Source organism: Pseudoalteromonas sp. NFXS53 (genome assembly GCF_056629255.1).
In genome coordinates this window covers 57672-173014 of the sequence record NZ_JBWVBR010000008.1, presented here as the reverse complement: position 1 = coordinate 173014, position 115343 = coordinate 57672, and the positions used below count along the sequence as shown (strand labels likewise).

The 115343-nt window shown below is 41.2% G+C and carries 110 protein-coding genes and 1 pseudogene (2 of these 111 cut by a window edge); 68 read left to right on the top strand and 43 right to left on the bottom strand.

Features of this window, described 5'->3' with window-relative positions; genetic code table 11:
* Nucleotides 1-403, bottom strand: the 5' portion of a protein-coding gene (locus AC1HJP_RS10855) for a hypothetical protein (RefSeq protein WP_475159532.1). The gene continues 68 nt to the left of window position 1, outside the view; the window shows 403 of its 471 coding nt (coding positions 1-403); the start codon lies at nt 401-403; its stop codon lies off the left edge, out of view.
* 240 nt (nt 404-643) lie between these two features.
* On the opposite strand from AC1HJP_RS10855, the gene AC1HJP_RS10850 reads away from it, so the two are divergent.
* Nucleotides 644-2812: a M3 family metallopeptidase gene (locus AC1HJP_RS10850; protein WP_480361828.1), complete on the top strand. Its 2169-nt coding sequence runs from the start codon at nt 644-646 to the stop codon at nt 2810-2812.
* A 67-nt stretch (nt 2813-2879) separates the two neighbouring features.
* On the opposite strand, the gene gdhA is transcribed toward AC1HJP_RS10850, so the two are convergent.
* On the bottom strand, nt 2880-4223 hold the full coding sequence (gdhA, locus tag AC1HJP_RS10845; protein ID WP_480361827.1) for an NADP-specific glutamate dehydrogenase: 1344 nt from the start codon (nt 4221-4223) through the stop codon (nt 2880-2882).
* A gap of 268 nt (nt 4224-4491) precedes the next feature.
* Here gdhA and AC1HJP_RS10840 point away from each other — a divergent pair, with 268 nt between their 5' ends.
* Genes AC1HJP_RS10840 through AC1HJP_RS10830 form a run of 3 tightly spaced genes read left to right on the top strand, consistent with a single transcriptional unit; the run spans nt 4492 to nt 11962 of the window.
* Nucleotides 4492-5622, top strand: a complete 1131-nt coding sequence (locus tag AC1HJP_RS10840; protein ID WP_480361826.1) for an efflux RND transporter periplasmic adaptor subunit — start codon at nt 4492-4494, stop codon at nt 5620-5622.
* Between the two features lie 24 nt (nt 5623-5646).
* Nucleotides 5647-8907, top strand: a complete 3261-nt coding sequence (locus AC1HJP_RS10835; RefSeq protein ID WP_480361825.1) for an efflux RND transporter permease subunit — start codon at nt 5647-5649, stop codon at nt 8905-8907.
* Nucleotides 8894-11962, top strand: a complete 3069-nt coding sequence (locus AC1HJP_RS10830; RefSeq protein ID WP_480361824.1) for an efflux RND transporter permease subunit — start codon at nt 8894-8896, stop codon at nt 11960-11962. The genes AC1HJP_RS10835 and AC1HJP_RS10830 overlap by 14 nt, the downstream gene beginning before the upstream one ends.
* A gap of 170 nt (nt 11963-12132) precedes the next feature.
* Here AC1HJP_RS10830 and AC1HJP_RS10825 read toward each other — a convergent pair whose 3' ends face one another.
* Nucleotides 12133-12939 carry an AraC family transcriptional regulator gene (locus tag AC1HJP_RS10825; RefSeq protein WP_480361823.1) on the bottom strand — a complete coding sequence of 269 codons (807 nt, stop codon included), beginning with the start codon at nt 12937-12939 and terminating at the stop codon, nt 12133-12135.
* Between the two features lie 77 nt (nt 12940-13016).
* On the opposite strand from AC1HJP_RS10825, the gene AC1HJP_RS10820 reads away from it, so the two are divergent.
* The 3 genes from AC1HJP_RS10820 (at nt 13017) to AC1HJP_RS10810 (ending at nt 16477) form a co-directional block, all read left to right on the top strand.
* Nucleotides 13017-14192 (top strand): MFS transporter, encoded by a 1176-nt coding sequence (locus AC1HJP_RS10820; RefSeq protein WP_480361822.1) that lies wholly within the window; start codon nt 13017-13019, stop codon nt 14190-14192.
* Nucleotides 14193-14348: 156 nt separating this feature from the next.
* A complete protein-coding gene (locus AC1HJP_RS10815) occupies nt 14349-15287 on the top strand; it encodes an ABC transporter ATP-binding protein (protein WP_480361821.1) in 939 nt (312 codons plus the stop codon).
* Complete coding sequence (locus tag AC1HJP_RS10810; RefSeq protein WP_480361820.1) at nt 15284-16477, top strand: ABC transporter permease; 1194 nt, start codon at nt 15284-15286, stop codon at nt 16475-16477. Before AC1HJP_RS10815 ends, AC1HJP_RS10810 begins: the two co-directional genes overlap by 4 nt.
* 101 nt (nt 16478-16578) lie before the next feature.
* Here AC1HJP_RS10810 and AC1HJP_RS10805 read toward each other — a convergent pair whose 3' ends face one another.
* The 3 genes and pseudogenes from AC1HJP_RS10805 to AC1HJP_RS10795 form a co-directional block, all read right to left on the bottom strand.
* Nucleotides 16579-16866: a cation:proton antiporter regulatory subunit gene (locus AC1HJP_RS10805; protein WP_480361851.1), complete on the bottom strand. Its 288-nt coding sequence runs from the start codon at nt 16864-16866 to the stop codon at nt 16579-16581.
* A pseudogene (gene rimK, locus AC1HJP_RS10800) lies at nt 16867-17790 on the bottom strand (30S ribosomal protein S6--L-glutamate ligase); the annotation flags it as partial. It lies immediately after the preceding gene.
* 62 nt (nt 17791-17852) lie between these two features.
* On the bottom strand, nt 17853-18299 hold the full coding sequence (locus tag AC1HJP_RS10795) for an ATP-dependent zinc protease family protein (protein ID WP_480361819.1): 447 nt from the start codon (nt 18297-18299) through the stop codon (nt 17853-17855).
* 235 nt (nt 18300-18534) lie between these two features.
* Here AC1HJP_RS10795 and AC1HJP_RS10790 point away from each other — a divergent pair, with 235 nt between their 5' ends.
* The 7 genes from AC1HJP_RS10790 (at nt 18535) to AC1HJP_RS10760 (ending at nt 23210) form a co-directional block, all read left to right on the top strand.
* Nucleotides 18535-19614 (top strand): sensor histidine kinase, encoded by a 1080-nt coding sequence (locus tag AC1HJP_RS10790; protein ID WP_480361818.1) that lies wholly within the window; start codon nt 18535-18537, stop codon nt 19612-19614.
* The gene (locus AC1HJP_RS10785) at nt 19608-20327 is read left to right on the top strand and encodes a LytR/AlgR family response regulator transcription factor (RefSeq protein WP_480361817.1); all 720 of its coding nucleotides are present in this window, start codon (nt 19608-19610) and stop codon (nt 20325-20327) included. Before AC1HJP_RS10790 ends, AC1HJP_RS10785 begins: the two co-directional genes overlap by 7 nt.
* Before the next feature lie 34 nt (nt 20328-20361).
* Nucleotides 20362-21234 (top strand): acyl-CoA thioester hydrolase/BAAT C-terminal domain-containing protein, encoded by an 873-nt coding sequence (locus AC1HJP_RS10780; protein WP_480361816.1) that lies wholly within the window; start codon nt 20362-20364, stop codon nt 21232-21234.
* A gap of 94 nt (nt 21235-21328) precedes the next feature.
* Nucleotides 21329-21559, top strand: coding sequence for a hypothetical protein (locus tag AC1HJP_RS10775; RefSeq protein WP_421964494.1), 231 nt, complete (start codon nt 21329-21331; stop codon nt 21557-21559).
* A 132-nt stretch (nt 21560-21691) separates the two neighbouring features.
* On the top strand, nt 21692-22342 hold the full coding sequence (locus tag AC1HJP_RS10770; RefSeq protein ID WP_480361815.1) for an NAD(P)H-binding protein: 651 nt from the start codon (nt 21692-21694) through the stop codon (nt 22340-22342).
* 23 nt (nt 22343-22365) lie between these two features.
* Nucleotides 22366-22887, top strand: coding sequence for a GNAT family N-acetyltransferase (locus AC1HJP_RS10765; protein ID WP_480361814.1), 522 nt, complete (start codon nt 22366-22368; stop codon nt 22885-22887).
* A gap of 50 nt (nt 22888-22937) precedes the next feature.
* A complete protein-coding gene (locus AC1HJP_RS10760) occupies nt 22938-23210 on the top strand; it encodes a hypothetical protein (RefSeq protein ID WP_480361813.1) in 273 nt (90 codons plus the stop codon).
* A gap of 28 nt (nt 23211-23238) precedes the next feature.
* Here AC1HJP_RS10760 and AC1HJP_RS10755 read toward each other — a convergent pair whose 3' ends face one another.
* The 3 genes from AC1HJP_RS10755 to AC1HJP_RS10745 form a co-directional block, all read right to left on the bottom strand.
* Nucleotides 23239-23973 (bottom strand): hypothetical protein, encoded by a 735-nt coding sequence (locus AC1HJP_RS10755; RefSeq protein WP_480361812.1) that lies wholly within the window; start codon nt 23971-23973, stop codon nt 23239-23241.
* Nucleotides 23974-24088: 115 nt separating this feature from the next.
* The gene (locus tag AC1HJP_RS10750; RefSeq protein WP_480361811.1) at nt 24089-24535 is read right to left on the bottom strand and encodes a DUF2589 domain-containing protein; all 447 of its coding nucleotides are present in this window, start codon (nt 24533-24535) and stop codon (nt 24089-24091) included.
* 5 nt (nt 24536-24540) lie between these two features.
* The gene (locus tag AC1HJP_RS10745) at nt 24541-25101 is read right to left on the bottom strand and encodes a DUF2589 domain-containing protein (protein ID WP_480361810.1); all 561 of its coding nucleotides are present in this window, start codon (nt 25099-25101) and stop codon (nt 24541-24543) included.
* 172 nt (nt 25102-25273) lie between these two features.
* Here AC1HJP_RS10745 and AC1HJP_RS10740 point away from each other — a divergent pair, with 172 nt between their 5' ends.
* From AC1HJP_RS10740 to AC1HJP_RS10680, 13 genes are all read left to right on the top strand, one after another.
* Nucleotides 25274-25975 (top strand): DUF2589 domain-containing protein, encoded by a 702-nt coding sequence (locus AC1HJP_RS10740; protein ID WP_480361809.1) that lies wholly within the window; start codon nt 25274-25276, stop codon nt 25973-25975.
* 8 nt (nt 25976-25983) lie between these two features.
* A complete protein-coding gene (locus tag AC1HJP_RS10735) occupies nt 25984-26220 on the top strand; it encodes a hypothetical protein (RefSeq protein ID WP_349285802.1) in 237 nt (78 codons plus the stop codon).
* A 268-nt stretch (nt 26221-26488) separates the two neighbouring features.
* On the top strand, nt 26489-27121 hold the full coding sequence (locus tag AC1HJP_RS10730) for a DUF2490 domain-containing protein (protein WP_480361808.1): 633 nt from the start codon (nt 26489-26491) through the stop codon (nt 27119-27121).
* Between the two features lie 12 nt (nt 27122-27133).
* Nucleotides 27134-28258, top strand: a complete 1125-nt coding sequence (locus AC1HJP_RS10725; protein WP_480361807.1) for an ATP-grasp domain-containing protein — start codon at nt 27134-27136, stop codon at nt 28256-28258.
* Nucleotides 28249-30639, top strand: a complete 2391-nt coding sequence (locus AC1HJP_RS10720; RefSeq protein WP_480361806.1) for an MFS transporter — start codon at nt 28249-28251, stop codon at nt 30637-30639. The genes AC1HJP_RS10725 and AC1HJP_RS10720 overlap by 10 nt, the downstream gene beginning before the upstream one ends.
* Nucleotides 30621-31817: an ABC transporter substrate-binding protein gene (locus AC1HJP_RS10715; protein ID WP_480361805.1), complete on the top strand. Its 1197-nt coding sequence runs from the start codon at nt 30621-30623 to the stop codon at nt 31815-31817. Before AC1HJP_RS10720 ends, AC1HJP_RS10715 begins: the two co-directional genes overlap by 19 nt.
* Nucleotides 31818-31836: 19 nt before the next feature.
* Nucleotides 31837-32940 carry a hypothetical protein gene (locus AC1HJP_RS10710; protein WP_480361804.1) on the top strand — a complete coding sequence of 368 codons (1104 nt, stop codon included), beginning with the start codon at nt 31837-31839 and terminating at the stop codon, nt 32938-32940.
* A 75-nt stretch (nt 32941-33015) separates the two neighbouring features.
* Entirely contained in the window at nt 33016-34203 is a 1188-nt protein-coding gene (locus AC1HJP_RS10705; RefSeq protein WP_480361803.1) for a hypothetical protein, read from the top strand.
* A gap of 11 nt (nt 34204-34214) precedes the next feature.
* Nucleotides 34215-34625, top strand: a complete 411-nt coding sequence (locus AC1HJP_RS10700) for a hypothetical protein (RefSeq protein ID WP_480361802.1) — start codon at nt 34215-34217, stop codon at nt 34623-34625.
* Nucleotides 34626-34729: 104 nt separating this feature from the next.
* Nucleotides 34730-35146: a hypothetical protein gene (locus AC1HJP_RS10695; RefSeq protein ID WP_480361801.1), complete on the top strand. Its 417-nt coding sequence runs from the start codon at nt 34730-34732 to the stop codon at nt 35144-35146.
* A 13-nt stretch (nt 35147-35159) separates the two neighbouring features.
* Nucleotides 35160-35684, top strand: coding sequence for a hypothetical protein (locus tag AC1HJP_RS10690; protein WP_480361800.1), 525 nt, complete (start codon nt 35160-35162; stop codon nt 35682-35684).
* A 164-nt stretch (nt 35685-35848) separates the two neighbouring features.
* On the top strand, nt 35849-36319 hold the full coding sequence (locus AC1HJP_RS10685; RefSeq protein WP_480361799.1) for a GNAT family N-acetyltransferase: 471 nt from the start codon (nt 35849-35851) through the stop codon (nt 36317-36319).
* 143 nt (nt 36320-36462) lie between these two features.
* Complete coding sequence (locus AC1HJP_RS10680) at nt 36463-37047, top strand: helix-turn-helix domain-containing protein (RefSeq protein ID WP_480361798.1); 585 nt, start codon at nt 36463-36465, stop codon at nt 37045-37047.
* A 26-nt stretch (nt 37048-37073) separates the two neighbouring features.
* Here the strand turns inward: AC1HJP_RS10680 and AC1HJP_RS10675 are convergent, their stop codons facing one another.
* Both AC1HJP_RS10675 and AC1HJP_RS10670 read right to left on the bottom strand, forming a co-directional pair.
* Nucleotides 37074-37886, bottom strand: a complete 813-nt coding sequence (locus AC1HJP_RS10675) for a sterol desaturase family protein (RefSeq protein ID WP_480361797.1) — start codon at nt 37884-37886, stop codon at nt 37074-37076.
* Nucleotides 37873-38301, bottom strand: a complete 429-nt coding sequence (locus AC1HJP_RS10670) for an SRPBCC family protein (RefSeq protein WP_480361796.1) — start codon at nt 38299-38301, stop codon at nt 37873-37875. Before AC1HJP_RS10670 ends, AC1HJP_RS10675 begins: the two co-directional genes overlap by 14 nt.
* A 99-nt stretch (nt 38302-38400) precedes the next feature.
* Between AC1HJP_RS10670 and AC1HJP_RS10665 the strand changes: the two genes are divergently transcribed.
* The 4 genes from AC1HJP_RS10665 to AC1HJP_RS10650 all read left to right on the top strand — a co-directional run bounded on the left by AC1HJP_RS10665 (nt 38401) and on the right by AC1HJP_RS10650 (nt 40768).
* Nucleotides 38401-39411, top strand: coding sequence for an AraC family transcriptional regulator (locus tag AC1HJP_RS10665; protein WP_480361795.1), 1011 nt, complete (start codon nt 38401-38403; stop codon nt 39409-39411).
* A 145-nt stretch (nt 39412-39556) separates the two neighbouring features.
* On the top strand, nt 39557-39889 hold the full coding sequence (locus tag AC1HJP_RS10660; protein ID WP_480361794.1) for a cupin domain-containing protein: 333 nt from the start codon (nt 39557-39559) through the stop codon (nt 39887-39889).
* A gap of 223 nt (nt 39890-40112) precedes the next feature.
* Nucleotides 40113-40319: a zinc ribbon domain-containing protein gene (locus AC1HJP_RS10655; RefSeq protein ID WP_058029381.1), complete on the top strand. Its 207-nt coding sequence runs from the start codon at nt 40113-40115 to the stop codon at nt 40317-40319.
* A 137-nt stretch (nt 40320-40456) separates the two neighbouring features.
* Nucleotides 40457-40768, top strand: coding sequence for a DUF2834 domain-containing protein (locus AC1HJP_RS10650; RefSeq protein WP_480361793.1), 312 nt, complete (start codon nt 40457-40459; stop codon nt 40766-40768).
* Here the strand turns inward: AC1HJP_RS10650 and AC1HJP_RS10645 are convergent.
* The 11 genes from AC1HJP_RS10645 to AC1HJP_RS10595 all read right to left on the bottom strand — a co-directional run bounded on the left by AC1HJP_RS10645 (nt 40765) and on the right by AC1HJP_RS10595 (nt 45594).
* On the bottom strand, nt 40765-41034 hold the full coding sequence (locus tag AC1HJP_RS10645; protein ID WP_058029383.1) for a hypothetical protein: 270 nt from the start codon (nt 41032-41034) through the stop codon (nt 40765-40767). The two genes, AC1HJP_RS10650 and AC1HJP_RS10645, sit on opposite strands and share 4 nt — an antisense overlap.
* Before the next feature lie 12 nt (nt 41035-41046).
* Nucleotides 41047-41223, bottom strand: a complete 177-nt coding sequence (locus tag AC1HJP_RS10640; protein WP_083496525.1) for a RebB family R body protein — start codon at nt 41221-41223, stop codon at nt 41047-41049.
* Between the two features lie 59 nt (nt 41224-41282).
* On the bottom strand, nt 41283-41561 hold the full coding sequence (locus AC1HJP_RS10635) for a RebB family R body protein (RefSeq protein ID WP_058029384.1): 279 nt from the start codon (nt 41559-41561) through the stop codon (nt 41283-41285).
* A 9-nt stretch (nt 41562-41570) separates the two neighbouring features.
* On the bottom strand, nt 41571-41843 hold the full coding sequence (locus tag AC1HJP_RS10630) for a hypothetical protein (protein WP_480361792.1): 273 nt from the start codon (nt 41841-41843) through the stop codon (nt 41571-41573).
* Nucleotides 41836-42234 carry a RebB family R body protein gene (locus tag AC1HJP_RS10625; protein ID WP_480361791.1) on the bottom strand — a complete coding sequence of 133 codons (399 nt, stop codon included), beginning with the start codon at nt 42232-42234 and terminating at the stop codon, nt 41836-41838. Before AC1HJP_RS10625 ends, AC1HJP_RS10630 begins: the two co-directional genes overlap by 8 nt.
* Before the next feature lie 146 nt (nt 42235-42380).
* Nucleotides 42381-42674: a hypothetical protein gene (locus AC1HJP_RS10620; RefSeq protein WP_058029386.1), complete on the bottom strand. Its 294-nt coding sequence runs from the start codon at nt 42672-42674 to the stop codon at nt 42381-42383.
* Between the two features lie 68 nt (nt 42675-42742).
* On the bottom strand, nt 42743-43018 hold the full coding sequence (locus tag AC1HJP_RS10615) for a RebB family R body protein (RefSeq protein WP_058029387.1): 276 nt from the start codon (nt 43016-43018) through the stop codon (nt 42743-42745).
* Between the two features lie 92 nt (nt 43019-43110).
* Nucleotides 43111-43383, bottom strand: a complete 273-nt coding sequence (locus tag AC1HJP_RS10610) for a RebB family R body protein (protein WP_390446018.1) — start codon at nt 43381-43383, stop codon at nt 43111-43113.
* Nucleotides 43384-43458: 75 nt separating this feature from the next.
* A complete protein-coding gene (locus AC1HJP_RS10605; protein ID WP_480361790.1) occupies nt 43459-43746 on the bottom strand; it encodes a RebB family R body protein in 288 nt (95 codons plus the stop codon).
* 54 nt (nt 43747-43800) lie between these two features.
* Nucleotides 43801-44049, bottom strand: a complete 249-nt coding sequence (locus AC1HJP_RS10600; protein ID WP_240721972.1) for a RebB family R body protein — start codon at nt 44047-44049, stop codon at nt 43801-43803.
* A gap of 66 nt (nt 44050-44115) precedes the next feature.
* The gene (locus tag AC1HJP_RS10595) at nt 44116-45594 is read right to left on the bottom strand and encodes a helix-turn-helix domain-containing protein (protein ID WP_480361789.1); all 1479 of its coding nucleotides are present in this window, start codon (nt 45592-45594) and stop codon (nt 44116-44118) included.
* Nucleotides 45595-46007: 413 nt separating this feature from the next.
* On the opposite strand from AC1HJP_RS10595, the gene AC1HJP_RS10590 reads away from it, so the two are divergent.
* The 6 genes from AC1HJP_RS10590 (at nt 46008) to AC1HJP_RS10565 (ending at nt 52470) form a co-directional block, all read left to right on the top strand.
* Nucleotides 46008-48581 (top strand): reprolysin-like metallopeptidase, encoded by a 2574-nt coding sequence (locus AC1HJP_RS10590; protein ID WP_480361788.1) that lies wholly within the window; start codon nt 46008-46010, stop codon nt 48579-48581.
* 2 nt (nt 48582-48583) lie between these two features.
* Entirely contained in the window at nt 48584-48967 is a 384-nt protein-coding gene (locus AC1HJP_RS10585) for a hypothetical protein (RefSeq protein WP_480361787.1), read from the top strand.
* A 7-nt stretch (nt 48968-48974) separates the two neighbouring features.
* Complete coding sequence (locus AC1HJP_RS10580) at nt 48975-49700, top strand: response regulator (RefSeq protein ID WP_480361786.1); 726 nt, start codon at nt 48975-48977, stop codon at nt 49698-49700.
* Nucleotides 49690-50985: a sensor histidine kinase gene (locus tag AC1HJP_RS10575; RefSeq protein ID WP_480361785.1), complete on the top strand. Its 1296-nt coding sequence runs from the start codon at nt 49690-49692 to the stop codon at nt 50983-50985. The genes AC1HJP_RS10580 and AC1HJP_RS10575 overlap by 11 nt, the downstream gene beginning before the upstream one ends.
* 67 nt (nt 50986-51052) lie before the next feature.
* Nucleotides 51053-51565 (top strand): signal peptidase II, encoded by a 513-nt coding sequence (lspA, locus tag AC1HJP_RS10570; protein WP_480361784.1) that lies wholly within the window; start codon nt 51053-51055, stop codon nt 51563-51565.
* Nucleotides 51566-51717: 152 nt separating this feature from the next.
* Nucleotides 51718-52470, top strand: a complete 753-nt coding sequence (locus tag AC1HJP_RS10565; protein WP_480361783.1) for a peptidylprolyl isomerase — start codon at nt 51718-51720, stop codon at nt 52468-52470.
* Between the two features lie 116 nt (nt 52471-52586).
* Here AC1HJP_RS10565 and AC1HJP_RS10560 read toward each other — a convergent pair whose 3' ends face one another.
* Nucleotides 52587-53840 carry an aromatic amino acid transport family protein gene (locus AC1HJP_RS10560; RefSeq protein WP_480361782.1) on the bottom strand — a complete coding sequence of 418 codons (1254 nt, stop codon included), beginning with the start codon at nt 53838-53840 and terminating at the stop codon, nt 52587-52589.
* Between the two features lie 179 nt (nt 53841-54019).
* Between AC1HJP_RS10560 and AC1HJP_RS10555 the strand changes: the two genes are divergently transcribed.
* On the top strand, nt 54020-54703 hold the full coding sequence (locus AC1HJP_RS10555; RefSeq protein WP_480361781.1) for a CTP synthase C-terminal region-related (seleno)protein: 684 nt from the start codon (nt 54020-54022) through the stop codon (nt 54701-54703).
* 94 nt (nt 54704-54797) lie between these two features.
* Nucleotides 54798-55469: a hypothetical protein gene (locus AC1HJP_RS10550; RefSeq protein WP_480361780.1), complete on the top strand. Its 672-nt coding sequence runs from the start codon at nt 54798-54800 to the stop codon at nt 55467-55469.
* A gap of 22 nt (nt 55470-55491) precedes the next feature.
* Here AC1HJP_RS10550 and AC1HJP_RS10545 read toward each other — a convergent pair whose 3' ends face one another.
* From AC1HJP_RS10545 to AC1HJP_RS10535, 3 genes are all read right to left on the bottom strand, one after another.
* Nucleotides 55492-56400, bottom strand: coding sequence for a bile acid:sodium symporter family protein (locus AC1HJP_RS10545; protein ID WP_480361779.1), 909 nt, complete (start codon nt 56398-56400; stop codon nt 55492-55494).
* Between the two features lie 183 nt (nt 56401-56583).
* Entirely contained in the window at nt 56584-58746 is a 2163-nt protein-coding gene (locus AC1HJP_RS10540) for a M3 family metallopeptidase (RefSeq protein WP_421964460.1), read from the bottom strand.
* 36 nt (nt 58747-58782) lie between these two features.
* Nucleotides 58783-59709: an endonuclease/exonuclease/phosphatase family protein gene (locus AC1HJP_RS10535; protein ID WP_480361778.1), complete on the bottom strand. Its 927-nt coding sequence runs from the start codon at nt 59707-59709 to the stop codon at nt 58783-58785.
* Between the two features lie 168 nt (nt 59710-59877).
* On the opposite strand from AC1HJP_RS10535, the gene AC1HJP_RS10530 reads away from it, so the two are divergent.
* From AC1HJP_RS10530 to AC1HJP_RS10460, 15 genes are all read left to right on the top strand, one after another.
* The gene (locus AC1HJP_RS10530; RefSeq protein ID WP_480361777.1) at nt 59878-60561 is read left to right on the top strand and encodes an amidohydrolase family protein; all 684 of its coding nucleotides are present in this window, start codon (nt 59878-59880) and stop codon (nt 60559-60561) included.
* A 14-nt stretch (nt 60562-60575) separates the two neighbouring features.
* The gene (locus tag AC1HJP_RS10525) at nt 60576-61187 is read left to right on the top strand and encodes an amidohydrolase family protein (RefSeq protein ID WP_480361776.1); all 612 of its coding nucleotides are present in this window, start codon (nt 60576-60578) and stop codon (nt 61185-61187) included.
* 250 nt (nt 61188-61437) lie between these two features.
* On the top strand, nt 61438-63597 hold the full coding sequence (locus tag AC1HJP_RS10520) for a S46 family peptidase (RefSeq protein ID WP_480361775.1): 2160 nt from the start codon (nt 61438-61440) through the stop codon (nt 63595-63597).
* A 349-nt stretch (nt 63598-63946) separates the two neighbouring features.
* Complete coding sequence (locus AC1HJP_RS10515) at nt 63947-67156, top strand: TonB-dependent receptor (RefSeq protein WP_480361774.1); 3210 nt, start codon at nt 63947-63949, stop codon at nt 67154-67156.
* Between the two features lie 130 nt (nt 67157-67286).
* A complete protein-coding gene (locus AC1HJP_RS10510; protein WP_480361773.1) occupies nt 67287-68513 on the top strand; it encodes an amino acid deaminase in 1227 nt (408 codons plus the stop codon).
* Between the two features lie 9 nt (nt 68514-68522).
* On the top strand, nt 68523-69395 hold the full coding sequence (locus tag AC1HJP_RS10505) for a MurR/RpiR family transcriptional regulator (protein ID WP_480361772.1): 873 nt from the start codon (nt 68523-68525) through the stop codon (nt 69393-69395).
* Nucleotides 69395-70873, top strand: coding sequence for an N-acyl-D-amino-acid deacylase family protein (locus tag AC1HJP_RS10500; protein WP_480361771.1), 1479 nt, complete (start codon nt 69395-69397; stop codon nt 70871-70873). Before AC1HJP_RS10505 ends, AC1HJP_RS10500 begins: the two co-directional genes overlap by 1 nt.
* 10 nt (nt 70874-70883) lie before the next feature.
* Entirely contained in the window at nt 70884-71270 is a 387-nt protein-coding gene (locus AC1HJP_RS10495; protein ID WP_480361770.1) for a RidA family protein, read from the top strand.
* A gap of 45 nt (nt 71271-71315) precedes the next feature.
* Complete coding sequence (locus AC1HJP_RS10490; RefSeq protein ID WP_480361769.1) at nt 71316-72764, top strand: sodium:solute symporter family protein; 1449 nt, start codon at nt 71316-71318, stop codon at nt 72762-72764.
* Complete coding sequence (locus tag AC1HJP_RS10485) at nt 72761-73726, top strand: PfkB family carbohydrate kinase (protein WP_480361768.1); 966 nt, start codon at nt 72761-72763, stop codon at nt 73724-73726. Before AC1HJP_RS10490 ends, AC1HJP_RS10485 begins: the two co-directional genes overlap by 4 nt.
* 90 nt (nt 73727-73816) lie before the next feature.
* Nucleotides 73817-76177 (top strand): family 20 glycosylhydrolase, encoded by a 2361-nt coding sequence (locus AC1HJP_RS10480; protein WP_480361767.1) that lies wholly within the window; start codon nt 73817-73819, stop codon nt 76175-76177.
* Between the two features lie 8 nt (nt 76178-76185).
* Nucleotides 76186-77097: an SMP-30/gluconolactonase/LRE family protein gene (locus tag AC1HJP_RS10475; protein ID WP_480361766.1), complete on the top strand. Its 912-nt coding sequence runs from the start codon at nt 76186-76188 to the stop codon at nt 77095-77097.
* Between the two features lie 62 nt (nt 77098-77159).
* Nucleotides 77160-78194 carry an NAD(P)H-dependent flavin oxidoreductase gene (locus tag AC1HJP_RS10470; protein WP_480361765.1) on the top strand — a complete coding sequence of 345 codons (1035 nt, stop codon included), beginning with the start codon at nt 77160-77162 and terminating at the stop codon, nt 78192-78194.
* 228 nt (nt 78195-78422) lie between these two features.
* The gene (locus tag AC1HJP_RS10465; RefSeq protein WP_480361764.1) at nt 78423-78722 is read left to right on the top strand and encodes a hypothetical protein; all 300 of its coding nucleotides are present in this window, start codon (nt 78423-78425) and stop codon (nt 78720-78722) included.
* 22 nt (nt 78723-78744) lie between these two features.
* Nucleotides 78745-79284 (top strand): hydrolase, encoded by a 540-nt coding sequence (locus AC1HJP_RS10460; RefSeq protein WP_480361763.1) that lies wholly within the window; start codon nt 78745-78747, stop codon nt 79282-79284.
* Here AC1HJP_RS10460 and AC1HJP_RS10455 read toward each other — a convergent pair whose 3' ends face one another.
* The 11 genes from AC1HJP_RS10455 to AC1HJP_RS10405 all read right to left on the bottom strand — a co-directional run bounded on the left by AC1HJP_RS10455 (nt 79285) and on the right by AC1HJP_RS10405 (nt 93485).
* Nucleotides 79285-79692, bottom strand: coding sequence for a DCC1-like thiol-disulfide oxidoreductase family protein (locus tag AC1HJP_RS10455; RefSeq protein ID WP_480361762.1), 408 nt, complete (start codon nt 79690-79692; stop codon nt 79285-79287). It lies immediately after the preceding gene.
* Nucleotides 79689-80108, bottom strand: coding sequence for a hypothetical protein (locus tag AC1HJP_RS10450; RefSeq protein ID WP_480361761.1), 420 nt, complete (start codon nt 80106-80108; stop codon nt 79689-79691). Before AC1HJP_RS10450 ends, AC1HJP_RS10455 begins: the two co-directional genes overlap by 4 nt.
* 98 nt (nt 80109-80206) lie before the next feature.
* Nucleotides 80207-81187 (bottom strand): alpha/beta fold hydrolase, encoded by a 981-nt coding sequence (locus AC1HJP_RS10445; RefSeq protein ID WP_480361760.1) that lies wholly within the window; start codon nt 81185-81187, stop codon nt 80207-80209.
* Between the two features lie 134 nt (nt 81188-81321).
* Nucleotides 81322-84486, bottom strand: coding sequence for an HD domain-containing phosphohydrolase (locus AC1HJP_RS10440; RefSeq protein ID WP_480361759.1), 3165 nt, complete (start codon nt 84484-84486; stop codon nt 81322-81324).
* 89 nt (nt 84487-84575) lie between these two features.
* Nucleotides 84576-85472: a LysR family transcriptional regulator gene (locus tag AC1HJP_RS10435; protein WP_480361758.1), complete on the bottom strand. Its 897-nt coding sequence runs from the start codon at nt 85470-85472 to the stop codon at nt 84576-84578.
* Between the two features lie 153 nt (nt 85473-85625).
* Entirely contained in the window at nt 85626-87395 is a 1770-nt protein-coding gene (locus AC1HJP_RS10430) for a hypothetical protein (protein ID WP_480361757.1), read from the bottom strand.
* The gene (locus AC1HJP_RS10425; protein ID WP_480361756.1) at nt 87395-87826 is read right to left on the bottom strand and encodes a hypothetical protein; all 432 of its coding nucleotides are present in this window, start codon (nt 87824-87826) and stop codon (nt 87395-87397) included. The genes AC1HJP_RS10430 and AC1HJP_RS10425 overlap by 1 nt, the downstream gene beginning before the upstream one ends.
* 276 nt (nt 87827-88102) lie before the next feature.
* Complete coding sequence (locus tag AC1HJP_RS10420; protein ID WP_480361755.1) at nt 88103-89116, bottom strand: L-threonylcarbamoyladenylate synthase; 1014 nt, start codon at nt 89114-89116, stop codon at nt 88103-88105.
* Between the two features lie 9 nt (nt 89117-89125).
* Nucleotides 89126-89923 carry a DUF6671 family protein gene (locus tag AC1HJP_RS10415; protein WP_480361754.1) on the bottom strand — a complete coding sequence of 266 codons (798 nt, stop codon included), beginning with the start codon at nt 89921-89923 and terminating at the stop codon, nt 89126-89128.
* Nucleotides 89924-90161: 238 nt separating this feature from the next.
* Nucleotides 90162-91544 carry a M20/M25/M40 family metallo-hydrolase gene (locus AC1HJP_RS10410; protein WP_480361753.1) on the bottom strand — a complete coding sequence of 461 codons (1383 nt, stop codon included), beginning with the start codon at nt 91542-91544 and terminating at the stop codon, nt 90162-90164.
* An 87-nt stretch (nt 91545-91631) separates the two neighbouring features.
* Nucleotides 91632-93485 carry a tetratricopeptide repeat protein gene (locus AC1HJP_RS10405; RefSeq protein WP_480361752.1) on the bottom strand — a complete coding sequence of 618 codons (1854 nt, stop codon included), beginning with the start codon at nt 93483-93485 and terminating at the stop codon, nt 91632-91634.
* A gap of 120 nt (nt 93486-93605) precedes the next feature.
* On the opposite strand from AC1HJP_RS10405, the gene AC1HJP_RS10400 reads away from it, so the two are divergent.
* From AC1HJP_RS10400 to AC1HJP_RS10385, 4 genes are all read left to right on the top strand, one after another.
* Nucleotides 93606-95105 carry an amidohydrolase family protein gene (locus tag AC1HJP_RS10400; RefSeq protein ID WP_480361751.1) on the top strand — a complete coding sequence of 500 codons (1500 nt, stop codon included), beginning with the start codon at nt 93606-93608 and terminating at the stop codon, nt 95103-95105.
* Between the two features lie 68 nt (nt 95106-95173).
* Nucleotides 95174-95617 (top strand): GNAT family N-acetyltransferase, encoded by a 444-nt coding sequence (locus AC1HJP_RS10395; protein ID WP_480361750.1) that lies wholly within the window; start codon nt 95174-95176, stop codon nt 95615-95617.
* 10 nt (nt 95618-95627) lie between these two features.
* Nucleotides 95628-96155, top strand: coding sequence for a GNAT family N-acetyltransferase (locus tag AC1HJP_RS10390; RefSeq protein WP_480361749.1), 528 nt, complete (start codon nt 95628-95630; stop codon nt 96153-96155).
* A 23-nt stretch (nt 96156-96178) separates the two neighbouring features.
* Nucleotides 96179-96598: a hypothetical protein gene (locus AC1HJP_RS10385; protein ID WP_480361748.1), complete on the top strand. Its 420-nt coding sequence runs from the start codon at nt 96179-96181 to the stop codon at nt 96596-96598.
* 332 nt (nt 96599-96930) lie between these two features.
* Here AC1HJP_RS10385 and AC1HJP_RS10380 read toward each other — a convergent pair whose 3' ends face one another.
* Nucleotides 96931-98163 (bottom strand): type 2 periplasmic-binding domain-containing protein, encoded by a 1233-nt coding sequence (locus tag AC1HJP_RS10380; RefSeq protein WP_480361747.1) that lies wholly within the window; start codon nt 98161-98163, stop codon nt 96931-96933.
* The gene (locus AC1HJP_RS10375) at nt 98163-100136 is read right to left on the bottom strand and encodes a methyl-accepting chemotaxis protein (protein WP_480361746.1); all 1974 of its coding nucleotides are present in this window, start codon (nt 100134-100136) and stop codon (nt 98163-98165) included. The genes AC1HJP_RS10380 and AC1HJP_RS10375 overlap by 1 nt, the downstream gene beginning before the upstream one ends.
* 404 nt (nt 100137-100540) lie before the next feature.
* Between AC1HJP_RS10375 and AC1HJP_RS10370 the strand changes: the two genes are divergently transcribed.
* Together AC1HJP_RS10370 and AC1HJP_RS10365 are read left to right on the top strand one after the other, a co-directional pair.
* Entirely contained in the window at nt 100541-102202 is a 1662-nt protein-coding gene (locus AC1HJP_RS10370) for a S8 family serine peptidase (RefSeq protein ID WP_480361745.1), read from the top strand.
* A 155-nt stretch (nt 102203-102357) separates the two neighbouring features.
* Entirely contained in the window at nt 102358-103611 is a 1254-nt protein-coding gene (locus tag AC1HJP_RS10365; protein ID WP_480361744.1) for an adenylate/guanylate cyclase domain-containing protein, read from the top strand.
* Nucleotides 103612-103693: 82 nt separating this feature from the next.
* Here the strand turns inward: AC1HJP_RS10365 and AC1HJP_RS10360 are convergent, their stop codons facing one another.
* The 4 genes from AC1HJP_RS10360 to AC1HJP_RS10345 all read right to left on the bottom strand — a co-directional run bounded on the left by AC1HJP_RS10360 (nt 103694) and on the right by AC1HJP_RS10345 (nt 108740).
* Complete coding sequence (locus tag AC1HJP_RS10360; protein ID WP_480361743.1) at nt 103694-105220, bottom strand: alkaline phosphatase D family protein; 1527 nt, start codon at nt 105218-105220, stop codon at nt 103694-103696.
* 219 nt (nt 105221-105439) lie between these two features.
* A complete protein-coding gene (gene secF / locus AC1HJP_RS10355) occupies nt 105440-106342 on the bottom strand; it encodes a protein translocase subunit SecF (protein ID WP_390445475.1) in 903 nt (300 codons plus the stop codon).
* Nucleotides 106335-108221: a protein translocase subunit SecD gene (gene secD / locus AC1HJP_RS10350; RefSeq protein WP_480361742.1), complete on the bottom strand. Its 1887-nt coding sequence runs from the start codon at nt 108219-108221 to the stop codon at nt 106335-106337. Before secD ends, secF begins: the two co-directional genes overlap by 8 nt.
* A gap of 72 nt (nt 108222-108293) precedes the next feature.
* Nucleotides 108294-108740: a hypothetical protein gene (locus AC1HJP_RS10345; protein WP_480361741.1), complete on the bottom strand. Its 447-nt coding sequence runs from the start codon at nt 108738-108740 to the stop codon at nt 108294-108296.
* 206 nt (nt 108741-108946) lie between these two features.
* Between AC1HJP_RS10345 and AC1HJP_RS10340 the strand changes: the two genes are divergently transcribed.
* From AC1HJP_RS10340 to AC1HJP_RS10305, 8 genes are all read left to right on the top strand, one after another.
* Nucleotides 108947-109309: a hypothetical protein gene (locus tag AC1HJP_RS10340; RefSeq protein WP_480361740.1), complete on the top strand. Its 363-nt coding sequence runs from the start codon at nt 108947-108949 to the stop codon at nt 109307-109309.
* A 108-nt stretch (nt 109310-109417) separates the two neighbouring features.
* A complete protein-coding gene (locus AC1HJP_RS10335) occupies nt 109418-109684 on the top strand; it encodes a hypothetical protein (protein ID WP_480361739.1) in 267 nt (88 codons plus the stop codon).
* A gap of 51 nt (nt 109685-109735) precedes the next feature.
* Nucleotides 109736-110134: a fosfomycin resistance glutathione transferase gene (fos, locus tag AC1HJP_RS10330; RefSeq protein WP_480361738.1), complete on the top strand. Its 399-nt coding sequence runs from the start codon at nt 109736-109738 to the stop codon at nt 110132-110134.
* A gap of 271 nt (nt 110135-110405) precedes the next feature.
* Nucleotides 110406-110867 (top strand): DUF2846 domain-containing protein, encoded by a 462-nt coding sequence (locus AC1HJP_RS10325; protein ID WP_480361737.1) that lies wholly within the window; start codon nt 110406-110408, stop codon nt 110865-110867.
* Between the two features lie 216 nt (nt 110868-111083).
* Entirely contained in the window at nt 111084-111221 is a 138-nt protein-coding gene (locus tag AC1HJP_RS10320) for a hypothetical protein (protein ID WP_480361736.1), read from the top strand.
* Between the two features lie 443 nt (nt 111222-111664).
* Nucleotides 111665-113503: a S8 family peptidase gene (locus AC1HJP_RS10315; protein WP_480361735.1), complete on the top strand. Its 1839-nt coding sequence runs from the start codon at nt 111665-111667 to the stop codon at nt 113501-113503.
* Between the two features lie 87 nt (nt 113504-113590).
* Nucleotides 113591-114100 (top strand): N-acetyltransferase family protein, encoded by a 510-nt coding sequence (locus tag AC1HJP_RS10310; RefSeq protein WP_480361734.1) that lies wholly within the window; start codon nt 113591-113593, stop codon nt 114098-114100.
* Nucleotides 114101-114641: 541 nt separating this feature from the next.
* Nucleotides 114642-115343: the start of an endonuclease gene (locus AC1HJP_RS10305; protein ID WP_480361733.1), read on the top strand. 1053 nt of this gene lie beyond the right edge of the window; 702 of the gene's 1755 nt are visible here — the first part of the coding sequence; the start codon lies at nt 114642-114644; the stop codon falls past the right edge of the window.

The window sequence follows — 115343 nt, the reverse complement described above, 5'->3', positions numbered from 1 at the left end:
TATATGCAACTGTTTTACGCTCTTGTTGAGTGAAGAAAGTATCATGTTGATGGACATAAACACCGCCCGGAGCATAACCATAAGGGCCAGGAATTGTCCAGTCATTAGGACAGCTTTGACTAGCCAGTACAGTTTTAGTCGTCCAATCAGGATAAGTTGTCATTGAGTTTTTATACATTAACTTGTAGTGACACGTTTTGTATGCAATATCAGTGAGCTCAGTGCGATAGTCACACACACGAACACGACGCTCATCCCAATAACCACCACAGTCAGGGCTTGCAACCTGAGTGTCGTAAAAAGTATTAAAGTCAGTTGTTTTTATTTCTTTTTCAGCAGTGTTAGCTGCTGCATTAAAAGTCAGTGCAAGAAAAACACTTGCAATCAAAGTTGTAGTTTTCATTTCAAAATCCTTTGAAAAATTAAAAGAGGTACAATTGTTAATCTTATGTTTTGGTTTGTAAATACTTTACCTGTTGAATAATTTTAATACAGAAAGTTGAAATTAATTACTGAGATAAATGAGATGATTTTAGATTTTTAGAGACAATTTACATTTAGATACTATTCTCATCGCATTTATTATTGCACTGATTGGTTTGCCTCGTAACATAGAGGGGTTAACAAACTGAGAACATCTAAAATGAAACTAAAAATCTCTCTATTAAGTGCAGCGGTTGTTGTTGCACTGAGTGCGTGTAGCAGTACACAAAGTACATCACAACAAGTTGAACCTGTAGTACAAAAAGTTGAAAAGCAATACGACAATATCTTATTGCAAAAGTACGCAGGGCCGTATGACGGCGTACCGCAGTTCGACAAAGTCACAATTGCGGATTTAGAACCAGCACTGGATATTGCAATTGCTGAAAACCTTGCAGAAATTGATGCCATTGCAAATAACCCAGAGAAGCCAACTTTTCAAAACACCATAGTGGCACTTGAAGCGTCAGGTGAAGCTCTGGACCGTTTATTCCCATACTATGGCATTTGGGCAAACAACAACTCAAGTCCAGCATTTCGTGAGTTACAAGGTAAATTAGTGCCTAAGTTTTCTGCGATGAGCTCTAAGATCACGCAAAACAAAGCGTTATTTGAGCGTATTCAAGCAGTTTATAATAGCAATGAGTTTAAAAACTTAACCGCAGAAGAACAGCGTATTACTTGGATGCGTTACAACGGTTTTGCGCGTAACGGTGCAACACTATCGGGTGACAAAGCAAAGCGTTATGCTGAAATTAACCTAGAGCTGTCAGGCTTACATTCTAAGTTTGGTAACAACGTACTGGCTGATGAAGAAAACTATGTCGTTTATCTTACAAAAAATCAGCTAGCTGGTTTACCTAAGTCATACATCTCTGCAGCAGCGGCAGCAGCAAAAGCGCGTGGTCAAGAAGGCAAATATGCCGTAACGAATACGCGTTCATCAATGGACCCATTCTTAAAGTATTCTGAAGAACGTGAACTACGTAAGCAAGTTTGGCACAACTACTACAATCGTGGAAATAATGCGGGTGAAAACAACAACCGTGATGTGATCAGCCAAATCTTAAAGCTACGCCATGAACGCATTCAGCTATTAGGCTACGAAAACTATGCACAATGGCGTTTAGAAGATCGCATGGCAAAAGCACCTGAAAATGCTATCGGACTTATGAACAAAGTATGGCCTGCTGCGATTGCTCGCGTAAAAGAAGAAGTGGCAGACATGCAAGCTGTCGCTGATAAAGAAGGTGCGAATATCACTATCGCACCATGGGACTACCGTTTCTACGCTGAAAAAGTACGTAAAGCGAAATACGACCTAGATTCAAACGAAGTAAAAGAATACCTTCAAGCGGACAAGCTAACTGAAGCCATGTTCTATGTGGCAGGTGAGTTATTCGATTTTACATTCACACCAGTACCTGAGGGGTCAGTGCCAGTTTTCCATGAAGACGTGAAAGTATGGGAAGTGAAGCGTAAGTCTAACGGCGAGCACGTTGGCTTATTTTACCTTGACCCGTTTGCTCGTAAAGGTAAGCGTTCAGGTGCATGGGCAACGTCATTCCGTTCACACACCACATTCCAAGGTAAGACAAACGTATTGAGCACCAATAACTCAAACTTCGTGAAAGCACCAAACGGCGAAGCAACACTGGTTTCTTGGGATGATGCGAATACCTACTTCCACGAATTTGGTCATGCGTTACATGCGCTTTCTTCAAATGTGAAATACCCAAGCTCGAACGGCGGTGTACGTGACTATACAGAGTTCCAATCTCAGTTATTAGAGCGTTGGTTATCAACTGACGAGGTGATCAATAAGTACCTTGTTCACTACAAAACGGGCAAGCCAATGCCAAAAGAGTTAATCGAGAAGATCCAAAAGTCTTCGACGTTTAACCAAGGCTTCTCAACAACTGAATACTTAGCCTCTGCGATTATGGATATGAAATTCCATATGACAGATCCTGAGCTAATTGGCGATCCGGTTGAGTTTGAGAAAACAGAACTTGCTAAGTTAGGCATGCCATCTGAAATCGTAATGCGCCACCGTACAACGCACTTTGGTCATATCTTCTCTGGTGAAGGTTACTCGGCAGGTTATTATGGTTACCTGTGGGCTGAAGTATTAACCTCAGATGCAGCAGAAGCATTTGCAAATGCAACGGGTGGTTTCTACGACAAAGACTTAGGCGACCGTTTAGTTCAGTACTTATTCTCAGTACGTAATGCAATGGATCCGGCAGAAGCTTATAACAAGTTCCGTGGTCGTGATGCAGAAGTAGGCGCGTTAATGCGTGACCGTGGCTTCCCAGTATCTGAATAATTTTTAGCAGTTAGCTTTAAATAAAAGACATCAAGCCCAGCGGTTGCTGGGCTTTTTAGTGTTAAAACTAGACCACACCATAGGCCAGCATGGCATCAGCCACTTTAATGAAGCCCGCGATGTTGGCACCTTTGACATAATCAACGTGACCTTCATTTTCACCATATTGCACGCATTTATCATGTATTTGCTTCATGATGTTGTGCAGTTTCTCCTCAAGCTCGTCGTGCGACCAAGACATACGAATGCTATTTTGCGACATTTCTAAAGCTGATACAGCCACACCGCCGGCGTTTGCTGCCTTACCTGGCGCATACAGGATTTTATTGTCATGAAACACTTTTACGGCTTCCGGCGTACAAGGCATGTTGGCGCCTTCAGATACCGCAATACAGCCATTATCAGCCAATTGTTTTGCATCTTCCTCTGTTAACTCATTTTGAGTAGCACAAGGGAAAGCGAGTTGTGCATTTATATGCCAAGGTTTTTTATTTTCAAAAAATTCGCAATTAAACTCACTGGTCAATACATCGAGTCGTTTGCGTTGCTGGATCTTAATTTCTTTAATTTTATCAAGTTGTACTTGCGTGAGGCCATCTGGAATAAATAGTGTGCCGCTTGAATCAGAAAGCGTGAGCACTTTGGCATCAAGATGTATTAGCTTTTCAGCGCAATGAAGCGCAACATTACCTGACCCTGATACTAAGCAAGTCTTGCCTTTAATGTCGTGCTGGTGGTAAGCGAGCATAGCTTGCATAAAAAACGCATTGCCGTAACCTGTCGCTTCGGTACGAATGAGGCTGCCACCATACTCAATGGCTTTGCCTGTGAGTACACTTTCGACTCTATGGGTGATGCGCTTGTACTGACCAAATAAATAGCTAATTTCTTTAGAGCCAACGCCGATATCGCCTGCAGGAACGTCCATATTAGGGCCAATATGTTGATAAAGCTGTGTCATAAATGATTGGCAAAAGCGCATGATTTCTCTATCTGATTTACCTTTAGGGTTAAAATCAGCGCCGCCTTTACCTGCGCCTATGGGTAAGGTCGTTAAGCTATTTTTAAAGGTTTGTTCAAAACCCAGAAATTTCAACACGCTTAAACTGACAGAAGGGTCAAATCTCAATCCGCCTTTGTATGGGCCTATAGCATTGTTAAATTGCACTCTATAACCACGGTTAATACGAATATTGCCCTGATCATCTTCCCAAGTGACACGAAAAGAGACGACTTTATCAGGCTCTGTCATTCTTTCTAGAATATGCGCTTGGTGATATTTTTTATTTTGATTAATAAAAGGGATTACAGACTCTGCAACTTCTTTGACTGCTTGGTGAAATTCAGGTTCATGTGGGTTCCGTTTAATGAGCCCATCCATAAAATGCTCTAGGGTTAAATCATCGTACATATGTTCACCTGTTAGATTTGTGCGTTGTTCCAAAAAGAGGGCTATTTCGCTATTTTTAGCCTAGTCTAATTCCTAGGGATTGTGATTTATTCTTTTGAATTTCAAGTTGTTTAGTTGATATGCCCTGTTTGGCTATTTAGATCAAATGTTACCAATTGTTTCTAATTTACAAACGCTTACAAATTAACAAAGGCAGGGTTATTTTTTATTTACCTTTTCGCTTATGATGTGAGCAAATAACATATGGCTAGTAAAATAAGAAGGGAATATGTCGTTGCTAAATTCATTTCAAAAATCACTTTTGGCATTATCGGTATTAGGCTTAGTGGCCTGCTCAGGCGAAGAAAACACTGCAAAAGCAGATAGCAAAACAGAGCAAACAGCGAAAAAGCAAGAAAAAGAAGAGTTTGCCATTCCTGTTGAAGTTACTTTTTCAAAAGTCGGTGATGTTGCCAAGTTCTATCAAACCACTGCCATTTTAGAAGCAGAGCAAGAAAGCAAAGTGGTTAATAAGGTAACGGGCATGCTTGAATCTGTGCATGCGCAAGAAGGTCAGCGTGTGAGTGCTGGAGAGTTACTTGCACAAATTGACCCGCGCAATTATGAATTAGATTTTGAACGTGCCAAGATTGATTACGAATCAGCAAAGTCAGAATATCGTCGTAGCCAGCCAGTTGACGGCAAACAACTGATTTCGGAAAAAGACTTAGATAAACTTCGCTTTAGAGTGCAAACAACAGAAAACCAACTTGAAGTTGCCAGAATTAAACTGCGCGACAGTAAAGTTGTTTCGCCGATTGACGGCGTTATCGCAAAACGTTCAGTCAAAGCACATAACATGCTAAGTAATTCAGGCAATGAAATGTTCCATGTTGTGTCACTAGACTCACTCATCGGCGTTGTTTACTTGCCTGAGTCAGAGCTTAGCAAAGTAAAACTGGGCCAAGTTGCAAAACTTCATTTCCCTGCAGAGCCAAACCTACAACTAGAAGCAACCGTACTGCGAATTGCGCCTTTGGTAGACAGCAAGTTAGGCACCTTCAAAGTGACACTGACGATTGATAATCAAGAGAATATTTTAAAGCCGGGGATGTTTGCCCGTGTTGCTTTACTGCTTGATAGCAAGCAGGGTGTTACTTTGGTGCCTGAAAACGCCGTGATCAAAAAAGATGGTAAAGCAACCTTGTTCGTTGCACAGAATGACAGAGCTAAAAAGCTTGAAGTCGAAACAGGTTACACTCAAGACGGCTGGGTAGAAGTCATCACACCTATTTCGAGTGAAGATGGCGTTATCACTGTAGGTCAACATGGTCTTAAAGAAGATGCTTTACTGAAGGTGTTAAATCACGACCAAAGTGCCATCGTGACCAATACCGAAGAAAAATCTCAACAGCTTTAATCGCGCCAGAAGTAAGGACAGAGTATGAATATTGCTAGGCTTGCGGTAAAGCGCCCAGTGACCATAACCATGTTGGTTTTGGCGGTGATGTTGTTCGGTATGGTGGGATTCTCACGCCTTGTGGTGTCGTTATTACCCGATTTAAGTTACCCAACTTTAACAGTAAGAACAGAAAATCCCGGTGCGGCTCCCGCTGAAATTGAACAACTGATTTCAAAACCAATTGAAGAGGCGGTAGGTGTCGTTAAAGGCATTCGCAAACTGCATTCTATTTCAAAACCGGGGCAATCAGATTTAGTCATTGAGTTCCAATGGGGCACAGATATGGATCTGGCCATCATGGAGCTTCGCGAAAAACTCGATATGGTAATGCTACCTGTTGAACTGAGAAAGCCTGTCATTTTAAGATTTAACCCATCTTTAGACCCAATTTTGAGACTAAGCATCTCAGGTGATGCGCAATCTTACACACAACTAAGATCACTGCGCACCTACGCAGAAGAAGAGCTAAAACGCGCCCTTGAACCTATTGATGGGGTTGCAGCAGTTCAACTCAGTGGTGGTTTAGAGCAAGAAGTACAAGTGCTTATTGACCAACAACAAGCTAATCTTCGTGATGTGACCGCTGAGATGATCACAAACCGAATTAAAAATGAAAACATCAATGTGTCGGCCGGTCGAGTTTATGATGGTCAGCAAGAGTTTTTAGTTCGCACCCTGAACCAGTTTACTTATATCGAAGAAATTGGCGATGTCATTATTAAACAAGATGCCGGACAAACGGTTTACCTACGTGATATTGCCACTGTGGTTGACGGTGTAAAAGAGCGCCAAGATATTACTCGTGTTAATGGAAACGAAGCAATCGAAATGGCTTTGTATAAAGAGGGCGATGCCAATACAGTGGCTGTGGCCAAACGTGTACAGGCTAAAATCAAACAGCTACAGGATGAATTACCAGAAAACGCTGAACTGAAAATTCTCACAAATCAGGCCGAGTTTATTGAAAAAGCCATTGATGAAGTGAAGCAAACTGCCATTATCGGTGGTCTACTCGCGATTGTAGTTTTGTATCTTTTCTTAGGTAAGTTTAAACCGACAATCATCATTGCACTGGCTATTCCAACCTCCATCATTGCAACTTTTAACTTGATGTTTGCCAATAACATCAGCCTAAACATCATGTCTTTAGGCGGTATTGCGCTGGCGGTTGGCTTATTGGTCGATAACGCCATCGTAGTGCTTGAAAATATCTATCGTAAAAAAGAACAAGGGCAAGATGTTGAACAAGCAGCAATTGAAGGCACCAATGAAGTATCGGGTGCAGTTACAGCGTCTACACTGACAACATTGGCAGTATTTGCACCTTTGGCATTTGTCACAGGTTTTGCTGGTGAGATTTTCAGCGATCAAGCACTAACGGTCACCTTTGCTCTACTTGCCTCATTAATTGTGGCACTGAGCTTTATTCCTATGTTAGCGTCACGTCAGTTTTCAATTGCCTCGGGTGATGCAAACCTTGAAAACATTGAATCTGAAAAGCCCTTGAAAACAGGTGCAAAGAAATGGCTGAGTCTGTTATTACTGCCGTTCAAGTTTTTGGCTGTTGTGATCCCTTGTTTTATCGGGCGTTGGATATTACGCCTCATTATGATGTTGTCGAAAATCATAGGCTGGTGCACCAGCAAAATTACTTATCCGGCTTATGTTTCATTCAATGGTGTCTATAAAATCTTTGCCAATGGGTATGACAAGCTACTTAAAGGCGCGATGAAACAGCGTGCATTGGTTATTTCAATTTCTTTAGTTTTTGCTGTGGGTGTAGCAAGCCTGTTGCCTAAATTGGGCATGGAACTGATGCCTGAAGTGGCGCAAACAGAGCTGACTTTAGAAGTTACGCTGCGTCAGGGCACGCCGATTGAACAAACTGACCAACAGCTTAATTTGCTGGCGCGTTCAGTCGTTGATATGCCAGGTGTGGTGCACACTTATAGTATGTCGGGCACAGGCAGTCTGATGATGAGCAGTGCGACACGTGGTGGCTCTCACTGGGGGCAACTGGTTGTTAAAACTGAAACACCAGCACAATTAAGCGCAGTGCAAGATGCGTTACGTGCGCAACTGTCTGGCATGGCGCAGGTCAATGCGGAGTTCACTCAAAGTCGCATGTTTGAGCAAGAGCGTCCTTTAGTTGTGGTGATGAGTGGTTATCAGCTTGATGAGTTAAAACTGTACGCCGATAGATTGGTGTCTCAGCTGCAACAGCAAAACCGTTTTGCCGATGTCACAACATCGCTCAGAGCAGGACAACCTGAGCTGAAAATTGAGTTTGATCATCAACGTTTAAGTAGCCTAGGTTTAACCGCAGCTGGCATTACCGATATTCTGGCAACCAAAATTGGCGGTAATGTCGCTAGCAAATATAACCTAGATGATCGTCAGGTTGATATTTTGGTTCAGGTTGATCGTGATTCACGTAACTCAGTGGCGGCGATCCGCGACTTAATCATTCATGGTGAGAATGGCCAGAGCGTGCCTTTGTCAGCGGTTGCGAAAGTCACTGAGTCTATTGGCCCGAACGAAATCAATCGTTTAGATCAGGCGCGCGTTGCCATCATTACTGCCTCTGTGAAAGAAGGTGATTTAGCAACAGCGGCGCAGGTTGTGAGAAGTGAAGTCGCATCTTTAGGTTTACCCGACCGTATTTATAGTCAAGTGATTGGGCAAAACCAGCAAATGGAAGAAGCCTATTCGTCATTAATTATGGCGCTATTGCTGGCGGTATTCTTGGTTTACTTAGTGATGGCTTCACAGTTTGAGTCATTGTTAAATCCGTTCATCATTTTATTCAGCGTGCCACTGGCGGTACTCGGGTCAATCTTTGGTTTATTTATCACTGGTACCAGCTTAAGTGTGATCACCTTTATTGGTTTGATCATGCTCAGCGGTATTGTAGTAAACAACGCCATTGTATTAATCGACCGTATTAACCAATTACGCGCGCAAGGCAGCGTGATGTTAGATGCTATTTTAGAAGCGGCCAACTCACGTTTACGCCCAATCATCATGACGACCATGACCACGATTTTAGGCCTACTACCTATGGCGATGGCAACAGGTGAGGGCGCAGAATTACGCGCGCCATTGGCGATTACGGTAATGAGCGGTCTATTAATTGCGACTTTCTTAACCCTGATTGTTATTCCTGTTTTATATAGTGTGTTCAACCGTGACCAAGTGCAGGTAAATGAGAACTTAGGTAAGGCGAACTATGAAGCAGGCTAAATCTATCAAAAACCTGACTGCACTGGCCCTAAAGCGGCCAGTGACTTGCTTTATGTTGATGCTATCAATGATAGTGGCTGGTCTTATGAGCAGTAAGCTTATTCCACTTGATAGCTGGCCTGCGGTCAATGCACCTGCCGTTTTTGTAAGAGCATCATACCCTGGTTCGACGCCTGAAGAGATTGAACGCCTTATTACCAAGCCTCTTGAAGAAGCTTTGGCAACCATGGGTGGGGTAAACTCAGTCACTTCTCGTACTTCTTCAGGGTGGACGTCACTTACCCTACAGATGAAGTTTTCGACCGACTTAAATGTGGCGATTTTAGAAGCACGTGAGAAGGTTGATTTGGTTCGGCACCTTTTACCTGAAGACTTACAACGCGTAGACGTAATGAAATTTTCAACCCAAGATATGCCGGTTGTTGAATTAACATTATTGAGTGAAAAATCTTTAAATCGTGACTATGAGTTTTTAGAAAACAACCTAAAAATGCCATTGGAGCGTATTCAAGGCGTGGGGCGCGTAGAGCTTTATTTACGTCAGCCAAGAATTTGGGTGAAACTTGATCCTGACAAACTCGCTATGCATCGCGTTGACATTCAGCAAGTGACTCGAGTACTTCAAGAAGCCAACTTTTTAAAATCTGTGGGTGAAGTTCATACTGATGATTATCGCTATGCGGTGACACCGCAGGGTCAATATCGTGATATCGAAGATATTCGTGCGCAACGCATCAATGAGCGAGTGAAACTCTCTGACATTGCCAACGTGCATTATGCATTGAGTGAGCGCCAATGGCAGCGTCGTGTTGACGGTCAACCAGCTGTTGGCTTAGATATCTTCAGAGAATCGGATTCAAATGTAGTCGATGTGGCAAAGCGCATTCGTGAAACTCTTGATGAAGTGATGCAAAAGCCACAACTGCAACATATTGATATTCAATATGACAGAGATGATGGTAACAGTGTTGAAGTGTCGATTTCTTCGTTGTTACAGGCTGGCGCAATCGGGGCGGTGTTATCATTCTTTGTACTGTGGTTCTTCTTACGTAACCTTAAACTCACCGGCGTTGTGGTTCTTGCCGTGCCTGTTTCATTAAGCATTTCGTTGGCGATTATTTACTTCATGGGATTCAGCTTAAATATGCTGACCTTGATTGGCTTGATCATCGCCATCGGCCTGCTTATCGACAACTCGGTAGTGGTCTGTGAGAGCATCTTGCAACAACGAGCACAAGGCGATTCGGGTAAAGCAGCAGTCATAGAAGGTGTTGATAAAGTCAGTACTGCCATTTTGAGCGCAACACTCACTACAGTGGTGATCTTTTTACCTTTACTCATGGGTGACAGTAACTTTTTAACCGTGATGCTACAGCAGATAGCTGTGTCTATTTGTGTGCCATTAATGGTGTCTTTATTGGTTGCAAAAACCTTGATCCCACTGTGTATGTATCGTGTGTTACCTGACAATGCCGGCGCAAATGAATCTGGCTCAGATAAAGCACAGCAAACGTACCGCAAAGCATTAACTTGGGGTCTTAGCCACCCTAAGCGTGTGGGGGCTTTTTTCTTGATTATGTTTACCAGTGTTATGCTGGCAAAAAGTATGGTTGATAAGAGCTCAAGTGACGCTCAATCACAAAAACGATTGCAGATTTTTTATGAGTTTAAGGGCGAACCTGAGCTTGATAAAAAGCTCGCGTTTTTGCAAAAAATAGAGACTTATTTACTCGATAACAAGCAATCACTTGGGATACATAAGCTCTATTCAGGGGTTTATCAACGAGGCGCATGGTCAAGTATTCGCTTTGTTGAAGACTTACCTAGACCCATTGAGGATATTAAAAAAGATATCCGTGACAACTTTCCTGAATCAGCGTATGCAAAAGCATCTTTACAACGAGAAGCAGGATCTCGAACGGCGGTGAGTGTTTATCTGTTTGGTCGCTCGACAGCAAAGTTAAATGAGTTGGCTGAGCAGCTTATCCCTGTGATTGAAGCCCATCCACATTTTACCGATGTAAAAAATAGTGCTGAGGGCGATGTTTACGAAATGCAGCTGGTGGTAGACAGACAACGTGCTATGCAGCTGGGTGTTTCGACGCAAGAAATTGCCACTAAAATTGGTAATGCCATGCGTGGTCTTAACTTGAAAACGCTGAGAACCCTTGATAAGGGAGAGGTCGAGATCATCGCGGGTTACTATGAACAGGGTGCTATTCCTATGGAAGAACTTAAAAGTTTACCCGTCATGGAATCAAACGGCGCTATTTTAACCTTGCAACAATTGGTAGAAATAGAAACGCGCCCAGCACCGCGCACAATCTCGCGCAGAGATCGTCAAACTCAGATTTCTATTGACATGAATATTCAAGATGTCAGTCACAAAGAAGCGGCTAAGTCGCTGAACGAGATGATGAATGCCATTACATTGCCGCGAGGCTATTCTTGGGGCTTAGGTCCTAAGTTTGCTGAGCAAGATGAGTCAATGAAAGACATGGCTTTTAATATGATGATCGCGCTGTTCTTGATATTCATGATCATGGCGGCGTTGTTTGAGTCATTGCTATTGCCAATTGCAATTCTAAGTTCGATAGGACTTGGCTTTGTTGGTGTGTACTGGACCTTTGCACTACTTGGTATGGGCTTAGGTGAAACAGGCATGTTAGGCATGTTGGTTCTCATGGGTATTGTGGTAAATAATGGCATAGTCTTGATTGACCAAATTAACCGTTTTAAGGGCTCAGCAGAGCACTTACAACAAGCGATAGTTGATGCTTGTTCAACCCGTTTACGACCTATTCTAATGACAGTGGCAACGACGGTAATTGGTATGCTACCTGTGTTGTTCGATAGTAGTTCAGCAGATTCAGGCGTATTAGATTATAAACCCATGGCAATTGCGATTATTGGTGGCTTGATTTTCTCAACTTTAACCAGTTTAGCCTTTGTACCTTACTGTTATTACCTACTTTATCGTTTAGGTCATGGCAGTAGTAACAGACTTGCTGAGGCGCGGGCTTATGCAAACCAAAAGTTGTCAAAGCTGAGTTGAACGAGCAATAAGACTAACTAAATGAATGGCGCTGTATGCGCCATTTTTTGTGGTATCCAAACTAAACTTAGGAGCATGAATCTATTTCCGGCTGCAGACTTGAAAAATATTTAACAAATCAATATCAGTATCAAAATGTTAGTAAATTCCTTAACCACAGCTCAGGTTATTTAACGTTTCAAATATTGCCCCGGTGTGCAGTTAAATACCTTTTTAAATGCGGTATTAAACGCCGAGCTGGACTCAAAACCAAGCTGCTCGGCTATCGTTTGTTGTGTGTAACCTGCTTCAATCATTTCAACGGCACGAAGACCGCGCAGTTTTTGCTTCCATTGGCTAAAGTTCATCGCAAAGCTTTTATGAAATAACCTATTAAGCGTGCGAGTCGACGCGCCAACCAGTTCGCCCCATTGTTCTAGGGTTTTATTACAACCAGGGTTGGCGTGTAGCTCCGAAATAATTGGTAATAAGCGGTCGTCTTGTGCTGTAGGCATAAAGAAACTACTGGTTTGCGCGCATTCAAGTTGGTCAATAAATACTTGGGTAAATCGCAGTTTTTTATCGTCAGGTTGGTAGTTGGGTGGCCAATTACATACCTCTAAAATCATCGCTTTTAGCAACTCATTCACATGCAGCAGTTTGGCCTCATTACCCAGCACTTTGACATATTTTTCATCAATATAAACGCTTCTAAAATGTCCGCCATAACGACAAAAAGTCTCATGAGCTAGGTTGGGGGGGATCCACAAAGCTTGATCTGGGGGAATAACAAATTTACCTGCGGGCGTGTGTACACCTAATACCCCATCGCTGGTATAGGCGAGCTGTCCCCAAGTGTGAGAATGGATTTGTACATGCTGCCAAGGCGGCATTTCAGTGGCTCTTGGGTAGATAGGCTTGCCAAGGGCTTTTAGGTTAAAGCGTGTTTTAACACTCACCCAACTCGAATTTGTCTGATTTGATAAATTATCTGTCATAACTTTGCATTTTGGTCAAACTGCGCACAGCATACAATGTGCTTGCGTTTTAATCAAAGTGCTTATGTGAGGGAAAAGTGGAACGGAATAAACAGTGGCAGTCACCGTTTGGATTTTTAACTATTGCAACCATTGTGATGGCGGTCACGTTCTCGGCGTGGAATGCCTTATTGAATAATTTTGCAGTAGAGGCGGCACAATTTAACGGTGCCAATATGGGCATGTTGCAGTCTCTTCGAGAAATCCCTGGCTTGTTAGCATTCACAGCGGTTTTTATTTTATTGGTATTAAAAGAGCAAACTTTTGCGCTCATTAGTTTGTGTTTATTGTCGGTTGGGGTCGCGCTAACTGGGTTATTTCCGAGTGTTTATGGGCTATATGCCACAACGGTACTCATGTCGATTGGCTTTCACTACTTCGAAACTTTAAATCAATCTTTGAGTTTACAATGGTTTAGCAAAGATGAAGCACCGCAAAAACTGGGTCAGTTGATGTCGATAAAATCCATGGCTTCACTGGCAACCTTTGCCCTAATTTGGCTAGGCGTGACCTTCTTTAGTACCGCCTATCAAGGGCTTTATTTATTCTTTGGTGGCGTAGGTTTGTTACTAACTTTATTTATGATGGGCGCTTTTCCGCATTTTCCTGAGAAGAATGTACAACATAAAAAGTTAATCGTGAGAAAAGAATATAGTTTGTATTACATTTTGCTGTTCTTTTCAGGCGCGCGACGCCAGATCTTTATGGTCTTCGCGGGTTTCTTGATGGTTGAAAAGTTTGGGTTCGATGTGGCGCAAATAACCATGCTGTATATGTTCAACCACGTAATCAATATTTTTGCCGCGCCTATGATTGGTAAGATGATAGGTCGAATTGGTGAGCAAAAAGCATTAACCATTGAATACACGGGTTTAGTGTTGGTATTTGTCGGTTATGCGCTGGTGGAGTCGGCAGAGTTTGCTGCGGTACTTTACGTGGTAGATCATTTGTTTTTTGCTATGGCCATTGCCCTAAAAACCTATTTCCAAAAAATTGCCCGACCTGAAGACATTGCTGCTACGGCCGGTGTGAGTTTTACCATAAATCACATTGCCGCGGTGATCATTCCAGCAAGCTTCGGGGTTGTGTGGTTATACGATAGCTCACTGGTGTTTTACTTTGGTGCGGGTTTGGCTGGGTGCTCTTTAATTATGAGTCAGTTTATCGGTGGGCATTTGGCAAAGCATCAAGCTCAAAGTGAGCAAACAGCATAATTCTTTTAGCTTCGTACGCTCGTGTTGTCGTCAAGATGAGCGTACGTTAAAGACTTTATCATTTTACATTTGTTCATAATCTGTAACGTTTCAGTCTGTCTATCATTGCTGCTCTATGGTTATAATCGAGCCAAATGTTTATTCATAGGGAACGTTATGCATATCAAAGTGGACAACATCAGCAAGCATTACAAAGAAGTGACCGCCGTAAATGGTCTCAGCTTTGAAGTACAACAAGGTGAGGTGTTTGCACTGCTTGGCCCCAATGGTGCCGGTAAATCATCTCTTGTGCGCATGCTTGTAGGCTTTACTCAGGCCGACGAAGGTCAAATCACAATTACAGTCAATGGTGAGCAATACACGTCTATTCCAGCTTCAGAGTTGGGCTACTTGCCTGAAGATAGAGGCCTCTATTTAGAAAAATCTTTAGTACAGAACCTGATGTATTTTGCAACGCTTCGCGGTGTTGACAAAAAAACAGCCAAAGAGCGCATTGATTATTGGCTCGAACGTTTTGATTTACTCGAGCGAAAAGACGATCAACTTAAAAGCCTATCTAAAGGTAACCAACAAAAAGTGCAGTTAATCAGTGCTGTGTTACATAAACCGCAATTAGTACTACTCGATGAGCCATTCTCAGGACTCGATCCGGTGAACCAAGAAAAAGTTGTGTCGTTTTTAAAAGAATTAAAAGCGCAGAATATGACGGTTATCCTGAGCGCACACCAGATGTCGATGGTTGAAAAACTGGCTGATAGAATGTTACTGATGAATCATGGACAAAGTGTGTTGTATGGCACATTGGCAGACATTCAATCACAAGTGGGTGTGGGGAGTGCTTTGAAAGTGACATTCACCCACGCTGTGAATGTAATTGAAGCGAGCAATAAGCTGACGCAATTTGAAGTTGAGCAACTGAATGACACGACTTTGGCAATTCGTGCCGAGCGCGCAGATCAACTTAATCAATTATTAGCGCATTTACCTGAGTTAGGTGATATTGCGTTTATTGATAGCCAAAGAATGGACTTACATCAGCTTTATTTACATGCCATAGAAGCCGATCAAGCAGTACAAAAAGGAGAAGCCGCATGAGTCGATTAAATCAAACCCTGACTGTGGCTAAATGGGAGTTCATGCAATTCTTTAAATGGAAGCAGGAGCTCATTGGCAAATCTATTATGCTGCTGGTGGCGCTAGGTATGTATTTATGGCACAACCAAGTACTTTATCAGCCTGAGCCGCAGCAAATCGTCTCTAATATTGAATTACAGGGTCTTCAATTGGATGATGACTTTGTGCTTAGAGCAGAATCAAAATCGAACGATGCGCTTATTGCTGAAGTCAAAGCGGGCAATATTGATGGTGCGTTGATCTTTGCTTCACAGGCGTTACCACAAAAAGTGACTTTATATTCTCAAGGTAAAATGTCTTGGCAAAATGACTTACAAGCTCAATTAAACGACTACGCGCGTTCAAATGCTGCTGCTTCTTTAAACCTTGGCCCAACTCAACTGGCTTTACTTGAACAGCCACTCCAGTTCGAAACAAACTATCTTGATGAAGCAGTCAAAGATGCAATGCAACAATCTTCAATTACCGCTAATGGTTTACTATTTTTGATGGCCATCGGTGTATTTATGACTTTCGGGCAGGTGTTTGTTGCAATTACCGGAGAAAAGCAACAACGCGTTACTGAGCAGCTTTACTCTTGCATTGATGCAAAGACGTGGATTGAAGGTAAAATCATCGGGCAAATGTTGCATGCGGTGAAAGCCATGACGACAACCGCCATTACTGCATTATTAGGTTTTGCATTTGTACAGGTTATTTTGAAAGGTAGAGCGCTTGATTTCAGCATTTTCGACTTTACTGTTTTACCTTGGTTTATTGTGTTTGTACTGGTGGGCATTTATATGTGTACAGCATTTATCGCCGCTATTGCAGCTGCGATTGATGACCCGAACCACAGTGGTAAGTCAGCGTTTATGATGATCCCCCTGATCCCGATTGTGGCTGGCTTTATGATGATGGATAGTCCAAGTAGCTTGGCTGTGACTGTGTTAAGTTATTTCCCATTAACAGCATTTGTATTTATGCCAATGAAAATGGCGTTAATTGATGTGGCATTTTGGCAAGTAGCCATCGCCTTTATCAGTTCATTACTTGGCTGTGTTGTTATTCGCAATATGGCGGCGCGCATGTTTAAGATGGGGATGACTATGTATGGTAAAGAGCCAGACTTCAAAACCATGATGAAATGGGCTTTGTCGGTTAGATCTTAGGTTATTTTTTGAGTCTAATCTCTGCATATTGAGCATTATATTAAAAAAGCCACTTTGAAATAAAAGTGGCTTTGTTTTATGTGAGTTACGTGAGTAGAGCATTATACCTCTGGTGCGTCTGGTGAATCAGGCAACTGCTCAGGTAGGTCATGAATAGTTGGACGACGTCTACGCCTTGTTTTAGCTGGGATCATTTCACGCATTGCATCCATTCTGCCAAAACAAAGTAGTTTATCATCGGCTTCGAGCACGCGGTCTTTACGCGGATTAGGGATGACCTTAGCACCGCGATACAAAGTCAGAACGTTGATGTCTTTGTCGTGCAAGTTAGTTTCTAAGATGGTTTTACCAACGAAGTTTGAACCTTCAGGAATATAAATTTCTCCCACGCCATACCCCTTACTTACGGTCAAACGCTGACGTACATCAATCTCAGGAAAGTCTACTTGCGCTGCGATATATTCAATGATTGCGCCGGCTACATCAAGCCCAGTACAAGTTTCGATGCCTTCAAGACCTGGTGATGAGTTAACTTCCATGACTTGCGGACCAGTGGCACTTTCGAGCATATCTACACCAGCCACTTGCAAGCCCATAATTTGTGCGGCTTTTACTGCGGTTTCTTTATATTCATCACTGAGTTCAACCGCCTCAGCACGACCGCCTCGGTGTACGTTACTTCTGAACTCTTGCCCTTGAGCAACTCGGCGCATGGCTGCGACTACACGGTCACCGACGACGATGGCACGAATGTCTTTTCCTTTACTTTCAGCTACAAACTTTTGAATAAGGACGTTTTGCTTTTGGCTCTGTAACAGCTCTATGATTGATTCAGCGGTCTTTACCGACTCAGCCAATAACACGCCGATACCTTGTGTACCTTCAATGAGTTTGATGATAACAGGTGCACCACCTACACGTTCTATAGCTGGAAGTACGTCTTTTTTATCTCTAACGAAAGCAGTACGAGGAATGCCGATGTGATGACGGCTCATCAATTGTAGGCTGCGTAATTTATCGCGAGAGTTGGTGATACCATGTGCGGAGTTGGCGCAAAATACATCCATTTCTTGGAATTGACGAACAACCGCAGTGCCATAATAAGTAATAGATGCACCAATACGTGGCAGCACCGCATCGTATTGGCTCAATAGTTTTTGTCTAAAGTGCAGCGCAGGTTCACCCTGTTGTAAATCTATGGCAAACTTTAAAGTATTCAGAATCTTAACATTATGACCGCGTTGTAAAGCCGCTTCTTTTAGTCGCTGAGTACTATAAGAATTAGGCCCACAAGATAAGATGGCTAATTTCATAAATTCCTTCCTAAATTTTTTGTGTAAATACTTACTGTGTAACCTGTATTTACAGAATGAGGTTATTTTCTGTCTTTAGACACTAAAAACTCTTGGCTAGGATCAACCAAAATATGTTTTTGCATGGCTTCGCGGCCCAATAGCATCAGGTTTTGCATGGTTGATCTGTCGGTTAATGTGAGTTTGATGGGCCAAGTTCGACCACCAAGAGTAATCTTGGTTTTAATCACAATGCGGTGTTCGGTATTCGCAGTTGAACTTTTAACAACTTTTCTGCCTTTTAAAGACAAGGTTTTAGTGACAACTCGGTCAACATTATGAATATCTGGATGGATGTCAAAACGCACCATGGCTTTACCATCTTCTTCAAATTCTTCAATATTATCGACGTGCAAAGATGAAGTGGCAGCACCAGTATCCACTCTAATCTGAATATCGAAAAGCTCTAGCTCAGGTAAGTCGCAGCACTCAAGTGCGCCAACGAGTAATTTTTCGCTCGGTTCCTTCATATTTCACCCTTATAAAATTAATGCTTTGCATATCTGCTTTTAGTTTTGGGTCAAACCAGTTATAGCAGTTTTATGTTTAGATTAAAAATCGAACATAAAGGTTTTGCTTTAAATCTTGTTATTTACCATTGGAGCCAAAAAATAGACCGCTTATAGAAATAATGGCTGTAACTCATTGTCTATTAAGTACAATGAGCGTCAATTACAGCGAATCACTCATTTATTTAGAATAGTAATGAAAAATATAAGGTTACAGCGCAATGAACAGTTTGTGGCGCTAGCAGCTATTGCACTTATTAGTTTGACGATCAGCATAACTGATTGGCTGCAACGAGGCATGTTACCGTCGTTCAATATTTTGCTTTCTGCAGTCAGTGCCGTTGTGTTTATGTATTGGTTTCCTATGATTATTAGCTATTTATTGGTAATCAAATTCAAGATTAACCGTTGGTTTTTGCAATGGGTTTCGCTGCTTCTAAGTATTAGTTTTGGTGCATTCGTGTGGGGAGAAATTAGAGCACTATTTTTACCTCTTGAAGGCATTAGTCTTGTGCAAGCATTTTTGATCAGCTTGCCATGGAGCACAATGATATTTGTTGCTGTTAAGTTTTATTTGGCTCAAAAGCATCTTAAGTTAGAGCAGCAATTAAGGAAGCAAGCAGAAATCAACTTACTGCATGCTCAATTAAATCCTCACTTTCTATTTAATAGTTTGAATACCATAGCGTCATTTGCACGAACTCAACCGATCCGCTGTGAAGATTTAGTGCATGATCTGGCTGCAATTTTACGTTATTCATTGTCGCAATCAGGCTTAAACCAGCCAAATACGTCAACACCTAAGGGAGCTTGGGTTAAGTTGAGTGACGAACTGGTCATCTTAAATAAGTGGTGTGATATCGAGCGAAGCCGGTTCGGTGATAATCTCAGCATTCGCTTTGACATTGACGAAGACTTGCTTGATGAAACTGTGCCTGCAATGTTGCTCCAACCACTGATAGAAAATGCCATAAAACATGGTAAGTCAACGCCATTACATATTTGGATCACAGTACGACATGATGCCCAATATATGCTTTTTAATGTACATGATAATGGTGTCGGTTTTGATGAGTCTTATTTAATAAACGCCAATAACAAAAAAACTAACATAGGGCATAGAAAGCTTGAGCAAGATACAGCAGCACATTTTGGGCTGGAGATCACTCAGGCAAGGTTAGAGTTAGAAGCCGGTTCAAGGCTAGAACTCACCAACACCTCAGAGGGAGGAGCAAGTGTTGAGTTCAAATTACATCTAGGGAGCAGGGAATGTTAAATATCGCCATTGTTGAGGACGAACTGCCAGCATTAGAAAAGCTCAAAGCACAGTTGAGTCGAGTTTGCACCCACACTTTGTTGTTTACATGCAATTCAGTAGAGACATGTTTGGCTTCAAGTGAATTGTCAAAAGTGGATGTGCTTTTTGTCGATATTAATCTGCCTGACGCGAGCGGCATGAGCTTAGTAACGACTCTAAAGAACAGAGGATTTGTCGGTGAATGTGTTTTTAGCACAGCCTACAGTGAATTTGCAGTGGAGGCTTTTACAATCGGCGCCGCCGATTATTTATTAAAGCCATATATAGGCGAGCGTTTATCATTGGCTTTATCTCGAGTCAACGACAAACTCAATAAACCAACTGCAGAATTGCAAGAACCTGAAGCGCTAACTCTTGTTAGCAAAGTAGGCGATAAAGTGACCTTAGTGAAAGTGTCCGATATTTGTGCAATCAAGTTAGAGCATGGTCAAGCGATTGCGTATGGCTCTGAGGCTTCATATCCACTTGACCAGTCTCTTGATGAGTTAATGACTTTATTACCTTCTCAATTTTTGCGAGTTCATCGAAACTGCATTGCGAATAGCAAAGAAATAAAACAAATGGACCGCTGGATAACAGGCGGTTATTTAATCAAGTTTCATCAATCAGAAGTGCAAGTAATCAGCAGCCGAAATGGCGGGCGATTACTAAAAGACAAGCTAATACGATAGCTAATCTAATCATCTAAAATCAATAGGAAAGCTCATGAAAAAAATAATGCCATGTATCTTGGTAGGGCTACTTGCGGCTTGCTCAAGCCAAAACACGCAAGACGTTAAAACTCAGTTCATCGACGATGGCCAAAAACACCCTTTAGTGATTTTGCTCGGAGGCAGTGATGGAGGCAATACACTCTCAAAACCACATTGGCAGCCAATTTTCGACAGATTAAATGAAGCTGGCATGTCAGTAGCATCACTTGGCTATTTTGGTACAGATAATACACCCAGTAATGCAGCCGAGTTATCATTAGAAGAAATAGAAAAGCGTATCGCTTTATTGGCTAATAGCGAAAAAATCAACAACAACTGCGTTGCGGTTTTCGGCTTTTCGAAAGGTGCTGAATTGGCTTTATTGCTAGGTAGCCACTTTAATTCTATTAATCATATAGTAGCTGTTATGCCAAGCCATGTTAGCTGGAATGCAGTGAAAACAGTAACAGACAAATCAAGCTGGACTTTAAAAAATCAGCCATTGGCGTATATCAACGCGCCATTGTTCTCTTGGCAAATGCAAAAAGGGAATGTGACAGGCGAGTTTACACCAGCTTTCGAGCAAGCCTTGGGCAAGGCGACAGAACTTGAAATTGAACAAGCTAGAATACCGATAGATAAAAATAAAGGACCAGTTTTGCTGGTGTCAGCTAGGCAAGACGAAATATGGCCTTCTTATGATATGGCGAGTGAAGTGATGAAGTACCTAGAAAAGCAAGAGTATGAATACGCTTATGAGCATATTGCACTTGAGGGGAGTCACTATGGCTTCGATAAACAAACCCTTAATCAAGTAAGCGCATTTTTAAAACAGCATTTAGTGTCTAGCTGTCAGTTACAAAACTCAGGCATGAAATCTGATTGAATTTTTCAAAGCTAAGGCATTGTTAATTTCTATATTCAAGTTTATGTTATAGGAACTGCCGATTGGCAGGGAAACTTTTCATAAGGATAATAAAATGAAATTAAAACTGAATAAGAAAAATCTAAAAAAGCTCAATAACGATAAGTCACTTTCTATGAATGCTACACCACAAGTGGCGGGTGGCGCTTTTACTGATAATAAAGCACTGTGCGTTCCAACAAACCATTGTGCTTGGTTAAATACAGATGCGTTCTTAGGTTGTCCTACAGGTCCAGGCTATTGCTTTAGTTCACCTCATGAGGCTTGCGTAGATACGCGTATTTAGTATCTTGTTAAAATATGAAGTCTTTGACTAAGGCCGATATATCGGCCTTTTTAAGAGATGACTCTATCCTTTCTTGCTATGCCCCTTAGCTTTGATTATTGTTCACCTAACTCAACTTATTTTTGACGTTCTATGAAAACAGCCATTGTAATAGGTGCGACAGGTCTTATTGGTCAAAGTCTCATTAAGCAACTTGCAGAGTGTGCAGAAATCGCAAAGGTGATTGCTATTACGCGCAGAAAAATATGTTACGACAACCCTAAAATCAGTAACCAAGTTGTCGACTTTGCAAATCTAGATAGTCTTAGTTGGCATTTCAAAGGTGATTTACTTTTCTCTTGTTTAGGCACAACAAAAAAGCAAGCGGGTTCTGTTGCTGCCCAGCGTGTGGTTGATGTTGATTACCAGCTAAAGGTGGCTGAGCTTGCTGCTAATAACGGTGTATCTGAGTATTTTTTAGTGTCTTCAAGTGGCGCAAACGGCAAAAGCAAGAATGCATATTTGCAGATGAAAGGTGAGTTAGAAGACAAAGTCACACAACTTAAGTTTAACCGTATCTGTATTTTTCAACCGTCACTGTTGCTTGGAGAGCGCGAAGGGTTTAGGTTTGGAGAAAAGCTTGGCAGTTGGGTATTTCCTACACTTTGTCGCTTGCCTTTCTTAAAGCGTTATAAGCCCATTTATGGGGAGCAAGTAGCAACTAAAATGTGTCAAGAAAGTCTGAAGCTAAAAACAGGTATTCAACGTTTCACGCTCGATGCGTGCTTTCCTGAACAAGTATAAACTTTATAACTCAAGAGAGAAAAGTGGCACTTTATTTATCAACCCAACGACTCAATTTAATTGAACTAAGCTCTGAAGAAGCGTTAGTCGATGACGCATTAATAGCTGCGATCCCAAGCATTTTGACACTGACCGTTGTGGCAAGCCTGCCACCTTACTTTCATGGCGTGAACAATGACGTAGAAGCTAAATCTTGGTTAAGTAAAATGCGCTCTGAGAGCCGGTTTTTTTTAATTAAAGATAAAGATGATGTGTGTTTAGGTTTTGTATTTGTTAGCAATACAGATAAGGCTGAGAAACACATAGGTTATTTACTTGCGCAAGAATATTGGGGTAAAGGCTTCGCCAGTGAGCTATTACATGCTTTTATAAAGCGCGCAGAGCAAATAGAGTCGTGGCAAAGTCTTGTTGGTGGGGTAGATAAAGGGAATGTTGCTTCTGCTAAATTACTGTTGAAACTGGGTTTTATACCTCGAGAAAATGAGCATGAAAACGTCGACTTTTTTGAATATGTACTAAATAAGGGTTCATTAAATCGTGTTTAAGTGATTTAATTCAACGTGTTTTAAAAAAGGAATTTTAGGGAAGTTAAATAATGAAATGCCCAGAGTGTGAAAATAAAATAGGCTTTTTCTCAAAGGCTTTGAATAAGTGGGGTAAATATAAAGCCTGTCCCTACTGTCAAACTAAAATAGAAGTTGCCATTAACTTAAAATTCCTAGCCCTAGGTATCATCCCATTAATTTTTTTCTACATATTTGCTTTAAACCCGCTCGTATCGCAATTTGGCATCTTCTCAAGTGTATTGATAGGCATTATCGCTGGAGTTTTTATAAGTTTTTCGCTTCAGCTTGAAAAGAAAGAGTAGTTTAAAAGTTCGTTCGCTTAAATATTAGCTACTTATCTTTCGTTTCACTTTTGGGTGCTTGCTTTGAGGGGGCCGTTTTTTGACTCTCATTGGTGTTTGCTTCTTCAACAACTGATTTGAAGCTTTTAATCGATTTTATTGCTTCAACATAAAAAATAGTGGCTTCTTTTGCCTTGTGATCATAAGTGAACACATAATTCACACTGGTGCCTAATAATGTAGTTTCAATAGGCTTGTCTTGGTCGCTTAAAACAATAGATACCTTTGTACCTTTACCTGATTTTACAGCGCTTGCTTCAATATCTGCAAATACGAAAATATAAGCAATAACGCATATACATACAGCTGAAATGGTAAATTGTAAGTTGGTTTTTGGATTGATCGGCGCCCATAGTAGCGCACTTATAAATCGCATTAGTTTGGGCATTGGCTCATCGCGGTACTCTAGCTTCTTTCTGGCTCTAAAGCGATTACCTATGTCGGCGATAATCAATACCAAAATTACTGTAATATAAGTAAATACAATACTAGGGTTTTTTATCGGTGTGGCGAGCATATCTTCGAGGGAGACATACTTAACAATGCTGATATCGAATTCACTATAATAAAGATGTAAATAGGCCATACTGGTAAGCAATAACAATAGATAACAAAAGGTAATACTTAATCCCGAAGACACTCGTATCAACTTGAAAAGCTCTTCGAATAAATACATTTCAGAGAGTTGTTTCAATTTTTCTTGTTTGTTGTAAGAGCTACTCAAATCTAATATTCCTTGTATCACATATAAACCTACACTAATCGACAATAGCATTTTGCTCAGGGTTAGTCATTGCCTGATAGGCGCTCAAAGAGTTTGCGCTAGGTGAAAAGAGCGCCTACTGATTGTCTACCACGAGGTTTGAAGATAGGCCGCTTTTTCTATCTAATTTCACACTCAACTTACAAGGCTGGTTTTTCGAAAACAAACCGGATTTAGCTTTAAAAGTGAGGTTGGGTTTGGTCTCCTCAGCGTGTTCAAGAAATAGGTCTACGTCGAGTTTAACATGCTCTATTTGCAAGAATGACAATGGGAATAAGCTTAACAAAGGCGTTTCAATCAGGGTATGTGTGAGAGTTTTATCATCATTGTAAACGGGCATGCTTATGCACACTGTTTTGGCCTCTAACTCTTCCTGTGAATTAATATTTAAGCGGTTCAGTAATGCATGGTATTTGTCTACTTCTGTCATTTGTTGTGCTTTATAGAGTGCACCGGCAAGCTGGTTTAAGAGTGGATCTGCATCACTGATTTTCACTTTTGAACTATTTAATGAACTGGTCAAAACAATTACCCAGGGATCTGAGAACGTAGCGCACGTTCATATCCATCAACCAAATAACGTAAGCCATCAGGGGTTTCCATGGCGGCAATTTTCACTTCTAGTTTCGCCTTGCCGCCATTGCCTAAGTTAGCTCCTTCAGCGGCTAAATCTTGACTCTTGGCTGTGCGTTTTGGGAAGGACACTTGTAAGTCTTCACCGTTTACGCTGAGTTCCAGTTCAGTGGCAAATTCCATCTCTTTGAGCTCAACTTGAGAAAGGGGCACTAGAGTGATCAAAGGCACATTGACCGTTTGAATACTGGCGCCTTCCTTGGTGGTTTTTGGATATTGTACCGCGACCATACGTGGTTTCATTACCTGCACCGGAGGCTCTTCATGGGGTGTTTGTGTTTCAGTGCGTGAATTAATCGCAGCTTTTCGGGCATTACCTGAGGATGTCTGTTCAGTCTCATCATCAACAGGCTCAAAAAATTGGTCAATGAGGCCGAGGTTTTTTTGTATTAATGCTTCGCCCGCAGCTGCAGTGGCAGTGTGTATAGTTTGAACGAATTCTTGTAGGTTGATCATATGCAGGTCCATTTAAAATTTTTCACACAATAGCGATTTAACTTTCTTAAAACTCGGGCAGAACTGGGATCTCAAGGCGTAAAATCCGCCGAGTAGAAACCTGTTTTACACGATTGTTCAAATTTAAAAGCCTTTAACCTTATATGCTCATACATAACGAAAGGAAAATACCATGAGTGTAAATCAAGGGCCTGCGCTGCTGTCGATGGCGCAACAATTCAGCGGTTTGCCAATGAAAGACTTAATTGGCGGGCCATTAATGGCGGCTGCACAGGCCAACCATAAAATGGCGATGACGCAAGTACAGTTTATGTTAGATACCTGTTTCAATAAAACGGAAAGTAAGTCACAAGACTCTGAGTTTAAAGGTGAAATGCTCGAGCCAATTATGGTGGCGTTAACATTGAAACGCCCAGTGCTTACCACCAGCAATAAAGATGGAGAAATCACCACAACTCAATCATCGGTTGAGTCAGAAATTCATTTGCCATTACTGACCTTGCTTCCTTTGAATGCGCTCGCGGTTGATGACGTGAACATTCATTTTAATATGGAAGTGAAATCGAGCTTTTCTCATGAGAAAAGTAATGAACAAAGCCAGTCTGTCGGCGCTGAGGCATCGTTTACACAGAAGCTGAATTACGGCTTGGGCTCTACGGAAGTATCAGGCTCGGTTTCATATTCGAATGAAAGTAAGAATAGTGAGACTGAAAAGTATAATAAGAGCAACAAAGCGACTTACGATGTCAAAGTACATGCAGGTCAGTTGCCTCTACCCGAAGGAGTAGGGGTGATCATTAAAGCTTACACAGACAACATTTCGCCTGTGATCATCAGTGGTGATGGGACGAAAGCCGATGGAAAAGGAGGTTAAAATAGCGCATGAGTACAATAATTGATTGTCCATATTGTGAATCAGAAGGGCGTAAAAGCCCTATTGTGATTGAGCCTAATTTATTGCTTCAGGGTAAATCTTTTACATGTAGCTGCTGTAAGAGTGAGCTCTCTTTAAAACCGCAAAGTGCGAATGTGTTTGAACGCGGTTTAAAAGCGTATCAAAACTATCAACATGTGACTGCGTCATTGCAAGATGCTGGTAACACACCAAGTTTGGCTTAATATCTATGCTACCGAGTATATGTCGGTAGCTGTAAGCTCATTTTTTAAATTCAACTATAACCCGACATGAAGTCGGTACTACCTAAGGTTATTTAGTCCCAAACAAAAATAAATCTCGGTAGCAGCGAACTTACTTCGCGTCTTATCAATACCACAAAGTTAAATATAATCCCCTGATTTTATGAACCATTCCACCGATTAAACACTTTTTTAAAACAACATACTAAGGCTGTTTCAAAACACATAAATGAGATTAAAGAGGATATTTATGAAACAGGTTTTATGGTCGTTGTTGTTTGTGACATGCGGGTTGTTCGCAGCAAAGATAAATGCAGAAGATCAGCAATTATGGGTGTCGGCGAATAAAAAGCTTTTTAAACAAGGGTCGGTTTCAAGTTCATTCTACACCGAGTTGAGAACTAAAAATGGAGTAGATGACTTGAGTGGCTTTTTTGCAGGACCCAAGCTGAGTTACAATTTTAACGAACATGTGAAAGTCGCTACAGCAGGTAAGTTCATTCGCTTGTATAACACCTCAGGTGATGACCAGTTACAACGTTTAGAACTAGAAGCGTCGTTTTCATCAGGAAAACTAGCCAGTGGATGGCGTTTGGGTTTACGCAATCGCGTTGAATATATTGAAAAAGACAGCGAAACCAATGGTCGCTATCGTATTAGAGTAAGTGCAGATAAAGATGCATCACTCGCTCATATTAAGCGCTTTCACATTCGCCAAGAGTGGATTTTAGATGAAGACTATCAGCTTACTGAATACCGCCTTGTACCTTTTGCTTTCACATTAAAAAATGCCTTAATGGGCGCGCAAGTCAGCTACTTGTTAAGACGAAAAAGTAAAACCGGAGAATACAGCCATGTATTAGGTTTGGCTTGGCAGTTTTAAGGAGTGAAGGCGATGTCTGTAAATACGGCACTGAATACATTGAAGTTAAATGGGCGTATTGCGGTGATTTATTCTGCTGATCCTGCACAAGTAGGTTCAGTGATTTATCGAAGTTATAACACTCGTAGTTGGAAAAGCTATCAAAAGGTGGCGAATGATATCAAGGTGGGTCTAGAGCAAGCAGGATTTAATCATGTTATCTGCTTGGCCGATGATCAGCATTTGGCTAGGCAATTAGCTGAAAATAAAATCGACTTTGCTTGGCTAAATACGGGAGGGATGCAAGGTGCTGACCCTTGTTGCCATGGTGCCGCGCTGTTAGAAAGTTTGGGTATCCCTTATGTTGGTCATACACCGCTTAATGCCGCACTTATGGATAATAAGTTTTTGTTTAAAAAACTGTTACAGCAACTTGCTATTCCTACCGCAGAGTATGTGCTTTGGCACCCAGAAAAGCCAAATACAGCTGAAGAATTGGTGCTCAGGCATAACAAACTTCACTTCTTTGGCGATGCTAAACTTATTGTTAAACCTGTATCGGGGCGGGCCTCTAACCATGTGCATGTGGTTAGCTCTTTGAGTGAGCTAAATGAGGTTTGTCAGCAGGTATTTGCACACACGCAAAGTGCCGTTTTAATTGAGCAGTTTTTATCAGGAGATGAATATTGTGCTTCGGTGATCCCAACTATGGGTGAGCTGGCTTCGCCCACTTGTTTTGGTATTTATCAGCGCAATTTAGGGCCAGGCAATCGCATATTTACGTCAATGGATATCAAGCCAATCGGTACGGACTCCATCATTACATTATCCGATGAGCGACAAGCGCACCTTAATGAGACGGTGACAGCTTATTGTAAAAAGCTCTTTTCTGTTTTGAACTTATATGGCTTGTTTAGGCTCGATTTGAGAATGGATTCAAAAGGACAGCTATGCGTTCTTGAAGCAAACCCCAAACCTGATCTAGGGGCTGTACATAATGGTACAGGCAGCTTGGTTGCAATGGGTTTGCAAGAGCTCAAAGTCTCGTACACGCAATTTTTAGACTATTTAGTTCAAGTCAGTTTGAGCCATTTATCTTTGCATCGAACACCTAAATATCATGCGCTGTTAGCACGTATAGGTGCGCCATGTCAGTAGAGCCAGAGGTTATGCATAACCCAGAAGAGCAACATGAGGCAGTAAATCGCACTGGACTAATGTACTTGCTAAAGCAAACTGTTCAATTGCAAGTCACCTTATTATTGTGTGTTGCTGTGATAGTGTTTATTGCTGCGGGTGAAGCATATCGGGTAGCCCCAGAGTTGGTGCTTAAAAATATTTGTAATCAATCACATATCTTACGTCAGCAAATTAATCAGTCGCTCAGCTTAGGTATGCCGATTGAATACAAAGGGTTTGCACCGCAAGTACATACTTTTGCATTGCAAACACAAGGGGTCGAACGGGCTGAAATAAAACCCATTTATGCGCAAGCTGACAGGCAAAACAGTGGTCTCATTCCCTTATCTTGCTCAGCAGCTCCAGGACAACTCGTTGAGCAAATCGACATTGATATTCTGGGACTAGTAATGCCTAAAGCAGCCTCACAGCAATATGTTTTGCAACTGCCATTGGCAACTAATACCGCTGATGTAGGCGTGCTTTCAATCGCCCTGACTGCGGGTATTTTCAATCAAGAAATCCATCAAGCATTTGGCAAGATTATCGATTCAATACCTTGGGTTTTCATCATTTTTACCTTTCTTGTGGCGGGGCTTTTCCAAAAACAAGCTAAGGCCAGCACCTTGAAGTGGGCGTTTTATTGTGTGTTTAGCTTACTTACCGTGCAATTGGTGATGACCTCTTTTTCTCTATATCAAACTAAAATTATTGGTCAAAGTGATGCGGTGCTTGATTTATTGTCGCAGCGTTTGAGTGAAGTGACTGATATGGGGTTTGATTTAGACCATCAGGTACGTGGTGTTGATGAGTTATTAGAGCCTTATCGGGTTAATAACAGTATTTTGCACAGTTTGAATGTGTCTAAGTTGGATGAAGCATCAGGACTAGATAACAAAGAGGGGGTCATAACAAACTGTCGACAAATCGGATTGTCTGATTATCAAGTGTGTAGTGAGGTGCTAAGTAACGACATATATCAAAAATTGTGGAAGGCCGTTCGCAATATTTTCATTTTGTTAGCTGCTTTATTATTGATTTTGAATGTCTTAGTTGAAGCCGTAGTCAGCAGTCAGCGAAGCAGTAAAGTGAGCAAGTCTGCTTTACCGAGTAGCTATCGAGCAATTCGAGCCATTTTTGTGTTGGGTGTCTTGCTTGAGTCTATCACCTTATCTTTTTTTCCAGCTTACTTAAGGCAAACACTGGCGCTTAGTAGCGGCGAATTACAGTTGGTATTCAGTTTGTACTTCTTAGGATTTGCTTGTGTCATGGTGCCTGCTGCGGTGTGGGTTAGACGCTTTGGGGTGCAAACCATGCTGCGCTTGGCCTTGGTGGTAAATAGTCTATCATTGCTTGTGCTTGCCTATTTTGTTGAAGCTGAATTACTAGCAATTGCAAGGTTGCTGTCAGGTATGTCACAGGGATTATTGGTGATCTGTGTACAAAGTCAGTTTTTACGGATCGCTCTATCTCACCCTCAGTTTTCAGCGAGTAATCAATTATTAATTGGTTTTTATATTGGTGCCATCGCTGGGGTGTCTGTAGGGGCGGTCGTGGTGCCAATTTTAGGTTTTTCAGGGGTATTTATGAGTGCAGCTGTCATTGGCGGCCTGACATTTCTTTATAGTCTGAATCAATCTATAGAGCTGGCAGTCGATACAAGCGGTGATGACGATGTTAAACCTTCTGCAAGCAAGGGGTTACTAACAGACTTATTAATGATGTTTAAAGATAGGCAATTGCAGCAATGCTTACTACTTATCGCCATCCCAATCAAAGCCATACATACCGGGGTGATCTTGATTTATATCCCTGTACTTATCAACCAACAGTTTGCAGACCCTAATATCGCTGGGCAAATCATTGCCTTGTATTTCTTCGCAATCCTGATTGCAACACATTTTGCTAAGCCCAATGCCAATAACCAATTGCGAGCCATTAGTTTGAGTGTTATTGGCGCAGGGTTAAGCATTATGCTCATAGCCAGTTTTGAGTGGATGGCGCACTCCTTAAGTCACTATGGGTCATTGCAAAGCTATCAAGAGCTGCTGTCTGTGAGCGTTATTGTGATTGCGGTACTTATGGTCGGATTCTTTCAGGGCACTCTGGGCAGCCCATTGGTCGGGGTGATGCTGAGTAGTCAATACGCTAAACAATTTGGCAGTGACATTACCGCGGCTAATTATCGATTTTTAGAACGTATGGGGGCGGTATTGGGTCCCATGCTGACAGCGGTAATTTTGGTACAGGATAGCAATGACAAAGTAAATACTAACTTATCTTTAGTGGGTTTTATTTTCATTGTTATGGGGTTTATTTTTTATATTTTAATGAGGTTAACATGTCAAAAGGACAAGTAATATTGACGCTGTTTTTCACAGTTTTTTTATGTGTGTTCAAAGCTCAGGCTTTTGAAGTGGGTTTCTGCGATAGAATGTTTATCGCTTATCAAAAGGTTGCGCCAGAGCACAATGGTTTAACTTGTAAAAAGCGTTTTGTAAAAAGCGCCAAAACAGGGCGATTGAAAGAGCAAGCGGAGTTAAATCGCTATCCCGACCCGCAATTTAATATTTTGGTTTTATCACCAAAATGGTCCACCGCCTATGATATTTCTACTGCAGAGATTGCCCGTGATTTTAGGAACTCAGGCATAAAAACCAATTTTACTTTGTTTAATTATGAAGGCAATGAAGTTGAAGCCGAAGCCATGGTTGCATGGGCGCAGTTAAAACAGTTCGACCTCATTTTTTCAATGGGCTCGAAGGCAACTGATTTTGTAAGTCGAAATTACAAAAATGGCGCCATTCCAGTTGTCAGTGCCTGTAGTAAAGATCCGATAGCCATGGGTTATGTCGATCCCGTGTTGATGAAAAGCCAAACAAACATTGCTTATACATCTTTGAACATTAATGTAGATACGCAGCTGGCCTATATCAAATCTAAGTTCTTATCAGATCTCACAGACTTGGCAATTATTTATGATACCAATAACACTAGTTCAGTGGTGACACAGGTAAAACCGTTTCTGAGCCTCCAAGAGGCATATAAAGTAAAGGTGAGCGAAATAGGAGTGGATTTAAAAGACCCAAATCATAATCTTGAGCGCAAAATGCAAGCATTTGTTGAGCTTGAGAAATCGAACCAAGCCAAGGCCTTTTTGGTGACAGGTAGCTCGGAGCTTTATGAAAATGTCGATCTGATTAACGTCTATGCGCAAAATGTGCCTGTGCTGAGTGTCACGCCGAGTCATGTTGAAGGTGGTGAGCGTAGTGTCTTTATGGCTATAGGTGTTAGCTTTGAAAGTAACGCCCGTTTAGCGGCAAACTATGCGAAACGTATTCTAATGCACAAAGGCAAACCTGGTGAGTTACCCGTAGGTTTAGTAAAAGCACCTGATATTGCCATAAACTTGATGCGAAAACCTGATGAAATCACCAGCCTCCCCATTAACTTCTTAGAAGATGCCCTGCATATTTTCAATAGCCAAGGAGAGCCGATGAAAGTTGGCGGCTTGATTGTGTCTCCGACACAGCTTTAAATAAATAGGGCTGACAGTTATGACAGAGCTAGAGGAAGCAATGGCAGAGCTGGAATTGCTGGTGGCTTACATTTGTCGTCAAGGCTTACAGCTTGACGGCAAATTACTTAAAGACGTACTTAGAATTAAAACTGAGTTTAACGAACAAAAAACACTCTCAGAAGAAGATGAAGCGGCGTTTTGGCAATACTTTAATGCACTAGTCAAACAAGTTGCGCCGGCTAGTGTGGTGAGTATTCGTGACAGTAATCCTAGTCATTCTTGGCAGATGCGCTTTCCTAAGCAATTCAAACAAGTACATCGTATTCCTTTATATTACGGGTTGTTAGTATGTGCCATTATTGCACTGACAGTGAGCTTGCAAACTTATTATATGGTTGGAATCGGGGTAATTCATAAAACCCATGCGTTATTCGCAGAACGCAATGAGTTTCGAGAAAAGCTACAGGTACTGAGTTTAACCCCCTCACACAAAGCAAGTTCAGAGTGGCTAGCCATAAAGCGCAAAGAGCAAGAGCTTGATCAGGAGTTTGATGCAAATCGTACCTTGTTACTCAGATGGAACACATATTGGCGATTGGGTTTTAGCCACGAAGTGACTATTTCGGAGTTTGATAAATTTAAATATCAGCAGAAAAAAGCCAAGTTAACGGCGCAATTAGACTTCATTACTGAGCAGTCACGAAGTCATGAAAACGCTAAGCAAATTACACAGCTAAAAGATAAGATCTCGGAGTTAGACAGAGAGTTTGTGCTTCATCAAGCACGCCAAGCATTCTTTGACTCCCGGCTTTCGGCCGAATATGTGGTTAACTTATTGGCGAATTATATTTTACCCCTGCTGTATGGGCTATTAGGCGCATTAACTTTGGTATTGAGAAACCTACACCTTGACTTCAAGCGTGGTACGTTTTCCAAAAAACTCTGTTTAGATTACAACTTACGTATTTTGCTCGGTGGTGTTGCCGGTGTGTCTAGTAGTATGTTGATGGGGGAGGGCACAGGGGTACCACAAGGTAGTTATTCACCTATGCTGTTCGCGTTTGTGCTTGGTTACAACGTTGAAATCATGTTTGCATTGATGGATAACATTGCGAGTCGACTAGGTGATAAAAAAGCCTGATTAGTCAGAGGTTTTCCCCAATTTATTGATTTCAATCTTACTTAAAGTGTGATTTTTTAGCAGCAGAGTCACACTATGAGGCAATCCCTTTTTTCTTTAAAAATCAGCGCTAGACGGCATGGTATTGGTAAAGTAGTTCAGTTACTTATAACCCTTAAACTGTTTATTTCTGGTGTCTTGTTTTCTATCCACAGCCAAGCTTATATGCCAAAAGATGAGCAAGCTCTCACGATTGATGCATCAACGCTTTGGACTACACAGCAAAACACTAAGCAAGGGCTTTCGAGCTCATTATTTTCGGCCAATATTGATCTTGGTCTGCAATTGAACACGCAACAATTAATTCAGCTTGGTATCGAGTACAGCCAAACGCCCGATGAGCAAGGACAAGCAATGTTCGCATTATTCGAAAGTAGTGCCGACGTGCTGACAACACAAGATGCTAATGAAGCAGGCAGGGCACAAGTTTCTACATTTTTTTGGCAAGACTCAGGCGTATTTAAACAGCCAAATAGCAAAACAGACACCGAACTTACCATTGGTTTGTTAGATATCGAAGGCGGTGTCGATACCAATGGCATTGCCAATGACGAAAACACCCAGTTTTTACTGCCAGCTTTGGTGAATAACACCAGCGTTTACACCCCAGATTACACCTTGGGCATACGCTACCTAAAACAACCCAGCGAGAATGAGGTGGGATACACTTTATTAGTGAGTCGCAGTGAAGGGTTGGCGGATAAACAAGGTAATTACGCTGATGTACTCACACAAGGTAATAGCCAACTATTTATCGCCAGTGAAGTGAAATGGCGCGTTAACAACTCAGAAGTACATTTGGGTGCTTGGAAAAATCAGGCCGAAGCGGCAACGGGTATGTACTCTGCCTTACAATATCATCAACCATTTAGCATGGGAGAGCTTGCTTTGTTGGTGAGAGCAGGCCTTACCAAGCAACAGCAAAGTGACGCTGAAGCACAAAAAGATATTACTTCTCCAGAGCCTAAACAAACACTGACCCATTCAACTTTGAGTCTGGCTTCAACATGGACGCAGAATAACTGGCAGTTTGGTTTAGGTGTTGCGACTGAAAGACAGCAAGCCCAGCAAGATAATGAAATACATCAAGGAGAAGCCTGGCTCAAATATACCTTGCATGACATGGCCTCGGTATCCGTGTTTAATCAATGGCAGTGGCCTGATGAGCAAAGTAATAGGGTGCAAGCGAGACACTCAGGCTTACGGTTGTTTTTGCAATTTTAAGAAAGTGTTTAATGAGCAAGTTTCTAATAACCGCTTATATTCGCCACTCCTATGCCACCGATCTGCTCAGGCTGCCTGAGCAGCACCCACTGTATCGTAAACATGCGTGTTTGGTAGTAAGTGACTTAACCCATAAAACCGCTGCAGCGCATGGTTTTGGCTTTAACGGTTATATTAGAGAATCTATTCCGCGCAAAGGGAAAGTTATCTATAAGCAGCCACTGCTACTATCAAAAAATGAAGCCAAAATTGACGAGCTCTATCAGCATCTCACCAGTCGCTATGCACCAAATTACAATATTGAGCATTATAACTGTGTTTATCATTTGTATTTTTGCTTAAAAGAAGTAGGAATACGCAGTAAGTTATTGAATCACTTCAAATATGCCAATAGTAAATGGTATAAAAAAGAAAGAGTATAGTTTTATAAAACCTTTGCTCTTTAGTGGAGCTGAATTGGGTATTTTTTTGTTTGAAAATGTGCAAAAATATTGAACCATAACAATTATTCTTTAGGGAAAACAAGATGAAAAAACAATATGGTTGTTTAGCTGCAATAGCTTTAACTGCGGTACTTTCTGGTTGTGCGACTTCGCCAAACGCTGAAAAAGACGACAATACCAATCAATTAACTGTGGGTGTTGTGCAAAAAGAAATAACAACTGGTATGCCGTCAACAGACGTGTTGACAGCACTTGGTAGCCCAAATATTGTTAAAACTAACCCTGAAGGCAATGAAGTTTGGGTATATGATCGCTTTTCAAAAGAGCAGGTATATCAAACCACAGGCGGTGCGTTAGGTTACTTCTCTGGTAATGGTGGCGGTATTATTTCTTCAGAGCAAGGCTCTAGCCAAGTGAGCTCTAAAACACTTACCGTAATCATTAAATTTGATGCGCAAGATAATGTTGCTTCGATTGCTTACCACCGCAGTAAGTTTTAATTGAGGTATAAGCATGTTTAAACTGAAATTAGTCATTGCAGCTTGTGTGGCTTTATTTCTTGTTGGCTGTGCCTCGAACAAGACGCAAATGTCGACAATGGAAGTACGAAGTTTACAAACCAAAGAGTATCAAACTTCAGATCATATTCGAGTCTATAAAGGGTTAATCAATGCCTTATTAGACAGAGGCTTCACTTTAAAGTCGTCTGACGCCAACTCTGGTGTGGTGATTGCGCATTATAGCTCTACTGAGCTTAATGGCGCCGAAATAGTCACTAAAGCGGTCGCAACTTATTTAACCTTTGGTCTGAATTGGATTTTTGGTGATAATAATTTCGAAGATATTTTAGTGGTAGATATTTCAGCAAACGTTACTGAGTTATCGGGCGTGAGTACAGTACGTATTAATGCTGTTGGTAAACGTATGAATAGTGACGGTGAAATTGTTGATACTAAAATGGTGACTGATCCTGAATACTACAACAGTATTTTTCAGCAAATCGAAAAATCTGTGTTCATTGAAGAAAACCTAAATTAAATTCTGTGGGGTTTGGTGTTGCGATGACATTGGATGTGTCGCCAAACCTCTTATCTCTTTCAAATAGTCCTTTCCCACATTTATCAAATAAACTTTTTGGTTGGCTTTAACCTCACCTTTCGTTATGTTCATCATGTACTTAACCGATACATAAGGAAGTAGCCATGACCATTGAATGGACGTATTTAGCCAAGCATCCTCAACATATCAAACAGTTAGCCGAGTGGTATTTTGATGAATGGGGCGAGTATGTTGAAAACAGCACCGAGTTTGCATTTCAAGAGAAACTCAAAGCGTATTTAAACATTGATGGTATTCCATTAATCATCTTAGCGGTTGAAGGAGATACCCTGGTGGGCGCTGTACAAATTAAGTACCGTGAAATGACCATTTATCCCGAAAAAACACATTGGCTGGGCGGTGTGTATGTTAACCCAGACTACAGAGGACAGCACATCGCATCCCAATTGGTTCAGCATGCAGAAAAACGTGCCATTGAACTCAATATAAACCACCTACACTTGCAGACAGAATCTTTGAATGGTGGCCTTTATGCCAAACTTGGCTGGGAGATTGAAACACAGGTTAATTACCGAGGCGTAGAAGTAGCGGTGATGCAAAAAGTATTAAATTAAGAAAATTTAAAATAAGCAATAAAAACAAATGGTTGTGTTTCTATGTCGATGTTTTCAAGAAGTTGGCGGGAAACTGTCGTGACGGTTTTTATATAAACTATGTAATCTGCTGAAAATGTTTAAATACAACCCTAAAAACCATAATGAATAAGCAAGTGAACATTTCTAAAGAAAAAGTCCGTCAGTTAAGAATGAATAAAGGTTGGCCGCAAGAGCAATTGGCTCTAGCATCAGGTCTAAGCGTGCGCACAGTGCAAAGAGTTGAATCCGAAGGCGCTGCGTCTTTGAATACGGCTATGAGTTTAGCAGCAACTTTTGAGGTCGAGGTCTCTGAACTACAACAAACTTATCAACTTGAAACGTCGCGCAAACAAAAGCTGCAATACGGCTTGTATATTGGGTTAATTATTTTAACCTTGTCGCTTACAACTCAACCATTATCGCTCCCAGATGATCCTTATTCTACTTATATGAGGTTTATGAGTTATTTTCTCGCTGGTTTGGGTATCTTAATTATGATCCCAAGTGCAATTTCCGCCTTTAAACATAAACAACACTTTGCACTTGTATTAGCATCCATTGGCACCCCCCTAAGCACCATACTTGTTATTGGTGTGTTGTATTTTTTACTTGGTTTGAGCAAGCCAATGTGGGAGCTATTTGCATTGGGCGTAGGCGGAGCCTGTTTATTGTTAATGTCACTGCGAGAATTTAATAAGAGAAAATAAACATTTTAAATCATATGTTTATTTGTTTAGCGATGTGAAGGATATCCAAACAATACTTTGAACTTTCTAATAACCCCTTTGGCCATTACCACTTGCCTATAGAGGATTTTAACTTGCATAAAGTTAGTACTCCATGGCGTGTTCTTAGGCTCTGGGCCCACAATACCATAGCGGATTGTGAGGCTTTTATCCTCTTCTACAAACGTACCGAATAACTTGTCCCAAATGATTAAAACGCCGGCATAGTTCTTATCAATATAAGGTGTATTAGTGGCGTGATGAATTCTATGGTGTGTCGGTGTGTTGAATACCTTTTCGAGCCACCCTAAGTTGCCTATGGTTTGCGTATGCACAAAAAACTGAAAGGCGAGGTTGAGGGCGACAATGGCAAACACGATTGCAGGCGCAAAGCCCAGTAAAATCATGGGCAGCCAAAACAGCCACATGCCTACTAGGGGATATAAAAGGCTCTGCCTAAAAGCGGTTGTGAAGTTCATATGTTTTGAGCTGTGATGGACCACATGGGCAAGCCAAAACCAGTGGATATTATGAGACGCACGATGAAACCAATAATACAAAAAATCTTGTAGTAAAAAGCCGACTAATAAACTGCCAATTGAAAAGGGCATATCAAACAAGGCAAATAGATGTAACCAATTAAAAAATGGCATCAATAATATGAGCGCGATGGCATCACTACCTTGATGCAACAACGCAAGCACAGCGTTGTTTAAGCTGTCTTTTATGTTGTAATACTGCCTTGCTTTATAGAACTCAAGCGCGACACATAATAAGAAAATTGGGCTGAGACCAAGTAAAATCAGTTCAACGGGGAGCATACATATCTCCAAGTCTATTTAGGCATTGTTGTATGTCTTTTTGAAGGATGGCTTTGAGCGCAAATTTGGGAATATACCATGGGCTTTGGCATTGAATTCGATACGAAACTTGGGTGTGTTCATCGGTTTTATGAAATCGAATTTCACCACGGTGCTGGTGAACAGGAAAGTCATTGAGCACTCGGTAATAAATCCCAGTGTGGTCTGCTTGGGTAATTTGCTCCTCAAAACTGATACCCAATATTGATACCTGCCGAATACACCCCTTACCACCTATCATTTCGCCTTTGTCGGCAGGCTTCAGTACTTTGAATTTGGCATTAAAAAAACGGTCAAGATTGCTGTGGTCAAGCAGGGTATTCAGCAAAATATCAGTGGTACAAGCAACCTGTTTTTGGTATTCAACGACTAACATAATCGAATCACGTTTGGTTTTTTTAACAGCATAATTTGACAATCAGTGAGGTTCTTGCGCTAATACGACAAGGTTTTGTTATTTTGCGACAGGGTTGTTATGGCGTCAGTTTCAAATGCATATTTGCAAAGTGTCTTGGCTTTTTTGAATGCGCAGGGCATTGCTGCAACAGAGATAAAATGTGATATCGCACAGCTTTCATCTGAGCGCATTGCCATGCAAACCTATGTTGATTTGCTTAACTTTGGTGCAGAGCGCACAGAGCTTAGCTTGTTTGGGTTTGAATTGGGCCAGCACATTCAAGCAAGAGATTACGGTGTACTGGGCTATTTGGTCGAAAGCTGTGAAAATCTCGCACAGGCCATAGACGTACTTAGGCGATTTGACGCATTGGTTGCTGATATAGGTCAAACTCAGCTAAATGTTACTGACACATTTGCGCACTTAGATTGGCAACCGCTTACCACTGACTGCAAACAGATGGTACTTCGAAATACCACAGCTTGGGTTGCCACGGTGAGAAAGATCCTCGGTGAAACGCTTTCTCCTCATCAAGTGTCATTCAGCTTTGCTTTGTCAGCACCAGAAATTAAACAGTTAAAAGCGTGGTTTAATTGCGAGGTAATAACAAAGACTAATGAAAACCGCATAAGCTTTGATAAAACACTTCTGGCACTTCCATTTACCTCTGAAAATAAAGCCATGTTTCAAGCATTGGTTAAACTTTCTGAAGCTGAGCTCTCTCAAAGCAAGCTTTCTCAATCTATTCGAAATAGTAATATTAAACAGCAAGTTGCCACTTTACTCAGTGCCACAAGTAACTTACAGGGTTGCGATCAAAAACGTATCGCCGAAGCACTCTTTATGAGTGCGCGTACATTACAAAGAAAGCTAAAAGCGGAGCAAGTTAGTTTTTCGGCTATGCTAGAGGCTGAACGTAAATCTCGTATAGATAACTTACTTAAACACAATACCATTGCGCAAACCGCCTATGAACTTGGCTTTGTGGAGCAATCTTCATTTACCCATGCATGTAAAAAATGGTTTGGCATAACACCATTGGCCTATCAGAAATCACTATTAGGGCTTACTGACAAAATAGCAAAATAATTCATTACAATTTTATTGGTGATATTCAGTTTAAATCTTTGGGTCTTAAATAAAAATGCTTTAGCTTGGTTGATAGAACTTAAGATAACAGGGGCCAAGATGAAACAAGATCAGATCAATTTTGCAGACAAATCTGCTAAATTCAATGAGCTTTTTTCCGGTTACCGGGTCACCTCGAGTGATTGCAGAGATGAACGACTACCAGTTTAAACTGGTTAAAATTCAGGGCGAGTTTACCTGGCACGACCACAAAGACACAGATGAAGTGTTTATTGTCATCGAAGGCGAGATGGGTATTGAATTTCGAGATCGAAGCGTTCACCTAAAAGCGGGTGAATTGTGTGTTGTTGCTAAAGGCGAAGAACACAAACCATTTGCTGAGCATGAATGTAAAGTAATGATTGTTGAGCCAAAAGGCGTTGTAAATACGGGTGAAGCTGGCGGTGAACTGACCGCACAAAACGATGTGTATATTTAAGTAACCTGAGCTTTGGATAATAAATCTATCTCCAGCGGCTACTTTCAACGTTAACTGCGTTGAATTTACTTGCAATAGACCAGCTATTGACGCGCAAATTCGCCTTGTTATCGCTAAAAGTCTCCGGCTGCAGACTTGAAAAATCACTTATTATTTTAATATCAATATGTAAGTAAATCTCTTAACCAAAGTTCAGGTTAAGTAATTTTAAAAAGGAGCGGTTATGTCAAACGGTTGGAAATGTCCTAAATGTGATTGTCGAGATTATGAAACAGATACCATTGCAACAACGGGCAGTGGCTGGTCAAAAATTTTCGATATGCAAAATCGAAAATTCACAGCTGTGACCTGTGTGCACTGTACTTATACAGAGTTTTATAAAAGTAGTACGAGTACCCTTGGCAATGTATTTGATTTATTTACTAATTAACCTGAGCTGTGGATAATAAATCTATCTCCAACTGCAGACTTGAATAATCACTTATCATTTCAATATCAATACATTAGTAAATCTCTTAACCAAAGTTCAGGTTAATTAAGTGAGTGAAGAAAAGGAATTCAAAAGATATGGCAAAAATTTATTTATTGCTCGCCATTTTGGGCGCTGTACTCCCGTATGGGGCCTTATTACCTTGGTTATATGATAACGGCTTAAATTTACAATTACTTTGGCAAGCAATCACAGCAAACAATATCAGCGTGTTAGCTTGGTTAGATGTGGTCATAGCCGCAGTTGCGCTTATTTGCTTCATCGTAACCGATAGTAAAAAGCATCAAGTTAAAGGCGCTGCGTTTGCGATAGCTGCTACCTTGAGCATCGGTGTCGCGTGTGGCTTGCCACTGTATTTATATCTCAAAGAAAAGCAGAGAGAAGGTTAAGGCTTAAATTGTTCGAGGATTTTTGCCGATTCTTTACCTATGTTGGCAAATTGCTCGGTGCCTTTTTCGAGCACTTTTTGCGCCTCTTCAATGACCTTTGAATACTTAGGATCGCCCGTAGCCAGAAGCTGAGATAACGCCACCCCAATGGCAGTAGTAGTAATGGTGCTGAGGTTTCTTAAATTATCGGTGGCGTCTTGCACGGCAATAGCCGTAGACTGGGCTACGGCTTGTTCAGCTTTTTTGCGTGCATTGACATCCGACATGATAGTGCGAGATTAACCTTGCGATAAGATCATGGCGCATGAAGTACTGACAGAAGCCGTACTCACTGTTTGCGAACTTTGCTGAATGGTCACGGCATTTTGCATCATTAAGCCCACGGTGTCTGCGAGGCTTGAGTCAGACAGCTGTGTGATGATGTCAGAAATGGTTTTTTCGTTGCTATCAGACATGCTTACTCCTAGATAACAATGGGAGCTAATCTAGCCCCCAAATATGCTATAAAATTGAGTTAGCCTTTCTCAATTAATTCTTCAGTGGTACGGCCCAGTACCGCACTGCCAATTGCACCGAGCGCATTAACACCCTGCACGGTTGCAGCTTGCGCCATGATATTAGCATTTTGCTGTGCGCTGGTGGCATTATTCCCTGCGTTTGACAGTGATAAACCGAGCGCGGTGTAGAAATTACCCATTGCCATCGCAGGGGTATCTGCCAGTACTTTGGTATTTACTTGAGTAATAGAGTCTGTGATCTGTTCATTGACTTTATTGAGTTGTTTGTCGGCCATAATGAGTCCTTATTCCGTTTGATTGTCTTCTTGCGTTGCCGGCACACCAAGTTGTTCACTGAGTGCTGACATGGCTTGAGTGAGTGTTTTGTCAACGTCATTCAGCATGGCGTCAACGTGTTTAGAAATTTTGCTCGCTTCTTCAAAAGGTTGATGCTCGTTTAACACTTTTTTATTGCCTTGCAGGAGTGCATTAACCTCTTGCTGCTTGCTTTTTGTGAGCGCAGTGATTTGTGCTAATTGCTCAGCACAATGAGCTTGAATTGTTTCGGTACTATTCATCGTCAGTTGACTCTTTGGGTTTTTTGCCTAAAAAGTTAAACAAGTTGAAGCGCTTTTTTTGTGGAGGCGGGGGCGTTACTTCCTCTTCAGGCTCTACATCTTCAATATCTGCATCTTGGTCAAGCTGCAAGGGGACTGGTGGAGCTTGAGTCGCTGTATTATTTGGTTGAGTCGACGCAGGTAAATGAGTCGGTGTTTGCAATAATCGAGCACAGGCATTGGTGATCGACGCAGAAGTCGTCATTTGTGCACTTTGTTGGTTGGTGATCGCATTATGCATCGACAAACCCAATGTCTCAGCAAGGGTAGCTTCAACCATACTGGTTGGTTGCTGTGAAAATGGGTGGTTGCCTTCAGGTACTTGGTTTGTGGTATTTTGTTCGTCACTCATTGCTTTGTCCTTGCTTTAAGCACGCAAAAACTGCGTAGATTAGTTAGAAATTAAATACAGTTTATCGCCTATCGCTTGAACAAAATCGGGGCTTTTTACTGAAAATACGGGGATGATTAAGGCAATAAAACTCATCCCCATAGGGACTATTCGGCGGTCTCGTGTAACACAGTGGCAATTTTTTCGCCCACCACACTGAAGTTTTCAGCACCTTGAGAGACAATAGATTGTGCCGTTGAAATAGCTTCAACATACTTGCTATCACCCGTTTCTAGAAATTGTGATAACGCGACACCAATTGCAGTGGTACTTAAGGTATTGAGGTTACGTAAATTGTCAGTTGCATCTGCCATCGCCAGGGCGGTAGATTGGGCGATTGACTGTTGTGCGCTATTAACTGCAGACTCACCTGCCTCAGGGGCTTGGTTTAGATTACTCATATTTTACTCCTGCAAAAAAGCCCTTAGTTGCAAGGCAAGTAAGGGCCTGAAGGCATCAGAAAAAGTGATTAAGCGCCTGGCTCAATAATGCTTTCAGCACTGCGGCCAATCACTGAACTACCAATAGACATCAATGAATTAACACCCTGCACAGTTGCAGCTTGCATTGTGATTGCAGCTTGTTGTTGTGCCGCTGTTGCATTGTGTGCAGCGTTACCTAATGCTTGGCTTGTTGACATGAGTAGGTTACCCATTGCCATTGCTGGTGTTTCACCTACAACTTTAGTGTTTACTTGCGTAACTGAATCAGTAACTTGCGGGTTTACTGTTAGTGCATCTGCCATGATTTTCTCCTGTGACCGAATCGGTCCTTGTTAAGAATAAATAAAACTAAGAATTAAAAAGCGCCATACACATTGTATGGCGCTGAGCGCGATTAGCCTTTTTCGATGATGCCTTCAGCGCTTCGACCTACTACAGAGCCACCAATTGACATCAGTGAGTTAACACCTTGCACAGTTGCAGCTTGCATTGTAATTTGCGCTTGTTGCTGTGCTGATGTTGCATTGTGCGCAGCATTACTTAATGCTTGGCTTGTTGACATTAATAGGTTGCCCATCGCCATTGCTGGCGTTTCGCCTACAACTTTAGTGTTTACTTGAGTTACTGAATCAGTGATTGCACCATTAACTGTTGCTGTCATGATAATTTCCTTTCTTTAAGTTAATTTTGACTGTTAAGTCGTAAAGTTAAGAGAGAAGTTTTGCCAAGCAAAACCGCTCAATTAAGATAAAATCTCTGAGGTACCGCGGCCGATCACTGAGCTACCAATCGACATCAGTGAATTCACGCCTTGTACTGTCGCTGCCTGCATTGTGATTGAAGCCTGTTGGTTACCTGTTGTTGCATTGAGCGCTGCTGTGCCTAATGCTTGACTGGTTGCCATATGCACGTTACCCATTGCCATCGCAGGTGTTTCACCAACGACACTGGTGTTCACTTGCGTTACTGAGTCAGTGACTTGGCTATTTACTTGAAGTGGTGTTGCTGCACCACCAGCTGCTGCTGCCATAGTTTGTTTCCTTCTTCATGTTGATATTTTGCTCGTTCCAAGCGGTTTGAGCTTTTATGCTTTCGCATACTTGGCGCCAAGAGAGAGAATTAAATTCGCTCCAATGGCGGTATTCGTTTTGATCAGCACATTGTGTTGCTGTTGAGAGTAAGTGGCATTGTGCGCTGCATTACCCAGTGCTTGTGCTGTTGCTTGCACTAACATGGCACGAGAAACTTGCGGTGATTGTTGGTTAACTAAGTCTTCTATTTGTGCGCTTAAGTCTTCCATCACCGTTATTCGTGCTTGTTTCGATAAGGTCATATTAGGGGTTGCAACGTTTTGTTAATCGGGCAATTGCACTAACAATTGCCGCGAATATCGGCTTGTTTAAATTCGGTATGGTTTATACTGTTTTTTATAGTCACGAGGTGACATACCGGTATAACGTCGGAAGATTTTTTCGAAGTGACTTAAGTCGCCAAAACCAACCTCTAAACATAAATCTGTAATACGAATGTTAGGGTCTTGAGCTATCATGGCTTTGGCGTATTCTATTCTTAGTTCAGCCAAAATTTGCTTAAAACTTTTGTTTAATGTGTTTTTAAATAAGTAAGACAAATGAGACGGGCTCACAAATGCTTGATTAGCAAGGCCTGTTAACGTGATCTCTTGTTGCCAATTGTCCTGCATATAAATTAACGCTTTCAACAAACTTGGGTGTAACGCTCTTTGTTCAGTAGCTTGTTTTTTAAACAATATATTGACGATAGATTTCCGATACTCACCTAATGTTTGGCCCGCACTATTTTCTAGTTGCTGACTAAATTCAGGCAGTGTCTGTTTAAGTACCTCTGAGCTGATATCGTCTTGATACGAAAGGGCAATTAACTTAACCAGAGTTTGCTCTAATTGCATCATATTGCCAGGCCAATCGTACTGGCTGAGTAAATCAAAGCAATCTTTTGCAAGCTTTTGCTTGGCGCTAATCTTATGATGGTCAAATAAGGTATTGATGAGTAAAGGTAAGTCAGTTTTTCTGTCTTTTATACTTGGGATAGGTAGCTCAAGAAAGCTTAGTTTTTCAAACAGGCTGCGAGAAAATAACCCCTGATTAACCCGAGCATACAAATTGTGTTCACTACTAGAAAGTAACCTGGGCTGAGACGTGTTTTGTCTTAGGCTATATTGATTAGTCAGCAGGGTATTGAGCTGAGTTTGTTGCGACATCGGCAAATGGCTGACATTGGCGATTAACAAAGAGCCATTTTGCGCCTGTTCGAATGCTTGTTTTAATTTACTTTCAAAGTTATGTGCGTCAATAGATGTGCAATCAAGCTCAACAAAAGGGCCTGTTTTTTTATCACTTAACATATGAATGCTAATCGCTGTTGCGAGTGTTTCACTTCCTGGTGGGGCATTTAAGACGAGGGGGAATAAGGTGTTGGCACACTTTTCTATGAGTCTTTCAAGTTTGTTTATCTCTGCGCTATAACCTTGTAGCGCAAAGTTTTGACCAAATTTTTCGTCACTCAGTTGTGCAACTCTGAGCCTTGCAAACATCAATCCGAGCTGGCTTGCAAATTGTTTAAATGCGAGCTCTTCGCTTGAACCCTGCTTTACTTCAACAAGTAAATGTAATGTACCAAGCTGTTTTCTTTGATAATTAATGGGGATTTTTGAAATGGGTTTTTCAAACTGCGCCGATTTGGGCCAATAATGTGAAACAGCATGATAGGTTTGATATTCAACCACAAAGTCACAACGTGTTAAGTGATTAAATTTATTGTCTAGTAGCTGTGCAATTGAATTCTTGAACAAAAGCGCTACATCTAAAGGGTTCCTTTTCACTTGTGAGCGAATTTCCATTTTATTTCTCCGGTTGGTTAGCCACCACACGCTTCTATTTTATTTATCCCAAAAAAAACAATAAAAATTGGTGTTAAATAAAATCCTTTATCAGCAATTTTGTGGTGAAAGTAGTGTGTAATTGGCAAAGTACTGGAAAAGACGGGCCTTAAATCGGGGAAATCAAGCGAATAGTGATTACAATTTATTACACCAATTAAGAAAACGTCTTATTAACATCGTTTAGGCTTTTAGTGCCAAAAAAATGGATAAGCGCTTGCCAAAGTAGAAAAGTGCAAGGAGCTAGCCAAATGCAAAAATTGCAATTGCGCATATTTGTATCAAGCTTGATACAAATGAATCACAAACGGATACCCAAAAGGTGGTTTAATATCGATACAGTGGTTTTGACTCATCAATGGGAAGGCAACACAATGAAAAAAACTTTGTTAGCAGTAGTACTAAGCCAAATAATGTATTTACCCGCTCATGCGAGTGAACTATGGCAGCAAACCACACAAAACCGCAGTTCAGAGCATCAACAGCTTAAACGGTATCACCTTGCAAGTAGTCAATTACAAGAAAAGCTCATGACACCCAGCCAAGAGGTGGACGTTCAGTTGCCATTACCCAGTGGTGATTTTGTCGTATTTAGGCTGAAACCCAATAAAGTCATGTCTGATACTTTGGCTGAAAAGTTTCCTGATATTAAAACTTTTGTGGGTTTTCAAGTTGATAACCCAGCTAACACAGGCCGTTTCGATATTGGTCCGAAAGGCTTCTTTGGTGTTTTTAATCAAGGGCAATCTCGGGTATTTATAGATCCAGAGCAGTCAGGTCATATTTATCGCAGTTACGAAGCTAAAGCATTGCATACATCTAAACTAATTCAGCAAAGCGCTCCGATTAAGCGCCTTCAAAGCAACCAGTTAAAGCGTGAACAAGTACAATCAAGCGAAACTCAGGCAGAAGAAAGCGCCTTACCAAATACACATATTACATATCGCATCGCGTTCACCACTACGGGGGAATACAGCCAATTTCATGGTGGTACAAAAGAAAAAGTGATGGCGGCTATCGTGACCATGGTGAATCGTCTCAATGATGTATATGAGCGAGATCTAGCCATGACTTTTGAGATAGTGGGAGATAATGACAAACTGATTTTTTTAGACCCTGAAACCGACCCATTTGCAAACACCGATGAAGATATCGATATCCTCACAGAGCAAATTAATGGCTTAATTTCACAAGACAGCTACGACATAGGCCACCTAGTAGGAACTGGTGGCGGCGGTCTAGCTGGGTTTGAAGTGGTGTGTACTGAGTACAAAGCCGAAGGTGTAACAGGCAGTGAAGCGCCTACCAACGATGCATTTCATATTGATTATGTCGCCCATGAAATAGGGCATCAGCTAGGTGCAGATCACACCTTTAATGGCTTAGCTGGGGCGTGTGATGGAAATCGAGTAGATCACAGTGCCTATGAACCAGGCAGTGGTTCTACCATTATGGGCTACACAGGCATCTGTGATGAGCAAGATTTACAAGCTAACTCAGACCCTTATTTTCATATTCGTTCATTAGACCAAATGAATAACTACAGTCGTTTAGGTACGGGTAATACGTGTGGTGTTCATAAACAACGTACGAATGCAAAACCTTCAGTTGATGCAGGTAAAAACTATACTATACCGGCTAAAACCGCGTTTAAATTAGTGGGTTCGGCTCAAGATGGCGATGGCGACACGCTCAATTATAGTTGGCAACAGTTTAACTTAGGACCTGCATCAGAAGATAAACAACAAGACAGTGTTGATGATGGTAAGCGACCCCTGTTTAGGACGTTTAATCCAAGTTCAGAGCCAACGCGTGTTGTACCCCAGATGAGTGACCTTCTAAAAGGTGAATTGAGTTACGGTGAAGCGTTTGCAACCACAACGCGTGCGCTAGATTTTCGTTTAGTTGTTCGCGATGGGCAAGGCGGTGTCAGTGACGACACCATGCAAGTTAATGTAGTAGAAGTTGAGCAAGGTTTTTCTGTCACGCTACCTGACCAATCAAGTAATTGGCGTGATAATGAACAAGTGGTTACTTGGCATACAGCGGGTACTGAAAACACGCCGGTCTCTTGTGAAAAAGTGGATATTTTACTTTCGGATGATGCCGGACAAAGCTTTAAAACTACTTTGGCGCAAGGTGTTGCGAACAACGGTCAATTCAATGTTCAGATCGAAAATGTAACCACGACTCAAGCTCGAGTAAAAGTGATGTGTAGCGATAATATCTTCTTTGCGATTAATTCTGGTAATTTTGCCATTGAAGTTGGAGAGGGCCCAATCACAGAAGTTGCCCCACAAATTACGGGTCAAGTCGCGTTGTCAGTGAATGAAGATAGTAGCATTACGATAAAGGCCTCTGATTTAACTTATGCGACAGCAAAGCCTGTTGATAAGCTCACTCTAAAGTCAGGTGAAAATTATACACTGGATGACTTAACTATAACGCCAACTGCTGATTTTAATGGCTCGCTTAAAGTGCCTGTTACCGCATCTAGAGGCGAGCTTATCAGTGAGGAATTTCAGCTAACAATTACGGTTGCAGCGGTTAATGATGTTCCTGTTTCGCAAGATGACACTTTTGAAGTGGACTTTGAAGCCAGCGAAGTGACGTTGGATGTACTTAGTAATGATTCAGATAAAGATTTAGATGCATTGGTCGTTGAAAGTGTTGATTACCAAGGGCAAGGCTCAGCTGAGGTTAAAGAGGGTAAGCTTGTCTATTCAGCACCGAGCGATTTTTCAGGGAAAGACACATTTAATTACACTGCATCAGATGGTAATGGTGGTACAAACACCGCGCAGGTCGAAGTCACAGTTAAAGAGGATCCAACGCCTGTACCGCTGCCAACACCTGAGCCAAGTAATGATGACGGAGATTCAGGTTCGTTCGGTTTGTGGTCGTTGATAGGACTTGCTGCATTATTCTTAAGAAGAGCGAGGAAGTAATAATGATAAAGCTCACCAGTATCGCTTTACTAGCTGGGTGCTTGGTAGGTTGTGCATATACTGCACAACCTTCTCAGGCCAGTGCCCAGCAAACCAGCCAGCGTGAAATGGCAAAACAAATAGAACTGGCTGTACAAAAAAATGATTATAGGTTGTTAGCCTTAGCAAGCAGACGTCTAGTTTTTCCGGGCTTAGAGCAAGAAGACACTGCGAAATTAAAGAAAATGTGTGGAGTGCGCTACGTCGACAACAGCACTGACATTATTAAGAACACAGAAGATAAACAAAAGCGCAGAGATGCTTATGCTTTCGCAAAATCGTTTAACCAAGCTATGCTAAAGCACTGTTTGAATTCAGCTTCTGACTCAAAATACACAGTTGAATGATACATTTATGTTAGATGAAAGGTGTTTCAAAGCTGGGCATACAGACGCGTATTCAATTTTAATAATAGATGATGATATTGAGCTAACAGACTTAGTTAGCCAATTTTTAACTCAAAATGGTTATAAAGTCAGTGTTATTAATGATGGCAGTGATGCTATCAAAGAAATAGCTTCTGAACAGCCAGACTTAATTATTCTTGATTTAATGTTACCAGGCACTGATGGGCTGACCATATGTAAAGCTATTAGGCCAAGCTTTACTGGGCCCATCATTATGCTCACCGCTTTAATCGATGACATAGATGAAGTGACTGGTTTAGAAGTGGGTGCTGACGATTATTTATGTAAACCCATCAAACCTAGGGTGCTTCTGGCACATATTCGAGCCCAGTTGAGAAGGCAATCAAGTCTAATAGAGCAGCAACAAACAACCTTAGTGTCATGTCATGGTGAGTTGCAGATAGATTTACCTAATCGACGTGTTAAACATTCGTCTCGAGATATTGATTTATCGAGTGCGGAATTCGATTTACTGGTCATTTTGGCAAGCTCACCTGGCGAAATTTTCTCTCGAGAAAAGCTGCATAAGCGTATTTTTAAGCTTGATTATGATCCCATGGATAGATCTATAGATCTAAGAGTATCTCGCCTCAGGAAAAAGTTAGGGGATGATCCTAAGCAGCCTAAGCTATTGACTACGGTCAGAAATAAAGGGTACTTACTTGCAACTTAATCTTAAAAAAATCGTTGTTGGCGCTTTTCTTTTGCTTTTATGTAATTTAGTAACGGCACATGTCACCTACCACTATGCTCAACCAGTTTTAGTTGAAAAGGCCATCGATGAATGGGAAGCACATCTTTATGAAGTAGCCAATGATCTTGAAACTATCTTTAATAATACTTCAACTGCACATTGGGAGCGTGAAGCCCTTAAAGCCAGTGAACGTTATGGATCTGACGCTTATATAATATTGGTTGAAAATCTTGCAGCGTATGAGCAAGACTTATTTTCAAGAGCCCTTGTAGAGAATCAAAAGAGTTTTATAGACCTTTCGACATCCAGTGTGTTTTATATTCTTGATGAGCAGCAATTGGTGATGCTCGAAAATGTGTATTTTGATAGCGTAACGAACTGGCTCTCTGATTGGCTTTTATGGCTAGTATCTAGTGTGTTGAATCTCGGCGCATTGGCTTTATTTACTTTTTATTGTTGGTCTGAGCAAAAGCGTTTGGAAAAAAACATTTCAAAGATTAATGAGAAAAGCAGCCCTCGTTCAAGGTCAATTGACGAGCAAATTATTCAAATAAAACATTATTTATCCGATATTAGTTCGCAAAATCAAACTCAATTAAACTTACAAAGAGACCTTCTGCATGGGGTTGCTCATGAATTCCGAAGCCCCATGGCACGTATTCAGTTTGCACTAGACATGCTAGAAGATGCTCAAGAGCAAGATAGACAAGACCTAACCCAATCAATGCAAAAAGCATTGCAGGGGCTAGATGACTTGGTAAAAGAGTTACTTTCTTATGCACGTTTAAAAGATGGCTCAACAGTGCTAAATATAGAGCCTTGTGTACTCACTGACTTGATAAGGCAAGCACAAAAGCAAGTCGATGCTTTTTACCCAAGCATTCAATTTGAGGTAAAAGATAGTCAAATAGAAGCTGAGGTTGATACACATTTATTAACTAGATTATTCATTAATATACTGCGTAATGCTGGCAGGTTTGCTAAAAGTAAGTGTGATATCAGTCTAACTTTAGAGAGCGACTCAATTCACTGTATTGTTGAAGATGATGGTATTGGGATCCCGCCAGGTAAAATAAACCGTATTTTTGAACCATTTACACGCCTTGACCCTAGTCGTTCAAGAGATTCAGGCGGGTGCGGCCTAGGGTTGGCCATAGCGCGATCAGTCGCGCACCTGCATGGCGGTGAATTAACAGTTATTGAAAAGCACCAGGGGTTAGGCGGCGCATGTTTTTGTTTGGTTTTGCCATTCAACCCAAGATGATTGCCATTCATTTAATACTCAGATACTTTGGAATAAATTTTGGTACATATTTATTTCGGTCGTACTTATGTTTACAAAAAACACCCCTAAAACAGTTTTTATTGTGGTGACACTACTTACGTTGATTTTTGATCAACTTTCTAAGCTCTGGGCTGCTACTTCTCTAGAACCTTGGCCAATGGCGAGTTATTTTAATGATGTGTTTCGAATTGGTTATGCTGAGAATCATGGTGCTTTTTTGAGTTTGGGCGGTGCAATGCCTGAGTCAATGAGAAAGGTCGCTTTTATCGGCATAGTCGGGGCTTTTCTGTTGGGTATTATTATTTACGTATTAAGAGATAAGAAACTGACAAACCCGATGGCGGTCGCTTGGGCGCTGATTGTCTCTGGTGGTGCAAGTAATTGGCTAGATAGAGTTCTAAATGATGGTGGTGTGATCGATTTCTTAAATGTGGGCATCGGTAGCTTACGTACAGGGGTTTTTAACATTGCTGATATGTTTATTTTAGCCGGTGCAGGAATGCTATTATTTTATGGTTGGCAAGAAGAGCGCGCAGCGAAGCAGGCTGCTAGCTCTTAGTTTTATCAACTTTTTACAATAACTCACCTTCAATTAATTAGAGCTTTGTGTTTGTAATTGTTATTAATTGTTACGCAAAGCTTGCACTCTCTTTTCATTTTATCTTTTAACCAGTAGTCTTAGCACCCAGTTTTATATTTGAGGCAAAGACATTGATTAAACATCTATTTTCAGCAGCACTGTTAGTTGCTAGCAGCTCAGCAATGGCAACCATTGTAGAGTTCCAAACTTCCCAAGGTAGTTTCCAAGTTAACTTGTTTGATCAAACCACGCCGAAAACAGTTGAAAACTTCATGAAGTATGTCAATGCGGACCGTTATCAAGATGTAATATTTCACCGTTTAGAGCCAAACTTCGTGTTACAAGGTGGCGGCTTCTTTTATGAAGGCAGTATCCCACTGAGCCAAGTAGAGTCATTTGGTAATGTAGATAATGAGCCTGTTTATTCAAATGTGCGCGGCACTATTGCAATGGCTAAACTGGCAGGCGATCCGAATAGCGCATCAAGTCAGTGGTTTTTTAACCTTAAAGATAATAGCGCAAACTTAGATGTGCAAAACGGTGGCTTTACCGTTTTTGGTCAGGTGATTGGTGACGGTATGGATATTGTTGATAAAATTGCGAAATTAGAGCGCTGTGGCTCAATTCCTTTGGTTGATTACTCGCAAGAAAAATGTGCTGACGATCAGGTCAATCCAGACGAGAGCAATTTCATAACAATCAATGCGGTAACGATTATTGATGACAGTGAAAATACAGCAGAAAATTTAGAGCCTAAGAAAAATACGTTGCTGACAACGACTACCCCTGACACGGGTAATAACAATTCAGAGAGTAGTTCAGGTAGCTTATTTAGTATGTTGATGCTGTTAGGTGCAGGCTTATTTGTTAGAAGAAAGCGCTAGTTTTCTTAAAAACAAAGTCCGTTTAAAAAATTAAAGCCCAGTCTAATTAGTCTGGGCTTTTTATATTAACCCTCTAAATTAAGCATGATTGAGGATTGATATTATTTAAGCATTGATCACCAGTTGAATAACAACGCAGATACTGCAAGTAAACCAACCACTAATACAAAGTACGTGCTTAAACGACCTTTGTATTTATTCAGGCTTGGTACTTTGTAGATGGCAATAGTTGGCATGACGAATAAAATCATCGCAATGATAGGGCCTGAAATTGCTTCCATCATTCCCAGAATACTTGGGTTAATTACCGCACAGATCCAAATTGTGACAAACATCACAGCAACGCCAATTTTATCCGCAGTCGCATTACCTAGCTTAGTTTGCTTTGTAACCAGACCATTAAAGCTTTCACGCGCACCTAAGAAGTGACCCAAGAAAGAAGAGGTAATGGCAACGAATGCTACGAAAGGACCAAGTAGGGCAATATATGGGTTGTCATACACGTTAGCTAAGAATGACAGTACAGAGACGTTTGCTTCTTTCGCTTGTGCCATTTGCTCAGGCGTTAAAGAGAAAATACAAGAGAACACAAAAAGCAGTACAAATAAGATCAGCATTAAAGAGGTGTACTTTAGGATCTTTTCACTTTTAGCAACCGCTTCTGATTTGTAGTGACGGCGCTGTACATTCGCAAAGCTGGAAATTGCTGCAGCGTGACTGAATGAGAATACAATCACAGGCACTGATAGCCATAATGTGCTGCTCAGTTCACCGATATCCGGTGCTGAAACCGCTGGTATTTGCCAGTTAGGAATTAGGTAAAGTGATAAGAATAATAAAATTGCCACTAAAGGATAAACCAAAGCAGAGAAAGCGCGCATGAGTAGCTTTTCACCGCCCAGCATTAAACTCACCATAAACGCAACGAGAACGCCTGATAGCGCCACACGAGGGATTGACTCCATGCCTAACTGGTTCACCATAAAGCTATCTACTGTATTCGTTAAACCTACGCCGTAGATAAGCAGAATAGGGTAAATAGAGAAGAAATAGAGTAGAGAGATCAGACGACCTGCACCAGCACCAAAGTGCTCTTCCACCACGTCGGTGAAGTCGGCGTTATCTTGTTTTGATGACAGCACAAAACGGGCAAGACCACGGTGTGCTAAAAATGTCATTGGGAAGGCTAGTAAGGCCATAATTAGTAGCGGCCAAAAACCACCAATACCGATGTTAATTGGCAAAAATAAAATACCCGCACCGACCGCTGTACCGAATAGGCTTAATACCCATTGCGTATCGTGCTGAGTCCAGCCACCCCTACTGGCTGAAGACATATCTAACGTCATGGCTTCTGGGGAGTTACTCATACTTGTTGTCCTAGAAATTAATAAGAATTATTTTTCGCGCGCATGATATAGAAATTGGCGCAAAGATGCATTTATAAAGGCTTAATCGACACTGAACGGTGTAAAGGGAGTTTGACGAATTTGCAGCTTGTTCCTGAATTGGTTAATTTATGTGTTTGTTATTGCTTAAAGGACAGTTAATGAACGCGATATTGAAAATTGCTTTAATCGGAGACTTCGATCCACAAGTCCTTGCCCACCAAGCCATTCCTAAGGCATTGAAGTTAAATACCTCTCAGAAAATTGAATATCACTGGATCCATTCATCAAAGGTCGACTTAAAAGACTTATCTCAGTTCGATGGCATTTGGTGTGTACCGAAAAGCCCATATGACAATATGGAAAACGTTTTGTCTGTGATCCGTTTTGCTCGTGAGCATAAAAAACCATTCTTAGGTACTTGCGCGGGTTACCAACATGCTGCGCTAGAGTTTGCGCGAAATGCGTTAGGGTATGAGCAAGCGGGAAATGCAGAAGTGGATATAGAAACATCCATGCCTTTGATCAGTGCTTTAGTGTGCCGCTTAAATCATGAGCAACATGGCGTTATTTTAAAAGCAAACAGCAAAATACAAGGTGTGTATGATCAAAGAGAAATTACAGAAGAATTTAACTGCGGCTTTGGTGTGAACCCAAAATACCTAAATTTGTTTGCAGAAAGTGATTTGCTATTTAGCAGTGTTGACCACCATGGAGACCCAAAATCGTTAGAGCTGAAATCTCACCCATTCTTTATTGGTACGGCTTTTCAGCCAGAGCGAAGCGCTTTACAGAATAAGCAACACCCAATCATCAAAGCCTTTTTAAATGCTTGCCTAGGTTAATTTTAAAATACTAAAAATATTATTGCTCAATCATCATAATTACCAATCCCAACTGCTATACTGCTTTTTAATCATAAGGTTAAAGAGAAGTAATATGAGATTAGTTTATTTGTTACTGGGTTTACTTTTTACATGTGCGGTCATTGCCGAAGAAGAAAAAAAGCCAGAGCCAGAACCTTTAGATCCTGGATATCATGCTGAGCACCCTATGGTGCTCGTTAATAAAGGCTCAAATATTTATGCTATGAATATGTCTGGTTATCGTATGCCCCATGACTTACAAGTTGTGTATGAAATTAAAAACCCGGATGTTGCTTTTTTAAATCTAGTCAAAGATGCGGAACTGGTTACGATTAAACCGCAAGCATTTAACATCCAACGTTTGCTTCGAGGTGAAGAAATCACGGTCACTGCCGATGTTTATATGGGGCATTTCGATAGGGGGGGGAGCCTTTTTTATGCAAACCGCACCATAGAGTTTACGGAAAAGCTTTATGCAAGAGAGTTTAAAGACTTGCAAGACTCTTCTCAGTGGCAAGATTATGATTACGTGGATATCAAAGGCAATGAACGTTTATATATTCACAAAATTCAAAAAGCCCCAAGCTTTAGCCATCTAATTCATATTGATATGACAGGCGCCTGTTTGCAAAAATTCAGGACATCGAAGCGTGTGCCAAAAGAAAGCGAACTTACTTATAAATTTGTAAATTGCGGAACGTTAAAGCCGCTTTATTACGAAGCTGAAGACTTTCAAGAAAAGTAATGTATAAATTTGAATAAGCGCCTTAATCGGCGCTCTTTTTTTGCCAGTAACCCGCTAAAAGAGAGCCACTGATGTTGTGCCAAATTGAAAATAGCGTACCCGCAATGGCTGCCATTGGGGTAAAAAATTTAATCGCAAGCGCCACCGCCAACCCAGAGTTTTGCATACCCACCTCAAATGCCACTGTGCGACAAACATGCTCGTTAAATCCTAATTTTTTCGATGCCCAATAACCTAATGTTAGCCCGATAAGGTTATGGAGCATAACTGCTGCCACAATCAATAGGCTCAAGTTTTGCAGCTTTTGCTGGTTCAAGGCGACGATAATGCTGATGATAAAAATGATTGCCAACATGGCAATCATTGGCAGTTTGTTGTGTATTTTCTCAATAACATTGGAAAAGGTGTAGTTGAGTGTAATGCCAGCTAAAAGAGGTAATAAGACAATTTTTGCCAAACTACTCAGCATCGAAAGTACAGGAATCTCAACATTCTGACCAATTAATAGGCTTGTTAGAAGCGGTGTCATGATCACCCCAGCTAAAGTACTGACTGCTGTCATGGTGACAGACAAAGCAACATCGCCTTTTGCTAAATAACACAACACATTACTTGCGGTGCCACCGGCAACAGCACCAACAAGCACCATACCAATTAACATTTGAGTGTCTAATACAAAGAGTTGGCTGAGCAAAAAAGCGGTGACAGGCATGACAGTAAATTGCAACATTAGACCAAGCCCCACGGCCTTTTTATTTTCAACGACCCGCTTAAAGTCAGCTGGTTTTAGCGTTAAACCCATCGTTAGCATGATAAACATTAACAGCGGCACAATACTCGATTTAAAACCTGTAAACAGGCTAGGGTTAAAGTAAGCAATAGCAGAGCAAATTATTGCCCAAAGTGGGAAAAGTTGAAGTGATATATTCATCTTAGTTGAATGTGTTTTTTATTTCATACTACCTATTAATATTGGTGATTGATATAGCAAAAGCACACATCAACAAATGTGCTTAATGTATTTGAATATATTGGAAATAATGCTAAAAAAGCAACTAGGTTGAAAGTGACCTTAGCACAATACCTAGTTGCTTTAATTGGTTATGATGTTGAATTAGTTAACGGTCACCGATAAACCACGGCGCTTAAGTAACGCTTCAGTCGTTGGCTCTTGTCCGCGGAATGCTTTATAAGATTCCATAAGGTCACGAGTGTTGCCTACTTCAAGGATATTCTCACGATACTTCTGACCAATCTTACGGTTTAAACCACCTTGAGTTTGCACATACGCATACGCATCAGCCGCTAAAATTTCACTCCACATGTATGCGTAGTAACCTGCAGCATAACCACCCATTGAGTGATTAAAGTACGCCGATTTATAACGAGGCGGGATGTAATCAATGTTTACGTTATGTTTTTCAAGAGCAGCTTGCTCAAACTTAACAATGTCTTGTTTTGGCGCAGAAGCCGGTAATGAGTGCCATTCCATATCTAGGAGTGCAGCTGCAACATATTCAAATGTATCGAAGCCTTGGTTGAAGCTACGAGACTCGATCACTTTTTTAAGTAAATCTTTTGGAATTGGCTCTCCCGTTTTGTAGTGTTTTGCATAGTTTGCAATAACTTCAGGGTACATTGCCCAGTCCTCTTCGAAAGTAGAAGGGAACTCTACAAAGTCACGAGATGTAGAAGTACCTGAAAGAGTAGGGTATTTCACTTGAGACAACATGCCATGAACACCGTGACCCATTTCATGGAAAATAGTGGTCGCTTCTGAGTAGCTGATAAGCGTTGGCTCACCCTCAGGGGCTTTTTGAATGTTCATTACATTCACAATCACAGGGCGCTGATTGTCTAGGCCAGACTGTTTAACAAAAGCACTCTTCCATGCACCACCACGCTTACCTTCTCGGGCAAAATAGTCGGCGTAGAAAATAGCTAGGCTAGAACCGTCTTCGTCTAACAGTTCATAAGCTTCTACGTCTTCATGATATACCGGTAAGTCTGGACGCGGCTTGAAAGTAATGCCGTATAAACGGTTCATAGTGAAGAACACACCATCTTTCAGTACACGATTAAATTCGAAATACTCTTTTACCGCATTTTCATCTAGGTTGTACTTATCTTTACGTACTTGCTCTGCGTAGAAGAACCAGTCCCATGGTGCTAGTTTGAAGTTTTCGCCAGAGGCATCAATTTTAGCCTGAATTGCAGCGGCTTCTGCATCTACATTCTGAAGAAGCGCAGGCACCATGCTTGAAAGCATATCTAACACAGCTTGTGGCTCTTTTGCCATCTGTGATTCAAGGCCAAAGTGCGCATAACTGTCATAGCCTAATAGTGCTGCGCGCTCAGCACGTAATTTTGTGATGGTAGGCACAATATCAGCGTTGCTATTTTCACCTGTTAGGGCACGCTCAGCAGATGCACGCCACACTTTCTCACGAAGGTCACGATTCTCTAAAGAGGCAAGAATTGGTTGACGTGTAGTATTCGTGATCTTAATAAGGTATTTGCCTTCATGGCCCGCTTCTGCCGCAGCAGTTGCAAGTGAAGCGATTTGCGCATCAGACAGACCAGCAAGTTGTGCTTTATCTTCAACAATAACGACATTGTTTTTAATCAGCGCCATAATGTTCTGGCTGAACTGAGTACCAATTGTAGAAAGCTCTTTATTGATTTCACGAATACGCGTTTTTTGGTCTTCGTTTAGTTTCGCACCTGAACGAACAAAGCCTTTATAAAGAACTTCTACTAGACGCTTTTCTTCAGCGGTTAAGTTAAGTGCAGCACGTTGGTTATAAACCGCTTCAACACGTTCGAAAAGCGCTTTATTTAAGTTGATATTGTCGCCATGTGCCGCAAACTTTGGTGCCATTTCTGTTTGAATAGCACGGCGTGCGTCGTTTGAATCAGTTCCGTTTAAATTGAAGAAAATACGACTTGCACGAGTCAGTAGCTCACCGCTTTTTTCCATCGCAACAATGGTATTTTCAAAGCTAGGTGCTTCAGTGTTATTCACAATAGCATCAATCTCAGCAAGTTGCTCTTTCATGCCTTGCTCGAAAGCAGGCACAAAGTGCTCGTCTTTGATTAAATCAAATTGTGGTGTTTGAAATTGCAAAGGGCTTTTCACAAAAAGTGGGTTTGTACTTTCAATTGAAGCAGAAACTTGCTCATTTTGCGCAGTGTTATTTGTTGTTGTATTGCTTGGCTCTGAGCAAGCACTTAATAAAAGTGCTGAACTAATAGCGGTAGCGATCAGTGTTTTCATTGTTTTTCTCTATTTATGTGTTTAAAACTAAGATGGTTAAAAGGAAAAGCGTGCACTTAAGGCACAATGGTCACTTAACATGTCGTCAATATTCATATCGTCGAAGTAATGAAACTTTAAAGACTCATAGTTGTATTTAGTGCTCAATGCACTTGAGACAAAAATATGGTCAATTGGTGCTGGGTATTTCGGATGACAACCGGTTTTGCCGTCAGTGAGGTTTTGTAATTGCTTATTAGGTAAGCTGGTGTCACCAAATAAACCCGGTGAGTGAAATAGATCTTTTCTGAAGCGATTGTCAGGGTTCGCTAGTCTATGATTGAAGTCACCTAGCACAATCCAATTTTCTTGATTTAGTAGCTGAGATTCTAAGTAGTCATCAAGAACCTTTACCTGTTTAGCAAGAACAGCACAAGACTCTCTATCAGAGTCTAGATAATCATCTACAAAGCAACCGCTTTTAAGGTGAAGATTGACGATGTGGAACTTTTCATCTGCATGTTGAACAGTTAACTTTATCCCCTGCCTTAAACCTGGTCTAGGTACTGCAATGGCTTTTAGTTGTTCAACACTGTCTATTTTCAGTGAATTTCTTACCGCAAAAGCAGTTTTTTGCTGTGTCGATGTCAGGCTACTTTCTCTACAGGTATAAGTTTGAGAATCAGGGCGGTCTGAGATGATTACTTGCCACTCTTCTTCAGGAAAGATACGGGCAACCGCTTTAGCTGATTCAACTTCTTGTAATGCTACAACGTCTGCTTTTAAGTTACTTGCATAGTCCTTTAGTTTTTCATAATCAGCTTGATTGCGTGCTTTACACCCTTGTCCATTTTTTTCAGCCAAATGCTCAATATTCCATGTAGCAACCGCCAGTGATTCTTCTGGATTAGTAACGGTACTGCATGCGCTGAGTGCGAGAGTGGCGCAACAAGCAATAAGTGAGTGTTTGAAAAATTTATTCATCAACGTGCTTCAGAAAAACTTGAATTTAATGGTATGTTATAAAGTAACATAAATTGATGCAATCTTTATTGCGTTAAATGGCAGAGGTGCACGATAAGTGGTAAGACCAAGTTAATTTATCGTTCGCTTTCTGTTTGGTATGACACTCCGTTAAAAGGTATTGGCTTTATGGCATTAATTATTAAGCAAGCAACTGTAGTGAATAATGGTGAAATGCAAGTTTGTGATGTGAAAGTTGAAGGTGAGCTAATCACAAAAGTTGCTGCCAATATTGCAGTCTCAGATACAGATTCCATTATTGATGCAGAAGGAATGTGGTTATTACCCGGTATGATTGATGACCAAGTACATTTTCGAGAGCCAGGCTTGACGCATAAAGGCAGAATTGCGAGTGAGTCGGCCGCTGCAGTGGCTGGTGGAATAACCAGCTTTATGGAAATGCCTAATGTGTCTCCTTCAACGACTACACGGCAAGCTTTGGAAGATAAAATGGCCATAGCAGAAAGAGACTCTGTCGCGAATTATTCGTTTTATTTAGGCGCTACACCTGACAACATTGATGAAATCAAAGCGGTCGATGTTAATAGAGTATGTGGTGTTAAAGTATTCATGGGCGCATCGACAGGTGATTTGCTTGTTGATCATCCAGATGCGCTTGAGAGAATTTTTAAAGAGTGCCCAATTTTAATTGCGACTCACTGCGAGCAAGGAGAGGTGATAAAACAAAATCAAGCTCGAGTATTGGCTGAGTGTGGTGTGTCAAACATTGAGCACCACCCTGCTATCAATCCTCGTCATATGCTGTTTCTCTGGCGAAAAAATACAATTCTGACCTACATGTTTTACATTTGACCACGGCCAAAGAAATGGCTTTGTTTGAGCCCGGCCCAATCGAGAACAAAAAGATCACCGCAGAAGCCTGTGTGCATCATCTTTGGTTTAACCAAGATGATTATGCAGCGCTCGGAAATCAAATAAAATGCAACCCTGCGGTTAAATCTGAGCAAGATAGACTAGCACTTTTAGCTGCATTACAAGAAGATAGAATAGACATTATTGCGACCGATCATGCGCCGCATACATGGGAAGAAAAGTCAGTCCCTTATGAACAAGCACCAGCAGGTTTACCGCTTGTAGAACATGCACTTTTAAGCTTATTAGAGCAAGTTAAACGCGGCACTATGTTATTGACTCAGGTAGTAGAAAAAACAGCACACAATGTGGCAAAACGTTTTGCGATTGAAAAGCGTGGTTTTATTCAAGAAGGCTATTTTGCAGATCTCGTTTTGGTTGACCCGAATGCCTCTACGTATGTGACTCATGAGTCAGTTCGTTACATGTGTAAATGGACGCCTTTTAATGGCACAACCTTCTCACATAAAATCGTTGCGACCTTTGTAAATGGACAAAAGGTCTATGATGGCGAGAGCGTAAACTTGAACGCTAATGCTGCTCGAGCACTGCATTTCAGTCGCTAAACGATAGAGTTAGTAATGATAAAAAGGTGTTTCTGTTCAGACACAGAAGAATCTGTGTAATTACTTAAAACTTTGTTTTTCTGTAACGAATTGAAACAATTTAATTACCAGAGCGTACCGCAAACAATTGCTATTTTAGGTGCGCACATTAAAGTACCCGATTCTTTCCCTTTGGGGATAAGTGAAAACACTAACAAGCAGCTGAATCTAATAAAATAGAAATTCAGCAATTATAATATTGAGGGAAAACATGCGTATTAAAGCATTAACTGCCGCTATTGTGCTTACTGCAAGCAATTTTGCGATTGCAGACGAGGGTATGTGGCAACCACATCAATTACCAGAATTAGAGTCTGTATTAAAACAAAAAGGGTTAGAAATTGACGTTCAATCGATCTCTAAACTAACAGAATTCCCAATGAATGCCGTGATCAGCTTAGGTGGGTGTACTGCGTCATTTGTGTCACCAAAAGGCCTAGTGGTTACAAACCACCACTGTGCTTATGGTTCAATTCAGTACAACTCAACAACTGATAACAATATTCTAGAAAATGGCTTCTTAGCTAAAACACCATCAGAAGATTTACCTGCAGCACCGGGCTCTCGCGTTTATGTGACCGAAGAAGTGACAGATGTGACAGCACAAGTAAACCAAGGTACAGATGGTCTATCGGGTAAAGCACGTTACGAAGCAATTGATAAAAACCGAAAAGCCCTCGTAGCTGAGTGTGAAGCTAACGGTAGCTACCGTTGTAACGTCTATACCTTCCACGGTGGTCTTGAGTATTACCTAATTAAATCTCTTGAAATCAAAGATGTACGTTTAGCTTACACGCCAGCGATGGGGGTTGGTAAATACGGTGGTGATATCGATAACTGGATGTGGCCACGTCATACAGGTGACTTTGCTTTCTACCGTGCTTATGTAGGTAAAGACGGTAAACCAGCAGAGTATTCAAAAGACAATGTACCATTTGCATCTGACTCATTCTTAAGCGTGAGCGCTAAGGGTGTACAAGAAGGCGACTTTGTAATGGTAACCGGTTACCCGGGCCGTACTAACCGTTACCGTATTGCGACTGAAGTGGATTACGTGTTCAATACAGCTTACCCATTAGCACGAAAGCACAATTCTAAGTATGTTGAACTGATTGAAGAAAATGCCCCTGAAGGCTCTCAAGCGCGCATCGCTTACAAGAGTACCATTGCAGGTTACAACAACTACATCAAGAACTATGGTTCTATGATTGAGAGCTTCAAAAAAGGCTCAATGTATACGCGTAAGCAACAGTTCGAACAAGACTTAGCGGCTTGGATCAACTCAGACAGCGAGCGTAAAGCAAAATATGGTTCAGTGTTAACTGATTTGAATAAATTAGTTGCTGAATCTCAAGCACATAATCAACGTGATCGCATGTTAGGTTATGTACACCGTTCACAAATGATTTCTACGGCGCGTATGCTTTACCGTCTTGCAGTTGAGAAGCAAAAGCCAGATGCAGAGCGTGAGCGCGGCTATCAAGAGCGTGACTTACCTCGAATTCAAGCGCGTCTTAAGAGCATGAGCCGCCGTTATGACGAGACGGTAGACAAGGCGATTTTACTTCACTTCTTAGAGCTTTATGCAGCACTGCCACAGTCTGAGCGTTTAGTTGAAGTTGATAAGGCATTTAATCTAACTAATGGCTTTAATAAAGCGAAACAAAAAGCATTGTTAGATGACATGTATGCAAATTCTAAACTGGCTGATGAAAAAGCCCGTTTATGGATGGCAGATCTAGAGTTCTCGCAAATTAACGCAAGTGCAGATCCGTTTATTCAATATGCTAAAGCTATTTTCACTGTGATGAAGCAAATTGAAGATCAAGACAAAGAGATTGCAGGTAAACAACAAGCAGCTCGTCCAGCGCTAATGGAAGCTATCATTGCTTACAACAAGTCTTTAAATAAGCCGGTTTATGCTGATGCAAACAGCACGTTACGTGTTACTTACGGTACCGTTGGGGGTTACTCACCTCAAGATGGTCTAGTGGCGACACCATTTACTTCTCTTGAAGGCTTATTAGCTAAAAACACCGGTGTTGAGCCGTTTAATTCGCCAGAGAAACAAAATGAATTAATTAAGCAAAAACTTTACGGTGCATACACTGGTGGCATGAACACAGTACCTGTTAACTTCTTATCAAATGTAGATACAACGGGTGGTAACTCAGGCTCACCAACACTGAACGGTAAAGCTGAGCTAGTTGGCTTATTATTCGACGGTGTGTACGAAAGTATCATAGGTGACTGGGATTATGACGCCAACCTAAACCGTTCTATTCACGTAGACTCACGTTATATGCTTTGGGTAATGGACAAAGTAGATAATGCGCAAAACTTACTGAAAGAAATGAACATTGTTAAGTAACAGTTAGTTCTTATTTTATTCAGAAAAGCGCTGATTTTTATCAGCGCTTTTTTATTATATAACAATAATTTACCTTTAATCCTGTCTACTCGCCTCAAATTTTATAGCTATCAAACTGATTAATTTTTAACAAAAATTACTTTACATTAATTGTACCTATGTTAAAAAGTAACGGTTGCTTTTTGTTTTTAGGTTAAAAAGTAACATCAATAACTGAGCGGGCAAATATCATTACATAAGACAATGTAATCTTTGCCTTAAATTCAAGGGGTACGTTATACCAATCGTTAATTTGGTATGAGTAGTTGTATTACTTGCTCACTGGTTTATGAAAAAAGAGATTATAAAAATGTCAAAACTAGTCATCGATACAGGAAACAATCAAAATAAACGAACAAGGTTAAGCCTTGCCGTTACTTATGCGTTAATGGGATTAAGCCCACTTTTTGTTGCTGCGAATGCGTCGGCTGAAAATGACAGCGCTGCTAAAAAGGATGAGAAAATCGAAGTCATTGAAGTCAGTGGTATTCGTGGCAGTATTAACAGTGCACAAAACATTAAGCGCTTTGCTGATACCGTTAAAGATGTGATCACCGCATCTGATATTGGCGCATTACCTGATAAATCGGTGACAGAGGCATTGCAGCGTGTTCCTGGTGTAACCATTGAACGTTTTGCATCTTCAGACGATCCGAAGCACTATGCTGACGAAGGAACGGGCGTTTTAGTTCGTGGTTTAGATAGAGTTCGTTCAGAAGTAAACGGCCGTGATGCATTCAGTGCTAATCCTAATGGCGGGTTAAGCTATGAAGATTTTCCTGCTGAGTTATTAGGTGCCGTTGAAGTTGTTAAAAACCAAACTGCAGATCTGATTTCTGGCGGTATATCGGGCACTGTAAACTTGCTTACTCGCAAGCCATTCGATTCTGAAGAGCAGTTAATTTCAGTCAATGCTAAAGCCAATTATGGTGATTTTAGAGGTGAAGTAACCCCTTCTTTTTCAGCACTATTTTCTGATACTTGGGACACTAATTCGGGCAAATTTGGTTTCTTGATTGCCGCATCTCAATCTGAATATCAAACTCGTGGTGATGGCGTTGGTCTAGGTAATTTCCATTCGCGTGGTGATTCATTTGTACCAACCTTAGATCAGTGGGGTGGGATCACCGGCGTTGATCCATCATCACCGGTTGACGGTCCAGCACTACCAGGTCAACCCGCAGGCAGTGTTTGGCATGTGCCTGTGGCTATTCACATGAGTACCGCAGATAACGACCGTAAACGACAAGGTTTAACGTCGTCATTACAGTGGGCAAATGATGATGAAACCATAGTGGCAACTATTGAACACATTCGCTCAAAAGCGTCACTAGAATGGAATGAGCGTCAAATTGGTCAGGCAGCACAAGGCTTTAAGGGGTTTATGGGCTCATCACAAAATTGGCAAGATGATGCAGCTAATGGCTACCCTCTAACAACCAGCAATAACTTTGTAACATCAGGCATTGCACTTGGTGTTAGTCCTGAAACGCCATTTTTCTATCGCAGTCGCTGGAACTACAACGAAAATACAGTAAACGACACATCATTTAAGCTGACATTGAAACCGATTGATAGACTGACAATCGACTTTGATTATCAAATGATTGATTCAGAAAAGCATCGTCAAGACTACAGCATGTCAGGTCAGACACGAGGCAACCATGTACATGTGGTTTCTCCTTACTTCTTAGATATGCGTGGCAGCAGACCAACTGTTGAGTTTTTGAGCGACAACATCATGACTGCAGGCTGGTCACCAAATGAAGATTGGAATGGTCCTGTGCCAAACCTATTTTTAGGCAGTGGTATGGAGCAGGTTGAACACAATACTGCCGAAGCTGATAGCTACAAGATTGATTTTAAATATGAATTAGACGGTAACTTTACGAGTATCAGTGCTGGTGCATACATGTCTGATAAAGATTTAACTGTTCGTGACACCGCTTATGAAGGGTGGTCTGCAATTGGTACCCCTTGGAATCAAGATGACCGTAATGCGGCTGCAGCAATTAATCGTCCAGAATTGTTTGAGCGTGTTGACTTTGCAGACTATTACAACGGTCAGGTATTAGTGGGTAACGTAAATAACTTCTTATTTCCGAAAATGGATTTAGTGAGAGATTATGCGAACTCTTTACGTCAGGGCTGTAAAGACGGTTGGCACAATGCGACTAATAGCGCTGCAAACAATGGTGTTTGTACAGGCACATATGTACCTTATGAAGACAAAGCAGACCGTGTTGAAGGACCATTTGCTGCACATAATATCAGTGCAAGTAATGAAAAACGCACTGAGTTTTACGTAAGAGGTGACTTTGACTTTGAACTAAATGATATCCCAGTTGTGGGTAATGTGGGTCTTCGTTACGTCAACTATCAACTGCAATCAACTGGTGCAGTCGTACGCCCAGCTACGATTAAACGTGGTGATGAAGGTACATCGTTAAACACGGTGATGCAGCAAGCAGAGTATAAGCGTTATTATGACCTCGCTAATGGTGAGTCACAGTTAAGTACCGTTGATGGCACGGATTACAGCACTATTTTACCAAGCCTTAATTTAAGCTTTGGTGTCACTGAAGATGTGGTTGTGCGTTTTGGTGCATCAAAAGCATTGTATTACCCAAGCTTAGTAGATGCTCGAAACATCAGTATCATTAACCTTGATTACACACGCAGACTACAAACTCCAGGTGCCGATTACGATGAAGCTAATAACCCGGTTGTGGCTATTGATGACATAGAAGTGACGGCATTATCAGGTAACCCAAACATCGAACCTGAAGAAGCGGTCAACTTAGACTTAACCACTGAGTGGTATTTTGCCGACGCAGGTTATATCACATTTGGTTTATTCCATAAGAAACTCGATAACATTATTCGCAAACGTGCATTTGACATGGATGTCACTTTTAATGGTGAAGAATATGATATTTCTGCATACGGCCCTGCTAATACTGGTTCGGGTACTATTCAAGGTGCAGAATTCTCTTACTCTCAGTTTTATGACATGTTACCAGGCGCTTGGAGCGGCTTAGGTTTACAGTTTAACTTTACCTATATTGATCAAGATGGCTTAGAAGATCCGAATGAGGTTTCAGCGGGAACATTGGCGTTTAACGAAAATGGCGACCCGATCACAGATAATCGTAACACTTTTAGAGTCTTTAGTGGTTTACCGTTGCAGGGCTACTCAGATACAAACTTGAATATTGTCGGTATGTACGAATTTGATAAGATTTCTATGCGCGTTGCTTATACATGGCGTTCAGAATACTTATTGACTCTGCGTGAATCAGAAGAGTACGTTCCGGCGTATGCCGAAGCAACTGGTATGATGGATGCGAGTATCTACTACACCATTAACGACAATTGGAAAGTGGGCTTTGAAGCAAGTAACTTGCTTGATACAGAGACCAAGACCCAATATCAAATGGATCAGGCTGGCACCAGAACTCAAGCACTTAACTTTACAACCGATAGACGCTATGCACTAAGTGTTCGCGCGACTTTCTAAGTCATTCAGCTACCAGCTCTGTTTCTAGCAGAGCTGGTATTTTTATCGCTAAAAGTTTAATTTTTATTTTATGAAATGTATTCAAAGAATTTTGAAAACATAATTTATTGAATGGTGCTAGGGGTTGACAGTGTCGGAACTTATTAAAGGCAGTGGTTGCAATGAGCAACTAGAAGCCGCAGGTTGGGATATTCTACAAGAGCAAGTGAGCCTGCCTGTTGCCGTTATTCAGCAGCAAAAATTACTTCAAAATGCCAGATGGATGGCAGAGTTTGCCAGTAAACATAACATGTTACTTGCACCTCATGGTAAAACGACCATGTCGACAGAATTGTTTGCACAGCAACTCGAGGCAGGCGCTTGGGGGATCACATTAGCCACCGTGCCACAGGTCAGCTGTGCGGTTGATGCGGGTATCTCTCGTATCATTATGGCGAATCAGTTAGTGGGCCGTTTTCATTTTGAACAAGTTGCACATTGGCTATCATCAACATCATTAGAATTTTATTGTTTTGCCGATTCAGAAGAAAATTTACGAGCGCTTGGCACATTTTTCGCTGAACGCAATTTAACCCTCAATATCTTGCTCGAAGTGGGTATAAAGGGGGGGCGTTGTGGATTACGTTCAGCCAAGGATATTTCAAGTTTAGTCTCGACCTGCAAACAATATTCAAGTTTAAATTTAAAGGGTCTAGCATTTTATGAAGGGGTGATCAGTGGTGAGCACCCTGAGCAGCAAGTGGCAGATTTTGTAAACGATGTTATTACACTTTCGCAACGCATAGCGGCAGATGGAGGCTTTGATACACAGGCTCCTATTATCACAGGTGCAGGCTCAGCTTGGTACGACATCGTTGCGAAAACACTTTCAGAACATGAGTTTGCACAGACATATAGAGTTGTCCTGCGCCCCGGCTGTTATTTAATCCATGACACAGGCATCTATCATCAGGCGCAACAGGCGGTGCTATCAAGAAGCCAATTGGCATGTGATATTGATGGTAGCCTTCAGTCTAGCCTAAGTGTCTGGGCCTATGTGTTATCACTGCCCGAGCCGGGTCTTGCCATTATTGGGATGGGAAAGCGTGATGTGGCATTTGACGCGGGCTTTCCCACAGCAGAGTTGATTTATTCGCCTAAAACAACAGTGCTTTCAACACCCACTGGTGAATTTCAAATTGAAAAAATGATGGATCAACATAGCATGTTGCGCTACCCCGAACAGCAGGTTTTACAAGTTGGCGACATGCTCAATTTCTCAACTTCACACCCTTGTTTAACGTTCGATAAATGGCGCCAGATTGGGGTTGTCGAACATGATTGGGTGATCACTAAAACGATTACAACACAGTTTTAAAGGTTTCTAATGGACATAATAAGTAAAATAAAAGAAGGCCTAGGGCACTTTAGTCCGGCAGAAGATAAAGTGGCGAAATTGATTTTAGCCGAGCTCAACTTTGCAGCGAGTGCATCTATTAATGAGCTCGCTGATAAAGCCCAAGTGAGCCACGCGAGTATCACTCGCCTTGCAAAAAGTTTAGGCTGTGACAATGTGCGTGATTTAAAGTTTCGTTTAACTCAATCTGCCGCCATTGGTGAGCGCTTTACCAACCCAGAGATAGTTGAGAAAAAACAGCTTTCTCATGTCTATACCTCAATTCAAGAAATTTTAGAGCTCAATGCTGGGTTAATCGACGAAGCCGTCGTAGAGCAGGCCAGTAGTGCCGTGTGTAATGCCAGACATTGTTTGATTTTTGGTGTCGGTGGTGGCAGCAGTATGCTTGCTCAAGAGTGTCAAAATCGTTTTTTTAGACTCGATGTGCTTGCTAATGCACACAGCGACCCAATGATGATGCGCATGGCAGCGTCAACGGTTAACAAAGATGATGTGGTGATTTGTTTGTCATTAAGTGGCGTATCACCGGATGTCATGGATGGGGCCAAAATTGCCAAAGAATATGGGGCGCACATCATTACAGTCTGCCCTGACAGCGAGTTGTCACAACTTGCTGATTTTCACTTACCCATCAAAACCCAAGAAAGCGATTATATTTTCAAACCCAGTGCGGCACGTTACGTTATGATGGCGGCATTGGATATTCTCTCAAGCGAAGTAGCGATGCGAAATCAGCGTCGCTCTAAAGAGAAGTTACGCCGCCTTAAAATTCAACTCGATCTTCATCGTGATAAAAATAGTGATATGCCACCTGCAGATAAACGCTTTCCGCTGGGAGATTAATGATTGTGGAATACACTTCAGCCGATTTCATCATTCGTGGTGCACGCGTTTTCATTGATAAAGATAACCCCATAGCGCCGTTCGATGTTGCAGTTAAAAACGACATCATTATTGCCGTTGCTAACAAGCTGACGATGCAAGCAAAGCAAGTGATTGACGCTGATGGGTTGGTGTTGTCTCCGGGTTTTATTGACGTGCATACCCATGACGATCTTGAAGTGTTAAGACAGCCCACTGTGCCTGCAAAGTTAAGTCAAGGCGTCACAACGGTGATCGCAGGCAATTGTGGGATCAGTGCAGTGCCAACCAGTGCTAAAAGTGGTTTACGCGACCCGATTAATTTATTAGGGGCGAAAAATGAGTTTGTTTATCCAGAGTTAAAGGACTACCAAAGCGCATTTGCAATGGCCAAACCCAGTGTCAATTTAGCCATGTTAATTGGTCATATTAGTCTTCGTGCGCAAGTGATGGACAATTTAGAGCGCGCTGCCACAGAACCCGAAATTGTGCAAATGCAGAGTTTATTAAAGCAGGCAATGTCACAAGGTGCATTGGGTTTAAGTACTGGGCTTGCTTATTACAATGCGAAACAAGCTAGCGAATATGAAGTGAACCAACTGGCACAAGTTGTAACCCCGTTTGATGGGCTTTACACCACGCATCTACGCACTGAGTTTCAGGGTATTATCGAAGCCATGGATGAAGCGTTTGCGACGGCAAAACAGGCCGAATTACCCTTGGTGATTTCTCATATTAAATGTGCGGGTAAAGAAAACTGGGGTCGTTCAGAAGAGGTGCTTGCGCATTTTGAGCGACAAAAACAGCATCAACACATAGGTTGCGACTGTTATCCTTATGCTGCCAGTTCAAGTACGTTAGATTTAAAGCAAGTTAATGAAGACACAGATATTTTCATTACTTGGTCTGAATCATTTCCAGATATGGCAAAACAGCATTTAAAAGACATCGCTCAGCAGTGGGGTTTAACCCAATTAGAGGCGGCAAAACGACTGCAACCAGCAGGTGCAGTTTATCACTGTATGCAGGAGTCTGATGTGCAAACTTTTCTAGGCTATGAGCATAGTATGGTGGGCTCAGATGGACTTCCTTGCGACCCTCATCCGCATCCAAGGCTGTGGGGCACATTTCCTAGAGTGCTCGGGCATTATTGTAGGGATGAGCAACTACTGTCATTGGAGCTTGCGTTGCATAAAATGACAGCGCTGCCAGCTTGGCATTTTAAATTACAAAAGCGCGGCAAAATTGAAGTCGGCTATTTTGCTGATTTGGTTCTATTCGACCCTGATAAAATCATTGATAACGCCAGTTATAGCGAGCCAAAGCAAAGTGCTTCAGGCATTCAAACTGTTTGGGTTAATGGTATAGAGAGTTTTAATGCCAAGCAGTGCTGTCATGCACATGGACCTAAGGGCCGAGCTGGACGTTTTTTAACAAGACATAATCATAAAAACAATTAACGAGGAAGTTATGAGCATAAGAAGAATCGGCGCCGAAGGCGGAACGGGCACGGGTGGTCAGCATTTACCTTTTGCCAGAGCCGTTGAAGCGGGTGGTTGGTTGAAAGTTTCTGGTCAAACACCGATGAAAGACGGTGAAGTGGTCGAAGGCAGCATTATTGAGCAGTCGCGATTGGCGATTAATAATTGCATTGAAATTATGACCGAAGCGGGCTATGGCCTTGAGCATGTGACGCATGTGTCGGTGGTTTTGACAGATGCCCGTTACTTCCAGTCTTTTAATAAAGTGTTTGCTGAAGTATTCGGAGCGCATCCTCCTGCGCGGATCTGCATGGTGGCAGATCTTGTGGTGGACTGTAAGGTCGAAGTCGATGTCACTTGTTACAAAGGCAATTAAAACCGAGTTACTTTAAGAATAGCTAACACCCCCTGGGGAGAACGTATGTCTGAGAGCCAATTATATTTTTTTCTGGCCTTTTTGGCTTACTTGCTGGTGATGATTTTGGTCAGTTGGTTGGCGTCACGAAAGCAAAAAAGTGCCAGTGACTACTTATTGGCTGGACGTAAAGTGCCCCTTTTTCTTACCCTTGGCACTACAGTGGCCACTATGGTGGGAACAGGGTCATCAATGGGAGCTGTCGGGTTTGCCTATGACAACGGCTGGGCTGGGGCATTATATGGTTTAGGTGGTGCAGCGGGTATTTTGCTTTTGGCTTGGCTGTTTGCACCAGCACGCCTGCAAGCATTTGCCACAATGAGTGAAGAGTTGGCTAGCTATGTCGGCAATCACAGGGTCGTTAAAAATATCCTCGCCATTGTGATTTATGCGGCAAGTATCGGTTGGTTGGGCGCGCATTTAATCGGTGGCGGTATGTATTTATCTTGGCTTACTGATTTAACTGCGATGCAGGCCAAATTATTAATCGGTTCAGGTCTTGCTGTTTTTATTATTCTAGGCGGCTATTCAGCGGTTGTGTGGACCGACGCCTTACAGGCCATCGTGTTGTTTATTGGCTTTATACTCATGGCTTATTTTTCGGTGCAGTATGTCGGCGGGTTCGAGGCGGTAAATAGCAGCGAGCGTGTGCTCGAACAGGGCATGTTTTCGTTTCAAAATGTCGGCATTTTACCTGCACTTTCAATGTTCTTAGCGGTGCTTGTTGGTGTTTTAGCTACGCCTTCATTTCGTCAGCGCATTTATGCCGCGGACAGTGTCAAAACCATTCGACGCTCATTTTTGATTTCTGGCGTTTTGTATTTATTTTTCGCCTTATTACCCGCTTTGATTGGCATAAGTGCCTATGTGATTAACGCTCAGCTAGATAATGCCGCGTATGCTTTTCCATATCTCGCCTTAGAAGTTTTGCCTATGATGCTTGGCGGTTTTATTCTACTCGCTGGCATTTCTGCCACTCTATCGAGTGCCAGCTCAGATGCCATTGCAGGGGTGAGCGTGTTAATGAGTGATTTATTTAGTGCTTTTAGCACTCAGCCACAAAGTGCCAAGTATCAATTGTTATGCTCTCGTGCTGCTATGTTGCTCACCATACTGATTGCGTTATTTCTCGCGCTTTGGTCAGACAATATAGTGAGTTATATCACCAAGATGATTTCGATACTCATGAGTGGCTTATGTGTGATGGGGTTACTTGGTCGGTTTTGGCAAGCCTATACATGGCAGGGGGCACTTGCAACGCTGTTTGGTGGGGCGTTAGCGGGCATTGTTGTGGGTGCAAATAGTCAGTGGCTAGCGTTTTTTGGTAATCCCATAATCCCCTCTGTTTTCAGCGCATTAAGTTTAGGTGTTTTTGTGAGTATGTTGACCAAAGCACACAATGACGAGTGTATTGCGGTTGTGAATGAGGCCAATATAGGCGAGCAATCACAATGACAGGCTCAGTTTTTAACACTATAAAAAGCATGGTGTTTTTTGGTGAATGTATGGTTGAACACCGCGCTGATGGCGATATCAGTTTTGCGGGCGATACATTTAATACAGCTTGGTATTTGTCTCAGTTTAATAAAGATAAAACACGCCTGTCTGTTCAATATGCCAGCGCAATCGGTGATGATGAAGCGAGCTTGAATTTAGCCTTGCTGCTTCAACAAGAAAGGTTAGAAAGTCCTTACTTAATCACAGGTCAAGATAAAAAATTGGGGCAATATTGGGTCAAATTAGCTGAAAATGGCGAGCGTCACTTCGAGTTTGACCGACTCAATAGCCCGGTTCGGCAATACTTTAAGCAAGACCAAACCTTACTCGTTGCACTTAAACATAAGCAGTTCGACGCCATTTATCTATCTGGAATATCACTTGCTGTTTTATGCCCAGAGCAAAGAGCACAATTCATCTCAGCGCTGAGACAATTCAAGCAACGCGGTGGAGTGATTTTTTTCGACAATAATTATCGAGCTGCATTATGGCAAACTGAGACGCCACAAAAGTGGTTTCAACAACTGATGGCATTGGCAAATGTGGCGTTTTTAACGGATGAAGATGAATATGCGGTCTACGGCACTCAGTGTGTTAACAGCATCATTGTGCACCACTTTAGCCAAGAGCCAGCCCCAGATATGCTAGTTATTCGATGTGGCAGTGCTCCTTGTGTTATTGCCGTTACCTCCGACGACGTACTTGAAATTTCCCCTAAAAAAATTGCCGCAGAATACATAATCGATACCACAGCAGCAGGCGATGCTTTTGCTGCTGGTTTTTTAGTAAAAGCGTTGCAAGTCGAGACGTTTGAAAATGCTGCCAAGTTTGCGCATAGGCTGGCAGGTCAAGTGATCCAACATCATGGTGCGCTCATGCCTAAAGATAAACTCACAAAATATTTCTCTGAGGAGTTGTAGATGCGAAGTAAGCATACTGTTTTTATTTTTCTTAGCATATTGTTTCTCAATTGCTTTTTACCTTCGGTTCAAGCATCGATAAAGCTAAACATGGCCAGCCTAGATAATGCTGCGTTAATGCCAATGCCAAAACAGCTTGATATAAAAGCCTCTACACTCAAACTTGAGTCGTCTCTAAGCGTATACATTGAAGGTATGAGTGAGCAGCGAAAGCGTTTTCAATTGCAGCGCTTTCAGTCACACCTTAATCGCGTTGGCAACTCGACGTTTACTGTTTTAGAAGGTGAAAAGCAAAACGCTGATCTGACTATTGATATTCAACAGCAAGAGCAAGCGCTCAGCGTCCCTCAATATGGTGAAGACGAAAGCTATGAGTTAATGATTAATCAGCAAGGCATTCGCATAAAGGCGCAAAGCGTTTTTGGTGCTCAACATGCGCTGACGACGTTAGTGCAGCTAGTGCATTCACAACAAAAAAATGCGCCAGCAAAGAGCGCAATATTTATCCCTTATGCACATATTCAAGATACCCCGCGTTTTGCTTGGCGAGGGTTGTTAATCGACAGTGTGCGCCATTTTTTACCAATCAGTACCATTAAGCGCCAGTTAGAAGGCATGGCCGCCGCGAAACTGAACGTATTTCACTGGCATTTAACTGATGATCAAGGCTGGCGCATTGAAAGCAAAGCGTATCCGCTTTTGACTGCTAAAGCATCTGATGGAGATTTTTACAGTCAAGCTGAGATCAAAGAAGTCGTTGAATATGCCAGCTTGCTGGGTATTCGCGTGCTGCCCGAAATAGGGATGCCTGGACATGCAAGCGCTATTGCGGTGGCTTATCCTCAGTTGATGACCAAAGACAAAACCTATGAAATGGAGCGTCACTGGGGGGTATTCAAGCCTTTACTCGATATAGCAAATCCAAAAGTGTATAAGTTTATTTATACTCTGATTGGTGAGATGGTGACATTATTCCCCGAGCAGTATTTTCATATCGGGGGAGATGAAGTCGAGGCGGAACATTGGCTGGAAGATGAACATATCCGTCTTCTTATGAGCGGTAATAATTTGCAAAACGGTGCCGATCTACAAAATTATTTTAACAGTAAAATCCAACCAATTATTGCGAAACACCATCGCAAAATGGCAGGCTGGGATGAAATTTTTCACCCCCAATTGCCTAAACAAATTCTTGTGCAATCTTGGCGCGGCCATGATTCATTAAATGCGGTGGCAAAAGCTGGATACCAAGGTGTTTTGTCGACGGGCTTTTATATCGATCAGCCCCAATATAGCGATTATCATTACCGCAACGATCCACACCTTATCCCGCCTGTGGTGGATTTAGCGCAACCTAAAAATCATACTAAACAATTTGTTATTGAGCGCTTAAAGGGGAGCCCTGTAAAGGGCGAGTTACTGATCCTTGGCGAGCAAGTATTAATTAAGTTGAACAACAACCATCATCAACTTGCAATACGAGAGACTTTATCAGCTCCAGAGCAACACCTTGTTGCCCAGTTTGATAGCTGGATGGGACCATTGAGTTTTGAGTTCGACTTTGCAAAAAGTACCGGTTTCGTTTTAATCGGCAATAGCCGTTACCCGTTTACTATGAGCGAGTTAACAACGCCGAAGCCGATAACCCTTGCCCCTGCACTTTCATCAAAACAGCAAGCCCTGATCTTAGGAGGTGAGGCTACTATGTGGAGTGAAATGATCACCAAAGATAACATTGATGTGAGAGTGTGGCCGAGATTATTCGCCATTGCTGAAAGGCTTTGGTCACCAGTTGAAGTGAAAGAAGCGGACAACATGTATGCGCGTTTAGATGTAATCAGTGAATATGCAGATCAAGTTATTGGCCTTTTGCACTTCAGCCAACAACAAGCAGGTTGGGCGGGGTTAATATCACCAAGCCTTACAAAGCAACAGCAGGATGAAACTTTGGCATTGTTGAACATACTGGCTCTATTGCTTGAGCCAAGTCATTATTACACCCGCCATCACATTAAACATCTGAACGATGAATACCACCAGCTAGCGCCTTTAGATTTGTTTGTGGATTTTTTAGCGGTAGAAAGTAAAGATGTACGCTTCTTAAAAGCGCAAGTGAAGGCATATATTGCTGGCAATACCCGCGCGCTTACAGACATTGAGCAGCGACTTGAACAATGGCAGCGTGCTTTGAGTGCTGAGCAAGGGTTATTGGCAAAAAGCGAAAAACTAAAGTCCTTACAAACAACTTATGAAAATTTACAACGCTTTGCCGATTATACCCAGCGCACTATTAAGGTTTGTCAGGGCAAGCAACAAATAGAAAATTTAGATGAGCGCTTACTTGCATTACAAGCGTTAACAGATGAATTAGTTATCGCCGGTATTTACCCTATTCGTCGGTTATTTCTTCACTGTGCAGCAGTGCAACATTCAGAATTAAAGCAAAATTAAGGAAAACCATGAAAGCCGTTTATTTCTCTAGTTTCTTTTTCTGCACAGCCTTTAGTGCTAATGCAAATGACGTTGCAGCAACAAAATATGACACACAAGACTATGTACTTGATGGCGTGTTTACCCAAGGTGTTGAAGGCCCTGCAGTAGATAAAAATGGGGTGCTGTATGCGGTTAATTACCAAAAACAAGGTTCGATAGGGCGAGTTAGTGAGCAAAATCAGGTCGATACTTTGCTTAGACTCGCAAACGGTTCAATAGGCAATGGCATCCGATTTGATAGCGCGGGAAATATGTTTATCGCAGATTATGTGAATCATAATATTTTAACCTTGTCTGCAGATGCTCTGAAACAAGGCAAAGACGTATCGAGTTTGGTTCGCGTATTTGCTCACGACAGTCGAATGAATCAACCAAATGATATTGCTATTACCGACAAAGGTATTTTGTTTGCCAGCGATCCAAACTGGGCGAATAGTACTGGGAATTTATGGCGGATCACCCAAGATGGTGAAGTCACCTTACTGGAAGCGAATATGGGGACAACCAATGGTATTGAAGTCAGCCCCGATAATAAAACTCTTTATGTGAACGAAAGCGTGCAGCGCAAAGTATGGCGCTATGACTTAGACGAAAAGGGTAATATTTCTAACAAACAATTATTGATTAGCTTTGCTGACTTTGGATTAGATGGAATGCGCAGCGATAAGCAGGGCAATCTTTATATTGCACGTTATGGATCTGGGCAGGTAGCGGTTGTTTCACCAACAGGTGCATTAATCAAAACCATAACTTTAAAAGGCCAGTATCCAACCAATGTTGCGTTTGGCGGAAAAGATGGTCGTACTTTGTATATAACTATGCAAAAGCGTGGTGCGATAGAAATGACTCGTTTAAACGGAGTTGGTCGCTTGTTTTGATGTGATTTTTCGATCAAATATGTCTTAATGTAATTCTTTTTTAAAGCGTGATTGAGGCAGAAATGGATATTAAACAATTACTCGGGGTTGAATTACCCATCATCCAAGCGCCAATGGCTGGTGTGCAAGACAGTGAACTCGCAATCGCCGTATCAGAGAGTGGAGGCTTGGGGTCTTTACCATGTGGCATGCTTTCGAATTCTCAAATAGCAGCTGAACTGAACAAGATTAAAGCTGCGACGAGCAAACCGATTAATTTAAATTTCTTTTGCCACACTCAGGTTGAAAAAGACCACAACAAGCAACGCGCATGGCAGCAAACATTAGCCCCGTATTTTAACGAGCTCGGGATTGCGTGTGATGAACATGCGCAAAGTAACCGAGTACCTTTTAGCCACGATATAGCTGATGTCATAGAAGGCTTTTCGCCCAGGGTGATCAGCTTTCATTTTGGCTTACCCGACCTCAAATTATTGGCACGGGTAAAAGGTTGGGGCACGGTAGTAATCTCTTCTGCAACCACACTTGCTGAAGCGAAATGGCTTGAAACGCGGGGGGTTGATGCCATCATCGTTCAGGGTCTTGAAGCGGGTGGTCATAGAGGCATGTTTTTAAGTAAGGATATCACCACGCAACAAAGCTTGTTTAGCTTGCTGCCTAAGGTTGTGAATGCGGTGGATATTCCTGTGATTGCAGCAGGAGGCATTGCTGATAACAAGGGAGTAAACGCCGCATTGTCGCTAGGTGCGAGTGCGGTGCAAGTTGGCACCAGTTACTTACTTTGTGATGAAGCTAAAACCTCAAACTTACACAAAAATGCCATTTTAAGTGAGCAAGCCGAGCACACGGTATTAACTAATATCTTCACCGGAAAGCCAGCCAGAGGCATTGTAAATCGGGTTATGTCTGAACTTGGTTATATGTCCGCTCAGGCACCTGAGTTTCCTTATGCAGCCATTGAATTAGGTCAGCTTCGTGGCAAAGCTGAGGCGCAAAATAACCACGATTTTTCGCCTTTATGGTGTGGTCAAAATACCTCAGGCTGTGCGGCCATTTCTGCCGCAGAGATGACCTTAAAGCTTGTAGGTTATTTGTAAAGTATTATTTACACTGGTTTTTTATATCAAAGTGCGCTTTTAATTTGTTGATATAAAAACAATATTCTTGAGTTTTTCTAGTTAAAAAGTATCTGAGATTTAAATTGAGCGACTTAATTTTTCATCGTAAAGCAACTTAGAAACTTTACATTGCTTCAAAAGTAGCGCAATTTGAAGTCTGTCTATTAGGTAATTTTGAGTAAAATTACCACCATCAAGGAGATGTTTATGAGACTGTTTTTAAGAGTATTATCCCTTGGCGCTATTATTGCTGCAGTATCAATGGGCATTGTCCTAGGTAATTGGAAATACGCCATCGCCGCCATTGCTTTGAGTGTTTTATTGTTGATTGTGACAATGAGAAAGTCACAATTCAGTCACCAAGGTAACGGAAAAAATTCAAACTCTGCGAATGCCTCAATCATTGCAGGGTCAAGTATTTCGACTGGTGGATTATCAAGTGGTTCGTCTCAGTCTTCGAATGGCTGTGATGCAGGCAGTAGTGGTGGCGCTGACGGCGGCTGTTAAGCAGGTTCTTAAGGAGTATTAAATGCTAAATCGATATAACACAGGTCTAGTAATTGTTGATATTCAAGGTAAGTTGGCCACACTTGTGCACGACAGTGAAGCGATGCTTGCGCAAATAGTAAAGCTGGTACAAGCTGCAAAAATACTTGATTTACCAATCGTGTTTTTAGAGCAATTACCAGAAAAACTTGGTCCAACTATTCCTGAACTGCAAGCGCATTTGGGTGATATTCCTGCCATAGTAAAAAGTACATTTGATGGCTGTGGCAGCGAAGAGTTTTTACAAGCCATAGATGCTGCCAGTGTCGATAATTGGCTGGTTTGTGGTATTGAAGCCCATATTTGCGTATATCAAACGGCGATGAGCTTAAAACAAAGAGAGTTTGGTGTTGAGCTTGTGCAAGATTGTGTTTCTTCTAGAACACTAGAAAACAAGCAGCTTGCATTAACAAAGTTAAATCAAGCAGGTATTCAACTTACAAGTTTTGAAATGTGTTTGTATGAGCTGATAAAAGACGCGAATGACCCTGTATTCAAACAAGTGTTACCGCTGGTGAAATGATCAAAAACGATCATTTCCCATGCTATTTAAGTTATTGATTTTTGTTTTTCTCAGCATCTTCAAAAGTAGGTTTCGAAAGCTGCGTAGCAGTGGGTATAAGACGGCTGACACCCGCTTAGATTTAAACAGCCAGTAATTCATTCTATTAAAAACACCAGAACGAGAACTTATTAACGCGAGAGTGTGAATGGCATCCGCACCGTAATAAATTACGCCGCCCATCTTTAATACCATACCTTGATCGATATCGAGCCCAAGTTGAGTAATTTCTTCTAATACTTCGCTACTTTCTCTGGCATTGATAATTTTGAGCTCACCAATACTTTCTCGAATACGAACGACTTGGCAGTAGTTATCACAGGCAGGACAGTCTTTATCGTAAACCAGTAAAATTTCTTCTTTGCTCATAAATTAGCCCACTGTTGCTTTAAGCCGATAAAATGCATTACCCCAAAGGATAAGCAAATGAGCGAACTCCAAATCCAAAACTCGCTTGAACGACCCATTGGGTTGTTAATAAAGAAAAATCCAGCCACACCGCGGGCCGTGTAAATTAAAGAGATCAAGATTAAAGCGGTTTTTAAAAGCGGCAACTTTATAATAAGACCAGCTGCAGAAAAGGCATAGGCAGACCAAATACAAAGCATGAGCACGATGCCACTAGTAATAAGAGCGGGTTTATTACTGCCTTGCTCTGCAAGTTGTGCCATTTGTTCACCAGCACCAAAAAAGCGATACCAAGGCGCGCCAAAATAAATGCAACCCAGATGCATAAGTGCAGCGAGGGCACTTAAAGAACCGGCTACTATGAGAAAAATATTCACTCTGAGTCCTTTAAATAATTTTCTTTAAACTTAATGGCTACTTTAACGTGTAACTATTTTGAATACATCAATTGATTGGTAAACAAACATTTCTCACATCATAGACTGTTAATGCTTTGCTTCCGCGCTAACTCAACAGTTTCACGTATCCTTTTGATGACCAGGTCGGGGGCATCTTCTGGAATATTATGAGTCGCACCTGTTGCTATGATGTGCTCAGAATTGTTAGAAAGCGCAGCGATGCTTTTTTGCATGTCTTGCCATTTATCAGTAATGCTAAAAAATCGTGGGTTATCTGCATAAGCTTGTTTGTCATGACTTATTACCAGCATTTTTAAATTGCCAAAGTCATAGTCTAACGTTTCTAAAGGCGTATAAAAGCCTTTTTCATATCGATAGCTTGAAAGGACATGTGCGTATCTGAAGCTGCCATAATATTGGTCAAGTCGTTTTTGCATCGGTGTGTCATAGTGTTTGAAAATATTTTTTATATCAGATAATCCAAATGCAGCGTTGAGATACTGTAAGTTTTTAACCGAATCGGGAATTGGGTCGAACTTTCCTCGCATAATTTCATGCTGATATTCATGGGCAGAGTCTAAAAGGGTAAGTGCAGCCAAGTTAATCTCATTTTTTGCTGCTGTTCTTCTAGAAATAATGCCGCCATAAGAGTGGGCGACTAAAACAACAGGTTCATTGCCAGCTATATGCTTTATCAGTGCAGTTTGCAGTGCTGACTTTTCATTTGTAGTAAAAGTAACTGGCACATTATCACTACCACCATGACCAAGCCTGTCGTAATAACAGCTAGTAAAGTTATTGGGTAAAGCTTTTGTGGTAGTGTCCCAGCTTTCTTGTGAGTCAGCTGCAAATCCAGTTTCGAAGAACACAAAAGGCGCATTATTTCCTTTGCATAAATACCGAACTTGTTTGTTTTGATAAGTGAAGTATTGACCGGGCAGCTTAATGGTTTGGTGTTGAATAAAGGCAACAAAGCGAAGCAAGATATAGATGAATAATATGAGTGAAAAAGTAAAAAGAACCTTGTTTGATTTTATTCGGTGCGCAAATTTTGACATTAAATTCTTCCTAGAAATTATCATTATTCTTGTATAACGATTCAAAGCTGGAAAAGGGGTGAAAATAAATTTGAGAATGTATTTGTATTTTTACACTACACCAAAATGTCAAAATACAATAATACTCGACCAGATTAAGCTACTTTTTCCTTGCCAATCAAGCTATCAATATCAATCTCGTCAATTTGCGAAGGGGCGAGATGTTGCTTGGCATAGTCCAAGTACACACCTGAGATTAAAAAGAGCTCAAAAACATCTGAGTCTATGTGCTGGTCTTTCACCATAAACTGCATAATTTTCAGTGATTCTGATAAGGTTTTCGCTTTCTTGTAAGGTCTATCTGAAGCGGTTAAGGCTTCAAAAATATCAGCCACAACAAGGATGCGTTCAGGGATCGATAAGTCTTCTTTTTTTAGTTTTCTTGGGTAGCCTGTGCCTATTAAGGTTTCGTGATGGGTTGACGCCCAACGCGGTACATTGGCTAAATCATCAGGAAATGGCAGGCTATCGAGCATTTTGATGGTGCTTATCATATGCTCATTAATTCTGAATCGGTCTTCATGCGTAAGTGTGCCGCGAGAGACTGTTAGGTTATAAAGCTCGCCTTTATTACAAAGTAGATCTGGGATGTCCATTTTGATCCCATATTTTTCGGCATACTCAGGCTTGATTGTTCTGGGTTGAAGATGCTCAGTTTTATCACTGAGCAGCATTTCAACACAAGGCAATGGGGTTTTTAACCCGTGTTTGGCTTCCAGTTCCAATTGCGATAAACCTAGCGTATCGTCAAAGTGACGCTCCCAAGTAATAACAGATAAACTTTCAAGACGAGCAACAGCTTCTTCGCTGAGATATTCTCCACCTTGATTACACTTTGCAATAAATGCAAAGTCATCTTGTAATTGTTTGAATCTTCGCTCAAGTTCGGTTTTGTAAAAAGCCTGAGATTCTGGGTGGAGTTGTGTGTTTTGATGGTATTCAATGACAGCATCTCGATATAAGACTTCAAAACGCATACGAACTTCATGTATACGATTATAAATTGTTTCTAATTTAGTTGCTTTGTCTACGATATATTCAGGTGTGGTGATTTTGCCACAGTCATGTAACCAAGCGGCCATTTTAAATTCACGTTTTTGTTCAGCCGTTTTCAAATTGAAATCACTAAACATGCCATAATTGGCCGATGAGGCTGCTTCCGCTAGTCTAATGCCTATATCTGGCACACGTTTACAGTGACCTGCAGTATAAGGTGATTTGTCATCGATGGCTTGTGCTATCAGCTCTACAAACGATTCTAATAATTCAGCTTGCTGTTTTTCATGTTGTTTTATCGATGATGACATTTCAGCCAAAGACGCGCCAAGCTGGTCAAGCTCTTTGATGTTACTGTGTTCAATAGCAACGTCATCATACTGCCTACGTTTGATTTTTCTGTTCTGTGCCATCAGTTTGTGGATGGGTTGCACTATGGGGGCTGAAAACAAGTAAGACAGAGGAAGCAAACAAACAAGGCATGCTGCAGTGAGGAAAATAGATACCTTTACTTGGTCTAAGCTTTTTTGATACAGCTGGTTACTTGGGGTGACGATGGCGAAAAAGGTTTCTTGTCTGTCATTTACTTTAACAGGGCTGATATAAACATACGTTTCTTGATTATCGATGCTGACAGTGAGCAGAGTATTTTGCAGATTATTTTCGCTGATCGCTTCTAATAAGATTTTGTGAGGAACAGCAAAGGCATGGGTGCTAGATTGGTGAGGATCAGATTTCGTTAACCATTTATTCCGCAGGTTTGCCTCTTGAATATCAGAAATACTTGCCATTGCACGATTTATAATTGGAATTAGGTTCTCAAACTCTGGTTTGAGAAGTAAATGTAAATTAGACGGAAAATCATAATGTGAGAATGATAGAGGCTCATTGACTATCACATCTTCTATAAAAAACTGAGACTGTGTTTGTAAAAGCGATAAATGGCTATCAAGCCCAGCGTCTGCTTGGCCACTTTGTACTGCGAAAAAGACGTCTCTAATGGTGTTTACTTCTAAAAGATTGATTGCGGGAAACTGTTGTTTTAGTAGCTGGATGATTGACCAACCTTTCGCAATTGCTAAGGTTTTACCATTTAGATCAGTAATAACATTAATTTTAGAGGCGTTAGATCGAGTGACTGTGGCATAGGGTAAATCGAGGTATGGTGCAGACATGAAGCCCATATTTTCATTTTCAGAAGTTTTATAAACAGCTTGTAGTCCATCGAGTTCATTGTTTTTATATTTGCGAACGAGTTCAGGCCAAGTAAAGCCATTCACAAACTCTATTTCTAATCCTGTCATTTGAGCGATCAGGTTCAATTTATCAACTGAATAGCCTCTTGGTTGACCAGAAATGGCAAAGTCGATTGGACTCCAGTCTTTTGAATTAGATATTTGCAATGACGGTGCATTGCGGACGATCTCTTTTTCTCTTTCTGTGAGTGAAAAATTGCTATATTCGAAGCTAGCATTTTCTGAGGCTGGTTGTTGATTGGTTGCAATAACCTCACCGGTGGCCTGATAAACAAATAAGTTACTTTCTATGGCGAGACTATGTTTCTTTAAATACATAGATAAGCTAGAAAGTGCAATATCAACACCTAAAACAGCTTCTGATGCTAGCATGTTCTTAGAGTAGGTTAACCCAGGTGCTTCAAGAGACTTAAATTGATAAGGTGCTGACTTATAAACCTGTTCATGACTTGCCCCTTTAAACCAAGGGCGTGAAGTGGGGTCAAATTCATGGGATTCACTGTAACTGATACGAGGCGTTAAGTTTTGATCTAAAAAAGTGACGGTTCTAGTCGGTATATCAGCATTTGGCGCTATTTCAATTTTTAGCCACCTATCAGAAGCCAAAGCGTTCAATTGAATTTTAATCTCTTGGGAGTTTAGATTGATAAGTTGTCCAAAATGGCCAGAAGGGTTGCCAATGAAAATAGAGTAATAAAGTGGGTTTTTTTCCATTGCTTTGGAAAACATTTGTAATTGCTCAGTCGATAAGCTTTCGACTTGGTTAAAGCTATTATTAGTAGAAAGTAGCTCGGTCAGTTCACTGGCTTGGTGATCAATCGCAGCTAAGTAATCTCGTGTATATTCAGATGACATCTGAAACTGCTCAAAAGCACTTTGTTTTGCTTGCTGAATAGAAAAGTGATACTGCAGTAAAATAGCAATGCCTGCAGTTAATGTAGTGGCAATGACAAAAATTGAAAAAAGCGTCAATCTAATCGAAAAACGCCACCTCTTTGTTGAGGGCATGAACACATCCTTGCATGCTTATTTAATAAACTAGTTCCTAGCTTAGAAAAGGAATCACAATTTTTCCAATGAAAGTTCCTCAAATTTCATTAGGTTAATTCCCAGTATGGTGTTTCTCCAAAATGTGTTTTTAAATAGTCTATAAATACACGTACCTTAGGTGCGAGCAATCTAGAACTAGGGTAAACGGCCCAAATAGAGGTATTGCTAACAAGCGGCGTATCGTTAAGCACAGGGACAAGCTGTTTGGCTTGAATTGCCTTGTAAGCGCACCACTGTGAACAAATAGTTAGGCCTAGTCCATTGATTGCCGCATCACGAATTGCTTCGCCGTTATCTGCACGCAAAAAATGTTTGATTTTAATTGACTGATGCCCTTCGCTAGTTTGAAAAGTCCAAGTATCTAGGCCCATGAGATCGATACACTGATGATTAAGCAAGTCACTCGGTTGGCTAGGGGTACCATGTTTATTTAAATAGTCCGGAGATGCGCAGACAAGGCGAGTGTCTTTTGCAATCTTACGAGCGATCAGACTTGAGTCATTTAAAGCGGCATTACGGATCGCCACATCAAATCCACCCTCGACCATATCTACAATACTGTCACTTAACCTAAGGTCTAAGTTTAAATCTGGATATTTGGTCATAAAGCCATTCAAAGCAGGGATCAGGTGCATTCTGCCAAAAGAAGCGGGTGCAGTAATACGCAGTCTACCTGAAGGGGACATATTACCAGAGCCTACAGAAGCAAATGCGACATCAACACTACTCAGTACCTCTTGAGCATGGGGCAAGAATGCGACGCCGTCTTCAGTCAATGATACTTTTCTTGTGGTGCGATGTATTAAACGCACACCTAAGCTTTCTTCAAGTTTATTAATATGACTACTGGCAACGGCAGGAGATAAGCCTAACTCTTTGCCTGCTAAACTTATGTTGTGACAAACAGCAATTCGTGTAAATAACTTCAAGTGCTCTATATTCAAGATCTCACCTTCTCAACATTTTGACTCATTATCAAAAATACATTGAAAGTGATGATAAATATATTATCTTTATCAATTTATAAGTTAGAAAAAAGGCCAGCTTCATAAGCTGGCCCATAATAATTAACTTAACCTATGAAAGTTAATAGATTTTTATGCTCTGCGACGTAATGTAAAGCCACCTAGTAGTATTAACCAAAGCATATTGAGTGAGCCTGCGCTCTCTTCCTCTTCATAATATGAAGAGTCATCATTATTACCAGTGCTGGTATCTACAACAGGTTTTTTACCTAGTGTTTTTACATCAGAGAAATTGCTGTAGGCCTTGATAGTATTATCTGTGCCAACTTCATGGAGCGTCATTGTGAAATAATAATTACCATAAGGTGGTTCATCATAATCTGTAAATCGAGTGATATCTTGCCAGTATTGATTGGCATTTAAAGAGCCAAGGTTCACTTGTGCAATCGTATAGCCTCTGATTGTACCACCATTATAAGGTGTACTCGTCGCCCACAACTTTAACTCTATCTCTCTGTTTTTATAGTCATCACTATAGTTGCTAACTTTGTCTATATTGAGCTCAACTGTGCTGCCTAAAATTTCAAAACTACATGGACAATCAAGGCCTAAATCATCTGAGCCTGACAGTTGTTGATTAGAAACAACCAGAGGGTTCGAAAATGTAACGTGATCCATTAGGTATTCTTGACCATTTTGCACTTCAGTTACTGTTAAAGTAACCGAATAGCTGCCCTCTGGAGGGGCATTATAGGCTTCAGAGAAACGGATACTATGATAGTACTGATTTGCTTGTAATGGGTCTAATTGCTTCTCAGCAATAACATAACCGTTAATGCTTCCACTACCACTGTAAGGTGAATTTGTTGCCCATAATTTCAGTTTTAAAGTGCCACTGCTACCTGATGTTCTTAAGTGAGATACTTTCGCAGCTTCAATATTTACTCGACTGCCTTCAATTTGATAGCTACATGGACATTCTAAGTCAATGTTCTGTGATGCATTACCGCCACCATTTCCACCGCCAGAGCCTGAACCTGAGTTGCCACTATCAAATGTTTCTGTGCCGCTAAATTTTTGGTAAGCCATAATGTAGTCTTGGCCATTATACTCAGTTAGAACCAGTGTTAAGTAATACTCGCCATCTGGTGGCTGATTGAAGCTAGCTTGTCTATTGATACTGTGAAAATATGTATTGGGTTGTAGTTGTCCTAAATTAGTCTCAGCAAGGACATAGCCATTAATTGAGCCACCATTATAGGCTTGCTTTGTCGCATAAAGCTTAAGCTTAAGTGAGCCACTTGTGGTGTTTGATTGATTGTTTGCAACCTTACTTACTTTAAGCGTAACTAAGCCATTGTTGAGATCGTATGAGCATGGACAATCTAAACTAAAGTTAGATGAGCTACCACCACCATCGCCAGAGCCGCCACTGCCGCCGCCTTCTCCGCCACCGCTAGAGCTGAATACGAAAGGGTTGTTTGTTGCAGCCATCGAGTCTAAAGATGTATTTAGGTTCGGATATTCAGATACATGCAAGAATAAATAGTAGGTGCCAGCTGGAGGCCTTCTAAACTCTGTAGTAAAACGTACATTTACGAATGACTGGTTTGGGTCTAATGTACCGTACTCAGTACTGCCTTTAAAGGTTGAAAGGTTACCTTCAGCTAATACATAAACCGCATTACCCGTTGGGCTATTTTGTGTATTAGCAATGAGTTTTAAATACAAAGTGCCAGTACGGTTATTACCTTGATTCGAGATTTTTGGTACATATACTGAAACTTGATCGCCATTTATTGAAAAGTTACCTGTGCCTTCAAACTTGACTTGCGAGTTTGCAAAACTAGATGCGCTAACGATTAAGCTAAATAACGAAACTAAAAATACAAAAGCCCTCATTATTTCGCTCCCAATTCTTCGATAACAACTAAATCAGCACAAAGCGCAGGTTCGTGTAAATCAACAGTCTGTGACGGCGTAAGTAAAGCTAATTCAGCAAACGCAAAATTGGCATCGCAAGGTAAGTCAAACTGTCCATGAGCAGATAAATTGAGAACAGGGCCAGAGTTCGCTGATACCTGAATAGGCCATGATGAATTATTGATTAGTTGGACTTTTTTACTTTTCATTGTTGAGAAAAATGAAATTTTTAAATTTAGTCCATCTTGTTCATGCTCGAAAGCGTATCTCAAGTTTTGCTTAAGTTCACTTGTTACAAGTGTTTGAGTGAATGCCGTCTTTTTTAATGGTTGGTATCCATATTCATTGGCTTTGCTTTGCATGCTGGTTAATAAGCATGAAGCAAAAATCAGAAGGGTTGTTTTACGCAAAATAGGTTCCATGAATTTTGTTGGGGGTTTAAAACGGCGGCGATAATATAGGAAAATCGAATAATAAAAAAGCGGTGTGTTGACGTTTTTTTCGACGCGAAATGTTAAGCAATTAATGTTTAATGAGTTTTATGCAAAGAAAAAGTAAAAAAAGATTTTAAGGACGTGTTGAATTTAGATTAATCCGATTTATTGGGGGATTTAGAAGAATTTGTAAAATGAGGCAAAATGAGGAAGTTAGCCTAAAGCATGTTTAGGCTAAGAAATCTGGGACGTTTATTCAGGAATAAACTCAAACGAAGCCGCGCGAGAAAGGCGGTTGTTAACGGCTTGCCAGTCGTCATTCACAGGCGGTGTTTCTACAAAGATTTTAACCGGTGCCAGTTTATCTAAACAGTATAAGTCGTAGTACAGACCTTTACCGTAACCTGCAGCGTCGCTGGCGATTGGCTTGATGTGCTCTGGTTGCAAATCTAGTGCATTCAGCTCTGCTAAAACCTGCTCTGAGTAGGCAAGTACTGCAATGTTTTTGTTGCTTTCGCCTTGAACAGCCTGAGTAAGCTCAGCGGTTTTTACTAAAGTCACGGGTGCATTTGGTTGGTAGTGGGCTTTAACGTTACCAGGCACCGCTTCGTTATGCTCCATTGGCGTTGTGACTGGTTTACCTAAACATTGCTCAATCTCAGCAGCTGAAATTGGGCCGGCGCGTAATACTCTTAGCTCATCTGATGTTAAATCTAAAATAGTCGACTCAAGACCATGCTCACACGCGCCACCTTCTAATACCGCCGGAATACGACCCGTTAATTGCTCAACTACTTGTTCAGGCACTGTTGGACTTAATTGCTTATAACGATTCGCCGAAGGTGCGGCAAGTCCTGTATCTAAATCAATTAACACTTTTAAAAACAATGGGTGAGAAGGCACGCGAAGTGCAATGGTGTCTTTACCACCAGTAACTGGGTTATTCAGCCCAGTTTTGGTATTTAAAATAACGGTTAATGGCCCCGGCCAAAATGCGTCAGCAAGCTTTTGTAGGTCAGCAGGCTCCGAGTCAGCCCAGCGTGCAATATGCGTTTCATCGGGAATATGCACGATTAACGGATGATTTGATGGGCGACCTTTTGCGGCAAATATTTTTGCCACGGCATCAGGCTGCGTTGCATCCGCGGCAAGGCCGTACACGGTTTCAGTCGGTAGGGCGACACATTCACCTTGTTGTAGTAGCTTAACGGCTTGGGCGATCCCTTCGTCTCCGGTGAGAAGTTCGAGTGTTTCAAATTCATTCATAGGTAAACCTTAAGGATTACAGAGCTGACAATAATAGGGATCGGCAGCAGTTTGTTCGGTATTTTTTAATTCAGTATGGTCGCAGCATTCACAGTGATATTTATGCTGCTTAATTTGTTGTGTTGCAAGCCCGCATTGTTCACAAGGCAGACCTGCAATGGCTTCTTTTACAACAAAGTTTTTGGCATTGCACTTAGGGCAAATGGCATTGAGCCTGTTTGCTAGATCGATAGCGGCTTTGCTGATCATCTGCTGGCGAATCGGGCAGTGCATAGCGCGTAAATCTGGCTCAATTAACGCCTCGGTTAATTGCTTGTCAGCTAAAGTTTCAATCAATGCTTCGCTGCTTAACCCTTTTAATACTTGCTCTTCAAATTTCAATAACCAACGCTGATCCTGAAAGTGATTGAGCTTTTTTAATAAGGTATCGCGGCAAGTCTCACTGTTTACTTGAATACTCGAGATTGCAAAAGGCCCTGAGGCACTCGCGTAAATTGCTTGCCCTGTTGCACGTTCATAAAAACATAAAATCTCGTCGTTCCAGTTCACTATGCCAGGGTATGGGCCATTGCCAAAACTGCCTTCGCTGCCCAAACCAAATTCAGCATCGAGCAACTCACACGCCATTTTCGCTTTTTTCAAAGCTGCTTCTTTAGGACTGAGCGTACGTTCAATGTCGCCTGCAAACGTGCCTAAGCTATCAGTGTCAAACACATGGCTTTCAATCACATTAAAGCCAAGCGGTGCGAGTGCGTTTGCGATGCACTTGGCTTTATCATGTTTAGTGATAAGTACAGCTTGATTCATTAATGACACGACCTTCAAACGACTCAATTATCGAAATGAGAATAACAAAAGCTTCAAGCCCTGATAAAAACGGGCTTTAAAAAGGGGCGCTATTATACGGTGAGTTGTATAAATTTGTCACTATTTTCACCTTTCGGCGGGCATGAGATGAGAGGTTTTAAAATTGGTTTGGATGAATAATAAAGGAGAAGTAGGGTACTTCTCCTTATAAACTTGAGTTGAGGTTAATGATGCAAACTTACTTGCCCATCATTTTAGTCGGACTTTGCGCTGCAAGGTACGCAAACACAGCGTAAACCGCTACGTTCTGGTTTAACTTTGCAGGATCAATTTTATCTAACGTATCGTCTGCAGTGTGGTGGTAGTCAAAATAGTCAGTACCATCTTGATGCAAAGAGAAAATAGGCACCACTTTAGAGTCTTTAAATGGAATTAAGTCAGGTCCACCAAAAGCGTTATTACGCGCATCGTATTTAACCCCTAAGTCTTTTAAATGCTTAGCAATCGCACGCACAGTCGGTAATGAGTTTGAAGCAACGCGAGATTCAACCGCGTAGATAAGGTCGGCACCAAAGTCAGACTCCGCCGCAGCAACAATATTACTAAGCTCGTTTTTATGTTTCTTCACGTAAGCTTTTGCACCCCAAAGACCTTGCTCTTCTGCGGCAAATAACACCACGCGTACACTGCGTTTAGTCTTTGTTAGCTCGCTAATGTGTTTTGCCGCAGCCGTGATAATTGCCACACCCGCACCATCATCAAGTGCGCCTGTGCCTAAATCCCACGAATCTAAATGTGCACCTAACAGCACGTATTCGTTTGGTTTTTCTGTGCCTGTAAACTCACCAATGACATTATAAGAGGTTCCCATGCCTTTTGATTCAGCTTGTACGTTTAAATTAACTTCAACTTTATGACCAAGTTGCAATAAACGTTCAATTTGGTCGGCATCTGGATTTGCCAGTGCGACGGCAGGAATTGCTTTAATACCATCTTTATAATGATTACCGCCAGTGTGTGCAAAACGGTGTTTTGCAGTACTGACCGAGCGCATCATAAATGCCACTGCGCCTTTTTGGCTTGCAACAACAGCACCACGGTTACGCGCTTTTACAGCAGGGCCATAACTGTTGCCGTCTAGGCTGCGGTCCATGCGATAATTGATAAAGACAATTTTACCTTTTGCTGCATTTTTTGGTGCAGCTTCAAGCTCTTCTAAGGTTTCAAAGATGACAATAGGTGCGCGCGTCCCATCTTTTGGTGTGCTGACACTGTTACCAAGCGCGGTAATGTGAATAGGCTGTTTTGACGGCAGAATAATTTCGGCAGATTCAGAATAGCGCAACCAAGCAGGGAATTTTGCAGGTTCTTTCCAAACTTTGTCGAAGCCTAAACGCTTTAGCTCTTTCATCGCCCAGTCTACGGCTTCAAGATCTTTAGGCGTTCCCGCCATACGCGGCCCAACTTCAGTAGTCAGTCTTGCCACAATATCGTAAGCCAATTCGCTATTGAGCGACTTTTCTTTTAATTGCTCAGTGACTTTAATGGTTTGTGCATCAAAGGTGTCGGCAGCAAACACATTGGCGCTTAACACCAAGGCTGCCAATAATAACTTTTTCATTTTTATAGGCCTGTTGTAAAAATTAAAATGAGTCTGGAACGTTCCATAAATAAATACAAATATTCGCGATGAATGAACAAGGTAAGATTACTTGAGTGTTTGCTTATGTTCTTTTAAATATCTGTTTAAGAGAGCTTCAGTAAACATATTGTCGTTATAGTCAGGTAACCAGTCGCTATTGAGCAATTTGGTCGCGGCTAATTTTACGTTTTCATCATCTTGTTTAATGACATGCCACTTAACTTCATTGAAGCCGTTGAATTCACCGTTAAGTTCACGCCATAGCGCTAAGTTCTGTATGAGCTTTGCAAGTGTTTGGCTTTTTTCTGAATTTTCATGTTCTGTATTTTTGTTTTCTAAACCTTGCAAAATTTGCGCATAAGTCAGATACAACCCAAGGTTTTGCTCAACAGGTGTTGTTAAACTCGCAAACTCAGCAAAGTGTTTAGTAAATAAATTAAACGCCATTTGAAAGTCGTTGTTGGCCATCAGGCCATGAATGTAAGGGATAACATAGCGATTTAATGCTGGGGCGAGTTGATGCCTTTGCTCAAGCTTTTCGAGTGCTGAAGTTAAGCGCCCACCTTTAGCAGCAAGTGCCGCTTCAACATACAAAATAAAATCGTTAGGAATATATTGTTTATTTGTTTGCTCAAATAAAGCTTCTGCATTCTTTAATTGGTTTGTACTGAGTAAGAACAGCACATGCTGTAATTGAAAGTGGGCAAATTTGTTCTTGTATTCATCACTTTCATTTTCATAAATGTATTGTTCATACCAAGCTTCGTATTCCGCAGCAATAGGCTTAGTGAGCAGATAGAAATCGAGCGCATAAAGCGGCGCATTTCGCAGATTCGGCGCAATTAAGCGGGCACGTTCAAAGTATTGCTGCGCTTTTTTGCGATCGCGCTTCACTAAATAGGCATAGGCTAATTTTATAAGCACCTCAGGGTCATTTGGGCTTAGCTTGAACGCAGTTTGCAGTGAGGTGAGTGCCTCTGTTGTTTGCTGTTGCGACAGTAAGAAATCACCATAAAAAAGGTGAAATAAACTACTTTTCTGCTCTAGAGAGTGTCCTTGTTCGAAAAAGATTTTTGCGGTTTCAAAGTCACCATTTTGCTGGTGGAGCGCACCAAGTAGTGCAATGGCATTAATATGATGAGGTTCAATTTCTATGGCTTTTTGCAGCAAGGGTAAACAGCTTGTGTAGGTTTTCGTTTGGTTGTGCTGACCGTAAACAAGCAATTGGTACTCGCTGTTGCACAAACCAAACAGGGCATCGGCGTTGTTTGGGCTCTTATTCAAAATGGCTTTATAGAGTTTACTTGCCTTGTTGATCGAGTTTACATCACGTTGTTTGACCAAATGATCTGCAAGGGTTAAATCTTCAAAATAAGCTTGTTCTTTAGGTTGGTTTTTTAACTGCGCTTTTAACTCTTCTTTGACTGAGCCGTTGTTCATAAACCAAATAGCGAAAACAGCAAGAATAAAAATGCATACGGCGAAAGCCGTTAACTTATGCTTTTTCGTTGTTTTTTCTGTTGTCTCTAGTTTTAACGTCTTTGTTTTTGAACTGTTTTTTGCTAATGAATTTTGTACTTCCTGTTTAAAGCTCAGCGCAATATGAGGCGAGAGCCTATAGCCTTTTCCCGAGATCTGTTCAATGGCTTCAGTAATGGTTTTATCTTGATGAAGTGTTTTTCTTAGTTGCGCAACGGCCTGATAAATAGAGCTATCAGTAACCACGCGATCGGGCCAAATTTCTTTGGCGATAAAATTTAAACTCAGCGGTGTGTTTTGATGACGAGTTAGCAAGACCAATAAAGCCATAACTTTAGGCGGGAGCGAGCACTCGAACGATTGTTCGGCTAAAGTGAGCTTGTTCAAATGCGGCTCTACATACCAATTGCCGAGTATAAAAGGGGCCTCTGTCTTTTCCATCTTTATGATAACTATGCTTATTTTTATTTTGAGACAAAATTCAGGGTAAAATTATATGCTTTTTAGGTAATTAACCCAGTGTTTTTTTAAGGTGGCTCTAGTTTCAAAAAAGGAGTCGCCATGAAAACACTTATTCTAACTAGCTTACTATTACCTTTTGTTTTAAATGCGAAAGAGTTTGATGTCATCATCAAAAACGTCACCGTTATTTCGTCGCTTAACCCATACCAAGCCAGCGTTGCAGATAAACATTGGGTTGGCATTCAAGATGACAAAATTAAAACCATATCGGCAAAAGCCTTGAACGACGCTGATGCAAATGTGATTGATGGCACCGGCAAGTTTTTAATTCCCGGTTTGATGGACGCCCACGTGCATCTAAATCGCATGCCTGGGTTACCCTTTGAGCTTAGCCAGTTTAATGAAAAGGAGGTTGCTGAGCTTGAAAGTTTACAGCAGCAATACCTGCAAAGGCAGGGCAAGAATTACTTATATTACGGTGTGACTCAAGTGCTTGAGCCGGGCGCTAGTAAAGAGAGTATGTCGTTATTTCAAAGTAATGGTGTGGCACCAACAAGTTACTTTTGCGGTGCTGTGCCAATTTATCAAGGATATAACGCGCAAGGTATAAATTATGAACACCTACATGAAAAGCGCCCGTATTATGCGCGTCAACATGGCGATCCAAATCACCTGCATGAAAAACACATATTAGAAAGTCATTCACCTGAACAATTAGTAAAACGCATGGCCGATGATGGCGCTATATGCACCAAAGTGTATCTAGAAGATGGTTTTGGTGAGCGTTCAGATATTCCGTTAATCGCTTCTGACACGCTGGATGAACTCAAATCTGCCAGTGAGAAACACGGTTTAAAAGTGATGGCCCATGCCAATGCCACCGATATGCAGCGTTTAGGGTTAACTCATAAAATGGATGTGATGGCGCACGGTAATTGGAATTGGCTCGACGAAAGCAGGGTAGGCACAAAAGGTGAATTACCACCTAAAGTAAAAGCTGTCGCCGATGACATTATTCGCTCAGATGTTGCTTATCAACCAACACTCAATGTCATGCGCGCGCTGACCGATGTGATGCGTGAAGGCCATATTACTCAATCGGAGTACAAAACAGTATTGAGTAAAGCACAAATTGCTTGGTACCAAACTGAAGCAGGGCAATGGTTTGCACGAGAAATGAAAACAGGTTGGGGCAACATGAGTGATGCACAAAAAATAGCGCGCTTTGAATTTAACCAACAGCTTGGTAAACGCGTCTTAAATTACATCTATCAAAACGGAGGCCTTATTTCATTGGCAACTGACACACCACCTGCGCCAACCTATGCATCACAACCGGGGCTTGCAACCTATTGGGAATTAAAAGATATGCATGACGCAGGGATGAGTTTGGCAAGTATTCTTGCTGCGGCAACTTTGAATAATGCCAAGGCATTTTCGTTAGATAAACAGTACGGCACGGTCGAAGCGGGCAAAGTGGCTAATTTGTTGTTGCTGAATATCAGCCCTTTACAGAGTGTCGAAGCATATAATCATATAGATACGGTTATTCTTAATGGTGAGCCTTTGTCTAGAACGGATTTAGAAATAACAAAATAAATCAGTAGATTGCATTTTGTTTAGGAAGATGTTTTTATGGTCGAGAATGTACCTGATAAGGAAAAGTCATGATCCGCCTTGCAAATCTAGAAGATCTTCCACAAGTGCTCAACTTATACCGAGAACTACGTCCGCACGACCCCGAGCTTGAAAAGTCTTTTGCTGAGCAAGTATGGGCAGAGATGATGCGCTGCCCAGAAACACATATAGTGGTGGCAGATATCGAAGGGGAGTTAGCCGCAACTTGCGCGCTGGGTTTAAATAAGAGTATTGCAAATGGCGGTCGACCTTTTGCCATTATTGAACATGTGATCACCGCAGAAAAATTTCGTCGTCGTGGATTAAGTCAACAAGTACTCGAGTTTGGCATTCAAAAAGCATGGGAGCTAAATTGCTACAAAGTCATGCTGCTTTCAGGTGAAAATCTCACTGGCGCGCACCGAGTATATGAGTCGGTAGGTTTTAAAGCGGGTATTGAGAAGGGCTTTGTGATTAAAGCACCAAAAAAATAACAAAAAATAAATGAATAAAACAATATTAGTTACCAAAAGACTCACCTTAGCCCCTTTAAATGAAAGCGATAAGTCTCTTTTCATTCAGTTATGTATGGACCCTGAGGTGATGGAACACTGTTATGATCCTAGTACGTTAGAAGAAGCTGAGGCTGGCTTTGAGGCTTTTGCTCAGCCGTGGGATAGCAACAGTTATGATTGGTTATGTTTTGGTATCACCGAAACTAATACAGGTGAAAAAGTCGGAAATATCTCAGTCAAAATAATTGATCATGAGCAACATATTGGCGAAGTCGGGTTTTTATTAAATCCTTGCAAGCAAGGCAAAGGGTATGCGTTTGAAGCACTTAAACGGGTAAAGACGTTTTCTTTTGATGTGCTTAACCTACAAAAGCTGAAAGCGATTTGCTCGACTCAAAATACGAGCTCGATAAAGTTATTAGAAAAGTCAGGTTTCATCCGAGGCGCATTACTTAAAGATAATGTTTTGATAAAAGGTAGGTCAATTGATGAGTACCAATATGAATACACTCGTTAAACAATAAATATAAAAGGTAAACAATGAAAAAGTTAGCCATAGCAACAACTGCTCTTGTACTTTCTGGCTGTATGTCTACGCCTGAATCAGTCAACTTCAATGGCGAGAATGTGGGTACGTATAGTGTTGCAGCGAGTTGTAGCGATATGCTGTTAGATACAGATTGTTCAGGCATGACCGGTGCCACAAAAGATATTGAGTTAGCAGGCATTAAATTAAGAGCTGCAGCAGGGCAGTCAGGTAAAGTCGTATTTATTATGTCTGAATCGAGTTTCAGTATAGATCAAACCGCGCTTCAAAATGGTGCTAAATCTTTAGAGAAATTATTTAAAGACAACGGCATTCAAATTGAGTCAAAGAAAGTGATGTTTGGTGGTGGCGACGTATACGGCGTGCATTTTCAATTAAGTGACAACGGCTATCGCTTGTTAAAATCACTTTAATTTCAAATGGGCTTATAGTGATATAAGCCTCTAAACTCTCCCATGACTATAGCCAATCAAGAATTTATTTTTTGCAAGTTTGGTTAGCGACTGCTTAGTGTCTTTGAACAATTCAAATCGTAAAAACATATCTGGTTACTTTCCTTTATAACAGCTAGTAATGAATTTGTGCCGCTTTGATGAAATGACGAACCCAAGATTTAGTCACTACTCATGATGCGTTAAGCGTTACCTTTACTGTTATCTTGATGATTGATTTAACGGTTTGCTTAGTCGGCACTTCACTATGTGTTTTTTGGCGCGACCTTAGGACGCGCACTTATCTGATAATGTTATTGGCATTGAGCAGTACCAATATAATTCCAACTATTTAACCCAGTTTGAATATGTTTTGCCGCCATATTAGCTGAAGCGCCTGAGAGTACTTGTTTGATGGCCTCTCTGACTAATGTTTGATAATTCGGAGCCTGCGAATTTAATGCTGCTGCTGTAAATAAGCTCTCAGAATAACTCTGTTGCGCTAGCTTATCGGCCAACATTTGCAGGTTTTTACTTTGGATCGAGATTGGGTATTTGTACGCTGGTAGCTCGTTTAAGGTATTAGCAAACAACTCGGCAAACTGTTTAGTTTTGGTAAAAGCCAAGACTTTATTGGCTGCTTCAACATGCTGGCCTTGGGCATTTATTTGATATGTACCATCTGCAAAGGCGATAAATTTATTACTGGCTCCTGGTATTGGCCAAAAATCGAATTCAAAGTTTTCGTCAATGCTGACAAAAGTCGAATTATGGCTGGTGCGCCAACCGCCATCCATCACCATAGCTGAGTTACCTAATGCGACATTTGTAGCCGAACCTTGGTAATCTTCTTGTATCGCATTGCGGTTAATGAAGCCACTTTTTTGCCACTTTGATAGCAGAGAAAGTGCGTCGACAAACACAGTGTCAGTGAAACAGGTCTCACCTGAAATTAATTGCTTAGTAAAGTCAGGCTCTATTAAACCTGCAACTAATACTTCTGCTACCACTTGCGATAAATACCAATTGTCACTGGCTATATGAAGAGGAGTAATGCCATTTGACTTCAATTGGCTAAAGTAAGACTCTAATTGCGAAAGAGAATAGGGTTGCTGGTTTAAGCCATGTTTGCTCATGAGGTTTTTATTAACCAATAACCCTTGCAGCTGTACAGCAAACGGCACGCCAAAATAGCGGTTATTGGCAGCGGCTGCGGCTAATGCACCAGGGTTAATACTATTGAGTTCAAAACTATTTTCTTTGATGAAGCCTTGGTTGATCAAAGGCGCAAGTGCAACTTCTCCCGGCATCCACTGAAACAAATCGGGTCTCTCATCAAGTAGCGCTAATTGCATATGCGATTGAAAAGTATCAAAATTTATCACTTGCACTCTAACAGTAATCCCCGGCAAGAGATTTTGTTGGTTTATTTTCTCCCAAAGTGGCTTTTCTTGTTGTCGCCAAGTGTATAAATCAAGTTGTACGCTTGCCATAAGCTGCGTGGAAAATAGCAGACTTAAAACGAATAACACGGGATTATATTTCATCACTTCACCTTAAATTCTTCGTTCATTTTTACCAGCGCAGAGGCGGCTTCACCTAACTCTAGCAGTGCATGAGAGTTGCGTTTTATCTGCTCTAACGAGTCACCCGAAAGCGCATCAATATTTTCTATGCTCTGGCTAATTTCTCTGGCCGCAATATGTTGCTGCTGAGCGGCCTCGGCAATGATCTCATTAAGGTGATGTGCATTAGTCACAGAGTCAGCAAATTGACTAATTTGAGTATCTACTTGTTCGGCTTTGGTTTTTGCATCTAATGCTTTTACGACTGAGTTTTGTAAAGCATTTACAGCCAGGTTTGACGATTTTAATAAGCTGTCTAAGCGAGATTGGATCTGCTCAGTAGAACTTTGGGTGCGAGTTGCTAAACTTCTGACCTCTTCGGCTACAACCGCAAAGCCTCTACCATGGTTGCCAGCGCGCGCCGCTTCGATTGCAGCATTTAGTGCAAGGAGGTTTGTTTGATCTGCTACTTGTGCAATGACAGTCAGCACTTCTTCAATTTGTTTACATTCTTTATCAAGAGATGAAACGAGATCAGCTGAGTTAGCAATCTCTTGCTGTAACTCGCCACTAAACTGCTGATTTTCCTTAACGAGTGCTTGCGAGCACTCAGCTTGCTCTGTCGCTTGTGCCATTAATTGTGTGGTGTTAGAGGCAGTATTCGAAATCTCACTTGAAGTTGCCGTCATTTCTAAAACAGCGCTAGCCACTTGTGTAGTCTGGTCTTTTTGTTGATTTGCCACTTGTGTGGTGTGGTGTGCACCTTGAGCCAGTACATCAATTGAGTCGTTGATTGAGTCGGACTTTAATTGAATATCAGTGACGATGCTGACAAAAGCATTTCTGAGTTTTTCAAGAGCATAACTGACTTGTGCAAATTCATCTTTGCTGCACGCTTGTATTTGCTTACTTAAGTCACCGGTTGACAGTGTTTGAATTGACTTATTTGCATTGAGTAATGGAGCCTTGATGGTTTTCACTATATAAACAGCAATAGTCAGAGCTGCTAACACGGTTAAAAGGGTAGTAATGATCAACAGTTTGCTACTGTTGTTAACTGCTTGCTCAGAGTTGGCTTCAATCTCTGCGGCAAATGTTTGTGAAAGTTGTTGCAGTTCATTCATGATGATTTTCATTTCACCAAATGCACCTGCTGCTTTGTCGAGGTTGACTGACAAAGTACCATGATTCGAGAGATAGCCCGCTTTAAGCGTTCTAATACCATTCATATTATCGATTAGCCATATTAAATCGTTCGATAAACGGATTAATGCTTTTGATGGTCTGATGGCATGTTTAGAGTCAGTAATTAATGATGCATAGGAACTGAGCCATTGCTTATAACGCGCTGTGATAGAGGAAAATTGGAGGCTTTCTTGCACTAGTAGTAATTGGCTTGCTAACGAAAAGCCATAGTTAAGTTGACTGACAAGTTCGCTTTGGCTTTGCGGTTTGTTTTGTATATTTTTAAACCTCGACTCTAAACCAAGCAACTTTTGATTGAGTGTTAGCAATTGCTCTCGATTGGTGATCGCAATGCTCGCCACAGCCATTGAGCGAGTTAACTCTAAGAATGTTTGTTCAGAAAGGGTATTGAGCTTTATGAGCTTATTATTGCCTAATTGTAAAGACACGTGGTCATCAAAGTATGCAGTTAAACTTGTTAATTCTTGAGTAAGCGCTTTTTGTAAACGTTCAATTTCTTGTTCTAATTTACTTTGCGCTTGACGGTCTTTTGCCTGGTAGTGCTGATACACTTTTAAATTTAGGCTATCGAGTGTGGTGGTGATCTTAGCGACTTGTCTGTCAATAGGTTGCGCGACTTGGGTTATTTGCTTAATCGAAGAGTTAAGACTCATTAAGCCTAAATATGAAAATACACTCAAGCCGATAAGCGCTATAACTATGATGCCGTAACCAGCAGACAGTCTGCTTATCACTGAGGTCTTAAACATGAACTTGCTCGCTAATTTAAAAGCGTGAATTAGACCATAATTAGGAACAAAGCTCACTCAGTATTGTTTAGTATTTAAGGATAATTTACTGTTGATTTAATGTGATGAAATTTATTTTTTAGAACATAAAAAACAGATTTTACTCGTTTATTTTGGCGTTTTATCCTTTCTCTTTAGTTTGAAATAAATTCATTTTAGATATGCTTAGCGTATGATGTGAGTACTCGCTTTTAATCTTTACCTTTTAAATTAAGGTGAGACTAGTTGGGGATTTACTCGTGAGACTAGTGTGGTTTTAAAAAAGTTATTACCTAAATTAAAAACAATTTGACAGCGCTGGACATTTGTTCTTTATTGTAATCGAAATGTTAATTTAAAGTTGCATTAATCGATAAGGAATCAAAATGAAAACCAAGTTGAACAAAACTACACAGGCACTTATTTTTTGCGGTGCTTTGGTCCCAGTAGTACATGCATCTACCTTGGTAGATGAGAGCAGCATCGAAACAAATCAGGCTGAGCGCTACATTGTCACTTTAAAAAGTGAACTAGGCACAATTGCGCAGCCTTTTGAGCTAAGCCCACAACAAACTAAACAGCTTCAAATGAATCGACTCCAGTCAGTTGCACTGACGGTATCGGCTCAAGCTGAACAAGTTTTACCGTCAATTAATGCGGTGTCTGTGTCTTTAACGTCTGAGCAAAAAGCTTTGCTAGCTGCACGCTCAGATGTATTGTCTATTGAAGTAGATCCAAAGCGTTACCTGATGGCTGAAAGCACGCCTTATGGCATCAATATGGTGCAAGCTAACCAATTAGCAGACACCATGTCGGGTAATCGTAAGGTATGTATCATGGATACAGGTTATACCTTAAATCATCCTGACTTACCTTCAACGGGGATCACAGGTGATGACGGCTACGGCAGTAACAATACTGGTAACTGGTACAACGACGGCAATGGTCACGGTACACACGTAGCGGGCACGATTGCTGCAATTGGTGGTAATGGTCAAGGCGTGGTGGGGGTAAACCCATCTGGTCAGCTTGGTTTGCATATTGTTAAAGTATTCAACGATTCAGGCCGTTGGGCTTATGGTTCGGACCTAGTAAAAGCGATTGAGCAATGTCAGCTAGCGGGTGCGAATGTCACGAGTATGAGTTTAGGTGGTTCAGGCCAGTCAAATGCAGAACGTCAAGCATTTGCAAACAGCTATGCGCAAGGCATGCTGCATATTGCCGCAGCTGGTAATGGTGGCAATAGCTCTATGAGCTATCCTGCATCATATGACTCTGTTGTTTCAGTAGCAGCGGTTGATAGCCGTGAAAACAAAGCATCATTCTCGCAATACAACAGCCAAGTAGAAATAGCAGCACCGGGTGTTGGTGTTAATTCGACATGGAATAATAACAACTATAGAAGCATTAGCGGCACATCAATGGCAACGCCACATGTATCGGGTGTTGCAGCACTCGTATGGAGTCATTTCCCTGAATGTAACAACCAGCAAATTCGTGATGCCTTAAATGCTACAGCAAAAGATAAAGGTGCCGCTGGGCGAGATACCTCTTATGGTCATGGTATTGTGCAAGCAAAAGCAGCATACGACTATTTAGCTTCAAGCACATGTGAAGGCCCGGGTGATGCTAAACCTGTTGCAAGTTTCAAAGTAACGCTAAACGGTAAAACCATACAACTGACTGACAGCTCATATGGCGATAAGGGGATTGCTGCTTACTCGTGGGAATTTGGCGATGGGGCAACTAGTTCAAGCAAAAACCCAAGCCACACGTATGCAAGTGCGGGAGAATATACGGTTAAATTGACCGTCAGAGATACCGTTGGTCAGGTTGCGAGTAAATCAGAAGTCATCAAGGTAACCGATGGCAATACGGGTGGATGTAATGGTACGCCAACATGGTCAGCAGGTAAGGTTTACTTATCTAAAGACCGCGTTTCATTAAATGGCAATTTATATGAAGCGAAGTGGTGGAACATAGATCAAAACCCTGAGCAATTCTCAGGTCGTTGGGATGTATGGGCGAACAAAGGCGCATGTAAGTAACGCTTTTAAGTAAATTACCAACACTTTTGTTATTAAAGGCAATTTAGGTAACTAAATTGCCTTTTTTCATACCCTATCATTATTTCTTGCCTTCATTTTTCGTACTCATTGTTATGACAAGCTATGTTTAATAAAAAAGCAGAACACTTAAACTTATGAAATGGTTAAAACATATTGATGACAGCTTTGACTCGCTCTTGACCGATTGTTACCAGCAGCGCGAAATGGAAATGGAAAACCACATCAACAAAATTCGCTTTTTTGGTTTGATGGCGCTGTTTTTACTCGAACTACTCGTCGGCATGATGAGTCAGGGACTGGATTTAATTTTAATCAGTGTCGATCTTGGTTCGATGGTTATAACTGCAGCTTGGTGTTGGCTGGTTCGGCATTGGGCTACCACTGGCAGTTACAAGCCTTGGCTCAAGTATGTATCTATTTTATTCGATTATGTGATTATTTTAGCCATTACATTAGAAATGGAATATTTGACTGAAGTGGGTCATTTCTTAAGAGACTTACACAAAACCCAGTTTGAATTAATGCTTATAAGTGCACTCATTTTATTTAACGTGATGAGTGCGTTTAGGCAAGGCAGAGTGATCATCTATTTCTCTACTTTATGCTGTTTGGCTGCAACGACGCTGATTTTAGAGCATAGTCATACCGATCGCACCATAGAAATGCACGAGCAAATCATAGTGTTATTTTCGGGTCTTCTTGCCTGGTCTATTTCTCATTATATTACTAATACATATACACGCTTACGCCATCGTGAGCGGTTATTACGCTATCTACCTGAAAAGCTGGTTAGCGCGGTTGAAACCGGTGCCGTTGACATAGAGCCGGGTGGTGAGCGCCGCGAAGTAACTATTTTGATGGCCGATATTCGCAAGTTCACCACCTTATGTGAGCGCAATGAACCAGAGGTAGTTACTCGTATTCTAAATCGCTATTTCTCAGCTATGAGTAATCCTATTTTTAAACATGATGGCATGATAGATAAATTCATCGGTGACGCCATTATGGCCGTGTTTGGTGCGCCACAAGCGGGAATGAATAGCGCTCAAGGTGCAATAAATGCTGCAAAGGGCATGCTTAAAGAACTAATAGAGTTAAATAAACAATTTACCGAGCAGGGCTTGCCACAGCTTGAAATTGGCATTGGTATTCACAGTGGTGAAGCTATTGCAGGCAATGTGGGGAGTTTGAGTTGTATGGATTACACTGTAATTGGTGACACAGTTAATGTCGCTGCGAGAATCGAGAGCAAGACCAAAGAGCTTGGGCAAGTATTACTTGTCAGTGAAGACGCCGCAGAAAAATCAGAGATGTCGGATTTAGCTTGGGTTGCGGATTTAAAACTCAAAGGTCGAGACAAAACAGTCAATGTCTATTCTTTTCAATGAATATTGTTTAGATACTTTTCTACATGACTTTCAGGGGAGCTAAGCTCCCCCTTATGTTCAAATTCTCGTACTGATTGCCAGATTACAATTTATGCAGTTTGGCTTCGCCTGAATTAACATACAGGGTTCTATCAACGAATGACTGGTTATTTTTAAAACCAACAATTGGCACATGGTGCCATTGAGAAGTGAGTTTGTCTTGCTTGATGTTAAGGGTGACAAAACCTCGGTTTTTAAGGTCAACATAACGAATATGTGGGTTTTCAGGCTTTAGAATATTGCCGACATCTCCCACTATTTGCTGCAAACCCGGTACAGGAATTGAGGGCGAAGTAACTGAAGGTGTGACTATTTCAACAGCAAGTGCACCATCATGGGTAAAGCGATTATACTCGCGCCAGTCATAAGGGTTTTTAGCAATATCGGCAGCCCAAGAAGAATGTACATCGCCAGTTAAGAACACCACATTTTTAATGTCTCTTTGTTCAACAAAGTTCAGTAGCCTGTCTCGAGCGGCAGGATAACCATCCCATGCATCAGCGTTAATGGGTTTACCAAACATCTGAATTTGCATAATTTGCACTTGTTGGCCAATTAAATTCCACTTCACACCATTATTTTTGGCATCGAGCAGGTTGTCTTCTAACCATTGCTCTTGCTCAAAGCCCAATAAAGTTCGCATAGGATCAAGGCGCGCATCGTCTTTCACATCGACTTGCTCATCGCGACCAACATAACGGGTATCGAGCATATTTAAATGCAGCAACTGGCCAAATTCGAATTTGCGATACGCTTTTTCACGATTACCACTTTGAGGCTCTCGAATAGGCATCCACTCATAATATGCTTGAATGGCTGCATTGGCTCGGGTTTGCCAGTCACCCTCATTGTCATTATGGTTTTGTGCACCGCTACGCCAAGTGTCATTGGTAAACTCATGATCATCCCAAATACAGATCATAGGGTGGGTTTGGTGCAGGGTTTGCAAATCTTCATCTGTTTTATACGTCGCATGACGTAAACGATAATCATTGAGTGACACCATTTCATGTTTTGGCTCTACCAGCCTCTTCCATAGTAACGGGTTACGATAAACATCTTCGTTACCGTACTCATATAAATAGTCGCCTAAATGTAAAACCGCATCGAGATCATCCATTTCTGCGATGCGAGCATAGACGTTAAAATAGCCATAGCTAAAGTGTGAACAAGATGTCATCGCCAACTTCACTTCAGATACATCATATTGAGGTAAAGTCTTGGTGCGACCCACAGGCGAGACAACAGGCTCATCGAGCTCTTCAATGATAAAGCGATAGTAATAAGTGCTATCAGCATTTAAACCTGCGACATCGACTTTAACAGTAAAATCTCGCGCTATACTGGTTTCAACCTTGCCTTCAGTTTCGATAGTCGCGAATGAAGAAGACGTTGATACTTGCCAGCGAACAGACAATACCAGGCTGTTGATATCGACAACTTGCGTGATTTCTTCAGGAATGGTGGCTCGAGTCCAAATGATCACCGCATCATGGAGCGGATCACCACTGGCAACGCCATGGCTGAAAGGGTTGGTTTTAAACGTACAACCCGAGAGTGTTAAACTCATTGGCATCACGCTCAGTAGAGCTGATCCTTTCAAAAAACTTCGACGTGAAATAGACATAAGTAATTACTCTAAAAAAAGGGAGCGCTAGATTTAACATTTAAAAGTTACAAAAATGTTAATTTAAATCTACTTTTTAAGAAATGAGTAATGTCTAAGTCTATGAATATAAATAGAAGCTCACTCATAATTGATGAGTGAGCTAAATGCTCTAAATGCTGGTTAAGGCTCAGCGAGTAGTTTTTTCACTTCATCGCTGTCTTGGTTTTGATAGTTAGCAAAACTTAAGCCCATAAATTCAGGCAAGGTTGCGCTGATAAAAATTGATGACAAGGTACCCGCAGTTAAACCAATTAACAGGGCGCTGGCAAAACCATTTAAGGCATCGCCTCCGAGCAACCAAATCGCAAAAACCGTGGCGAGTGTGGTAAACGAGGTGATCAGCGTACGGCGTAATGTACTTTGCAAGGCTTCATTAATTGAATGACCAATGGGTTGTTCAGGTTTGGCACGAATGAGTTCACGAATACGGTCGCCAATGATAATACTGTCGTTGAGCGAGTAACCGATAATCGCTAAAAGCGCTGCCAGTACCGTTAAATCGAAAGTTAAACCAAGCACAGTGAATAAAGCGATGGTGATTAAAACATCGTGGAACAGCGCAACAGTTGCAGCGACGGCGAGTCGCCACTCAAAACGCACCATTAAATAAATCAACACAGATACCACTGCAAATACAGCCGCCAGTGCACCACTGGTTTTGAGCTCTTCACCTACTTGTGCGCCCAGAAACTTACTTTCTAGGATATGGGCATTTAACTTTGACTCAATCGCAGTTTGAAAAGCGGCGATTGAATCTGAAGCCACGTCGGGTAAAAACAACACACGCCAATGGCCGTCTTGGCTTTGCGATAAGCTAAATGCGTCTGATGTTAAGGTACTTAATGTGGTTTGCAGTTCACTCATACTGGTTAGCGACATTAACGTAAAGTCTAAAACGGTACCCCCCGTAAAATCTAAACCAAATACAATGGGGTTAAGGGCTAAAGCGCCAAGGCTAACAACAATAGCAATTAGACTAAATATAAAGCCCATTTTACGGGCAGACTGCCAAATATTATGCATGATGCGCTCCTTCTTTCTTTGTTGTTACTGGTTTTAGTTGGGCTTTGTTTTTATCTTTTTGATTCCCTTTTTTTCTTTTATTTTTAAGAAAGAGTGGCGAAAGGTAAGACGACACCAATACGCCCGAGAACAAACTGGTTAAGATCCCAAGGGCTAACGTAATAGCAAAGCCTTTGATTGGACCATAACCTACACCAAGTAAAACCAGCGCGGTGATCATCGTCGTTAGGTTCGCATCGATAATGCTCGACATAGCATGTTGATAGCCGCGTTTTAAAGCGCCAAGTGTGCTCGCACCTTGTTTGATTTCATCACGAATGCGCTCAAAAATAATCACATTGGTATCGACCGCCATACCTATGGTGAGTACTAAACCCGCGATCCCGGGTAGGGTTAACACCGCGCCAGGTAATAACGACATTAACCCAAGTAAACAAACAAGGTTCACCACCAATGCAATGATGGCGACTACACCGAGTCGCCCGTAGCAGGCCAACATGAATAATAGGGTGATAGCTAAGCCCAATTTGAGGGCATTAAACCCATTTTCAATGTTTTGCTCGCCTAGGCTTGGGCCAATGGTTTGCTCTTCAACAATGGTGATAGGTGCCTGAAGTGACCCAGCTCGCAATACCATAGCTAGCTCTTGTGCACGCTGCATGGTGCCTAAATTAGTGATACTAAATTGGCGGTTTAGGGCTTGTTGAATGGTGGCGACCGAAATCACTTCTTGTTGTTTAACCACATTCCCTTTTTGATTTTGGTGATATTCGCCATAGAGGGTGGCCATTGGTTTTCCTATATTTTGTCGTGAGAAACGACTCATCTTGTCGCCGCCAGCAGGGGAGAGCATCAGTTGTACTAGCGGTTGTCCTGACTCATCGCGTCCAGCCTGAGCCGATTCAATTTCTGAGCCGGTAAAAATAGGCAAAGGATTTAACTTGATTGTGCCACCGTCTTTATATTTGTAAGTGTGACCTCCAATGTCTTTCAATGCGTGAAAAGACAACTCTGCAGTTGCACCAATTAAGCGTTTTGCAGCAGCTGGATCTTGTACACCCGGTAACTCAATTCGAATATGCTGCTTACCTTGGCGTTGTGTAACTGCTTCTGTGATCCCCAATTGCTCAATACGCGAACGCAAAGTACTTATAGCTTGGCCAATTGCTTGTTCAGCTATCTGCTTTTGGCTGGCTTCGTCAAAACCAAGTTGCCAAATCGCTTGGCTTGCCGTGTTTTGTTCAATACTCGTAAGGCTTGGGTAGTCTGCTTTTAAAAGCTTCACTAAGGTCGCGAGCTTATCGGCTTGGTTACTGTTGGCTTTTATGACCACGTTATTATCACGGGCAGCTTCAATCTTGATGCCACGCAATTTGTGTTCGATGCGATAATCTTTTGCGACTAAACGCAGTTTTTCGAGTCGCTCTTCAAGGGCTTTGTCGGTATCGACTTTTAATACAAATAAAACGCCGCCGTTTAAATCTAAGCCCAATTTTAAAGGGGATAAATTAAAGCTTTGCAGCCATGCGGGCGTAGTGGCTTCACTTTGCACGCTAATGTTTGCTGCGTTTTGTAATTGTGTTTGCAACTTTTTTTGTAATACGGCTTGCGCATTCACACTTGCTTTTGGATGTTCGAGCAACACACGAATTTCACCGGTTTGATGATTTACTGTCGCTTCACGCACAGGCAACTGTGCGTCTTCAAGATATTGGCTAATTTGAGTCGCCGATAACGTATTGTTATGACTACTGACCTTCAACACAGTGTTATTCGGATAAAGGTTGGGGAGCGCGCTAATTGCCAAAAATACAATGACTAACAGTAGCGCCCACGGTGTCAAACGGTTGTTTGACTTAGGATTTAATTGATTTTTCATAATTCACTCATCTAGGGCAGCAAAACACAGTTTTGCCGGAAAAATTAAAAGATTTTTTTTCGATAAGTGAAATTAAGCGTGGTAGGTTAGTTGCGCTTTATAAACTAAATTGGCAGGTTTACAGGCATCAATAAAGCCGTGGTTTGGCCGCGTATTGCATTGATACCAAGGTTGTTCTAGCTTGTCAGTTTGCAAGCGAATTTCGCTAATGTAAGTGTCTGACATCAGCTCAAAAACTAAAATAAATTCGCTTTGCTGTTTTGGGTGTAAAAAACGAATGGCTTGTTGTTGAGAGGGGCGCTCAACAATTGAAAACAACCCAGAATCATCGGCAGTAATATGATGGTTTTGAGATTGCTGCTGCGATGAAAGCTCATCACCAACTTCAACTTCCAACAGACTTTGATAACTAGTCTGGCTCTGAACATTATTCTGCGCATGCGCAACCTGTTCGGCAGATGACGGAGCAACGGCAAACAGTAAAAACAACACAGCAAGAATTTTTAAAATTCGGTTCAAAGCAACAATTTCAAATTAAATTATGAAAGCATAATAAGGGCGGGATGATTTTTATCAAGGGGAAGATAGCTTATTTGGTCATTTATATTGTGTTTGGTTGAACCTATATAAGAAACGCTATATCGTTATTTCGATAAATATCTATAAATTATAGATACCTCACAGATATGAGTAAGTGTTAAGAACTCAGATTTAAAAGGAAAATTATGGAACATTGGCGAAATCTAAGCTTATTTAAGAAGTTTATTTTTGGCATGCTTGCAATCATTGGTGTTTTGCTATTACCTGAACTTACTTTTTTTATGCAAGTAGGGGGCATTGAGTTAATCTTTGGCTTTATGGTGATGTACATTCAATCAATGCGCACTTGGCTTGAAATAAAGCGTCAATCATTCAAACGTATTATTAATACCATTTATGCTTCTTTACTGAGTACAACTGCATTTAAGCCTCGTACGTTTTATCTGCAAAGCACTTTTTGTGTGATTGCTTTTGTCGTAACAGGTTCCATCAGCTTATCCATGGTTTTTTTTATGCCGGGCATGCTGCTCAATAATTTATCTGTGTGATCATTCTAGGCTTTCTAGGTATTACTCATTTCACCCATTCGATGAAATGAATTAATTTTCAATAAGTATAAGAATTAAAACAATGTCATTTAAACAAGGAGTTTATTTATGTCTCATCAAACTTTATCGAAATTAGTGATGAAATGGGCTATCGCCACAATAGTTACCGTGTGTGCAATGCAAATGCTTTCGACTCATATTGAGTTTCTTTATCTTACTGAGGACGATTCAGTTGGTTTAGATACTCTAGGTAACAACAACTTGTCTGCACTCATGCCAGCTATTGTTATGGTGTTTTTGTGTATCAAAGATGTGTCATTAAAACTTTTAAAGGAAATTAACGAAAAAGCTAAAGGCACTGCAAATGAGCTTTAATAAGCAAGTCTGTTAATCACGTTTTAGTTCAAGATCTTTTGGGAGAAAACCATGCTTTTGGGGATCAATCATATCACCATCGCAGTAAGTGATTTAGATCGCTCTATTTTGTTCTATCGCGATATTTTAGGGTTCACGGCACATGTAAAGTGGGACAATGGCGCTTACTTATCTGTTGGTGAGCTATGGTTTTGCTTGTCATGCGATGATCCCTGTAGCAAAGATGACTATAGCCATATTGCTTTTGATATTGCACCTGATCAATTTAAGGATTTTAAAGCGCGTGTTCTTTCAAAGGGGGTGTCACAGTGGAAAAACAACAAAAGTGAAGGCTTGTCACTTTATATTTTGGAGCCAGACGGTCATAAATTAGAAATACATGTGGGTGATCTGCAAAGCAGATTGTCATCCTTGAAAGCTCACCCATATAAAGGGTTGATTTGGCTATAGAAAAAAGCTATTAGATATTAACAACGATTCTTTAAAAGAGAATTGGATAACAAAGGTGTTTGATAAATTCAGTACAGAGCTAACCTAGCATCTCGAGTTGTCATGTTTACAATGCTTCTGTATTTGGAATTGTCGCAGTTTATGATTTAGGTATTTTAATTAGTACCGATAAGTTGAAAAAATATAAACGTTATTGATACGAACTTTAAATTACAAAGTTCTATCTATTTTTATTTCAATAACCCTATCATTTTAATGGAGTCTAAATTAAATGATCATGCGCATATTTATAGTTATTTTTACTTTACTTGCAATTACTGGGTGTAATGCCACTGGGCCAAAGTTCGAACAAGTTGAACTGCCTTCCAATAAATTAGCAAAAGTTTATTTATATCGACCTTGGGCAATGATGGATGGTTCTGCTTCGCCAACAATTCAAATCAATGGTGTTGATAGCTTCGATATAAAGAATGGGGGTTATAAAGTTTTAGAGTTACAACCGGGATTAAACACTATTACAGTTAAAAAAGGTAACCCATTTTATTGGCGGGCTAAAGAGATGACTGTAAAGGAAGAGCTTAAAGCGAGTGAAGTTTACTTTTTAAGATTAACTGCGGCTGTAGGTAGTTCTGCGTTTATTGGCTCTACACCGGTAGTTTCTGGCAATTATTCGTTTGGATATGTAGATAAAGAGACTGCGCTTAAAGAGTTACAAGAAACAAAGCAAAACTAGCCTTTTAGAAGTGGAAGCTACTTTTATAATTTAATCAATACTTGACTTGCACACAACGGCCTTTAATGGCTATTGAGTAGCTACTTTGAGCAGATTACTTTATTAAAGGTATCTTCCATAGGCATTTTAATTGAAATAGTCATCAACAATGAAAAGGTATTTCTAATAGATATAACTTAACAGTTCAAATTTTCCATAAAGCTTTATAAGAAGGCGATGGAAGCATATTTTCACTTAGATAGAAGTGACTTGCTTATCTTAGTGGCAAGTGAAGTCTATAGTTGTAACACAGTCACATTTGGTCGAGTTGATTCATACAGCTTATTAATTGAACTGCAGGAAGCGAAAAAGTAGCTGTTTATGGCATGACTGGTAAACACGTGACAAAGCAATTTTTTTTATGTTTAGGCACTCTTTGTCTTAACGCACAATAGCCATCTATAGTAAATATCTGAACTTAATTAAAGCGTTTTTGTTCAGATAAAACCGTTTTATTTTTGACACTTCACGATGAAGTGGTTGAAAAATTCAGACATACCAACTGAAATAAACTCATTTCTCAATAAATTTAACAGGTCAGAGGTGTTAAGGCTCGCATTAGCAAAACAGCTGCTCAGACCCTTTTAATACTGAATGTTTGGTCATTTTCTTATAGAGGGCTTAGCTCTCTTCGTTATATGTTATTGCCTGATATTGTAGATAATCATAATTTTAAATTTGATTTTACATTTTCTTAAAGTTACTTTTGTACTGTAAAAGGGACAAATCTAATAATTCATAAAAATAGAGAAAGTAAGATGAAATCTAAATTTAAAAAAAGCTTAATTTGCGCAGCAATCTTAAGTTCGAGCGTAGCTGTTGCGAACACAGCGCTAGACTCAAATAACAAAAAAGCTGATTATCTAATTACTTATGAAGCATCTAGCCTTCCAGCTGAGTATCAACAACAAATCATCAAAAACATCACTCAAGTTGCTAAAGGTACTGTAGGTTTAATTTCGTTAACAGAAGAGCAAGCAAGTGCGCTTCAACAAATTTCTGGTGTGCGTGTAGAGCTAGATGTAGAACGTTTTGCAATTCTTCCTCAGTCTCCAAGTAATTTTGTGCTGGAACAAGTTGACAGCGATGTCACTGTGGCGAACTTCACGAACAATGAGTTCGAAAATCTAGCTCAACAAGAAGTGACTCCTTACGGCATCACATTAACTAAGTCTGATTTAGTTGCTGATCCTGCGAATAATGGCATTAAAGTGTGTGTTATCGATTCAGGTATTCAAGGCAATCACGAAGAGTTTGCAGCAACTAATTTAAGCGGTAACCACAGTGATTACTCTGATTTTTGGTTTAACGATGCAGTTGACCACGGTACACACGTAGCGGGTACTATCATTGCTAACCGTGATGGTAAAGGTGTCGTAGGTGTGGTTTCTAATGGTGCCGTAGACACATATGTACAAAAGCTATCTCGAACAGCACATGGCGCAAACTCAGGTTTCAGAACTTCACATATTCTAGAAACAATGGAAGTGTGTGCGAACACAGGTGCGAACATCATTAATATGTCACTAGGTGGTTCTCGTTCATCTGATACTGAGCGTGATGTCGTTGATCGTTTGACTAATCGAGGTGTGTTAATTGTTGCTGCAGCAGGTAACCATGGCTCAACAGAGACTGATGGAGATGACTCATACCTATTCCCAGCGTCATACAAAAATGTTATGTCAGTAGCGTCAGTTGATCAGAATACTGAAATTTCTACTTTCTCTGCGGTTAACGATCAAGTTGAAATTGCAGCGCCGGGCACACGTGTACTTTCTACTGTTGATAGTGAGTCTGTAAATGTAAATCGTTTTGTATGGAACGCGAAAACAGGCGGTTATTTCTCTTCTGGCTTTAAGCAAATTGATGCAGGTAACACACCTTATCCACGCATCTCACAATTAAGCGAAAGCTGTTTCTACAAGATCCCATTTGATGCATTCTTAAGCGAGTACTTTGACGGTACATTAAGTGCTAGTGACAAAGCCGGTTTTGATGCTGCAACAGCAGCATGTCAAGCAAATGAAGGTCAGGTTTTAGTAACATATTTTGATGTACCAGCAGGTATTCCTGAGTGGGTATCAAGAGACGTTCACAACATTGACTACGCAACTGATTTCCCGACATTAACAGTGTCAAATGTGGTTGGTGAATTAATTAATAGCAATGGTCTGATGCTCACTGAATACAACAAGTATGGTTATGAGTATAAGTCAGGTACATCAATGGCAACGCCGCATGTATCTGGTGTTGCAGCGAAAGTATGGAGCCACTTCCCTAATTGTACAGGCTCTCAAATCCGCGACGTTCTTAACTTCACTGCAACGGATATCGGTGCTGAAGGTAAAGATCACGAGTTTGGTCATGGTTTAGTTGATGCAAAAGCAGCATATGACTTTATCGCTGCAAATGGCTGTGATGTACCAGAATCAACGTGTCCAAAAGCATGGTATGAAAATCAAGCTTATACAAAAGGCGATCAAGTAACCTTTAACGGTCAAATTTTCGAGGCTAATTACTGGACTAAGAATGATCTGCCATCAGAAAATGAAGGTCAATATAAGCAGTGGAAACTTGCTGGCAGCTGCTCACTGTAATTAATGATTTGATACGAAAATAAAAATGGCTTGTCTTTGTACAAGCCATTTTTTATTTTACAAGGAAAGATAAAACAATAAGAAGTTATGGAAGAAAAATTCGTATTACGAAGAGCCACAGAGCAAGATGTAACTTGTTTGTCTGTTTTGAGTAGAAAAGTTTGGTTAGCGACATACGCAAAAGAAGGCGTTAAACCTGAGTATGCAGACTTTGTAGTTCGTAACTTCAATACTGAATCATTTCTGCAAGACATAAATACTCCAAATAAAGCCATTTTAGTCGCTGAACGAGAGGGCATTCTGCAAGGTTATTTGCTTGCAAATAAGCAAAGTCATTATCAAGATCAATCTAAGTTTGGCTACGAGATTGAACGCCTTTATGTTGATGGCCAATTTAAAGGGCGTGGTATCGGAAAAGCACTATTGCAACGGTGTCAAAATGAGTTAGGCCCTAAGTTCTGGCTTTATACCTGGATTGAAAATGACGCTAATGACTTTTATAAACATTTAGGGCTAGCTAATATCGGACAATTAACGTTCGACTTCCATGGCGCAAAAATTCAGAATTGGGTTTACTCGAGTGTAAAGTTAGCTTAAATACCTTAGTTTTTTGATAAACAATATACTTTTTCATCAGCTACCCCGCCGAGACTATATCATTGCATCTAAAAGCGCATATCTAATTGCACGCCTATTTAATTTTGCTCATAAGACTTGAGGTATTCTGGGTGCTTCAAAAGCAGAGAAAACGAAACCCACTGATTTGAGTGATTTTCTGAAATTTGAATTTACCAGCCACATTCAATTTATTAACCAAAAGCGCTACCATCTAGATCCCGCAATCTCAATGTCTTTAGTCCGCGCGCGATCTCTTTTAAGTAAACGAATGTAAATAAAATAACTGCCTGTTTATTATAAACTATTTTTATTATTGAAATTTTGACAGCGTTGACACGTTAGATAATTTATTCTTTTGTTATCTTTTTGTAACAAATTGGAGTGTATACTTCTGCGCGCTGGCATAGGGTCGGCTTTTGGAAGTAGTTTGCAAAGGAGGGTGAATATAAAAATAAATTTTAATTAAAACACACGGTTAAATATGAAATTCTCACTTAGATTGACATCGATGGCGATGCTAATGAGCTCGTTATCAGGTGTATCCTTGGCTGCTGCGCCACAAAACTATTACCAAAATATTGATAATGCAAATGCAACAACGCTGAAACAAAGTTTGCATACAATTATCAAAGGTCACACAAAAATTCCTTATACATCATCAAGTACAGATACTTGGGATGTGCTTGAGAAAGCCGATGAAAACCCAGACAATTCGTCTCAAGTTGTTGATGTGTATAAAAATGCGGTTTATAGCAAAGTCGGTGGTGGTAATACTAACTACAACCGAGAGCACTCATGGCCGAAGTCTTATGGTTTTCCCAATGATGGCAGTCAAAACTTGCCGTATACAGACTTACACCATCTATTTATCGCAAATAGTAGCTACAATTCGAGCAGAAGTAACAAACCTTATGCAAACTGTTCTAGTGCATCTTGTTCAACAAAAGCGACCGATGTAAACAACAATCGTGGCGGTTCGTCTTCTGAAGTTAACTTAACTATGGGGTCTGGCCCTTTAGATGGTATTTGGCAAACTTGGCCTGGCCGTCGTGGTGATGTTGCACGTGCATTGATGTATTTAGCTGTGCGTTATGAAGGCGGCACAAATGCTAATGGTTTCGTTGAGCCTGATTTAATTCTTACAGATGATCGCAGCAAAATTGAAGCTTCTAAGACCGGCGGAAACGAAGCGGTTGCTTACATGGGACTAAAAACAGTGCTT

What these genes read in the sequence shown, in the direction of transcription:
- AC1HJP_RS10580 (WP_480361786.1), top strand. Translation starts at nt 48,975, where the DNA reads ATGTTAGATGAAAGGTGTTTCAAAGCTGGGCATACAGACGCGTATTCA.
- AC1HJP_RS10380 (WP_480361747.1), bottom strand. Translation starts at nt 98,163, where the DNA reads ATGAAATATAATCCCGTGTTATTCGTTTTAAGTCTGCTATTTTCCACG.
- AC1HJP_RS10390 (WP_480361749.1), top strand. Translation starts at nt 95,628, where the DNA reads ATGAATAAAACAATATTAGTTACCAAAAGACTCACCTTAGCCCCTTTA.
- AC1HJP_RS10710 (WP_480361804.1), top strand. Translation starts at nt 31,837, where the DNA reads ATGACAGAGCTAGAGGAAGCAATGGCAGAGCTGGAATTGCTGGTGGCT.
- AC1HJP_RS10655 (WP_058029381.1), top strand. Translation starts at nt 40,113, where the DNA reads ATGTCAAACGGTTGGAAATGTCCTAAATGTGATTGTCGAGATTATGAA.
- AC1HJP_RS10745 (WP_480361810.1), bottom strand. Translation starts at nt 25,101, where the DNA reads ATGATCAACCTACAAGAATTCGTTCAAACTATACACACTGCCACTGCA.
- AC1HJP_RS10495 (WP_480361770.1), top strand. Translation starts at nt 70,884, where the DNA reads ATGAGCATAAGAAGAATCGGCGCCGAAGGCGGAACGGGCACGGGTGGT.
- AC1HJP_RS10550 (WP_480361780.1), top strand. Translation starts at nt 54,798, where the DNA reads ATGAGATTAGTTTATTTGTTACTGGGTTTACTTTTTACATGTGCGGTC.
- AC1HJP_RS10500 (WP_480361771.1), top strand. Translation starts at nt 69,395, where the DNA reads ATGATTGTGGAATACACTTCAGCCGATTTCATCATTCGTGGTGCACGC.
- AC1HJP_RS10835 (WP_480361825.1), top strand. Translation starts at nt 5,647, where the DNA reads ATGAATATTGCTAGGCTTGCGGTAAAGCGCCCAGTGACCATAACCATG.
- secF (WP_390445475.1), bottom strand. Translation starts at nt 106,342, where the DNA reads ATGCATAATATTTGGCAGTCTGCCCGTAAAATGGGCTTTATATTTAGT.
- AC1HJP_RS10780 (WP_480361816.1), top strand. Translation starts at nt 20,362, where the DNA reads ATGAAAAAAATAATGCCATGTATCTTGGTAGGGCTACTTGCGGCTTGC.
- AC1HJP_RS10320 (WP_480361736.1), top strand. Translation starts at nt 111,084, where the DNA reads ATGGAAGCATATTTTCACTTAGATAGAAGTGACTTGCTTATCTTAGTG.
- AC1HJP_RS10540 (WP_421964460.1), bottom strand. Translation starts at nt 58,746, where the DNA reads ATGAAAACACTGATCGCTACCGCTATTAGTTCAGCACTTTTATTAAGT.
- AC1HJP_RS10475 (WP_480361766.1), top strand. Translation starts at nt 76,186, where the DNA reads ATGAAAGCCGTTTATTTCTCTAGTTTCTTTTTCTGCACAGCCTTTAGT.
- AC1HJP_RS10420 (WP_480361755.1), bottom strand. Translation starts at nt 89,116, where the DNA reads ATGAATGAATTTGAAACACTCGAACTTCTCACCGGAGACGAAGGGATC.
- AC1HJP_RS10370 (WP_480361745.1), top strand. Translation starts at nt 100,541, where the DNA reads ATGAAAACCAAGTTGAACAAAACTACACAGGCACTTATTTTTTGCGGT.
- AC1HJP_RS10670 (WP_480361796.1), bottom strand. Translation starts at nt 38,301, where the DNA reads ATGTTAGTCGTTGAATACCAAAAACAGGTTGCTTGTACCACTGATATT.
- AC1HJP_RS10675 (WP_480361797.1), bottom strand. Translation starts at nt 37,886, where the DNA reads ATGCTCCCCGTTGAACTGATTTTACTTGGTCTCAGCCCAATTTTCTTA.
- AC1HJP_RS10700 (WP_480361802.1), top strand. Translation starts at nt 34,215, where the DNA reads ATGAGCAAGTTTCTAATAACCGCTTATATTCGCCACTCCTATGCCACC.
- AC1HJP_RS10705 (WP_480361803.1), top strand. Translation starts at nt 33,016, where the DNA reads ATGAGGCAATCCCTTTTTTCTTTAAAAATCAGCGCTAGACGGCATGGT.
- AC1HJP_RS10400 (WP_480361751.1), top strand. Translation starts at nt 93,606, where the DNA reads ATGAAAACACTTATTCTAACTAGCTTACTATTACCTTTTGTTTTAAAT.
- AC1HJP_RS10445 (WP_480361760.1), bottom strand. Translation starts at nt 81,187, where the DNA reads ATGTCAAAATTTGCGCACCGAATAAAATCAAACAAGGTTCTTTTTACT.
- AC1HJP_RS10645 (WP_058029383.1), bottom strand. Translation starts at nt 41,034, where the DNA reads ATGTCGGATGTCAATGCACGCAAAAAAGCTGAACAAGCCGTAGCCCAG.
- AC1HJP_RS10605 (WP_480361790.1), bottom strand. Translation starts at nt 43,746, where the DNA reads ATGGCAGCAGCAGCTGGTGGTGCAGCAACACCACTTCAAGTAAATAGC.
- AC1HJP_RS10555 (WP_480361781.1), top strand. Translation starts at nt 54,020, where the DNA reads ATGAACGCGATATTGAAAATTGCTTTAATCGGAGACTTCGATCCACAA.
- AC1HJP_RS10525 (WP_480361776.1), top strand. Translation starts at nt 60,576, where the DNA reads ATGGCTTTGTTTGAGCCCGGCCCAATCGAGAACAAAAAGATCACCGCA.
- AC1HJP_RS10640 (WP_083496525.1), bottom strand. Translation starts at nt 41,223, where the DNA reads ATGTCTGATAGCAACGAAAAAACCATTTCTGACATCATCACACAGCTG.
- AC1HJP_RS10830 (WP_480361824.1), top strand. Translation starts at nt 8,894, where the DNA reads ATGAAGCAGGCTAAATCTATCAAAAACCTGACTGCACTGGCCCTAAAG.
- AC1HJP_RS10680 (WP_480361798.1), top strand. Translation starts at nt 36,463, where the DNA reads ATGAATAAGCAAGTGAACATTTCTAAAGAAAAAGTCCGTCAGTTAAGA.
- AC1HJP_RS10465 (WP_480361764.1), top strand. Translation starts at nt 78,423, where the DNA reads ATGAGACTGTTTTTAAGAGTATTATCCCTTGGCGCTATTATTGCTGCA.
- AC1HJP_RS10630 (WP_480361792.1), bottom strand. Translation starts at nt 41,843, where the DNA reads ATGAATAGTACCGAAACAATTCAAGCTCATTGTGCTGAGCAATTAGCA.
- AC1HJP_RS10430 (WP_480361757.1), bottom strand. Translation starts at nt 87,395, where the DNA reads ATGAGGGCTTTTGTATTTTTAGTTTCGTTATTTAGCTTAATCGTTAGC.
- AC1HJP_RS10340 (WP_480361740.1), top strand. Translation starts at nt 108,947, where the DNA reads ATGGAACATTGGCGAAATCTAAGCTTATTTAAGAAGTTTATTTTTGGC.
- AC1HJP_RS10530 (WP_480361777.1), top strand. Translation starts at nt 59,878, where the DNA reads ATGGCATTAATTATTAAGCAAGCAACTGTAGTGAATAATGGTGAAATG.
- AC1HJP_RS10790 (WP_480361818.1), top strand. Translation starts at nt 18,535, where the DNA reads ATGAAAAATATAAGGTTACAGCGCAATGAACAGTTTGTGGCGCTAGCA.
- lspA (WP_480361784.1), top strand. Translation starts at nt 51,053, where the DNA reads ATGTTTACAAAAAACACCCCTAAAACAGTTTTTATTGTGGTGACACTA.
- AC1HJP_RS10515 (WP_480361774.1), top strand. Translation starts at nt 63,947, where the DNA reads ATGTCAAAACTAGTCATCGATACAGGAAACAATCAAAATAAACGAACA.
- AC1HJP_RS10415 (WP_480361754.1), bottom strand. Translation starts at nt 89,923, where the DNA reads ATGAATCAAGCTGTACTTATCACTAAACATGATAAAGCCAAGTGCATC.
- AC1HJP_RS10615 (WP_058029387.1), bottom strand. Translation starts at nt 43,018, where the DNA reads ATGGCAGATGCACTAACAGTAAACCCGCAAGTTACTGATTCAGTTACG.
- AC1HJP_RS10735 (WP_349285802.1), top strand. Translation starts at nt 25,984, where the DNA reads ATGAGTACAATAATTGATTGTCCATATTGTGAATCAGAAGGGCGTAAA.
- AC1HJP_RS10590 (WP_480361788.1), top strand. Translation starts at nt 46,008, where the DNA reads ATGAAAAAAACTTTGTTAGCAGTAGTACTAAGCCAAATAATGTATTTA.
- AC1HJP_RS10740 (WP_480361809.1), top strand. Translation starts at nt 25,274, where the DNA reads ATGAGTGTAAATCAAGGGCCTGCGCTGCTGTCGATGGCGCAACAATTC.
- AC1HJP_RS10760 (WP_480361813.1), top strand. Translation starts at nt 22,938, where the DNA reads ATGAAATGCCCAGAGTGTGAAAATAAAATAGGCTTTTTCTCAAAGGCT.
- AC1HJP_RS10600 (WP_240721972.1), bottom strand. Translation starts at nt 44,049, where the DNA reads ATGACCTTATCGAAACAAGCACGAATAACGGTGATGGAAGACTTAAGC.
- AC1HJP_RS10725 (WP_480361807.1), top strand. Translation starts at nt 27,134, where the DNA reads ATGTCTGTAAATACGGCACTGAATACATTGAAGTTAAATGGGCGTATT.
- AC1HJP_RS10560 (WP_480361782.1), bottom strand. Translation starts at nt 53,840, where the DNA reads ATGAGTAACTCCCCAGAAGCCATGACGTTAGATATGTCTTCAGCCAGT.
- AC1HJP_RS10635 (WP_058029384.1), bottom strand. Translation starts at nt 41,561, where the DNA reads ATGGCCGACAAACAACTCAATAAAGTCAATGAACAGATCACAGACTCT.
- AC1HJP_RS10545 (WP_480361779.1), bottom strand. Translation starts at nt 56,400, where the DNA reads ATGAATATATCACTTCAACTTTTCCCACTTTGGGCAATAATTTGCTCT.
- AC1HJP_RS10595 (WP_480361789.1), bottom strand. Translation starts at nt 45,594, where the DNA reads ATGGAAATTCGCTCACAAGTGAAAAGGAACCCTTTAGATGTAGCGCTT.
- AC1HJP_RS10395 (WP_480361750.1), top strand. Translation starts at nt 95,174, where the DNA reads ATGATCCGCCTTGCAAATCTAGAAGATCTTCCACAAGTGCTCAACTTA.
- AC1HJP_RS10335 (WP_480361739.1), top strand. Translation starts at nt 109,418, where the DNA reads ATGTCTCATCAAACTTTATCGAAATTAGTGATGAAATGGGCTATCGCC.
- AC1HJP_RS10535 (WP_480361778.1), bottom strand. Translation starts at nt 59,709, where the DNA reads ATGAATAAATTTTTCAAACACTCACTTATTGCTTGTTGCGCCACTCTC.
- AC1HJP_RS10485 (WP_480361768.1), top strand. Translation starts at nt 72,761, where the DNA reads ATGACAGGCTCAGTTTTTAACACTATAAAAAGCATGGTGTTTTTTGGT.
- AC1HJP_RS10625 (WP_480361791.1), bottom strand. Translation starts at nt 42,234, where the DNA reads ATGAGTGACGAACAAAATACCACAAACCAAGTACCTGAAGGCAACCAC.
- AC1HJP_RS10470 (WP_480361765.1), top strand. Translation starts at nt 77,160, where the DNA reads ATGGATATTAAACAATTACTCGGGGTTGAATTACCCATCATCCAAGCG.
- gdhA (WP_480361827.1), bottom strand. Translation starts at nt 4,223, where the DNA reads ATGTACGATGATTTAACCCTAGAGCATTTTATGGATGGGCTCATTAAA.
- AC1HJP_RS10310 (WP_480361734.1), top strand. Translation starts at nt 113,591, where the DNA reads ATGGAAGAAAAATTCGTATTACGAAGAGCCACAGAGCAAGATGTAACT.
- AC1HJP_RS10785 (WP_480361817.1), top strand. Translation starts at nt 19,608, where the DNA reads ATGTTAAATATCGCCATTGTTGAGGACGAACTGCCAGCATTAGAAAAG.
- AC1HJP_RS10315 (WP_480361735.1), top strand. Translation starts at nt 111,665, where the DNA reads ATGAAATCTAAATTTAAAAAAAGCTTAATTTGCGCAGCAATCTTAAGT.
- AC1HJP_RS10365 (WP_480361744.1), top strand. Translation starts at nt 102,358, where the DNA reads ATGAAATGGTTAAAACATATTGATGACAGCTTTGACTCGCTCTTGACC.
- AC1HJP_RS10385 (WP_480361748.1), top strand. Translation starts at nt 96,179, where the DNA reads ATGAAAAAGTTAGCCATAGCAACAACTGCTCTTGTACTTTCTGGCTGT.
- AC1HJP_RS10405 (WP_480361752.1), bottom strand. Translation starts at nt 93,485, where the DNA reads ATGGAAAAGACAGAGGCCCCTTTTATACTCGGCAATTGGTATGTAGAG.
- AC1HJP_RS10620 (WP_058029386.1), bottom strand. Translation starts at nt 42,674, where the DNA reads ATGAGTAATCTAAACCAAGCCCCTGAGGCAGGTGAGTCTGCAGTTAAT.
- AC1HJP_RS10775 (WP_421964494.1), top strand. Translation starts at nt 21,329, where the DNA reads ATGAAATTAAAACTGAATAAGAAAAATCTAAAAAAGCTCAATAACGAT.
- AC1HJP_RS10770 (WP_480361815.1), top strand. Translation starts at nt 21,692, where the DNA reads ATGAAAACAGCCATTGTAATAGGTGCGACAGGTCTTATTGGTCAAAGT.
- AC1HJP_RS10695 (WP_480361801.1), top strand. Translation starts at nt 34,730, where the DNA reads ATGAAAAAACAATATGGTTGTTTAGCTGCAATAGCTTTAACTGCGGTA.
- AC1HJP_RS10795 (WP_480361819.1), bottom strand. Translation starts at nt 18,299, where the DNA reads ATGAAGGAACCGAGCGAAAAATTACTCGTTGGCGCACTTGAGTGCTGC.
- AC1HJP_RS10850 (WP_480361828.1), top strand. Translation starts at nt 644, where the DNA reads ATGAAACTAAAAATCTCTCTATTAAGTGCAGCGGTTGTTGTTGCACTG.
- AC1HJP_RS10665 (WP_480361795.1), top strand. Translation starts at nt 38,401, where the DNA reads ATGGCGTCAGTTTCAAATGCATATTTGCAAAGTGTCTTGGCTTTTTTG.
- AC1HJP_RS10715 (WP_480361805.1), top strand. Translation starts at nt 30,621, where the DNA reads ATGTCAAAAGGACAAGTAATATTGACGCTGTTTTTCACAGTTTTTTTA.
- AC1HJP_RS10520 (WP_480361775.1), top strand. Translation starts at nt 61,438, where the DNA reads ATGCGTATTAAAGCATTAACTGCCGCTATTGTGCTTACTGCAAGCAAT.
- AC1HJP_RS10360 (WP_480361743.1), bottom strand. Translation starts at nt 105,220, where the DNA reads ATGAGTTTAACACTCTCGGGTTGTACGTTTAAAACCAACCCTTTCAGC.
- AC1HJP_RS10730 (WP_480361808.1), top strand. Translation starts at nt 26,489, where the DNA reads ATGAAACAGGTTTTATGGTCGTTGTTGTTTGTGACATGCGGGTTGTTC.
- AC1HJP_RS10690 (WP_480361800.1), top strand. Translation starts at nt 35,160, where the DNA reads ATGTTTAAACTGAAATTAGTCATTGCAGCTTGTGTGGCTTTATTTCTT.
- fos (WP_480361738.1), top strand. Translation starts at nt 109,736, where the DNA reads ATGCTTTTGGGGATCAATCATATCACCATCGCAGTAAGTGATTTAGAT.
- AC1HJP_RS10585 (WP_480361787.1), top strand. Translation starts at nt 48,584, where the DNA reads ATGATAAAGCTCACCAGTATCGCTTTACTAGCTGGGTGCTTGGTAGGT.
- AC1HJP_RS10325 (WP_480361737.1), top strand. Translation starts at nt 110,406, where the DNA reads ATGATCATGCGCATATTTATAGTTATTTTTACTTTACTTGCAATTACT.
- AC1HJP_RS10490 (WP_480361769.1), top strand. Translation starts at nt 71,316, where the DNA reads ATGTCTGAGAGCCAATTATATTTTTTTCTGGCCTTTTTGGCTTACTTG.
- AC1HJP_RS10815 (WP_480361821.1), top strand. Translation starts at nt 14,349, where the DNA reads ATGCATATCAAAGTGGACAACATCAGCAAGCATTACAAAGAAGTGACC.
- AC1HJP_RS10840 (WP_480361826.1), top strand. Translation starts at nt 4,492, where the DNA reads ATGTCGTTGCTAAATTCATTTCAAAAATCACTTTTGGCATTATCGGTA.
- AC1HJP_RS10455 (WP_480361762.1), bottom strand. Translation starts at nt 79,692, where the DNA reads ATGAGCAAAGAAGAAATTTTACTGGTTTACGATAAAGACTGTCCTGCC.
- AC1HJP_RS10810 (WP_480361820.1), top strand. Translation starts at nt 15,284, where the DNA reads ATGAGTCGATTAAATCAAACCCTGACTGTGGCTAAATGGGAGTTCATG.
- AC1HJP_RS10460 (WP_480361763.1), top strand. Translation starts at nt 78,745, where the DNA reads ATGCTAAATCGATATAACACAGGTCTAGTAATTGTTGATATTCAAGGT.
- AC1HJP_RS10505 (WP_480361772.1), top strand. Translation starts at nt 68,523, where the DNA reads ATGGACATAATAAGTAAAATAAAAGAAGGCCTAGGGCACTTTAGTCCG.
- AC1HJP_RS10375 (WP_480361746.1), bottom strand. Translation starts at nt 100,136, where the DNA reads ATGTTTAAGACCTCAGTGATAAGCAGACTGTCTGCTGGTTACGGCATC.
- AC1HJP_RS10440 (WP_480361759.1), bottom strand. Translation starts at nt 84,486, where the DNA reads ATGCCCTCAACAAAGAGGTGGCGTTTTTCGATTAGATTGACGCTTTTT.
- secD (WP_480361742.1), bottom strand. Translation starts at nt 108,221, where the DNA reads ATGAAAAATCAATTAAATCCTAAGTCAAACAACCGTTTGACACCGTGG.
- AC1HJP_RS10720 (WP_480361806.1), top strand. Translation starts at nt 28,249, where the DNA reads ATGTCAGTAGAGCCAGAGGTTATGCATAACCCAGAAGAGCAACATGAG.
- AC1HJP_RS10410 (WP_480361753.1), bottom strand. Translation starts at nt 91,544, where the DNA reads ATGAAAAAGTTATTATTGGCAGCCTTGGTGTTAAGCGCCAATGTGTTT.
- AC1HJP_RS10825 (WP_480361823.1), bottom strand. Translation starts at nt 12,939, where the DNA reads ATGACAGATAATTTATCAAATCAGACAAATTCGAGTTGGGTGAGTGTT.
- AC1HJP_RS10660 (WP_480361794.1), top strand. Translation starts at nt 39,557, where the DNA reads ATGAGCTTTTTTCCGGTTACCGGGTCACCTCGAGTGATTGCAGAGATG.
- AC1HJP_RS10650 (WP_480361793.1), top strand. Translation starts at nt 40,457, where the DNA reads ATGGCAAAAATTTATTTATTGCTCGCCATTTTGGGCGCTGTACTCCCG.
- AC1HJP_RS10480 (WP_480361767.1), top strand. Translation starts at nt 73,817, where the DNA reads ATGGCCAGCCTAGATAATGCTGCGTTAATGCCAATGCCAAAACAGCTT.
- AC1HJP_RS10685 (WP_480361799.1), top strand. Translation starts at nt 35,849, where the DNA reads ATGACCATTGAATGGACGTATTTAGCCAAGCATCCTCAACATATCAAA.